Origin of the sequence: Sphingobacterium sp. BN32 (assembly GCF_030503615.1) — a bacterium.
Taxonomy (GTDB): domain Bacteria; phylum Bacteroidota; class Bacteroidia; order Sphingobacteriales; family Sphingobacteriaceae; genus Sphingobacterium.
On the sequence record NZ_CP129963.1, the window covers coordinates 1 to 115,343 of the forward strand.

The 115,343-nt window shown below is 41.9% G+C and carries 106 protein-coding genes, 1 tRNA gene and 1 pseudogene (1 of these 108 running past the window's edge); 62 read left to right on the forward strand and 46 right to left on the reverse strand.

Going from position 1 to position 115,343, the window contains the following annotated elements; genetic code table 11:
• On the forward strand, positions 1-1,428 hold the full coding sequence (dnaA, locus tag QYC40_RS00005) for a chromosomal replication initiator protein DnaA (RefSeq protein ID WP_149524200.1): 1,428 nt from the start codon (positions 1-3) through the stop codon (positions 1,426-1,428).
• A gap of 274 nt (positions 1,429-1,702) precedes the next feature.
• Here the strand turns inward: dnaA and QYC40_RS00010 are convergent, their stop codons facing one another.
• The 5 genes from QYC40_RS00010 to QYC40_RS00030 form a co-directional block, all read right to left on the reverse strand.
• Positions 1,703-2,080: a hypothetical protein gene (locus tag QYC40_RS00010; RefSeq protein WP_301991729.1), complete on the reverse strand. Its 378-nt coding sequence runs from the start codon at positions 2,078-2,080 to the stop codon at positions 1,703-1,705.
• Positions 2,081-2,343: 263 nt separating this feature from the next.
• Positions 2,344-3,366 (reverse strand): tetraacyldisaccharide 4'-kinase, encoded by a 1,023-nt coding sequence (gene lpxK, locus QYC40_RS00015; protein WP_301991730.1) that lies wholly within the window; start codon positions 3,364-3,366, stop codon positions 2,344-2,346.
• A 4-nt stretch (positions 3,367-3,370) separates the two neighbouring features.
• Positions 3,371-3,832, reverse strand: coding sequence for a gliding motility lipoprotein GldH (locus tag QYC40_RS00020; protein ID WP_301991731.1), 462 nt, complete (start codon positions 3,830-3,832; stop codon positions 3,371-3,373).
• Between the two features lie 11 nt (positions 3,833-3,843).
• Positions 3,844-5,253 (reverse strand): regulatory iron-sulfur-containing complex subunit RicT, encoded by a 1,410-nt coding sequence (locus QYC40_RS00025; RefSeq protein ID WP_301991732.1) that lies wholly within the window; start codon positions 5,251-5,253, stop codon positions 3,844-3,846.
• Positions 5,254-5,263: 10 nt separating this feature from the next.
• Complete coding sequence (locus QYC40_RS00030) at positions 5,264-6,406, reverse strand: hypothetical protein (RefSeq protein WP_301991733.1); 1,143 nt, start codon at positions 6,404-6,406, stop codon at positions 5,264-5,266.
• A 128-nt stretch (positions 6,407-6,534) separates the two neighbouring features.
• On the opposite strand from QYC40_RS00030, the gene dnaN reads away from it, so the two are divergent.
• The 8 genes from dnaN (at position 6,535) to QYC40_RS00070 (ending at position 12,066) form a co-directional block, all read left to right on the forward strand.
• Positions 6,535-7,656, forward strand: a complete 1,122-nt coding sequence (dnaN, locus tag QYC40_RS00035; RefSeq protein ID WP_301991734.1) for a DNA polymerase III subunit beta — start codon at positions 6,535-6,537, stop codon at positions 7,654-7,656.
• 13 nt (positions 7,657-7,669) lie between these two features.
• The gene (locus tag QYC40_RS00040; protein WP_301991735.1) at positions 7,670-8,323 is read left to right on the forward strand and encodes a DedA family protein; all 654 of its coding nucleotides are present in this window, start codon (positions 7,670-7,672) and stop codon (positions 8,321-8,323) included.
• A gap of 116 nt (positions 8,324-8,439) precedes the next feature.
• Positions 8,440-9,090, forward strand: a complete 651-nt coding sequence (locus QYC40_RS00045; RefSeq protein ID WP_301991736.1) for a DedA family protein — start codon at positions 8,440-8,442, stop codon at positions 9,088-9,090.
• Between the two features lie 51 nt (positions 9,091-9,141).
• Positions 9,142-9,714, forward strand: a complete 573-nt coding sequence (locus tag QYC40_RS00050) for a CAP domain-containing protein (RefSeq protein ID WP_301991737.1) — start codon at positions 9,142-9,144, stop codon at positions 9,712-9,714.
• Positions 9,715-9,754: 40 nt separating this feature from the next.
• Positions 9,755-10,627, forward strand: coding sequence for a YicC/YloC family endoribonuclease (locus QYC40_RS00055; protein WP_301991738.1), 873 nt, complete (start codon positions 9,755-9,757; stop codon positions 10,625-10,627).
• A 1-nt stretch (position 10,628) separates the two neighbouring features.
• A complete protein-coding gene (gmk, locus tag QYC40_RS00060; protein WP_301991739.1) occupies positions 10,629-11,198 on the forward strand; it encodes a guanylate kinase in 570 nt (189 codons plus the stop codon).
• Positions 11,199-11,780 (forward strand): nicotinate (nicotinamide) nucleotide adenylyltransferase, encoded by a 582-nt coding sequence (gene nadD / locus QYC40_RS00065; protein ID WP_301991740.1) that lies wholly within the window; start codon positions 11,199-11,201, stop codon positions 11,778-11,780.
• A 97-nt stretch (positions 11,781-11,877) separates the two neighbouring features.
• Positions 11,878-12,066, forward strand: a complete 189-nt coding sequence (locus QYC40_RS00070; RefSeq protein ID WP_286650539.1) for a CsbD family protein — start codon at positions 11,878-11,880, stop codon at positions 12,064-12,066.
• A gap of 367 nt (positions 12,067-12,433) precedes the next feature.
• Here the strand turns inward: QYC40_RS00070 and QYC40_RS00075 are convergent, their stop codons facing one another.
• The 3 genes from QYC40_RS00075 to QYC40_RS00085 form a co-directional block, all read right to left on the reverse strand.
• Entirely contained in the window at positions 12,434-13,666 is a 1,233-nt protein-coding gene (locus QYC40_RS00075; protein ID WP_301990610.1) for an IS256 family transposase, read from the reverse strand.
• A gap of 457 nt (positions 13,667-14,123) precedes the next feature.
• Positions 14,124-14,966: an IS3 family transposase gene (locus QYC40_RS00080; RefSeq protein WP_367652328.1), complete on the reverse strand. Its 843-nt coding sequence runs from the start codon at positions 14,964-14,966 to the stop codon at positions 14,124-14,126.
• Positions 14,933-15,334 (reverse strand): hypothetical protein, encoded by a 402-nt coding sequence (locus QYC40_RS00085; RefSeq protein WP_301991741.1) that lies wholly within the window; start codon positions 15,332-15,334, stop codon positions 14,933-14,935. Before QYC40_RS00085 ends, QYC40_RS00080 begins: the two co-directional genes overlap by 34 nt.
• A gap of 193 nt (positions 15,335-15,527) precedes the next feature.
• Between QYC40_RS00085 and surE the strand changes: the two genes are divergently transcribed.
• The 8 genes from surE (at position 15,528) to QYC40_RS00125 (ending at position 23,620) form a co-directional block, all read left to right on the forward strand.
• Positions 15,528-16,307: a 5'/3'-nucleotidase SurE gene (surE, locus tag QYC40_RS00090; protein ID WP_301991742.1), complete on the forward strand. Its 780-nt coding sequence runs from the start codon at positions 15,528-15,530 to the stop codon at positions 16,305-16,307.
• 3 nt (positions 16,308-16,310) lie between these two features.
• On the forward strand, positions 16,311-16,571 hold the full coding sequence (locus QYC40_RS00095; protein WP_301991743.1) for a hypothetical protein: 261 nt from the start codon (positions 16,311-16,313) through the stop codon (positions 16,569-16,571).
• A 22-nt stretch (positions 16,572-16,593) separates the two neighbouring features.
• On the forward strand, positions 16,594-17,466 hold the full coding sequence (locus tag QYC40_RS00100; protein ID WP_301991744.1) for a menaquinone biosynthesis family protein: 873 nt from the start codon (positions 16,594-16,596) through the stop codon (positions 17,464-17,466).
• A 129-nt stretch (positions 17,467-17,595) separates the two neighbouring features.
• Positions 17,596-20,895, forward strand: coding sequence for a preprotein translocase subunit SecA (gene secA, locus QYC40_RS00105; protein WP_301991745.1), 3,300 nt, complete (start codon positions 17,596-17,598; stop codon positions 20,893-20,895).
• 8 nt (positions 20,896-20,903) lie between these two features.
• Entirely contained in the window at positions 20,904-21,362 is a 459-nt protein-coding gene (locus QYC40_RS00110; protein WP_260039977.1) for an SPOR domain-containing protein, read from the forward strand.
• A complete protein-coding gene (locus QYC40_RS00115; RefSeq protein ID WP_301991746.1) occupies positions 21,353-22,564 on the forward strand; it encodes a M20 family metallopeptidase in 1,212 nt (403 codons plus the stop codon). Before QYC40_RS00110 ends, QYC40_RS00115 begins: the two co-directional genes overlap by 10 nt.
• A 1-nt stretch (position 22,565) precedes the next feature.
• A complete protein-coding gene (locus QYC40_RS00120) occupies positions 22,566-23,135 on the forward strand; it encodes a thiamine diphosphokinase (protein ID WP_301991747.1) in 570 nt (189 codons plus the stop codon).
• A complete protein-coding gene (locus tag QYC40_RS00125) occupies positions 23,132-23,620 on the forward strand; it encodes a GNAT family N-acetyltransferase (RefSeq protein ID WP_301991748.1) in 489 nt (162 codons plus the stop codon). Before QYC40_RS00120 ends, QYC40_RS00125 begins: the two co-directional genes overlap by 4 nt.
• Here the strand turns inward: QYC40_RS00125 and QYC40_RS00130 are convergent.
• The gene (locus QYC40_RS00130; protein WP_301991749.1) at positions 23,609-24,928 is read right to left on the reverse strand and encodes a M28 family metallopeptidase; all 1,320 of its coding nucleotides are present in this window, start codon (positions 24,926-24,928) and stop codon (positions 23,609-23,611) included. The genes QYC40_RS00125 and QYC40_RS00130 overlap by 12 nt on opposite strands.
• A gap of 93 nt (positions 24,929-25,021) precedes the next feature.
• Here QYC40_RS00130 and QYC40_RS00135 point away from each other — a divergent pair, with 93 nt between their 5' ends.
• The 3 genes from QYC40_RS00135 to QYC40_RS00145 all read left to right on the forward strand — a co-directional run bounded on the left by QYC40_RS00135 (position 25,022) and on the right by QYC40_RS00145 (position 27,551).
• Positions 25,022-25,336, forward strand: coding sequence for a rhodanese-like domain-containing protein (locus tag QYC40_RS00135; protein WP_301991750.1), 315 nt, complete (start codon positions 25,022-25,024; stop codon positions 25,334-25,336).
• Positions 25,337-25,548: 212 nt separating this feature from the next.
• A complete protein-coding gene (locus QYC40_RS00140) occupies positions 25,549-26,973 on the forward strand; it encodes a Glu/Leu/Phe/Val dehydrogenase (protein ID WP_301991751.1) in 1,425 nt (474 codons plus the stop codon).
• Positions 26,974-27,311: 338 nt separating this feature from the next.
• On the forward strand, positions 27,312-27,551 hold the full coding sequence (locus tag QYC40_RS00145; protein ID WP_301991752.1) for a DUF6358 family protein: 240 nt from the start codon (positions 27,312-27,314) through the stop codon (positions 27,549-27,551).
• A gap of 26 nt (positions 27,552-27,577) precedes the next feature.
• Here the strand turns inward: QYC40_RS00145 and gcvT are convergent, their stop codons facing one another.
• The 5 genes from gcvT to QYC40_RS00170 form a co-directional block, all read right to left on the reverse strand.
• Entirely contained in the window at positions 27,578-28,657 is a 1,080-nt protein-coding gene (gcvT, locus tag QYC40_RS00150; RefSeq protein WP_301991753.1) for a glycine cleavage system aminomethyltransferase GcvT, read from the reverse strand.
• Between the two features lie 93 nt (positions 28,658-28,750).
• A complete protein-coding gene (locus QYC40_RS00155) occupies positions 28,751-29,449 on the reverse strand; it encodes a pseudouridine synthase (RefSeq protein ID WP_301991754.1) in 699 nt (232 codons plus the stop codon).
• Positions 29,449-29,817: a hypothetical protein gene (locus QYC40_RS00160; RefSeq protein WP_301991755.1), complete on the reverse strand. Its 369-nt coding sequence runs from the start codon at positions 29,815-29,817 to the stop codon at positions 29,449-29,451. Before QYC40_RS00160 ends, QYC40_RS00155 begins: the two co-directional genes overlap by 1 nt.
• Before the next feature lie 22 nt (positions 29,818-29,839).
• Entirely contained in the window at positions 29,840-30,319 is a 480-nt protein-coding gene (locus QYC40_RS00165; protein WP_301991756.1) for a DUF4112 domain-containing protein, read from the reverse strand.
• A 2-nt stretch (positions 30,320-30,321) separates the two neighbouring features.
• On the reverse strand, positions 30,322-31,047 hold the full coding sequence (locus tag QYC40_RS00170) for an SIMPL domain-containing protein (protein WP_301991757.1): 726 nt from the start codon (positions 31,045-31,047) through the stop codon (positions 30,322-30,324).
• Between the two features lie 154 nt (positions 31,048-31,201).
• Between QYC40_RS00170 and QYC40_RS00175 the strand changes: the two genes are divergently transcribed.
• Entirely contained in the window at positions 31,202-31,393 is a 192-nt protein-coding gene (locus QYC40_RS00175) for a cold-shock protein (protein ID WP_149524232.1), read from the forward strand.
• A 73-nt stretch (positions 31,394-31,466) separates the two neighbouring features.
• Here the strand turns inward: QYC40_RS00175 and recO are convergent, their stop codons facing one another.
• Positions 31,467-32,183: a DNA repair protein RecO gene (recO, locus tag QYC40_RS00180; protein WP_301991758.1), complete on the reverse strand. Its 717-nt coding sequence runs from the start codon at positions 32,181-32,183 to the stop codon at positions 31,467-31,469.
• Positions 32,184-32,186: 3 nt separating this feature from the next.
• Positions 32,187-32,411 carry a signal peptidase gene (locus tag QYC40_RS00185; protein WP_301991759.1) on the reverse strand — a complete coding sequence of 75 codons (225 nt, stop codon included), beginning with the start codon at positions 32,409-32,411 and terminating at the stop codon, positions 32,187-32,189.
• 207 nt (positions 32,412-32,618) lie between these two features.
• On the opposite strand from QYC40_RS00185, the gene rpmB reads away from it, so the two are divergent.
• The 8 genes from rpmB (at position 32,619) to QYC40_RS00225 (ending at position 38,654) form a co-directional block, all read left to right on the forward strand.
• Positions 32,619-32,852 (forward strand): 50S ribosomal protein L28, encoded by a 234-nt coding sequence (gene rpmB, locus QYC40_RS00190; protein WP_149524235.1) that lies wholly within the window; start codon positions 32,619-32,621, stop codon positions 32,850-32,852.
• A gap of 76 nt (positions 32,853-32,928) precedes the next feature.
• Positions 32,929-33,111, forward strand: a complete 183-nt coding sequence (gene rpmG, locus QYC40_RS00195) for a 50S ribosomal protein L33 (RefSeq protein WP_002998409.1) — start codon at positions 32,929-32,931, stop codon at positions 33,109-33,111.
• A gap of 39 nt (positions 33,112-33,150) precedes the next feature.
• Positions 33,151-33,312, forward strand: a complete 162-nt coding sequence (locus QYC40_RS00200; protein WP_149524236.1) for a DUF4295 domain-containing protein — start codon at positions 33,151-33,153, stop codon at positions 33,310-33,312.
• Positions 33,313-33,454: 142 nt separating this feature from the next.
• Positions 33,455-34,417, forward strand: a complete 963-nt coding sequence (gene ftsY / locus QYC40_RS00205; protein WP_260039954.1) for a signal recognition particle-docking protein FtsY — start codon at positions 33,455-33,457, stop codon at positions 34,415-34,417.
• A gap of 13 nt (positions 34,418-34,430) precedes the next feature.
• Entirely contained in the window at positions 34,431-35,765 is a 1,335-nt protein-coding gene (rimO, locus tag QYC40_RS00210; protein ID WP_301991760.1) for a 30S ribosomal protein S12 methylthiotransferase RimO, read from the forward strand.
• A 172-nt stretch (positions 35,766-35,937) separates the two neighbouring features.
• Complete coding sequence (bshC, locus tag QYC40_RS00215; RefSeq protein WP_301991761.1) at positions 35,938-37,527, forward strand: bacillithiol biosynthesis cysteine-adding enzyme BshC; 1,590 nt, start codon at positions 35,938-35,940, stop codon at positions 37,525-37,527.
• The gene (locus QYC40_RS00220; protein WP_301991762.1) at positions 37,527-38,132 is read left to right on the forward strand and encodes a Crp/Fnr family transcriptional regulator; all 606 of its coding nucleotides are present in this window, start codon (positions 37,527-37,529) and stop codon (positions 38,130-38,132) included. Before bshC ends, QYC40_RS00220 begins: the two co-directional genes overlap by 1 nt.
• A 69-nt stretch (positions 38,133-38,201) precedes the next feature.
• A complete protein-coding gene (locus QYC40_RS00225; RefSeq protein WP_301991763.1) occupies positions 38,202-38,654 on the forward strand; it encodes a hypothetical protein in 453 nt (150 codons plus the stop codon).
• Here the strand turns inward: QYC40_RS00225 and ctlX are convergent.
• A complete protein-coding gene (gene ctlX, locus QYC40_RS00230; protein ID WP_301991764.1) occupies positions 38,651-39,571 on the reverse strand; it encodes a citrulline utilization hydrolase CtlX in 921 nt (306 codons plus the stop codon). The two genes, QYC40_RS00225 and ctlX, sit on opposite strands and share 4 nt — an antisense overlap.
• 526 nt (positions 39,572-40,097) lie before the next feature.
• On the opposite strand from ctlX, the gene gcvP reads away from it, so the two are divergent.
• The 3 genes from gcvP to QYC40_RS00245 all read left to right on the forward strand — a co-directional run bounded on the left by gcvP (position 40,098) and on the right by QYC40_RS00245 (position 45,230).
• The gene (gene gcvP / locus QYC40_RS00235; RefSeq protein WP_301991765.1) at positions 40,098-42,971 is read left to right on the forward strand and encodes an aminomethyl-transferring glycine dehydrogenase; all 2,874 of its coding nucleotides are present in this window, start codon (positions 40,098-40,100) and stop codon (positions 42,969-42,971) included.
• 646 nt (positions 42,972-43,617) lie between these two features.
• Entirely contained in the window at positions 43,618-44,370 is a 753-nt protein-coding gene (locus QYC40_RS00240; RefSeq protein ID WP_301991766.1) for a DUF1080 domain-containing protein, read from the forward strand.
• A gap of 35 nt (positions 44,371-44,405) precedes the next feature.
• A complete protein-coding gene (locus QYC40_RS00245) occupies positions 44,406-45,230 on the forward strand; it encodes an N-acetylmuramoyl-L-alanine amidase (protein ID WP_301991767.1) in 825 nt (274 codons plus the stop codon).
• A gap of 445 nt (positions 45,231-45,675) precedes the next feature.
• Here the strand turns inward: QYC40_RS00245 and QYC40_RS00250 are convergent, their stop codons facing one another.
• From QYC40_RS00250 to QYC40_RS00280, 7 genes are all read right to left on the reverse strand, one after another.
• Entirely contained in the window at positions 45,676-46,989 is a 1,314-nt protein-coding gene (locus QYC40_RS00250) for a nicotinamide mononucleotide adenylyltransferase (RefSeq protein ID WP_301991768.1), read from the reverse strand.
• Positions 46,990-47,061: 72 nt separating this feature from the next.
• Positions 47,062-47,604: an NUDIX hydrolase gene (locus QYC40_RS00255; RefSeq protein ID WP_301991769.1), complete on the reverse strand. Its 543-nt coding sequence runs from the start codon at positions 47,602-47,604 to the stop codon at positions 47,062-47,064.
• Entirely contained in the window at positions 47,604-49,343 is a 1,740-nt protein-coding gene (locus QYC40_RS00260) for a phospho-sugar mutase (RefSeq protein WP_301991770.1), read from the reverse strand. Before QYC40_RS00260 ends, QYC40_RS00255 begins: the two co-directional genes overlap by 1 nt.
• Before the next feature lie 35 nt (positions 49,344-49,378).
• A complete protein-coding gene (locus QYC40_RS00265; protein WP_301991771.1) occupies positions 49,379-50,026 on the reverse strand; it encodes a hypothetical protein in 648 nt (215 codons plus the stop codon).
• Entirely contained in the window at positions 50,026-50,898 is an 873-nt protein-coding gene (locus tag QYC40_RS00270) for an SDR family oxidoreductase (RefSeq protein ID WP_301991772.1), read from the reverse strand. The genes QYC40_RS00265 and QYC40_RS00270 overlap by 1 nt, the downstream gene beginning before the upstream one ends.
• A gap of 1 nt (position 50,899) precedes the next feature.
• Positions 50,900-51,664 (reverse strand): enoyl-CoA hydratase/isomerase family protein, encoded by a 765-nt coding sequence (locus QYC40_RS00275; RefSeq protein ID WP_301991773.1) that lies wholly within the window; start codon positions 51,662-51,664, stop codon positions 50,900-50,902.
• A gap of 47 nt (positions 51,665-51,711) precedes the next feature.
• Positions 51,712-54,375 carry a TonB-dependent receptor plug domain-containing protein gene (locus QYC40_RS00280; protein ID WP_301991774.1) on the reverse strand — a complete coding sequence of 888 codons (2,664 nt, stop codon included), beginning with the start codon at positions 54,373-54,375 and terminating at the stop codon, positions 51,712-51,714.
• A gap of 183 nt (positions 54,376-54,558) precedes the next feature.
• On the opposite strand from QYC40_RS00280, the gene purD reads away from it, so the two are divergent.
• Complete coding sequence (purD, locus tag QYC40_RS00285) at positions 54,559-55,833, forward strand: phosphoribosylamine--glycine ligase (protein WP_301991775.1); 1,275 nt, start codon at positions 54,559-54,561, stop codon at positions 55,831-55,833.
• Positions 55,834-55,931: 98 nt separating this feature from the next.
• A tRNA-Glu gene (locus tag QYC40_RS00290) sits at positions 55,932-56,003 on the forward strand.
• Here QYC40_RS00290 and QYC40_RS00295 read toward each other — a convergent pair.
• Together QYC40_RS00295 and QYC40_RS00300 are read right to left on the reverse strand one after the other, a co-directional pair.
• Positions 55,966-57,528, reverse strand: coding sequence for a recombinase family protein (locus tag QYC40_RS00295; RefSeq protein WP_301993720.1), 1,563 nt, complete (start codon positions 57,526-57,528; stop codon positions 55,966-55,968). The two genes, QYC40_RS00290 and QYC40_RS00295, sit on opposite strands and share 38 nt — an antisense overlap.
• Before the next feature lie 60 nt (positions 57,529-57,588).
• Positions 57,589-57,750: a hypothetical protein gene (locus QYC40_RS00300; RefSeq protein WP_165826534.1), complete on the reverse strand. Its 162-nt coding sequence runs from the start codon at positions 57,748-57,750 to the stop codon at positions 57,589-57,591.
• Positions 57,751-58,380: 630 nt separating this feature from the next.
• Between QYC40_RS00300 and mobA the strand changes: the two genes are divergently transcribed.
• The 4 genes from mobA to QYC40_RS00320 all read left to right on the forward strand — a co-directional run bounded on the left by mobA (position 58,381) and on the right by QYC40_RS00320 (position 61,277).
• Positions 58,381-58,815, forward strand: a complete 435-nt coding sequence (mobA, locus tag QYC40_RS00305; protein ID WP_066679312.1) for a conjugal transfer protein MobA — start codon at positions 58,381-58,383, stop codon at positions 58,813-58,815.
• 4 nt (positions 58,816-58,819) lie between these two features.
• Positions 58,820-60,085 (forward strand): conjugal transfer protein MobB, encoded by a 1,266-nt coding sequence (gene mobB / locus QYC40_RS00310; protein ID WP_066679310.1) that lies wholly within the window; start codon positions 58,820-58,822, stop codon positions 60,083-60,085.
• Positions 60,086-60,244: 159 nt separating this feature from the next.
• A complete protein-coding gene (catB, locus tag QYC40_RS00315) occupies positions 60,245-60,904 on the forward strand; it encodes a type B chloramphenicol O-acetyltransferase (protein ID WP_066679309.1) in 660 nt (219 codons plus the stop codon).
• A 181-nt stretch (positions 60,905-61,085) separates the two neighbouring features.
• Positions 61,086-61,277 carry a TetR/AcrR family transcriptional regulator gene (locus tag QYC40_RS00320; RefSeq protein WP_301991776.1) on the forward strand — a complete coding sequence of 64 codons (192 nt, stop codon included), beginning with the start codon at positions 61,086-61,088 and terminating at the stop codon, positions 61,275-61,277.
• On the opposite strand, the gene QYC40_RS00325 is transcribed toward QYC40_RS00320, so the two are convergent.
• Positions 61,267-62,247 (reverse strand): IS30 family transposase, encoded by a 981-nt coding sequence (locus tag QYC40_RS00325; protein WP_009128829.1) that lies wholly within the window; start codon positions 62,245-62,247, stop codon positions 61,267-61,269. The genes QYC40_RS00320 and QYC40_RS00325 overlap by 11 nt on opposite strands.
• 128 nt (positions 62,248-62,375) lie before the next feature.
• Here QYC40_RS00325 and sul2 point away from each other — a divergent pair, with 128 nt between their 5' ends.
• The 14 genes and pseudogenes from sul2 to QYC40_RS00395 all read left to right on the forward strand — a co-directional run bounded on the left by sul2 (position 62,376) and on the right by QYC40_RS00395 (position 76,642).
• Positions 62,376-63,191, forward strand: a complete 816-nt coding sequence (gene sul2 / locus QYC40_RS00330) for a sulfonamide-resistant dihydropteroate synthase Sul2 (RefSeq protein WP_001043260.1) — start codon at positions 62,376-62,378, stop codon at positions 63,189-63,191.
• A gap of 1 nt (position 63,192) precedes the next feature.
• Positions 63,193-63,693, forward strand: a pseudogene (locus QYC40_RS00335) (IS1595-like element ISBbi1 family transposase); the annotation flags it as partial.
• Between the two features lie 69 nt (positions 63,694-63,762).
• Positions 63,763-64,308, forward strand: coding sequence for a BRCT domain-containing protein (locus QYC40_RS00340; protein WP_005807148.1), 546 nt, complete (start codon positions 63,763-63,765; stop codon positions 64,306-64,308).
• 220 nt (positions 64,309-64,528) lie between these two features.
• Entirely contained in the window at positions 64,529-65,353 is an 825-nt protein-coding gene (locus QYC40_RS00345; protein ID WP_004295324.1) for a class D beta-lactamase OXA-347, read from the forward strand.
• 300 nt (positions 65,354-65,653) lie between these two features.
• Complete coding sequence (abc-f, locus tag QYC40_RS00350) at positions 65,654-67,246, forward strand: ribosomal protection-like ABC-F family protein (protein WP_301991777.1); 1,593 nt, start codon at positions 65,654-65,656, stop codon at positions 67,244-67,246.
• Between the two features lie 11 nt (positions 67,247-67,257).
• Positions 67,258-68,349: a radical SAM protein gene (locus tag QYC40_RS00355; RefSeq protein ID WP_301991778.1), complete on the forward strand. Its 1,092-nt coding sequence runs from the start codon at positions 67,258-67,260 to the stop codon at positions 68,347-68,349.
• 244 nt (positions 68,350-68,593) lie between these two features.
• Positions 68,594-69,508: a macrolide hydrolase EstT gene (estT, locus tag QYC40_RS00360; RefSeq protein WP_005842214.1), complete on the forward strand. Its 915-nt coding sequence runs from the start codon at positions 68,594-68,596 to the stop codon at positions 69,506-69,508.
• Positions 69,501-70,724 (forward strand): chloramphenicol/florfenicol efflux MFS transporter FloR, encoded by a 1,224-nt coding sequence (floR, locus tag QYC40_RS00365; protein ID WP_243548490.1) that lies wholly within the window; start codon positions 69,501-69,503, stop codon positions 70,722-70,724. The genes estT (QYC40_RS00360) and floR overlap by 8 nt, the downstream gene beginning before the upstream one ends.
• Positions 70,725-70,751: 27 nt before the next feature.
• Positions 70,752-71,057, forward strand: a complete 306-nt coding sequence (locus QYC40_RS00370; protein WP_001255015.1) for a LysR family transcriptional regulator — start codon at positions 70,752-70,754, stop codon at positions 71,055-71,057.
• Positions 71,058-71,168: 111 nt separating this feature from the next.
• Positions 71,169-72,662 carry an IS91-like element ISVsa3 family transposase gene (locus tag QYC40_RS00375; RefSeq protein WP_001120888.1) on the forward strand — a complete coding sequence of 498 codons (1,494 nt, stop codon included), beginning with the start codon at positions 71,169-71,171 and terminating at the stop codon, positions 72,660-72,662.
• Positions 72,663-73,232: 570 nt separating this feature from the next.
• Positions 73,233-73,610, forward strand: a complete 378-nt coding sequence (locus QYC40_RS00380; RefSeq protein ID WP_044502095.1) for a hypothetical protein — start codon at positions 73,233-73,235, stop codon at positions 73,608-73,610.
• Positions 73,607-74,770, forward strand: a complete 1,164-nt coding sequence (gene tet(X), locus QYC40_RS00385) for a tetracycline-inactivating monooxygenase Tet(X) (RefSeq protein ID WP_301991779.1) — start codon at positions 73,607-73,609, stop codon at positions 74,768-74,770. The genes QYC40_RS00380 and tet(X) overlap by 4 nt, the downstream gene beginning before the upstream one ends.
• A gap of 17 nt (positions 74,771-74,787) precedes the next feature.
• The gene (gene estT / locus QYC40_RS00390) at positions 74,788-75,648 is read left to right on the forward strand and encodes a macrolide hydrolase EstT (protein WP_077782102.1); all 861 of its coding nucleotides are present in this window, start codon (positions 74,788-74,790) and stop codon (positions 75,646-75,648) included.
• Positions 75,649-75,790: 142 nt separating this feature from the next.
• Complete coding sequence (locus QYC40_RS00395; RefSeq protein WP_301991780.1) at positions 75,791-76,642, forward strand: RteC domain-containing protein; 852 nt, start codon at positions 75,791-75,793, stop codon at positions 76,640-76,642.
• A gap of 3 nt (positions 76,643-76,645) precedes the next feature.
• Here QYC40_RS00395 and QYC40_RS00400 read toward each other — a convergent pair whose 3' ends face one another.
• From QYC40_RS00400 to QYC40_RS00410, 3 genes are read right to left on the reverse strand one after another with little or no spacing between them, the layout of a single operon-like run.
• Positions 76,646-77,659 (reverse strand): RES domain-containing protein, encoded by a 1,014-nt coding sequence (locus QYC40_RS00400; protein WP_066764787.1) that lies wholly within the window; start codon positions 77,657-77,659, stop codon positions 76,646-76,648.
• Positions 77,660-77,711: 52 nt separating this feature from the next.
• A complete protein-coding gene (locus tag QYC40_RS00405; RefSeq protein WP_066679298.1) occupies positions 77,712-78,653 on the reverse strand; it encodes a sce7725 family protein in 942 nt (313 codons plus the stop codon).
• Positions 78,635-79,504 carry a sce7726 family protein gene (locus QYC40_RS00410; RefSeq protein ID WP_066679297.1) on the reverse strand — a complete coding sequence of 290 codons (870 nt, stop codon included), beginning with the start codon at positions 79,502-79,504 and terminating at the stop codon, positions 78,635-78,637. Before QYC40_RS00410 ends, QYC40_RS00405 begins: the two co-directional genes overlap by 19 nt.
• A gap of 754 nt (positions 79,505-80,258) precedes the next feature.
• Here QYC40_RS00410 and QYC40_RS00415 point away from each other — a divergent pair.
• A complete protein-coding gene (locus tag QYC40_RS00415) occupies positions 80,259-81,725 on the forward strand; it encodes a hypothetical protein (RefSeq protein ID WP_301991781.1) in 1,467 nt (488 codons plus the stop codon).
• Between the two features lie 70 nt (positions 81,726-81,795).
• On the opposite strand, the gene QYC40_RS00420 is transcribed toward QYC40_RS00415, so the two are convergent.
• Positions 81,796-82,812 (reverse strand): acyltransferase, encoded by a 1,017-nt coding sequence (locus QYC40_RS00420; protein WP_301991782.1) that lies wholly within the window; start codon positions 82,810-82,812, stop codon positions 81,796-81,798.
• A 57-nt stretch (positions 82,813-82,869) separates the two neighbouring features.
• A complete protein-coding gene (locus tag QYC40_RS00425) occupies positions 82,870-83,613 on the reverse strand; it encodes a hypothetical protein (protein ID WP_301991783.1) in 744 nt (247 codons plus the stop codon).
• 202 nt (positions 83,614-83,815) lie between these two features.
• Here QYC40_RS00425 and QYC40_RS00430 point away from each other — a divergent pair, with 202 nt between their 5' ends.
• The 6 genes from QYC40_RS00430 to QYC40_RS00455 all read left to right on the forward strand — a co-directional run bounded on the left by QYC40_RS00430 (position 83,816) and on the right by QYC40_RS00455 (position 92,744).
• Positions 83,816-84,550 (forward strand): GDSL-type esterase/lipase family protein, encoded by a 735-nt coding sequence (locus QYC40_RS00430; RefSeq protein WP_301991784.1) that lies wholly within the window; start codon positions 83,816-83,818, stop codon positions 84,548-84,550.
• A gap of 147 nt (positions 84,551-84,697) precedes the next feature.
• The gene (locus QYC40_RS00435; RefSeq protein WP_301991785.1) at positions 84,698-85,858 is read left to right on the forward strand and encodes a Pycsar system effector family protein; all 1,161 of its coding nucleotides are present in this window, start codon (positions 84,698-84,700) and stop codon (positions 85,856-85,858) included.
• A 1-nt stretch (position 85,859) separates the two neighbouring features.
• A complete protein-coding gene (locus tag QYC40_RS00440) occupies positions 85,860-86,723 on the forward strand; it encodes an SdiA-regulated domain-containing protein (RefSeq protein WP_301991786.1) in 864 nt (287 codons plus the stop codon).
• The gene (locus QYC40_RS00445; RefSeq protein WP_301991787.1) at positions 86,723-87,802 is read left to right on the forward strand and encodes a metallophosphoesterase; all 1,080 of its coding nucleotides are present in this window, start codon (positions 86,723-86,725) and stop codon (positions 87,800-87,802) included. Before QYC40_RS00440 ends, QYC40_RS00445 begins: the two co-directional genes overlap by 1 nt.
• Before the next feature lie 20 nt (positions 87,803-87,822).
• The gene (locus QYC40_RS00450) at positions 87,823-90,144 is read left to right on the forward strand and encodes a GAF domain-containing protein (protein ID WP_301991788.1); all 2,322 of its coding nucleotides are present in this window, start codon (positions 87,823-87,825) and stop codon (positions 90,142-90,144) included.
• A 56-nt stretch (positions 90,145-90,200) separates the two neighbouring features.
• Positions 90,201-92,744 (forward strand): BamA/TamA family outer membrane protein, encoded by a 2,544-nt coding sequence (locus QYC40_RS00455; RefSeq protein WP_301991789.1) that lies wholly within the window; start codon positions 90,201-90,203, stop codon positions 92,742-92,744.
• 50 nt (positions 92,745-92,794) lie between these two features.
• Here QYC40_RS00455 and QYC40_RS00460 read toward each other — a convergent pair whose 3' ends face one another.
• The 14 genes from QYC40_RS00460 to QYC40_RS00525 all read right to left on the reverse strand — a co-directional run bounded on the left by QYC40_RS00460 (position 92,795) and on the right by QYC40_RS00525 (position 112,866).
• Positions 92,795-93,841: a carbohydrate kinase family protein gene (locus tag QYC40_RS00460; protein WP_301991790.1), complete on the reverse strand. Its 1,047-nt coding sequence runs from the start codon at positions 93,839-93,841 to the stop codon at positions 92,795-92,797.
• A gap of 9 nt (positions 93,842-93,850) precedes the next feature.
• Positions 93,851-95,002, reverse strand: coding sequence for a Gfo/Idh/MocA family protein (locus QYC40_RS00465; RefSeq protein ID WP_301991791.1), 1,152 nt, complete (start codon positions 95,000-95,002; stop codon positions 93,851-93,853).
• Positions 94,999-95,838, reverse strand: coding sequence for a class I fructose-bisphosphate aldolase (locus QYC40_RS00470; protein WP_301991792.1), 840 nt, complete (start codon positions 95,836-95,838; stop codon positions 94,999-95,001). Before QYC40_RS00470 ends, QYC40_RS00465 begins: the two co-directional genes overlap by 4 nt.
• 33 nt (positions 95,839-95,871) lie before the next feature.
• Positions 95,872-96,636: a PIG-L deacetylase family protein gene (locus tag QYC40_RS00475; protein ID WP_301991793.1), complete on the reverse strand. Its 765-nt coding sequence runs from the start codon at positions 96,634-96,636 to the stop codon at positions 95,872-95,874.
• Positions 96,637-96,643: 7 nt separating this feature from the next.
• Entirely contained in the window at positions 96,644-97,573 is a 930-nt protein-coding gene (locus tag QYC40_RS00480) for a hypothetical protein (protein WP_301991794.1), read from the reverse strand.
• 53 nt (positions 97,574-97,626) lie between these two features.
• Positions 97,627-98,709 carry a Gfo/Idh/MocA family protein gene (locus QYC40_RS00485; protein ID WP_301991795.1) on the reverse strand — a complete coding sequence of 361 codons (1,083 nt, stop codon included), beginning with the start codon at positions 98,707-98,709 and terminating at the stop codon, positions 97,627-97,629.
• A gap of 15 nt (positions 98,710-98,724) precedes the next feature.
• Positions 98,725-99,324, reverse strand: a complete 600-nt coding sequence (locus QYC40_RS00490) for a DUF1080 domain-containing protein (protein ID WP_301991796.1) — start codon at positions 99,322-99,324, stop codon at positions 98,725-98,727.
• Positions 99,325-99,342: 18 nt separating this feature from the next.
• A complete protein-coding gene (locus QYC40_RS00495; protein ID WP_301991797.1) occupies positions 99,343-100,170 on the reverse strand; it encodes a DUF1080 domain-containing protein in 828 nt (275 codons plus the stop codon).
• Between the two features lie 162 nt (positions 100,171-100,332).
• Positions 100,333-103,266: a PVC-type heme-binding CxxCH protein gene (locus tag QYC40_RS00500; RefSeq protein ID WP_301991798.1), complete on the reverse strand. Its 2,934-nt coding sequence runs from the start codon at positions 103,264-103,266 to the stop codon at positions 100,333-100,335.
• A 39-nt stretch (positions 103,267-103,305) separates the two neighbouring features.
• A complete protein-coding gene (locus tag QYC40_RS00505; RefSeq protein ID WP_301991799.1) occupies positions 103,306-104,751 on the reverse strand; it encodes a hypothetical protein in 1,446 nt (481 codons plus the stop codon).
• A 35-nt stretch (positions 104,752-104,786) separates the two neighbouring features.
• Positions 104,787-106,247: a neutral/alkaline non-lysosomal ceramidase N-terminal domain-containing protein gene (locus tag QYC40_RS00510; protein WP_301991800.1), complete on the reverse strand. Its 1,461-nt coding sequence runs from the start codon at positions 106,245-106,247 to the stop codon at positions 104,787-104,789.
• A 177-nt stretch (positions 106,248-106,424) separates the two neighbouring features.
• Positions 106,425-107,951: a hypothetical protein gene (locus QYC40_RS00515; RefSeq protein ID WP_301991802.1), complete on the reverse strand. Its 1,527-nt coding sequence runs from the start codon at positions 107,949-107,951 to the stop codon at positions 106,425-106,427.
• A 21-nt stretch (positions 107,952-107,972) separates the two neighbouring features.
• Positions 107,973-109,607 carry a RagB/SusD family nutrient uptake outer membrane protein gene (locus QYC40_RS00520; protein WP_301991803.1) on the reverse strand — a complete coding sequence of 545 codons (1,635 nt, stop codon included), beginning with the start codon at positions 109,605-109,607 and terminating at the stop codon, positions 107,973-107,975.
• Positions 109,608-109,635: 28 nt separating this feature from the next.
• Entirely contained in the window at positions 109,636-112,866 is a 3,231-nt protein-coding gene (locus QYC40_RS00525) for a TonB-dependent receptor (RefSeq protein ID WP_301991804.1), read from the reverse strand.
• 605 nt (positions 112,867-113,471) lie between these two features.
• On the opposite strand from QYC40_RS00525, the gene QYC40_RS00530 reads away from it, so the two are divergent.
• From QYC40_RS00530 to QYC40_RS00540, 3 genes are all read left to right on the forward strand, one after another.
• Positions 113,472-114,188: a GntR family transcriptional regulator gene (locus tag QYC40_RS00530; protein ID WP_301991805.1), complete on the forward strand. Its 717-nt coding sequence runs from the start codon at positions 113,472-113,474 to the stop codon at positions 114,186-114,188.
• 106 nt (positions 114,189-114,294) lie between these two features.
• Positions 114,295-114,657, forward strand: a complete 363-nt coding sequence (locus QYC40_RS00535) for a hypothetical protein (RefSeq protein ID WP_301991807.1) — start codon at positions 114,295-114,297, stop codon at positions 114,655-114,657.
• Positions 114,658-114,915: 258 nt separating this feature from the next.
• Positions 114,916-115,343, forward strand: the 5' end (the start) of a protein-coding gene (locus QYC40_RS00540; protein WP_301991808.1) for a SusC/RagA family TonB-linked outer membrane protein. 3,082 nt of this gene lie beyond the right edge of the window; the window shows 428 of its 3,510 coding nt (coding positions 1-428); it begins with the start codon at positions 114,916-114,918; its stop codon lies off the right edge, out of view.

The following is a 115,343-nucleotide window of genomic DNA, read 5'->3' on the forward strand; positions in this document are numbered from 1 at the left end:
ATGGAAAAAACGTGTACAAGTGTTTGGGAAAGTTGTCTTGCGGTCATAAAAGATAACATACCGACACAAAGTTTTAAAACATGGTTCGAACCCGTTAAAGCTGTACGTCTTGAAGGAAACGTTTTAACTATTCAAGTACCTAGTTTGTTTTTCTACGAGTGGTTGGAAGAACATTATGTAGGTATTCTCAGAAAAACGGTTAAAAAGTTTTTAGGAGAGCAAGGTCGTTTGGAGTACAATATCGTAGTAGAGAAGTCTTCGGCTAATACTCCCTATACAACAAACATTCCTTCAAATGGTAATGGTGCAGAAGGCAAGAGACAGTCAATTCCAGTTCCTGTAGCGCTTAATAAGAACATCAAGAATCCATTCGTGATTCCTGGCTTGAAGAAATTGCAAGTTGATCCGCAATTGAACCAGAACTACACTTTCGATAACTTCATTGAAGGGGAGTGTAATCGTCTGGCGCGTTCAGCGGGTTATGCAGTGGCAAACAAACCAGGAGGTACATCATTTAATCCCTTGATGGTTTATGGCGATGTAGGTTTAGGAAAGACGCACCTTGCGCAAGCTATCGGAAACGAGATCAAGCGTAATCTTCCGGACAAACTTGTTATTTACGTGTCATGTGAGAAGTTCTGTCAGCAATTTGTTGACTCCTTAAAGAACAACACAATCAATGACTTCGTAAATTTCTATCAGGCTATGGACGTTATTATTATGGACGACGTGCATAACTTTGCCGGCAAGGAGAAGACGCAGGATATCTTCTTCCATATCTTCAACCACCTGCATCAGACAGGAAAGCAGATTATTCTTACTTCTGACAAGGCGCCGAAGGATCTTTCAGGATTGGAGGAACGCTTATTGAGCCGCTTTAAGTGGGGTTTATCAGCGGATATCCAGGTTCCGGATTTGGAGACCCGTATGGCTATCTTAAAGAAGAAGATGTACTCTGATGGTATCGAACTACCAGAAAATGTGGTAGAGTATGTTGCAAATCAAATTGATAATTCAGTTCGCGAATTAGAGGGTGCTATGGTATCATTACTAGCCCAATCAACATTAAACAAGCGCGAGATTGATTTGAACCTTGCAAAATCTATGTTGAAAAACTTTGTGAAGAATACCCACAAAGAGATTTCAATGGAATACATTCAAAAACTAGTTTGTGAATATTTCGAAGTACCCGTAGAGATGGTAAAATCGAAAGTTCGGAAACGTGAAATCGTTCAGGCGAGACAGATTTCGATGTACTTGGCGAAGAACCACACAAAGTCATCACTTAAATCTATCGGTAGTTTCTTTGGAGGACGAGATCACTCAACGGTTATCTACGCATGTCAAACTGTAGAGGACTTGATCGAGACGGATAAGAAATTTAAAACATACGTGCAAGATATTCAAAAGAAGTTAAAAGCTTCTTAAACATATAGTAAAGCTAAAGATTTTAAAAAGGGCATCTGAAGAGGATGCCCTTTCTTTTTGTCTTACGTAGTACCTATTCTTTTCCATAAGTCATTTTTAATTTCGGCTATCGGTATTCATGGAAAACCTAAAGAATTGTTTCTGCACCTTGCTTGAGCCTTTGTAAAATATCCTTATGTAGGTTATATCTTTGGGATGGTATCTTTCTAAAAAGAGAAGAGGGGTTTGACATTTGTCAAACCCCTCTTTCATATGAAACATGAATAATTTCAGATTATTGTTGAGGTTGTGGTTGAGCCTCAGGTGCTTGTTTTTTCGCAGCACGTTCTTCCACGATTTTAGCATACAATGGTTTTTGTTCTTCAGTTAATAAACCAACCACTTTGCTATCTAAGTCAGCTGTAATTGCTGCTAATTGTTCAGCTTTTTTTGCTTCGTCTGTTTGTGCAGCATCAGATTTGATCGCAAGTTTAGCTTTTTTTGCTTCTAACACGATATCATAGATTTGTGTTTGTTGCTCCTGAGTCAAGTTCAATTGTGAAGTCCACTCGGTAACAGTTTGTTTCGCTTTTTCCTCAGGATTTACTTCCTGTGCAAAGGTTAGAGTTAATGAAAATAATACTGCGGATACTGCTAAAAATAACTTTTTCATGATGTGTTTTTTTTCGTTTAACATTTATTATTTACTCCGTTTCTGTACAATAATAACAGTCGAATTGCCTGATTTATTATTTGATTGTATCAGGTTTGTTACTTTTTAACATTTCTTAACAAGAATCTACCTTGTTTAATTCGATAAATAATGAGTGAAAACTAGCTTTAAACCTCGTTTAAGCGATATTTCTAATAGTATAAAGATAAATATACCTGAATTGGAAGGGATAAATACGTAATGCAGGAAGTTGCTTCGTAATATTAATGATTAAGCTTCTCTTCGAGTTGTTTTAGGAAGCTATCTTCCTCAATGATATGTGTTTCAATGGGGATATAATAGACCGGGATGTTATTTAATTGGGTGATGTCCAAGCGTTGTGAATCCTTTTCTGTGGTGAGGATAAGCTTTTTTTCGTTGCTTATCTCCTCATAAGTGGATACCATCTTTTTATAATCCTTCGCATGAAAATCGTGATGATCTGGATAAGAGATATGCTGAAATGAGATTCTGCTACTGTTCAAATACTCTTTTAAAGGTGCTGGATTAGCGATTCCTGTAATAAGCAGTACACTGTAGTCGGAAAGATTATCTACGCTTATAGTAGAAGATAGCGGCTTTATTGGCAGATAGCTTATTTCGGAATAATAGATGCTCGCTTTCGAATTGTGTCTCCTGATCTTCTGCGCTATACGATCCTTGTTTTTCTGTCGAACAATAGGAGGACATTTCGTGATTAAAATAATGTCCGCACGCTTTGTTTGGTCGAACGTATCTCTGAAATTGCCGGTAGGCAATAAGATAATTGGGTTGATAATGGAATTGTAGTCAAACAATAAGATGGAACAGGTTGGTTTAACTTTTCTGTGCTGAAAAGCATCGTCCAATAGAATAAGATCATGATCCTTTTGAAGGATTTCGATGCCCTCTGCCCTATTCTCATCGACAGCGACGGTAATCTCTGGATGGTTCTTTTTAAACTGCAGCGGCTCATCGCCTACGGATTCTACCGTATCAGAAAGCTCTACCATTCGAAAGCCTTTGGTTTTCCGACCATATCCTCTGCTGAGCGTCGCGAGCTTATATCGCTGCTGAAGTCTATTGACTAAAAGCTGTACCAATGGAGATTTTCCAGCGCCGCCAACTGCTAGATTACCAATGACAATCGTGTTTACAGGAAATGATTTAGATTGGAATATGCCCAGGTCATAGCACTGATTTCTAACCCATATAATGAGGGTATAGAGGATGGTAAAAGGGAGTAATAACCATCGTAAAATCAGCATAACCTTACTTTTTAACAAGCTTCAAACCCACATCATTGATTCCATGAAGTGGGTTCTCACGCATATTTTGTTCAATGGAGAATACGTATTTCCCGGTATCCGGGAATGTGAAGTTCTCTTTTACCAATATCGACTGCTCGTATAGATTTCCCGCCGACTTACCGGTCCAGCGCCCGTCTAGTTCTGCTAGCTTAACCTCATGGCGATAGGCGGTATCTTTGAGGCCTTTACCCTTTTCATGCAATAGAATGAAAATATTAGAAAAGGGATAATAAGCATTATGACGCAGATTAACATAGACATCAAACTTCGTTCTGGGTTCTGTAATATGTACATCGAAAGCTGGTTTGTTCTTATAGTCCCAACTTTGCTTTGGAATATCGGTATTCTTTTCAAAGAAGTAACCCTCCTGACATGAATTAAGCAAGAAGATAAACATGAGAAACAAACCGATGTATGCTTTCATTTTTTATGGTATTAGTTCTCGGGTTTCGACCCTCCGTCTTGCGGCCTGTTGTTGTTTCTATTCCTGTTATTGTTCGGACGTCTCTTCGGTCTTGGGTTCTGATTTCCATCTTTTCCTTCGGCCGACTGTACTCTCGGTTGCTGACCCTCCGTATTGTTGTTTGGATTAGGTCTTTGCCTTTGTCGTCTATTTGCTGGCTTCGCCTGCGGATTTGCCTCCTGCTTAGGTCTCGTCGCGTTATCCTGAGACTTATCGTGCGTATTCGAATTATTAGGAGTCTTCTTTTTCTTCTTTCTTTTCTTTCTATTACGATCGTCTAAGCGGGTCAAGCTATCCTGTCCAACTACGTTTTCATAGTCTGGTGCAATTACCTTATCATCCTCATCATCTTTTACAACGCCTAACTCAGCCGGTTTTTTACCATCTGCGTTCATTGCCGCAAATTCTTTCACCTTATCTGCCGATAATGGAATCCAGCTTTCAGCACGCGGATAAGAGAACCACATCGTCTTTTTGAAGATATCGATCTTCTGTAAATAAGCAACGCCTATTTCAGTTTCGATACGTTCGATATTTGATGGAATGTCTTTCAGGGCATCCATATAGCTATCCAGCTCGTAATTCAAACAGCACTTCAACTTACCGCATTGTCCGGCAAGTTTCAAGGTATTCAACGAAAGGTTCTGATACCTTGCTGCAGAGGTAGACACTGTTTTGAAATCGGTTAGCCAGGTAGAACAGCAAAGCTCGCGACCACAGCTACCAATACCGCCTAAGCGGCTAGCTTCCTGACGCATCCCGATCTGTCTCATTTCGATACGGATACGGAAAGCCTCCGCCATACGTTTAATTAACTCTCTAAAGTCAACACGGCCTTCTGCAGTATAGTAAAAAGTAGCTTTCGTCTTATCTCCTTGGTAATCTACGTCGGAGATTTTCATGGAAAGACCCAGCTCCAATGCTAAATTACGAGCGCGGTGCATGGTTTCCCACTCCAAATCCTTCGCCAATTGATATTTGGCAACATCATTTTCGTTGGCTTTTCGGTAAATTTTCTTGACTACATCTTCCGGTTTGGTATTGTTTTTCTTGAGTTGCAAACGAACTAACTCGCCTGTCAAAGAAACGTGGCCAATATCGTATCCCCCGGTATTAGGTTCTACGGCCACCATTTCGCCCATTTCTAAGTAGATGTTATCGGTATTGACAAAGAATTCCTTTCGAGAACCTTTAAATCTAACTTCAACAATATCAAACGGTTTATAATTTGAAGGCAAGTCCATATCAACTAGCCAATCGTATATATCTAATTTATTACATCCGCTGGTCATGCAGGTCCCGTTGTTATTACAACCGGCCGGAACAGTACCAAGTGTATTGCTTCCGCAACCACCCCCGGATGAGCAACTGCCACATCCCATATTTTCCTTTTTATATATATTGAGTCTCCTTAAGAGACGTCTTGTATTTGAATAATAAAACTAACTGCAAAGATAAATCTAAAAATAATATTTTAGGATTTGCATTTCTTTCAACAGAATAATGTGTTTTCTCGAGCAGGTCAATCGCCTCTGTAAGCTGTTCTAAGCTTGTTATTTCGGCAAACTTTTTTACGAAATCCAGCTCTTGTCCTTTCAAAAACAACATATCTGAGGCACCATTCTGCATCAAAACGATTTGACGGAGCACATTTATGCTGTAAATCAAGAAGATTTTTTGGTTCTCTCGGCCCAACTTGCTCAATTCTTCTTCACAAAGCTGTATGATATTAAGGCCCGAGTCCGTAACGATAAAGCGAAACCAGCGGATCAGCAGATCAAAATGTGCATTTGCCTCTTCAGCAAGCTGATCTATCGCTTCTTGTATATTTCCATCAGCAATAAAAGCAATTTCATTTGCCCGATCGCTGTTGATCTGTTTTTCTTCGATTAGATAAGATGTCAACTCATCATGACTCAGCTTATTGACTTTCACCAATTGTGTTCGAGAAATAATGGTATTTAATATCTTGTCTTGATTTTCTGCCACTAATAAGAAGAGCGTCTTAGCAGGCGGTTCTTCGATAAGCTTTAAGAGGGCATTTCCCTGCGTGTCCAGATATTCCGGCAGCCACATGATCAATACCTTATATTCTGCCTCAAAAGACTTCAAACTAAGTTTCTTGATGATATCGTGAGCTTCCGCGATGTTGATGTTTGCCTGTTTGTTTTCCGCTTCTAACTGACTTCGCCAATGCGTTAAACTTAAGTATGGATTGGCTAAAAATGCTGTTCTCCACTCTTCCATGTAGGTTGTCGCGGTTTCATCGGCTTTCTTAGCGAAAAAGGGATAGGAGAAATGTAAATCAGGGTGGATTAACTTTTCATATTTGATGCAGGAAGCACATTTGCCGCAGCTGTCATCGTTTTGTTTATCCTCGCAGTTGATATACTGAGCATAGGCTACAGCGAGTGCCAGACTCCCCGAACCTTCAGGTCCTAGAAAGAGCTGTGCATGGCTGACTCTATTTTCTTTAACGGTAGATACAAGCTGTTGTTTAAGTGCTTGATGCCCTATTATCCTTTTAAACTGCATACTTTATACGCAAAGTTACAAAAATATAGATAGCGCATTGCTTTTATTCCGCAGGAACTAACATTTGCTTTTGAAATATTTAGATTCTTTTCTGTATTATTGCATATAAAAACTATTTTTCCCAGGAAATGAGATTTATTGTATCCACCTCTATTTTATTAAAACAATTACAATCTATTAGCGGCGCATCAAGCTCTAGCACAGTGCTTCCAATTTTAGAGAACTTCTTGTTTGAAATCAAAGATAACTTGTTGACCATTTCAGCTACCGACTTGCAAACCAGTATGGTTACCAGCTTGCAGATCGAGGCGAAAGAAGAAGGTCGCGTGGCGATGCCATCAAAGATCTTAATCGAAACATTGAAAACATTGCCAGATCAACCAGTAGCATTTTCTGTTGATATGAGCACGTTAGCAATCGAGATCAGTGCAGGTGATGGTAAGTATAAATTAAGCGGTGAAAATGCCGATGATTTCCCTAAAATACCGGTTGTTGATAATATCTCTACAGTAAACTTGGCGGCGCCTGTTCTACTGGAGGCAATCAACAAAACAATCTTTGCAGTGAGCAATGATGAACTTCGCCCAGCAATGTCTGGTGTTTTAGTTCAATTGGCAGAACAATCGATCACCTTTGTAGCAACCGATGCGCACAAATTAGTTCGCTATCGTCGTACGGATATCGGTGCGGAAAAACCAACATCACTTATCCTACCTAAGAAAGCACTTTCTTTGTTGAAATCTTCTTTGCCTTCGGATGATGTCAATGTTTCTGTTGAATACAATAATACCAATGCATTCTTCCAATTTGGAAATATCAGTCTTATCTGTCGTCTAATCGACGAGCGCTATCCGGATTACGAAGCGGTAATACCTCGCTTAAATCCGAATAAGCTAACAGTCGATCGCTCTCTATTCTTAAACACGCTACGTCGTGTTGTTATCTTCGCTAATAAAACGACACATCAAGTGCGTTTAAAGATTTCAGGATCTGAACTACATATTTCCGCAGAGGATTTAGACTTCTCCAACGAAGCACACGAGCGCTTGAGCTGTCAGTTTGAAGGGGAAGACATGGAGATCGGTTTCAATGCTAAATTCTTAGTAGAGATGTTGAACAACTTAAACTGCGAAGAAGTCGTGTTGGAGATGAGCACACCTAATCGTGCGGGCCTATTGTTGCCAGCAATTAAAGAAGACGGTGTTGATGTCTTGATGTTAGTGATGCCTGTGATGTTGAACAATATTTAATTAGCGAAAAACTTTGGATTTTATCTACTCGATTATTGACTTTATTCTCCATATCGATGACCATCTAGTGGAAATCGTCAATAACTATCAGACCTGGACTTACCTGATCTTGTTTCTTATTATTTTCGCAGAAACTGGTCTTGTCGTAACGCCTTTTCTACCTGGCGATTCACTGTTATTTGCAGCAGGAGCCATTATCGCAAAACCTGAAACAGACTTAAATATCTTTGTAATGTGGATCCTATTGATGGTTGCCGGTATTCTGGGCGACTTAGTCAATTACCATATCGGGAAATATATTGGGCCTAAAGCATTCAGTGGAAAGTATAAATTCTTGAAAAAAGAATACCTGGAGAAAACAGAGAAATTCTACGAGAAGTATGGTGGTAAGACGATTATTTATGCTCGTTTTGTGCCAATTATCAGAACATTCGCTCCTTTCGTGGCGGGAGTAGGATCGATGTCCTACGCTAAATTTGCATCTTATAATGTAATCGGTGCAATCTTATGGGTTACATCCTTCCTATTCATTGGATATTTCTTTGGTGGTTTACCTATCATCAAAGACAACTTCACGATTGTAATTTTTGCCATTATCTTATTATCGATGCTACCTCCGATTATCGAAGTAGTAAAAGAAAAATACGGAAAAAAGAAGGAAGCCTAGAAAGCTTCCTTTTTTAATTATCTAACTATTCGATTGTTTTAGAATTTTTAAAATATCGTCATCTATTTTGTTATTTCCACCAAACTTTAAGACTTTTACAAAGTTTTAAATAAACAATGGAACTTATCAGTACCCTCATCGACTTCATTCTGCACATTGATGTGCATCTGGTCAATATAACCCAAGAATATCAAGCTTGGACCTACCTTATCCTCTTTCTGATCATCTTTGCTGAAACAGGACTTGTTGTTACACCTTTTTTACCCGGAGATTCTGTTTTATTCGCTGCTGGCGCGTTGATGGCTAAGCCCGAGACCAATCTCAATCTATTTGTGATGATGGGTTTACTGATTGCCGCTGCTATTATCGGCGACTTTGTAAATTATGAAATCGGGAAGCACTTTGGTGCGCGTGTATTCAAACCTGGATCTAGAATTTTTAAACCAGCCTACCTCGAGAAAACGCAAAGTTTCTACAGCAAATATGGATTGAAGACCATTATTTATGCGCGTTTCGTGCCTATCGTACGCACCTTCGCTCCTTTTGTCGCCGGTATTGTTAAGATGCCCTATAGCAAGTTCGGGCTCTATAATATTGTCGGTGGTATTTTATGGGTATCCCTGTTCCTGAGCGTTGGATATTTCTTTGGACAGATTCCTTTCATAAAAAATAATTTTTCCCTTGTGGTACTGGCGATTATAGGGATCTCGCTCCTGCCAGCCATAATAGAAGTCGTGAAAGCACGTTTTTCTAACAGTAAAAAATAACAAAGCTGTTTAAACGCTTTTCGTTGTTACTAGTCTGTAAAAAGAAAAACTATGCGCTATCTATTACTTGCTATTGCCCTATGGGTAAACCCCATTTTTGCACAAAAAAACATCAGAATTGATCGTTCAGAAGCGAAGGAAGCTTACGAGTATCTCAATAAAATTCGTAGCAATCCTGAGAAATATCGCAAGGCATTACAGATTTCCAATATCAAGCAGGTAAGCCGCAATAAGTTGGTCTGGAATAAGGATTTAGCGAAGGTAGCAGAGTATCGAGCCTATGACATGGCCAATAGAAATTATTTCGATCATACAAACCCCGAAGGCATAGGACCTAACTATTACATTCAAAAAGCGGGTTATGACCTGAACAAAGACTGGCTGAAACGCCGTTCCAATAATAATTTTGAATCTATTGCAGCAAATCATGAAAGTGGCGTAGATGCAATCGACGCGTTTATCATTGGTCACGGATCACCGGGGAAGATGCATCGCAAACATCTCCTAGGTATGGATGAGTGGAATGGCTCACTCAAGGATGTAGGGATAGGCTTTGCACGCGTTCCACGTGGCTCAACCTATAAAACCTATATCTGTGTGATTATCGCAAAACATGATTGGTAAATAGGCTTATTTCTTTTCTTGAAGTTTTATACCTTTGCATATGATAAAATCAATGACAGGTTATGGTATTGGTTCTGCCGATAATGGAACCGTTAAATATACCGTAGAGATCAAGTCTTTAAATTCTAAGTTTTTAGAACTCAACTTACGCCTACCAAAAGCAGTTTCTGATAAGGAACTATTCCTCCGCGGGGAATGCAGCAAGCTGATCGAGCGCGGAAAAGTCAATATCAATATTTCTACCGAATATGTCGACCAGACAGCAAAGGGTGCCTCTATCAATGCTGAGCTGTTGAAAGCTTACTACGTGCAGCTTCAGGAAATAGCGACGCAGTTGGGCGATTCCAAAGCCAATCTGTTCGAGCAGGCATTGAATATGCCCGAGGTAATCAGTCATGATGATGAAGTGGATGAAGAAGAAGGCAATGTCCTGACATCCGCTTTTTATGTCGCTGTAGAAAAGTTCAACACCTTCCGCAAGGACGAGGGCAATGTACTTAAACAAGACTTGCAACATCGCGTAGAATTGATTTTATCACATCTAACAGAGGTTGAATCGGTAGAGGGTAGCCGTATCCCATTGATTCGCGAGCGCATCAACCAATATATGGAAGAAGCCGTTGGCAAGGAAAATGTCGATATGAACCGTTTCGAACAAGAATTGGTATTCTATATCGAGAAATTGGATATTACCGAAGAGAAAGTTCGCCTGCGCAGCCACTGTAACTACTTCATCGATGCACTGAACGGTGTTGATTCTAATGGAAAGAAATTAGGTTTCATCTCGCAGGAAATGGGTCGTGAGATCAACACCTTAGGATCTAAAGCGAACAATGCGCAGATCCAGCAAATCGTGGTGAAAATGAAGGATGAACTAGAAAAAGTAAAAGAGCAATTGCTAAACGTACTATAGCATGAACGGTAAATTATTAATCTTTTCTGCTCCCTCCGGAGCGGGAAAAACAACCATAGTTAAAAGACTATTAGAGAAACACGGAGATAAGATTGCTTTTTCGATCTCTGCCAGTACACGTGAAGCTCGCGGAACCGAGCAAGACGGGGTAGACTACTATTTTATCTCTAAAGAAGATTTCCTCCACAAGGTAGCCAAACAAGAGTTTATTGAGTTTGAAGAGGTGTACAGCGGTACTTTCTACGGCACATTGCGCGCAGAGGTTGAACGCATTTGGAGCGAAGGCAAGCACGTCATCTTTGATATTGATGTCGTGGGCGGCTTGCGTTTAAAGTCTAAATTTCCAGACGAAGCTTTAGCGATATTTGTTAACCCTCCTTCATTAGAAGTACTGAAAGAACGTTTGACAGGCCGCGGCACAGACTCAGAGGAAAAACTGAAAGAACGCTTTGCGAAAGCAGAGCACGAGTTAAGTTTTGCTAACAAGTTTGATGTTGTGCTTCAGAACAACGATTTAGAAACCGCTTGTGCGGAGGCAGAAAAGCTAGTCTTAGATTTTATTAATTCATAAATGAGCAATACACAGGTAGGTTTGTTTTTCGGATCTTTTAATCCGGTGCATATCGGTCACCTGATTATTGCGAATTATATGGCAAATTATACCGTTTTGGATGAGGTTTGGTTTGTGGTCTCCCCACAAAACCCATTCAAGGAGAAGAAGAGTTTGGGCAATATGTACGATCGATTGGAGATGGTCAATCTGGCAATCGAGGGTGTCGACAAGCTAAAAGCGTCTGACATCGAGTTTAAATTGCCCCAACCCTCCTATACCATCGATACCCTGACCCATCTGAAGGAAAAATATCCTACAAAGGATTTTATCTTGATCATGGGCGAAGACAATCTACAGGGATTAATGAAATGGAAAAATGCGGATATCCTACTCCGGGATTATCGTATTGTGGTTTATCCTCGCCCCGGCTATGATGGCGGAGAGCTTAAGAACCATCCTTCCATCAGCATGACAGATACGCCAGTTATGGAATTATCCTCCACATTCTTGCGCCAGGCTGTCAAAGACGGCAAATCGATCAAATTCTATACGCCGGATAAAGTCATCGATTTTATCGATAAAAAAGGTTTATATTCTTAAACCACCCCCCACTCCATCATAAAAAATCAAAACAAATCCTGCAATCTCCTGTTGTAATTAGTAAAGTATTCACACAACAAAATAGGAGATCATAAAAATGGATAAGTTAGATTTAAAAGGAAAATGGAACGAAATGAAAGGTAAAATCAAGCAAGAATATGCTGATTGGACTGACGATGATTTGAAGTATGAAGAAGGGAAAGATGATGAGTTATTAGGAAGACTTCAACAAAAACTCGGACAAACTAGAGAAGACGTTATCACTTGGCTGAAGAGCTTAGGATAATTTTTTCTAGTAGTTACTATTTAGTAGTTAGTATTAAGACCTATGGTCGCTAACTAAAATGCTCACTACTAAACATTATTTCTGAAAAGGTAAGTGGAGGATATCAACTTCGATATATTACTCACTTTTCATTACCGTATATAACCCCAATCATAGCCCTTCTGGAGCGGCTTTGATTGGGGTTTGTATTGGGTTTGAATAGTATTTAGTATCTAGTAGTTAGTATTTAGACCTATTGTTAGATATTGGATTGTCTTGAACGAGGGGAGGAAAGATTTTAGGAAAGGAGAAGTTGTCTTGAACCAAGAAAAAAAGGATTTTAGGGGTTGTGTAACATGAACTGTGTCAATGGGGAATTAACCTAAACCTAAAAGCTCTTATCTAGCCTGATTCTATCACCAAATTTGATATAGAGTTGGGATATTGTCAATGCCCAGTTATGTGCGGGCATTGTCCATTTTTTGGAAATATCCCTGATGATCAAATACATTAGTTTTAAGAGCGCCTGTTCTGAGTTGAAAGCTCCCTTTGTCTTGGTTATCTTTCTGATCTGTCGATGCATCCCCTCAATGGGGTTAGTCGTATATATAATCTTCCGTATATGCTGGTCATATTCGAAGAAGGTGGAAAGATTTACCCAATTTTCCAGCCATGACTTAACTGCTAGTGGATATTTCTTCCCCCATTTTTCCTCGAACAGCAGCAGGTTCTCATAACCCATTTCTTCATTGACCGCTCGGTAGATTGGTTTCATGTCGGCTATTACTTCTCTTTTGTCCTTATCTGTCACATAGCGTATGCTCGAACGGATCTGATGAACAACACAGAGCTGGATCCTAGTCTTTGGAAATATGGCCTCTATAGCTTCAGGGAAGCCTTTAAGCCCGTCAATACAGGCAATCAGGATATCCTCAACACCGCGTTGCTTTAGGTCTGTAAGAACCGAAAGCCAAAATTTAGCGCCCTCATGTTCTGAACTATAAAGCCCGATCAGGTCTTTACGACCATCCATACCTATACCCAATATATTGTAGATGGCTCTTGATTCTACCGTTCCGTTCTGACGAACCTTATAGTGCATGCAGTCCAGGAATACAAAAGGATAAACAGCTTCTAAGGGGCGACTTCGCCATTCATTGACAGCAGGCATGACGCTTTCGGTAATCCGAGAAATCTCTGTCGCGGAAATCTCCATAGCATACATTTCACGGATGAAATCGCTGATACCACGCATGCTCATACCTTTGGCATACATACTCAAAACATGACCTTCTAACTGTTCTGTAATGATTAATTGGCGTTTGGGGACAATCTTAGGCTCGAACGTTCCAGATCGATCGCGGCTCGTTTCCAACTCGAAGGTGCCCGTATGCGGACCCCGGACCGTCTTTTTGGTCTTGCCGTTCCTACGATTACTATTGCCTGAGGCTTTTTCTTCTTCAAGATGGTTGTCCATCTCGCCCGAAAGCATCGATTCCAATAGATGTTTCATCAGGGGCGCCAGAACGCCGTCATTGGGAGATAGGCTCTTGCCTTCGGATAATCCTTGAAGCGCTTCTGCCTTGAAGCGTTCAAAGTCAAATGGGGTCTGTTCTTTCATGACCGTATCGTTTGAATAATTGAATATAATGAATTACATCTAATTATTCCCCTGACACAGTTCAGGTTACAGTCTCATTTTAGGATTTTCAGGATCGGGTATAGTGTAGGATATTGGTATGCAAATCGTCATCATACATTTCATAGACGTTTCACTAAACGTCTCCTATAAAAATACAATCCATCCCTTTATATGTCACAATACCCGATCCTGTCAATTCTTGCATCCTTTTTTTCCTGGTTCAAGACAAAATACCCTTCCTTAAATCCTTCCATCCTAAACCAAAAGCTTAATACAAGACGCCAATGTCATGTCCTAAAAAAAGTAGACACTTTTTTGTTATTGTTGTGCTGTTCAAATGTGTGTAAACTCCGTAGGAGTTTTCCATATTTGAATAGCCTTTTTTCTTTTTTGCTTCTTTTTTCTTTTACTTTCCACACCTCAATGTTAGTCCGTTTTAAGCGGCTTCGTGAACCTGCTGAGGTGTCTTAAGTTTCAGTGACCAATGTGGTCGCTTTGAATTGTATATTCTAATGCTCTGTTCGACAGATCTTCGGACTGACAATTCATCGGGCCATTCGCTGTCCAGCATAAACTCTTGCTTGAGGATCCCGTTCACTCGTTCCGCCAAAGAGTTCTCATAACAGTGATTTTCCTCTGTCATGCTTATGGAAACCTTCTTTTGCTTCAGCAGTCTCGTATATTCCTTGCTACAATATTGTATCCCCCTGTCCGAGTGATGGATGAGCACTTTGCTGTCCTTGGTGTTCCTCAAGGCCATTTTAAGTGCTTTTATTCCACCTTCAATCCCAAGGCTCCTAGACACGTTCCATCCCATTATTTTCCTGGAATAGGCATCCGTGAGCAGGAACAGATAAACGAACCCCTGCCGAGTCCGCAGGTATGTAATGTCCGATACGTACGCCTGCTCTGGTCTATTTATGACGCGATCCCTCAGTAAGTTGCCATAGGTATAGAACCGATGGTAGCTGTTAGTGGTACTGACGTATTTCCGTTTCCGCTTGATCAACAGATTATGATCGCGCAGTAGCCGGTGGAATCCATCCCTGCCCAGTTTAATGTCTGAAGTCCGCAGGAAGTCATTAAGCAGATAATACAGTTTTTTACTGCCGATAAAGGGCTGTTCCTGCCTGAACGTCCTTACTTTGGCGATCACCTCCTTATCAAAACGATCTCTGGACACCCGCACGGCGGAACCTTTGTAATAGCCCGACCTACTTATGCCAAAAGCAGAACACAACCTAGCTATGGCGTATCCTTCTTTTTGGAGGTTACGGATGACTTGGGACCGAAATTTCTTTTTAGATCTGACCCGTAATGATCGTCCGCAATCTGAATAACAGCCTGAAGAATATCCTTGGCCATTACACTATCCGCCAAAGCTAGTTTTAAGCGCTTTACCTCGGCCTCTAACTCCTTTATCCTGTCCTTTTCCTCTTTCATCTCAATACGTACGATTTTGTTTAACAAATGATTCTTCCCGAATTTCTCAAGCCATAGCTGAATCGTCTGGCCTCCCTTTATCCCATATCGCCGTCGAGCCTGGGAATAGCTCAGCCCTTCTTCTTCGATCTCCCGAACTACCTTCTGTTTAAAACCAAAACTGTACCGAATTGAAACGTGTCGTGAACTTGTCTTGTCTTTCATGTTTTTTAGTTGATTAATATGTCAACCTATGTCAGGACAAGACACAATACTCTAATATCTTATATCTAATGTCTCACATCTACGACCAGCCCTAGGTCTAAATACTAAGTACTAAGTACTAACTACTATCAAAATAACATAAGCTTGATTTTGCGTAATCCTACTTTTCATATCTTTTCTCTAACTTAGCGATATGTCGAAAAAGAAACCTACTATACTTGTCGTAAATGACGACGGAATCACTGCTCCGGGCATTAAGGTGCTATTGGAAGTTATGCAGGAAATCGGGGATGTTATTGTTGTGGCTCCTGATAGTCCACAATCGGGCATGGGACACGCGATTACGATCGGTAGACCTTTACGATTAGATAAGATTGATTTATATCCTGGAGTGGAGATGTACAAATGCTCCGGGACGCCTGTTGACTGTGTTAAATTGGCGGTTAACAAGATATTTAAAGGCAAGAAGCCTGATTTATGTGTTTCGGGTATCAATCATGGGTTGAACTATTCGATCAATGTGTTGTATTCCGGAACGATGTCGGCTGCGGTTGAGGGAGCTATTGAGGATATTCCTTCGATAGGATTTTCATTGGATGATTTCTCGCATAACGCTGATTTTTCGCATACGAGATCCTATGTAAAGACCATTGCGCAGCAGGTGCTGTTGAATGGTCTTCCTAAGAATACCTTGGTGAATGTTAATTTCCCGAATATTTCGAAGGAGATTCATGGTATTAAGGTTTGCCGTCAGGCGAATGCGAAGTGGTTTGAGGAGTTCGATGAGCGCTTAGACCCGTACAACAGAGAATACTTTTGGATGACGGGCAACTTCCTACTACAGGATCGCGGTGAGGATACGGATGTTTATGCCTTGGCGAATGGCTTTGTCTCTATTGTTCCGACGCAATTTGACATGACAGCGCATCATGCTATTCCGGAGTTGAATTCTTGGAGTTTTGACGATAAGTAAGAGATGAAGAATAGTCTTTTATTAGGTCTGATCTTGGGGATCATCAGTCCGGCATTAGCATATTATTTAACTGAATTTACGGAATTGCAACTGCAGCTATTCCCAACGAAGCCTGCGGGTTTCTATGTGCTTGCTGCGACGATAAATCTCGTCTCTGCATGGATTTCGCATAAGAAGGGCTTTGACAAGATCGCAACGGGATTGATCTTGGCGACTTTCTTGGGCATGCTGTGGCTAATTTTTACAAAGAATATTTCAATATAGGCCTTTGGGCTGCTTTTTAGATATGGAAAAATTGACATTGGGCTTCTCGCCCTGTCCGAATGATACATTTATTTTCGATGCGTTAATTCATGGAAAGATTGACACCGAGGGGCTTCAGTTCCACGTGGAATATCACGATGTGGAAACGCTGAATGAAAAGGCTTTTGCTAATGATTTGGATATCACCAAATTAAGCTATCATGCTTTTGCCTATGCTGTGGAGGACTACGAATTGTTGGATGCCGGGAGTGCTTTAGGCTTCGGCGTGGGGCCACTGCTGATCTGCAAGGATGAGGCTTTAGCCGCACAATTGGGAAGTTATGCCGGGGCTGAATTGCCCGAAGAGTTTGCGAATCTCAAGGTTGGTATTCCCGGTAAATATACCACCGCGAACTTTCTGTTAGGTTTAGCCTATCCAGGCTTGCAGAACAAACAAGAGATGGTATTCTCGGGTATCGAGGCATCTTTATTGGATGGCAGCATCGATGTGGGGCTGATTATCCATGAAAATAGGTTCACCTATATGGATAAGGGTCTGCATAAAATTGCTGACCTCGGCGATTTTTGGGAAAAAACGACAGGTTCGCCAATTCCATTGGGTGGGATTGTCATCAAGCGTTCATTGCCCCAGGAAGTCAAAGAAAAGGTCAATCGCTTGTTGAAGGAAAGTGTTCGATATGCCTTTGCGAATCCTAAATCCGGTATAGATTATATCCGTTCGCATGCGCAGGAAATGGAAGAAGAGGTGATGTATAAACACATCGAATTGTACGTGAATAGCTATTCGGAAGAGCTTGGAGAGGAAGGCCGGCGTGCGGTGAATCGGATGTTCGATAAGGCTCGGACATTGAATCTGATTCCGACGACCTCGAAAAATATATATTTAATAAAATAATTGTTAAAAAAGATTTGGGAAACTGTTAGTTATCATCTGTATTAACTAAATTTGCCCGATTAATGTCAAAATGTCTGCTACTAGGGTTTGGAGCCATTATTGTACATGCCAATACAGAAATAGAGAATTATGTTAAAATTTTTAAGCAAATTATTCGGCAGTAAGTCTGAAAGAGATATCAAAGGGGTACAACCGATTGTACAGAAGATTAAGGATGAGTACGAGAAGCTATCGGGCTTGAGCCATGATGAACTGCGTGGAAAAACCCTAGCATTTAAGAGCAGAATTGCTGAATATTTGCAAGAAATCGATAAAGAAATCAACGACTTGAAACTACATGCGGAGGCTACCGAAGACATGGAAGACAAGACTGCAACTTACGAGAAAGTTGATAAATTAACCAAAGACCGCGACAAGAAATTAGAAGAGGTATTAGCGGAAATCCTCCCGGAAGCCTTTGCGGTTGTCAAAGAAACAGCACGTCGTTTTACTGAAAATAAAGAAATCAAGGTTACAGCGAGCCAATTTGATAGAGATCTAGCGGTTCGTAAGCCAAACGTTACGATTGATGGCGAGTTTGCCATCTGGAAAAATAGCTGGACGGCAGCAGGTACAGATGTAACCTGGAACATGGTTCACTATGACGTACAGTTGATCGGTGGTATTGTATTGCACCAGGGAAAGATTGCTGAGATGTCTACGGGTGAGGGTAAAACATTAGTAGGTACATTGCCTACTTACTTAAATGCCCTATCTGGCCAAGGTATTCACATCGTAACGGTCAATGATTACTTAGCACGTCGTGACTCGGAGTGGAATGGTCCTATCTTCGAATTCCACGGTTTGAGCGTAGATTGTATCGACAAGCACCAGCCGAACTCACAACAACGTCGTCAGGCATATCAGGCAGATATCGTTTATGGAACAAATAATGAGTTTGGTTTCGACTATTTGCGTGATAATATGACGAATACCAAAGAGTCGATGGTTCAGCGTAAATTGCACTTTGCAATGATCGATGAGGTTGACTCGGTATTAATTGACGATGCACGTACGCCGTTGATTATTTCCGGTCCTATCCCATTGGGCGATCAGCATGAGTTTTACCAGTTAAAACCAAGAATCGAACGTTTAGTAAATGCGCAAAAAGCGTATATCAATACGGTATTGAACCAAGCGAAGAAAGCAATTGCGGAAGGCGATACAGACGTTGAAAAAGGAGGTTTAGCCCTATTCCGTGCTTACCGCGGTTTACCGAAGAATAAAGCTTTAATCAAGTTCTTAAGTGAGGGAAATCACCGTCAGATCTTACAGAAGGTTGAAAACTACTATATGCAGGAGCAGAACCGTCATATGCCGAAGGCAGATGCGGAATTGTTCTTTGTAATCGATGAGAAAAACAATCAAGTAGAGCTTACAGAGAAAGGTATTGAATTAATTACAGCGACTGGAGAAGATCCAAGCTTCTTTATCTTACCAGACGTAGGTACGGAGATTGCGGAAATCGAAAAAACAGATATCCCGGTTGAAGAGAAAGCGCAGCGTAAAGAAGAGTTGATGCGTGATTACTCGGTAAAAGCAGAGCGTATTCACTCAATCAACCAGTTGTTGAAAGCATACACTTTATTTGAGATCGATGATCAATACATCGTTGATGAAGGTAAAGTAAAGATTGTCGATGAGCAAACAGGTCGTATTATGGATGGTCGTCGTTATTCTGACGGTCTACACCAAGCGATCGAGGCGAAAGAAAATGTAAAAGTAGAGGACGCGACACAAACTTACGCGACGATTACCTTACAGAACTATTTCCGTATGTACCATAAGTTATCAGGGATGACGGGTACTGCCTCTACAGAAGCGGGTGAGCTTTGGGAAATCTACAAATTAGACGTGGTAGAGATTCCAACAAACAAAGGAATTCAACGTGATGACCGTCAGGATTTTATCTATCGTACGGCTCGCGAAAAATATAATGCAGTAGCACAAGAGATTCAGACCTTGACAGAGGCAGGCCGTCCGGTATTGGTTGGTACAACTTCAGTTGAGATTTCAGAATTATTAAGCCGTATGTTGAAGCTTCGTGGTGTTAAGCACAACGTATTGAACGCGAAGTTGCACCAGAAAGAGGCAGATATCGTAGCAGAAGCTGGTCGTCCGGGCCAAGTTACTATTGCGACGAACATGGCAGGTCGTGGTACGGATATTAAATTGACGGAAGAGGTTATCAATGCGGGTGGTTTAGCGATCATCGGTACGGAGCGCCACGAGTCTCGTCGTGTTGACCGTCAGTTAAGAGGTCGTGCGGGACGTCAGGGTGACCCAGGTTCGTCACAGTTCTTCGTTTCCTTAGAAGATCCGTTGATGCGTTTATTTGCGTCAGAGCGTATCTCTAACCTCATGGTTAAGATGGGTGTTGAAGATGGTGAAGTGATGCAACACAGTATGTTGACAAAATCTATCGAGCGTGCGCAACGTAAAGTAGAAGAGAACAACTTCGGTATACGTAAGCGTTTGTTAGAGTATGACGACGTGATGAACTCGCAACGTAATGTAATTTACACCAAACGTAAGAATGCATTGTTCGGAGAACGTTTAGACGTAGATTTGAACAATACCATCTATGATGTTGTAGAGGATATCGTATTAGAGGCGAAAGAAGACAATAACTTCGACGAGTTCCAAATTGAGGTAATCCGCGTATTTGCTATCAATCCGGAGATTTCTAAAGAGGAATTTGCATCGACTTCAGGAAATGATTTAGTAGAGAAATTGTTTACTCAGGTAATCAATTACTACCATAAGAAAGCGGAAAACATCGCAGCGATGACATTGCCAGTATTGACCAATGTGATGGCTGAGCGTGGCGGAATGATTGAAAATATCGTAATTCCTTTCACCGATGGTATTCGTGGCATTCAAGTTGCTTCAAATTTGAAGAAAGCAGTAGAAAGTAACGGTAAGGATGTGTTCAGATCATTTGAAAAAGGCATTGTATTAGCCTTGATCGATGAGGCTTGGAAAGAACACCTTCGTGAGATGGATGATTTGAAACAATCTGTTCAGAATGCTGTTTATGAACAAAAAGATCCTATTATTATCTATAAAATGGAGGCTTACAACTTGTTTAAAAGCATGTTAGCTTCTATGAATAAAGATATCGTTAGTTTCTTATTTAAAGGAGAGATTCCGGGACAACAACAGGAAGCAGAAAATATCCAAGCTGCTCGTCCGGAGGCTCCAAAGGTAAAAACAACGGAAACAAAAGAGGAACTTAGTTCACCAACAGGCGTTAGTGAAGAGGATTTGAATACACAGGAACCGCAGGTCACTCAACCGATTCGTAAAGAACAAGAGGTTGGAAGAAATGATGAGTGTCCTTGTGGATCAGGTCTTAAATACAAGAACTGTCACGGAAAACAAGGTTAAGAAATAAAATGATTAGAAAAGGATTTATTGTAGGTTGCTTCTTTTTAGTTTTGTGCCAATTTGCACAAGCACAAGAAGGAAAGGTATTAGTTGTTAAGGATTCATTGATTGGGCTTTTACAGGAATATCGCGCATACTATGCAATAAATCCTTCTACTTCTACCAAGACCCCTATTACCTTGGAGGAGAAGAAAATCGATAAGCGTTATGCTAAGCGGGTAAAGGTTCGCGGTTTCCGCGTTCAGATTTATTCCGGTAGCAACAGAACCGAGGCTACGAATGTTCAGAATAGCTTTCTGCGTCAAAACAGTGACATGGGAGCTTATTTAGACTATGTAGAGCCTAATTATCGGGTAAAAGTCGGTGATTTCACCAGCCGTTCAGCAGCAACGGAATATATGAGACGTCTTCGCGGGACATATAGAAATGTCTTTGTATTTGTCGAAGATGTTTGGGTATGGCAATAGCGGAGAATAGCATGTCTAATATCAAACAAAAGATTCAAGACCTCGCTGAAGTATATTATCAAGACACAATAGCCAACAGAAGACATTTGCACCAACACCCGGAGCTGTCTTTTGAAGAATACAATACCTCAGCCTTCATTCAACAAATTTTAAGAGATTTAAATATCCCCTTCAGCATTATGGCCAATACGGGCATTGTTGCAGAGATTAAGGGCGATATTCCTTCGGATAAGGTTTTGGCCTTGCGCGCAGATATGGATGCTTTGCCTATAACCGAGGTGGAAGGAAGGCCGTATGGTTCTCAGAACCCTGGTGTGATGCATGCCTGTGGGCATGACGTTCATACCTCCTCCTTAATTGGGGTGGCAAAGATCTTAAATGATCTGAAAGGCGAATTGCCGGGTACTATCCGTTTGATTTTCCAACCTGGGGAAGAAAGACTACCTGGTGGAGCTTCGCTCATGATTAAGGAAGGTGCTTTGAAGAATCCGGAGCCTATCGGTATTGTCGGGCAGCATGTGATGCCGTTTCTGGAGACAGGAACAGTAGGATTTCGTTCCGGCAAATACATGGCTTCCTGCGATGAATTGTTTATGACGATTCGCGGAAAAGGAGGACATGGCGCACATCCGCATCAGAATATTGATCCTATTGCTATCTCGGCACAGATTATAACAGCGCTACAGCAGATTGTTAGCCGCAGTGCAGACCCACGTATCCCAACGGTACTTTCCTGGGGAAAAATTATCGGCAATGGGGCTACCAATATTATTCCTGAAGAGGTTTATATGGAAGGCACCTTCCGTACGTTTGATGAGGTTTGGCGTGCTGAGGCGCATGAGAAGATGCTGAAGCTAGCTGTTGGAATTGCAGACAGCATGGGTGCTACCTGCGAGTTTGAAGTCAGAAAAGGCTATCCATTCTTAATTAACGAGACGGGAATTACCGAGGCGTCCAGAGCGTATGCCGAAGACTATTTGGGTAAAGAGAAGGTCGTTGAATTGGACTTGTGGCCGGCAGCGGAGGATTTCTCCTATTATTCGCAAGAGATTTCCGCTTGTTTCTACCGCTTAGGAACCGGAAATAAGGAGAAGGGCATTCAATCTGCCGTTCATACGCCGACATTCGATATTGACGAAGAAGCTTTGAAAATCAGTATCGGACTGATGAGTTATATTGCCTTTCGTTATTTATCTGCTTAATATGTCATCCCATCACATCGTACGTGAGAATCAGGAACCCGCTTTATTTGTCGTCGACCCACATAATATCGATTCGGAGTATTTAGGGCAACTGTTAGAGTGGAGCCCGACCATCATTACGCTGGCACAGCATTATGAGGTATTGGCGTCTTGGGGAATCAAAGTCGATGTATTGCTTGCGGATGGAAATATGGCAACAGATAAGGAAGAGCATTTGTTGGCAGTCCCCTACTCAAAAGACTACTATGCGGCATTATTTGCCTATCTGGAGAGCAAAAAGAATTACACCCTGAATATCGTTGTGGATCAGTTTGAAAAGGCTGATTTCCTAGCTTACCTACGTACTTTTACAATTAATTTTATCTCGAACGGTTTCAAATATGTGCTGCTACAACAGTATGAGAAATGGCTACCTGCGGGATTAATTTTGCATTTACCTGATGCATATCATTTGACGGACAAGTTTAGTAATGTAAATTTACTAGACGCGAATCGATTAGAAGTTCGCGAGGATGGTTTTGTGACCATGCAAAAGACAAATGATTACGTATTAATTGGTGAAGCCTTATGATCCAAATTGAAAGAGCAACAGCAGCAGACGCGGAAGTTATTCGCGATTTAGCATTAGCAACCTGGTATCCTACTTATAGCCCTGTTTTAGAGAAAGCGCAGATTGATTTTATGTTAGATCAGAGTTATTCTGTGGCAGCGCTGCAGGAGGGCATGCGCGAAGGAGCCGCCTTTTTTCTTTTTCTGGAAGATGGTATTGCGCAGGGTTTTATGAGCCTTTCTACGCATGCAGATAAAATCAGAATCGATAAACTCTATTTGTTGCCTGCCACACAGGGACGCGGCTTTGGGAAGATGATGATCGACTTTGCCGCAGAGGAAGCCTTGAAAAATGGTTTGTCGACTTTAGAATTAAATGTAAACCGATATAATAAAGCCTACCACTTCTACCTGAAACAGGGTTTTGAGGTAGTAGAGACGGTGGATATTCCCTACTACCAATTTGTTCTGAATGACTATGTCATGCAGAAAAATCTAATCTCTTAGTTTTTCTACGCGGCTTGGTGTCTGCGTGCCATTGATGATGCCGATAGCACCGGCAGCAATTGCTTCGATACTGGACTTGATATTGTTAATGTCTAGGGTGCTCACTTCATCTTTCACCGTATGGTAATACGCATCCTTATCAATCTGTGAGGTGGAGAAGGTATGTGCCGGCACGCCTAAAGCAGCCAATACAGCATTGTCGCTGCGGTAGAATAAGTTTTGCGTTTTATAAGGGTCGGGATGAAAGGTAAAAGAAGAACCTTTTAGATTCTCTTGCATCAATGCCCCTAAGTTGGATGCATCAAACCCCGTAACATATAAGCTGTTTGGACCGAATCGTGAGTCTTTGCCGATCATTTCTATATTGATCATTGCCGTCACTTTTTCCGGATCGATTTTGTTCGAGAAGTATTTCGACCCGAACATACCAATCTCCTCTGCTGTGAAAGCAACGAAGATTAAGGTGCGTTCATTGTTGTTCAATTTCTTGTAATAGCGAGCCAGTTCGATTAAAGCTGTTGTACCTGAGGCATCATCATCGGCGCCATTGGCGATGGAGTCCTGCCCTTCAGGCTTGATAATACCGATATGGTCATAATGCGATGAAAAGATAACAAATTCGTCCGCTTTAGATTTGCCAGGGATGATACCTGCTACATTAAACATAGGGAGCTCGTCTTCTTGGCGCTGTTGAACGATTTGGTATTTACCGGCCAATTGATCTGCAATGACAAAAACTTTGCTTACAGCGCTTGTATTCGCTTGATCTTTCGTTGTGATGTTCTCGCGTCCGGAATAAATCTTTTTGAAGCGAGCTAAAAAGGTTTCATGCTTCTTGTCGACCAATACGATTGCATTATCGGCCTCTTTCTGTACATATTCTCGGAACTTTACCGAGAAGTCATCTGCTGCCGTGATACGCAAGGTTTTCAAGCCGGAGCCCTCATTGAAGTTTTCCGCTACTCCCCCACCAACAATCAGAAACTTATCCTCGCCGAGCGGTTTACCATCCCAAAGAACGCTTTGACTAGCTACTTTAGATTTATTGACGATAAAGGATTGTCTATAGTTCTCTTCGGCATATGGCTGCAAGCCGATATGCTTAAATTCGGAAGCGATAAAATCTGCTGCTCTGGAGATGTCAGGAATAGATAAGGACGATCTTCCGCGCATTTCGTCGGAAGCGAGTGTATTTAGAATTCTACTGATATTTTCTGTTGAAGTGATCTGTAGTTTTTTTTGTTTTTGTGCGAAACCAAACTGTAAGGCTAGCCCCAAGAACAAAGAAAGTGCTAAGGATTTTTTCATGTTTCAAAATTTTTTTGAATTTAATAAATTTAATAAACTAATGACGGAGTGATAGGTTTAATTAATTATCTTTGGTAAAAGCGTATAAATACTATGAAAGAAATTAGCGTTCAGGAATTAAAGGATATGATGGATCATAATGTTGAATTTCAATTAATTGACGTTCGTGAGCCTTTTGAATATGAAGTATCCAATTTAAATGGGGTCAACATTCCATTATCAGGTGTGGTAATTGAATCGGAAAAGATTTCTAAAGATATTCCGGTTGTTATTCAGTGTCGTTCGGGAAAGCGTAGCGCTCAGGCTGTTATGTTATTGGAGCAAGAGGGATATACGAATCTTTCGAATTTACAGGGCGGTATTTTGGCATGGAAAGATGCTTTTGACCCAGAAATGGAAGTTTATTAGGAATTAATAGATAATAACATTATCAATAAAAAGTCCGAGCATCGCTTGGACTTTTTGTTTTTGTGCTTGTTTTTTGATTTTCTGCTAAAAAAGAAAATCTTTTGTTATCAATTGATTAAAAATATTGTTTTTCGGAGTAACCTTATTGGAAATATCATAAAACAATTACCTTTATACTAATTTATACCAAGTGTAAACAAATACAATAATCTATGTCCAGTCAAGACAACACAACGTACAGCTTTTTCCAAGGGGTTGCTCGCAACTTCGACAAAGCGGCCAAATTCACTCGTTTTTCCCCCGGAATTCTCGATCAAATCAAAACTTGTAACTCTATTCTTCGTGTGAAGTTCCCCGTGAAAATCGGAGAAGGGATTGAAGTAATTGAAGCTTACCGCGTTCAGCACTCGCATCATAAGTTGCCATGTAAAGGTGGTATCCGTTTTAGTATGGAGGTAGATCAGGATGAGGTCATGGCGCTGGCATCCTTAATGACTTACAAATGTGCCATCGTAAATGTTCCTTTCGGCGGTGCGAAAGGCGGTATTAAAATCGACGCTAAGAAGTATTCGGAATACGAATTAGAGAAGATCACCAGACGTTATACAACGGAATTGGTGAAGAAGAATTTTATCGGTCCAGGAACCGATGTACCGGCACCAGATTATGGCACCGGCGCGCGCGAAATGAGCTGGATCGTCGATACATACACGACATTGAATCCTAACGAGATCAATGCACAGGCTTGTGTTACGGGTAAGCCAATTTCTCAGGGAGGTGTTCGCGGACGTGCAGAAGCAACCGGATTGGGTGTTTTCTTCGGTGTTCGTGAAGCGGTTAAGAATGCGGAGGACATGGCTGCATTAGGCCTCTCGGTAGGAATCGAGGGCAAGCGCGTTATTGTTCAGGGATTAGGAAATGTGGGCTATCATGCTGCAAATTACTTCCAGGACGAAGGCGCTATTTTAGTGGGATTGATTGAATATGAGGGTGCAATTTATAATGCAGACGGACTTGATCTGAATGCGGTCGTTGCGCATAGAAAAGCAACAGGGTCGATTTTGAATTTCCCTGGTGCGGAGAACATCCTAGAATCAGCTAAAGGATTAGAATATCCATGTGATATCTTGATTCCAGCAGCATTGGAATCCGTAATCAATGGAGACAATGCGGATAGAATCCAAGCGCAAATTATAGGTGAGGCTGCGAATGGTCCGTTGACTCCAGAAGCGGATGAAATATTGAACGGTAAAGGCAAGGTGGTTATTCCAGACATCTATCTGAATGCAGGTGGTGTGACGGTTTCTTACTTCGAATGGTTGAAGAACTTAAGCCATGTTCGTTATGGACGCTTAGAGAAGCGCTTTAGCGAAAACATGTATGCGGAGATCTTGAATATCATTGAGTCGATGACCAATCAAAAGGTTTCTAAGTTAGAGCGCAAGATTATCTTACGTGGACCGGATGAGGTTGATTTAGTATATTCTGGATTGGAAGATACGATGATCGGTTCTTACCAAGAGATCCACGATATCTGGAAGAATACCGAGGGTGTTGAGGATTTGAGAACGGCAGCCTTTATTTGTGCAATCAATAAGGTTGGCGAGTCTTATAATGAATTAGGAATCTTCCCATAAGGGTAAAAAGATTTAGATATTCACTACCTTTGTTTCATGAACAAGGTAATTCAACAGACTAAACAGGCCTTTCTGTTTAGTCTGGCTTTTTATATCCTGGCTATACTTTTCCTCCTCTTTAAAGTTGGCTTTGCCCCTATCCTTTTGAGTATCGCGATGCTCGTTTCGTTGATATGGGTGGTACTTGTTCTACGAGAAATTATGCTTTCCACTTCCATTAGCAATACAGAAAGAATGATGATGGCCTTATTCATTATCCTATTGAACATTGTGGGGGGAATTGTTTATTTCTCTTTTCTCAGAAAAAGTGTAATTGGAAGCCCAATAATAAAAAAGAAATGACGAAGAAGTTTATCTTAAACGTAGTATTGAACCTAGGTATTGTATTCTTGATACTTAGCAGTGTTGCCGGTTATAACAGCGGAAATATGTTATACCTGGGTCTGTCGATTGCCCTATTGGTAGTTTTGGTTTATCTGAAAGTTGTTTTATTGAAACAGGTGAGCCGCGATGTGCAAGCGAAGAAGGCAGCGGCAGCACAGGAACAAGCAAGACAAAAAAAGAGGGCTAAAAAATAGCCCTCTCTTACTTATATTTTACAGCCTTATTTTACAAAAGGCGGCTTTTTAACGATTGCTTTGATCGGCTGATTACGGATAGAAATGAAGATTTCTGTTCCGTCTTTTGCGAAAGCAGTATCCACATAGCCTAAACCAACGGATTTCTTCAAGGTTGGCGACTGCGTTCCTGAAGTAACGCGTCCAATTTTATTTCCTTCAGCATCTACGATTTCGTAATCATGACGAGGGATACCTCTGTCGATCATTTCGAAGCCGACTAGCTTTTGTGTCAATCCTCTTTCTTTTTCAGCTTTTAGGTTTTCTGAGTTCACGAAGTCTTTGGTGAATTTAGTAACCCAACCAAGACCTGCTGCTAATGGAGATGTGGTATCGTCGATATCATTTCCATATAAACAGAAGCCCATTTCTAAACGTAAAGTATCACGAGCACCCAAACCGATTGGTTTAATACCATATTGTTTACCTGCTTCCATGATCGCATTCCATACTTGCTCAGCATGCTCATTATCTACGTAGATTTCAAAGCCACCAGCACCTGTATAGCCTGTTGCTGACACTAATACATTCTCAACACCGGCAAATACACCTTTTTGGAAAGAATAATACTCCATAGGGGCTAATTCGATGTCTGTTAAACCTTGTAATGCATCTGCAGCTTTCGGTCCTTGTACAGCGAATAAAGAAGTTTTATCTGAGATATCTTTCATCTCTACACTGAAAGTATTGTATTTGCTGATCCAGTTCCAGTCTTTTTCAATATTGGAAGCATTGACCACAAGAAGGTAAGTGTTGTCGTCAATTTTATAAGTCAAGAAATCATCTACAATTCCACCTTCTTCATTCGGGATATAAGCATATTGTACTTTACCGTCATAAAGCTTAGAAGCATCGTTAGAAGAGATTTTTTGAATCAGGTCAAGTGCTTTTTCACCTTTTAAGATGAACTCACCCATATGGCTTACGTCGAACATACCTACTCCGGTACGTACAGTCTCGTGCTCATCATTAATGCCGCTGTATTGAACAGGCATGTTAAAACCAGCGAAAGGAACCATCTTCGCGCCTAAAGCAATATGCAGGTTTGATAACGCAGTATTTTTCATGTTAAAATTAAATGTGTTTTAGTACTACAAAAATAGGCAATTAAACGACAAAAGAGACCTGATTTCCTAAATGTTAAGAAAATGGACAATCGATTACGTAAATCTGAGGGGATCGGAGATATTCAGTATGGTCAATGCTCTTTCGAATTCGGGTTGTAGCTTTGCGTTTATTTCCACATGCTCTCCGGTTCGCGGATGTTTGAAAGATAAATGCGAGGCATGCAGCAACATGCTGTCATGCGCAAAGGTCTCTTTCCAAAGTTTATTTTGCTTATTGCAGCCATGTGGCCGATCGCCGATGATGGGGTGCAATATATGTGCAAAATGCCGGCGGAGCTGATGCATTCTTCCGGTCTGGGGCATCGCCTTCACGAGCGAATAGCGTGAGGTCGGATGCTTACCGAAAGGAAGATCTATTTCGGTATGTTGAAGGGTTTCGTAATGAGTAATGGCATCTTGCAGGGTTCCGTTGTCTTTTTTCAAGGGATAGTCGATGCTGTCTTTGAGCGGTGAAAATCCGCGTAGAACGGCCAGATATTCTTTTTTAATCTGGTTGTTGGCAAAAGCCTGTTGAATCAGAGAGTCGGTTTCCTTGTTCAAGGAGAACAGGAGTATTCCACCAGTTTTGCGATCGAGACGATGAGCGGGATAGACGGTCTTGCCGATCTGATCTCTTAACAATTGCAGGGCAAATTCGGAAGTATCTGCAGCGATGGATGAGCGGTGAACTAACAGGCCGTGCGGTTTATTGATGGCAATTAGGTCCTGATCTTCGTAAAGTATCTCCAGCATTATTGTTTCTTTAATACGTCGATAAGCTCGTTTGCTTTCTCATCAAGTTTTGGACTGATCCACACCTTGCCGAATGCCCCTCCTCCTACTGTAACTTTTTCACCATTCCAGTTCACCTCACATAGAGAAAACAGATAATAGTTTTTGGTTTGCACATAGGTATTGACGAACTCCTCAACAATGCGATCTCCGAAAAGCATCATGCCGAATTCTACAGCGTCCTGATGCTCATATTGTAATTGTTTTTTTAAGATTTCCTTCGCTCGATCTCGCAGTTCGTCGTTTATTTTGTCTTTGGATGGGTTTGTCAAGATAGCAATAAGCATAATTGCGACGCCCAACAAAGCGAAAATTCTTGTTTTGCTCATAGTTGCAAAAGTAAAGAAAAGTTTAGAAGATGAGATTAAACAACCAGACGCTTAATGCATACATCGCATAAATTACAAGCGTAATGACGATAGCTAAGATGGAAACGATCAGGAAGATGATGTTCTTGCCACTTCCTTGATGTTTGTTTTCATAGTAGTGCTCGCGTAACAGCTTAATATTCTTGTCGTTGGCTTTGTTAAAGAAATCGAAGATATTACCCAAGAGAGGTATAGAACCTAGAATGGCATCCGAGGTCACGTTGAGTAGCATTTTGATCGCAATCTTCCCGCTTGCCCCATTTCGGTACATGACCGTAACGAGTATCAGTGAAATGATGAAGGTTGCGATTTGCCCGGCAAAGGGAATGAAATTAAGGATGGGGTCTAATCCGAAGCGAAAGTTGCCAATACGGAAGCGACTATCCATTAAAACAGATAGTCGCTCCACCCAAACAAAATCTTTATTTATGCGCTCTATTTTAGAGCTATATTGGTTTTCCATTGTTATTTTAATTCAAAGACTGCGTCGATATTGCAAGTCAGTTTGATTGGGCGGACATCAATATCAAGCCCATTCCCTCCTACTGCATCAGATTCAGCGTTTGCTGTTTTCGACATCGCCATATAAGCACGTGGCTGTGGCATCACATCATTCCAGCTGAAGCTGCTATTATCATTAATCATCAGCGATTTTCCAACAGTCTCTCCGTCGGCCGCTGCAAGTATTTCTGCATTGACGCGTGCGTCTTTAACCGCTGCGGTTTTTAATTCTTTCTCGATTGCTTTCTTTTGAGAATGATCATAACCGGCAATGTTCGTGTTTTGTAGACCTTGGGAGTCAACTTCATCCATCATCGCATTTAAGCTTTTCAGGTCGGTTACTTTGATGCGGTACTGACGAGATTGTAGCAACTCATTGTTCTTTTTCTTACGATCGGCCGTGTTATAGCTATAAATGTTTTGTATAGTAAAATTCTCTTTCTTAACACCATATTTCATAGCAGCATCATACAATTGCTTTTCCAAGGTTTCGATAGTTACCTTTTTCTTTGTATTGCCATCTTGATAGTATTCCTTCAATGAAATTGAAAGGTAAATGATGTCTGGAGTCACTTCTTTCTCGGCATAGCCGCGCGTTGCTACTCTTCTACTATTTTCCATAGATACATTTTGTGCTTGAGCTGTCACCACCAATGCGATAAGCGCTAATATTGATAATAATTTTTTCATAATAATCTTTTAATGCGTTTCTAATCTCAAAAATCTTTCCAAAAGATATACAGCATAGACAAGTGACTATTGAAAATGTTTAATCATATTATGCTAATATTTAGTTTTTATTTAGAAAATAATTGATACCTTTAAGAAATAATAAATTAATAACATGCAACAAGGAGTAGTAAAATTCTTTAATGAAGCCAAAGGTTTCGGTTTCATCATTCCAAATTCAGGCGAGAGCGAAATCTTCGTACACGTTTCTGGATTAATTGACAAAATTCGCGAGAAAGACGAAGTTTCTTACGAAGTTGAGCAAGGTCGTAAAGGCCTTAACGCGGTAAATGTAAAGCTTATCTAAGAGAATAGATTCAATATATATTTATTGTGTAAAAGCCCATCGATGATTTTCGATGGGCTTTTTTCATTAAATCTTAGCTGAAAATCTCTTCCAGAATATACAAGGAATTGAGCTCGCCAAAGTTTTCTGTATGAAGCCGATAATAGTCCACGAGCTTTTGTAGTAAATAGCTTCTATCCTCCTTTTTTAGCTTTACATTGTTACAATTGCTGAAAGAAGATTGGGCTAATTCTCTCAAATAAGAACTGTATGGTTCCTGCAGGGTATAAACGTGGGCCGGCAGGATGCTCACAAATCTACCTTCTAAAAGATCGAAATACGGAAGATTACCTAAGGAAGGTTTAAACCCGAGGTAATGTGATAGCTTAAGCAGGAAGATGAGGTGATAGTTTGCCAAACCTTCATCGGTTTCATCAAGCCAGATAATAGCGTTTTCCAAAAAATCGAAAAGTTGCTTATCTGGAGACTGATGCCTTAGCACTTTATAAAGCACCTCATTCAAGAATAGAGCAATCGAGCTTTTGACGATATCCAAAGGAATCTGTTTGAGCACAGGAAGATGTTGAGCTTCCTTAATCCGCTGTAGATTATTATTCTCCTTATTATAAACAACAAGCTCCAGCAAATGGAATGGCTGCAGCATGTTTACCGAAATCTTCGCTTTCGGTTTTCTTGCTCCATTAATCAGGTAAGATTGCAACCCAAATGCTTGCGTATAGATTTGTGCAACAACACTGCTCTCCGAATAATTGGTTACTTTGAGTGTAATTCCTTTGGTTTGGTGCAACATGTTCTATTTCTCTTGTTGCTCTTTTCGATCATCGATAAGAGTCTTTCGATCGATTTTTCTAAAGATGCGGTACATTAATGCTATGAATCCTATTCCAAAAAAAATAACACCCAATGTCATCAACAGCTTATACCAATTATTCTCATTCTCCATGAGCGTGTATCCTAAAAACACGCATATAATCCCCGCCGTTAAAAAGACGATTCCCCTTAAAAGATATTTGTTCATTGTGAATTGTTGAAAACTATTGTGATATTCGCTTCGCGATATTTAATGCAAAATACAGTATTTTTGCTGACTTCCGCAGCAGTCTTCGATTATTTTAAAAATAATTCCTGAAATAATATTGTATTTCCAAAAAGAAATATAGATATTTGCACACTCGTTTCTAAGGGAACGCATTTTTAACAAGAACAACAATAAAAATCGAATATCATGTCAAGAATTTGTGATTTAACAGGCAAGACGGCATTAAAAGGAAATAACGTATCACACTCGAACGTTAAAACTAAGCGTAAATTCTATCCTAATTTACAGACCAAGCGTTTTTACATTCCAGAAGAAGATCGTTGGATTACGTTGAAAGTTTCTACTTCAGCAATCAAAACGATTAACAAAAACGGTATTACAGCAGCAATCGATAAATTTATCAAACAAGGTCATATTTAATAGTTAGACCGCCTGTTGTATCAACATCAAATAGAATCATGAAATTCACCCGTGAGGGTATAAATAAAGTAAAACAATGGCAAAAAAGGGAAATAGAGTACAAGTTATCTTAGAATGTACTGAACACAAAGAAAGTGGTCTTCCGGGAATGTCTCGCTATATCACTACTAAGAACAAGAAAAACACAACTGAGCGTTTAGAATTGAAAAAATTCAACCCAGTATTGAGAAAAGTAACAGTTCACAAAGAAATTAAGTAAAAAACAAGGATTCCTCGGAGTCTATAAAAATATTATACCATGGCAAAGAAGGCAGTTGCATCATTACAAAAAGGTGGTGGTAAAGAATATACTAAAGTTGTTCTTACTACTAAATCTGCAAAAACAGGCGCATATACTTTCAAAGAGAGTATGGTTCACAACGACAAAGTAAAAGAAGTTGTTGCTGCGGCTACTAAATAAGCAGTAAGATATTCCTTTTTTTTAAAGTTTTTCTTTAAAAATCTTATAAACAGCCGTTTTGGTAGTACCAAAAGGGCTTTTTTAGTATTTCCGTTTTCAGTATCTTTGAACGAAAAGCAACGACATATTATACATTTACATCATGGGATTATTTGATTTTTTTAAAAAGAAGCAGGAAACTCCTGAGGCGCAGGAAGCACTGAACAAGGGCTTAGAGAAGACGAAAGAGGGATTCTTTGCGAAAATTACCAAAGCGGTTGTTGGAAAATCAACGATTGATGATGATGTATTGGATAATCTTGAAGAGGTCTTAGTAACCTCCGACGTGGGTGTTACAACGACGCTAAAGATTGTTGATCGTATTCAGAAGCGTGTCGCTCAAGACAAATACGTTACTACTGATGATCTAAACGGCTTATTAAAAGACGAAATCCAAGGTTTACTTGCCGAGAATAACAGCAATGACTTCGAGACCTTCGAATATGGCAATCAAAAGCCCTATGTTATTATGGTTGTTGGGGTGAATGGTGTTGGTAAAACTACGACGATCGGAAAGCTTGCACATCAATTGAAGGAAGCCGGCAATAAGGTTGTTTTAGGTGCAGCAGATACATTCCGCGCAGCGGCTGTCGATCAGATACAGCTGTGGGGAGATAGAGTAGGTGTTCGCGTTGTTGCACAGCCGATGGGTTCGGATCCAGCATCAGTTGCGTTTGATACCGTTAAATCTGCGGTTGCAAACGGCGATGATGTTGCGATTATTGATACGGCGGGTCGTCTGCACAATAAAGTTGGCTTGATGAACGAGCTGACGAAGATTAAAAATGTCATGCAGAAGGTCATTCCAGATGCTCCGCATGAGATATTATTAGTATTGGACGCTTCCACAGGTCAGAATGCTATTGAGCAGGCTACGCAGTTTACACAAGCAACCGATGTGAATGCATTAGCATTGACCAAGCTTGATGGAACAGCAAAAGGCGGTGTGGTAATCGGGATATCCGATCAATTCAAAATTCCTGTAAAGTACATTGGAGTAGGAGAGAAGATTGGTGATTTACAGTTATTTAACAAAAAAGACTTCGTAGACTCACTATTCCAGTAGTCTACACATTCATATGAGAACAAAAACAAGAAATGCAGTCCCGGTAGTAGCAAAGCCACGTGTGAATGTGGTTACTTTAGGCTGTTCTAAAAATATTCACGATAGCGAGGTTTTAATGGGACAATTGAAGGGCAACCAAATGGATGTCGTTCATGAGGCTAATAATATCCAAGCGAATGATATCGTGGTGATTAATACCTGTGGATTTATCGATAATGCCAAACAAGAATCTATTGATACCATCCTTCAATTTTCGGAGTTAAAAGACCAAGGTAAAGTCAATAAGGTGATTGTCACTGGCTGCTTGTCGGAGCGTTATAAGCCCGAGTTAGAAGCCGAGATTCCGAATGTAGATGCTTTCTTTGGCACGAACGACCTACCGGATCTTCTTTCCACAATTGGTGCAGATTATCGTCATGAGTTATTAGGCGAGCGTTTATTGACGACGCCATCGCATTTCTCCTATTTTAAGATTGCAGAAGGTTGTAACAGACCCTGCTCATTCTGTGCTATCCCTTTGATGCGTGGAAAGCACGTTTCCAAGTCTATTGACGACCTGGTTAAAGAAGCAAAGTTCCTAGCATCGAACGGGACAAAAGAATTGATTCTTATTGCGCAAGATCTAACCTATTACGGTTTGGATATCTATGGCAAGCGTAATCTTTCGGATTTACTACGTCATTTATCCGATGTTAATGGTATCGAGTGGATCCGTTTGCAATATGCGTATCCTTCAGGTTTCCCTATGGACATCCTCGATGCGATGAATGAACGCTCCAATATCTGTAATTACTTAGATATGCCTCTACAGCATATCAGCGACAATATGTTGACCTCTATGCGTAGAGGAACCAGCAAGCAAAAGCAAATTGATTTAGTAAACAAAATACGCGATAAAGTGCCTGATATCGCTTTGCGTACGACCTTGATCTGCGGATACCCTGGTGAAACTGAGGAAGACTTCAATGAGATGTTAGAATGGGTAGAAGAAACCCGTTTCGACAGATTGGGATGTTTTACTTATTCGCATGAGGAGAAAACACATGCACACTCTTTGGAAGACAATGTTCCTGAGGAGGTGAAGCAAGAACGTGTCGATCAAATCATGGAAGTTCAGCAAGGGATCTCTTATGATATTAACCAAACGAAAATCGGCAATACCTATAAGGTGTTGGTGGATCGTGTGGATGGCGATTATTTCATCGGAAGAACGGAATATGACTCCCCAGAGGTGGATAATGAAGTGGTGTTGGATGCTAAAACAAACTATGCGCGTATCGGAGATTTTGTACAGGTGAAAGTAGACCGTGCGGAAGACTTTGATTTATATGGAAGTATTGTCAAATAAAGGCAGAAATACCCCCTAATAAACATCCTTTTCTTACTTTTAGTGGATCGGTCGGTTAATTCCGACCATCAAGAACTTTCATTACTGTTGGGCAATCAGCGGAATCATGAAAGTTTTTTTGTAATTTGAATCCTTCTATCTTTTACATTTGAAGCAACATTACTCTAGCTAGATGAAAGCCACATATATAGACTACAGCGACACCGGAAGTTTTTCTAAAACCTTATTAGCATATCTGTCAAAACAACCAGATTTAGCCTCTTATTACGGTCATTTCCCAGATCTTGACGGTTTCAAGAAGCAGATTGAAGCCCAGAAGAAATTTCAACATCGTGAACTGTTAGTCGATCAATTAAAAGATCAGTATGGCGGGCTTTTGGCTAGTTCTCCAGAGGTTGCACAAAACCTGGAGCGATTAAAAAGCAATAATACATTTACCGTTACTACCGGTCATCAGTTGAATATATTCACCGGGCCCTTATACTTCATTTTTAAGATCGTGACGGCTATTAAGCTGGCGCAGGACTTAAAAGCTCGCTTCCCTGAACAGGACTTTGTGCCCGTTTATTGGATGGCGACAGAGGACCATGATTTTGCGGAAATCAATAACACTCGCGTCTACGGAAAGAAGATTGTATGGGAGGAGGAAGGGATTTCGGCAACCGGCCGAATGAAAACCGATAGCATGGCCGAGGTGGTGAAACAATATTGCAGTACCTTCGGATTATCGGATAATTCAACGAAACTAACCGAATTAGTGGAGGAAGCTTATCTTTCCGGGCTAAACCTTGCTGATGCCACGCGCAAATTCGTCAATTCGCTATTTAAAGCCTACGGACTTGTTATTATCGATGCCGATAGGGCAGCGCTGAAGAAGGTCTTTGCGCCCATTATTGAAAAAGATATCCTCGAAGAAAATAGCTGGAAGCATATTGAAGCAACTTCCAAATCGTTGGAAGAGGCGGGGTTCAATACCCAGGTTCATGCCCGCGAAATCAACTTCTTTTATCTGACCGATGAATTCAGAGAGCGCATTGTTCGACTGGAAGACGGTCGTTTTGAAGTGCTCCATCAGAATATCTACTTTACAGAGGAGGAGATAAAACAAGAAATCAAGAAGCATCCGGAACGTTTCAGCCCGAATGTGGTCATGCGCCCTCTTTATCAAGAACTGATACTTCCCAATCTTGCTTACATCGGCGGGGGAGCCGAAATAGTCTATTGGCTACAGCTAAAGGCTAATTTCGACTATTATAAAACGCAGTTTCCAATCCTTGTTCCACGTAATTCAGCACTTATTACCGATGATGCTGTCGCTGGAAAAATATTCCGTTTAGACTTTACTTTCAAAAGTATTTTTAAGCCTGTCAATACCCTTAAAAACGAATATGTCCGTCGGAAGACAAAACATCGCTTGAACCTTCAGGACGAATGGATGGAGCTTAATGCTATTTTCGGCAAGATTAAGCTTCGTGCGCATAAGATCGACCCGAGTTTAGGCCCAAGCACCGATGCGGTAAAAGCGCGTCTTAAAAAGGCTGTAAATAACCTAGAAAAGAAATTATTGAAAGCCGAGAAAAGGAACCATGAGGATGCGCTTATTCAAATAGAGCGCGTTAAAGATAAGTTGTTCCCGAATGGCGGCCTGCAAGAACGTACTGAGAATTTCGCGGTGCTATATATCAAATATGGCGACGAATTGTTCAACGATCTGTTGAAGAATTTCCAACCCTTAGCCTTTAAATTTAGCGTGCTTTACTAATGATAACGTCTGAAGAATTAATCAAGAGCAACTTCTACAACTATTACACAGCGAAAACGGGACTTACGCTGGCAGATTTCGAAAGCCTAAGCCCACTATTCGACTTTCGCGAAGTAGACCATAATCAGCTCATCATGCGGGCGGGCGAGGTTTGTAAGCATATTCTGTTCGTTGAAAAAGGATTGTTGCAGCTGTTCAGCCTGGACGAAAAAGGCGGCGAGCATATAATGCAGTTTGCTCCAGAGAATTGGTTGATGATGGATCGCTCAAGCATGTTCTTCAATGAACCATCAAATTACTACATCAAAGCATTGGAGCCTTCCACGGTTGTCTTCATTCAGCCCCAGTTTCTGGAAGAGGCAGGAAAGATCAATCATGAGTTCACCTGCTTTACAGAAACTTCCTTACAACGCAATATACACTTTCTACAACGTAGAATAAACTCCCTGTTAGCCATGTCTGCTAAGGAAAGATACTTAGAATTCGTTGCCATGTACCCTCAGTTGTTGCTGCGTGTTCCCCAATGGATGATCGCTTCGTATTTAGGCATCACACCAGAAAGCCTGAGTAGAGTGAGAAGAGAGATAGCGAAAGATTCTTTCTAATTTGTTTAAATTGTTTGCGAAAAGAGCTACCTTTGTTAATTATTGGTAATTAACAAATTATAAACTGTTATGATAAGACCGATCTATTTCCTTTTTATCGCTTTAATTAGTCTAGTTTCTTGTACTGACGAAAAGGTTGATCCCATTGAACTACATATGGATGTTGATTTACTTCAAGGGAAATGTGGGCTGATCAAATTGCAGATAGAGAAAGATCATATGATACAGGATTTCCGCGGAAATAAATGTGAGCCGAATATAACGAGCGAATATTCTACGCTATTTCCGGAAGAACGCTATGAAGAACTAATTGGTCTGATAGAAGAACTTGATCTGATGTCCTTACGCAGACGCGACTGTAATAGTTGCAGCGATGGTAAAGATATTGCCGTAAAAATCAACTATAAAGGCAAAACCAATCAATTCACGATAGGCATTGATCCTGAAGCAAATGATGGTAAATACAAAAAATTTGTCGAGTTTGTGTCGTCTTATACGATTATAAAGCCTGTACTCTTTTAGGTTTCGTAAAACACTTCAGCGATCATACTTCGCGCACTCCCTCCGCCAAACTTCTCAATATTATAGAGTGGCGCATGCAACAACATTCCATGTCTGCTCAATATGATTTTCTGGCTTGCCGTCAGGCTGTCGTACGCCCGCGTGCTCATGCAGATAAAAGGATGTCCATTCTTATTCTTTATCTCGACCATATTTCCTGCAAACTGATTCATTTGCTCCACACTAATACTGATTATTTCTTTGTTGGTCTTGATTAGCCGCTGTTCGATCTTGATTCTAGCGTCTATATCAGGAATGCAATCCCAACAAATAACACAGAAGTTAGTGCCTAATGACATCATCATATTGCTATGGAAGATGGGCTTCAATTGGGCGTCAAATTGATGGAACGATTGAAAGATAACCGGCTCATAGCCATGGTCGTTACAAAAGATGATCGCTATGTTTTCATGCGCACGATCGGATAGGGATATGTAGGCTATATGATGGACCCGATCTAAAATCAATGCGCCATTCCCTTCCAGAAAGAGCTCGCTTTCTTCATAAACGCTGTAATCGTTCAATTTTTCGAATTCAAAGCCTCTTATTTTAAGCTGGTCGAGGTAGTTCAGATTTCGCTCGCGCCGCCTATTATAGGCAAACATGGGGTATAGTGTGGCGCTTTTACCATGAAAAGAGACCACATGGTTGGGGAATATGCTATCCGGTGTTTGATGTATTCCATTATCCTGGATCACGATGGTATGAATGCCGGCATGTTGCAGTAGGGAGGCAAAATTATCGAATTCGGAAGTCGCAGTTTGATGAATCTTCCTTGGAGGGATTTCTTCGCTTTGAAAATAGTTGTTGATGGCGGTTTCTTCGTTTCTTCTAAATTGAAAGGGACGAACTAATAAAATGGTATCGGTGGTTTGCATGGTTTTTCTCTCTTGAATTTTCGTTAATTGACCCTAAGCTAAAATAGCAAAGAAATTATATTTAATTAATCCAATAAAAAATATTGTGATTAATTAATTTATAACCCCTGTTGGTTAGGAGAATTCACGCTTTATTTAACAATATGTATTGAAAAGAGAAAAATTGACGCGGTTGCTTAGCGTTTGATAATCGGTAAACGGCTGATGCCTAAGAAGTTCAAAGAACTGTAGGGTAGGAGCTTTCATTTTTTACAAAAGGATGTGAAAGGGTTGGATTTTCAGATATAATATCCTCACTTCGCTTACACTACTTTATTTGAAACAATACCCTGATCTTATTACCTAAATTTTAAAAAAATGTGCAATCGATTGATGTGTTAATAAATGTTTTTGGCGTTACGGGTAGGGCAAAAATTACCTATAAAAAGCGTATCTTTGCACATCTAATTTTTTTATAGCGAAACTATCCTAAAGAAATTGGATAACAGAACGTTAAACATTGTAAATTTTGCAATCCCATCGTAAAATGAGTAACATAAATTACCAAGAGAAATTCCAGGATCGCCATAACGGTCCTAGCGCTTCGCAAGTAGAGGAAATGTTGACTGTACTTGGCGTTAGCTCCTTAGACGAACTAATCGAGCAAACCGTACCTGCGCAAATCCGTAAAAAAGAACCTTTAAAGTTACCTGCAGCGTTAAGCGAGGTTGCTTACCTTGAAAAGGTTGCTCAAATCGCTGAAAAAAACAAAGTATTCAAATCTTATATCGGTCAGGGATATTTCGATGTAATCTTACCTGGCGTTATTCAACGTAACGTATTCGAGAATCCAGGATGGTACACACAGTACACGCCGTACCAAGCTGAAATCGCTCAGGGTCGCCTTCAAGCTTTATTGAACTTCCAAACGATGGTATCTGACTTAACAGGCTTAGAAGTAGCGAACGCATCACTTTTAGATGAAGCAACTGCTGCTGCTGAGGCCATGTTCATGTTATACAGCACGCGCAAAAATAAAGATGCACATACATTCCTGGTAACACCGAACATCTACCCGCAAACGCTTGATGTATTGCAGACTAGAGCGGTTCCATTTGGTGTGGAGATCCGTGTGGCAGATTTAACCGTAGATAACTTAGCAGACGATGTATTCGCAGCGTTTATCCAATATCCTGCTGCTGATGGTTCTGTAAATGATTATAAAGAGTTCACGGCTTACGCTCATGATAAAAACATCACAATCTGTGTGGCTACAGATTTAATGGCATTAGCGTTATTAACGCCTCCGGGAGAATGGGGAGCAGATGTTGTTGTAGGTAACTCACAACGTTTTGGCGTACCGATGGGCTTTGGTGGTCCTCATGCAGCATTCTTCGCAACAAAAGATGCCTATAAACGTAATATTCCAGGTCGTATCATCGGTGTAACTTCCGATTCGAATGGCGAATATGCATTGCGTATGGCGCTTCAAACTCGTGAGCAACACATCCGTAGAGATAAAGCTTCTTCTAATATTTGTACTGCGCAAGCATTACTAGCTATTATGGCTTCTTTCTACGCGGTTTACCACGGTCCAAAAGGAATCAAAAATATCGCATTACGTATCAATGATCTAACGAAACTTGCTGACAAAGCAATCCAAGCCTTAGGTTACAAACAGGTAAACGCGACTTACTTCGATACATTACGTTTTGAAGTAGATAAAGAACTTAGCCCATTGAAGTCTGAAGCTTTAAACCAAGAGCTTAACTTCTACTACGCTGATAATACCGTTGGAATCTCTATCGACGAGACTACGACGCTTGCAGATATCGAAACGATCGTGAAAGTATTCGCGAAGATTAAAGGTAAATCTGTAAATGATGTGGATCTATCAGGTTTCACTAATGAATTAGGAAACTCTATCCCTGAGGAATTAGAACGCGCTTCTGATTACTTAACACACCCTGTTTTCAATAGCTACCACTCTGAAAGTGAGATGTTGCGTTACATCAAATCTTTAGAAGCAAAAGATCTTTCTCTTTGTCATTCGATGATTCCTCTAGGATCATGTACGATGAAGTTGAACGCAACAACCGAGATGGTTCCTGTAACTTGGGCACGTTTCGGTGGGTTACATCCATTTGCTCCTGCAGACCAAACAACAGGTTACATGCAATTGATCAACGAATTGAACGATTGGTTGTGTGAAATCACCGGATTCGCGAAGATGTCCTTCCAACCAAACTCGGGTGCACAAGGTGAATACGCCGGACTAATGGTTATCCGTGCTTATCACCACAGCCGTGGCGACTTAAATAGAGATATCTGTTTAATTCCAGCATCGGCACACGGAACAAACCCTGCATCTGCATCTATGGCAGGCTTGAAAGTGGTTGTTGTGAAGTGTGACGAACGCGGAAACATCGATGTTGAAGACTTAAGAGCAAAAGCAACAGAACATTCGGCAAACCTAAACTCCCTAATGGTGACTTATCCATCTACGCACGGAGTATTCGAAGAGCCAATTGTTGAAATCTGTAATATCATCCACGAAAATGGTGGTCAAGTATATATGGATGGTGCGAACATGAACGCACAGGTAGGTTTAACAAGCCCAGGTTATATTGGTGCTGACGTTTGTCACTTAAACTTACACAAAACATTCTGTATCCCTCACGGTGGTGGTGGTCCTGGTATGGGTCCAATCGGCGTAGCAGCACACTTAGTACCTTTCTTGCCGAACCACGAAGTTGTAGAAATCTCTGGCGAAGAGGGTATCTCAGCAGTATCGGCAGCACCTTTCGGTTCTGCATCCATCTTAGTAATCTCGCATGCATACATCGCAATGATGGGTGGCGAAGGATTAACAGATGCTACGAAAACTGCCATCTTAAATGCTAACTACATCAAAGCACGTTTAGAATCGCACTACCCGGTATTATACGCAGGTGCAAACGGACGTTGTGCACACGAGATGATCTTAGATTGCCGCGGTTTCAAAAACGTAGGAATCGAAGTAGCAGACATCGCAAAACGTTTGATGGACTACGGTTTCCACGCTCCTACCGTATCATTCCCTGTTGCTGGTACCTTAATGGTAGAGCCTACAGAGTCGGAGTCTAAGGCAGAGTTAGATCGTTTCTGTGAAGCGTTGATCGCTATTCGTCAAGAAATCGCTGCAGTAGAAAATGGCGAGGTTGACCAAAAAGAAAACGTATTGAAACACGCGCCACACACGGCACGCGTAGTAACTGCAGACGAGTGGGATAGACCTTACTCACGTCAAAAAGCAGCTTACCCTGTTGAATACTTAAGAACAAATAAATTCTGGCCTTCCGTAGGTCGTGTAAACGACTCACAAGGCGATAGAACATTAATCTGTTCTTGTCCTCCAATCGAAGCTTACGCAGAAGCGTAATTAGAGATTAGATGTGAGACATTAGATATTAGACCTTGTGTCTGTTAAAAAGCTGCTCCAGTACGGGGCAGCTTTTTTGGTTTGAGGGTATGGCGTCATAGGTCTTTTTACTAAGTACTAACTACTATTTCTGAACCAGGAAAAAAAGGATGCAAGGATTGGCAGGATGCTCTTTCGTCTGAACCAAGGAAGGATACAAGGATTTTCAGGATCTGGTATATTGTTGGATGTTGGTATGCACATCGTAATCGTGCGTTTCACTAAACGTCTCCTATAAAAAATACAATTCATCCCTTTATTCTCACCAATGCCCGATCCTGCGAATCCCTAAATCCTTCCTTTCCTGGTTCAAGACAAATTTTCATTCTCGTTCAAGACAAACGTTCCTACTACAACCAACCGCTCAAACAATACCTTTTCAGAAAACGCTCTAATGTCTATCATCTAATTTCAGCCATAGGTCTTTATACTAACTACTAAGTACTAACTACTAAACTCCGTCGACTCAAACCCCTTGTAAACCCAATACAAACCCAATACAAACCCCAATCATAACCGCTCCATAAGGGCTATACATTGGGTCTACATGGGGTTTGATTAAGTTGTCAGTAATTCCTTATCTTAGGGATACTTAAAACCTACTGATATGAACAGACTAAACCTGCCGGCTGCAACGTTATTTCTGATGTTTATGGCTTTTTCCTTGGGAGTAAGCGCACAGAAAAAGCTTTTTACCTTTGGAGTGGAGAAAAGCTTTGATGAGTCCATCGTTAATCCAAAGATAAAGGGAAAGCCAATCCAGTGGATTGATGTGAATACTTCGGATACGACCTGGATTCCAAAGGGGAAGGTTTTGGTCAACAAAGGGAATCCGATCGGCGTAATCCGTTCGGAGAAAATGTACGAAAATTTTATCATCCATGTAGAATGGCGTCATTTGGAGAAGGGTGGCAATTCAGGTGTTTTTGTATGGTCAGATGCGGTTGCAGGGAAGAATGACCTGCCTATGGGTATGGAGGTGCAGATGTTGGAGCTGGATTGGGTCAATCAGAATACGCGCGACGGCGTTACACCACCGATTGCTTATGTGCATGGGGAATTGTTTGGTGCGGGGGGAATGACAGCATCTCCGGATAATCCTAGAGGTGAGCGCAGTAAGTCGGTAGAGAATCGCTGTTTAGGTGTAGGGCAATGGAATAAATATACCGTAGTTTGTATCGACGGCACTGTTAAATTGGCTATAAATGGTAAATTTGTCAATAGCATTCGCTTGGCTTCAAAGCGAAAAGGTTATGTTTGTCTGGAAGCTGAAGGCGCGCTGATGGAGTTTCGGAATTTTCAGCTAATTGAGCTGGAACCGGGCGTGGAGCGGCCTGAATTTGTTGTCGACGCACTTTAAGTGGCGTAGGCATAAGGTTAAATGAGATAGAGAAAATGATTAGAAACGTATTTATATATTTGGTTATTGCGGCATTGGCGACCTCCTGTGGAGGCGGTAAATATGCGGCAACGGAGAAAGTTTACAAGAAAAAGGCAAAGGAATTTTCAGAGATCTACAAGGAAGCTCCTGTAGAAGGTCAGTTAGCGAAGATTGGAGCAGATCAAAAGGAGTGGATTGGCTCAACGAACTTTGGAATGCGCAAGCCTAATTATGTGATGATCCATCATACGGCACAAGCATCGCTAGATCAGACGGTAAAGACCTTCCATAATCAAAAGGTTGGCGTAAGCTCGCATTATGTAATCGGTCGGGACGGAAAGATTGTGCAGATGGTGAACGATTATTTCAGAGCGCACCACGCCGGAGCCGGCAGGTGGGGGAATGATACAGACTTAAATTCATCTTCTATCGGGATCGAGCTTGACAATAACGGCACGACCGATCCATGGCCGGATGCTCAGATACAGGCTTTGGTGAAGTTGCTGCAACAGCTAAAGACCTCTTATAATATTCCGCAGGGCAATTTTATCGGACATATGGATTATGCGCCCACGCGTAAGAACGATCCATCGCGCTTCCCTTGGAAAACGCTTGCCGATCAAGGATTCGGATACTGGTATGAGCAACCGCTGGAACAAGTACCTGCAAACTTCGACGTGAAAATCGCATTACGAATCATCGGTTTCGACGTGAAGAACCTAGATGCCGCCATCAAAGGATTTAAATACCATTATATCCAGGAGAACCCCAATGTCGCAACATTAAATGATCATGAGATGCGGATCTTGTATGCGATATTTAAGAAATATTTGGGTTAGAGATTAGACATTAGATTTTAGATATTAGAGCAGGGCGCCGATTAGGCGCCTTTGTTTTTAGATGTATGATGTGTTTGAACCAAGAAAGGAAGGATAAAAGGATTGGCAGGATGCTTAGTCTTGAACCATGAAAGGAAGGATGTAAGGATGAACAGGATCGGGTATTATGATATATGAAGGGATGGATTGTATTTTTTATAGGAGACGTTTCACTAAACGTCTCCGAAAGTGTATGCTTCCCCTTCCATCATTCGCCGCTAAACATGATCCTGTCAATCCTAAAATCCTTCCTTTCTTGGTTCAAGACAAAACACCCTTCCTTTCCTTCAAAACAAACTAACCCCTTCTTTTTAAACTAAAGTATCAACACAGCTTATCACCAATAAAAATGGCGCCTAATCGGCGCCTTACTCTTATATCTTATATCTAATGTCTTACATCTAAACTACACTGTTTTAACAAACTTCTCGTCATAGTTTTCGATATCGATGATGTATTTGTTTTGCAATAGGAAGTCGAATAGCGGTTTTGCTTCTTCGGATACCGGCATATTCTTGGTGGTGACGATTTGTTCGTTCTTTTTGTCCAAATATGGGTAAGCGTAGAGTTTTACGTTTTTGCTGAACATACCGGATATATAGGATAACAATTCGTTTGTATAGTTTTCCTTGTTGTAGTTGTGTGTGTTGAAGATATTCTTCAGGTTGTACACGTTGGTTGCAATACCTACATGCTTTGGTTTGAAGCTTTGCACAAACTCGGCAAGGTGATTGTTGCGACGGAAGTTGGATACCAGGATGTTGTTTCCTGTGGAACATAGGTATTCCGCACGTTCTGCAAAGTAATTTAAGTCCTCGTCGGTGATGCTTGAGTTCTCATCTAATACATTACCCATCAAGACCTCGATAAGAACAACCGTGTCTTCTGGCGTGGCTCCGGTGTTTTTGCGGAATTCTTCCACGGCAAGATTGAAGAGGTCGAAGTTAGGATTTGACTTCTGACGATATTTCGTACGAAGGATAATGATATTCTTCTTGTATAGGTAATCTTTGATCTGTGCTGCTTTTGCGTCCGGTTTGAAGATTGCAGCCTTAGCAAATCCCTTAGCGATCAGATAAAGGTTCAAGAGGCGTTCATTTGCATTCTCGAAGATAGGCCCAGAAACTTTCACTAAGTCGATCTCTACCGAGCCAATCGCTAGGTTGTCTGCCAGCGACTCGATCATCGTTTGTGGATCCTGTGCGTAGTAATAAGCGGCGAATACCAGGTTTACACCTAAGATTCCCAATACTTTTGTTTGCAAGGTGTTATCGGAGTCCAATAGGCGAACGTGGATAACGATATCATTTGTAGGTCCGTCGACCTCATGTTGGAATCGGATCCCGATCCAGCCATGTGGTTCATTGGATTTTGTGAAATTTAATGTTGTTACGGTATCCGCGAAGGCGAAGAACTTCTTGCTATTGTACTTCTCGCCTTGCAGGCGTTGGGTTAGCAAGTCGAATTCATGGTCCAGCATTTTATTTAAGCGCGTACGGCTCACGTAGCGACCAGACTCCTCTACGCCATAAATAGCATCGGAGAAAGCCATATCATAGGCCGACATAGTTTTTGCGATGGTACCCGATGCGGCACCTGCTTCGAAGAAATTACGGGCAACCTCTTGTCCGGCTCCGATCTCTGCAAATGTTCCGTAAATATCAGGGTTTAGGTTTATTTTAAGCGCTTTTCGCTTTGTTTCATAAATTTCTCTAGCCATACGGCAAAGGTAACAAAATAGCGTTGAATATTGCGAAAAGGAGGGCTAAGAAAGAATTAAGTTAGGTCTACATTAAAGTAAACCTAACTTTTTAAAACTGTAGAATAGGGCAGAGGCATGAAGTGCCTGTCCGATTTTATTGTCGAATAAGAAAGCCTTCGCTTCCTCTATGCTCATTTCGACCACTTCGATATCCTCGGAAGCGTCGAGCTCCTGTTCTTGTATCTTTACGCCACCCTGAAGGATATAGGTGAACGTTGGATTTCCTGAAGTCGCCGGATTTGCATAGAGCTTACAAACGTATTCAATGGAATCGAATGCATAACCCGTCTCTTCCAATAGTTCTCGGCGTGCCGCTAATTCCGGGTCTTCGCCGTCCTCTACCACGCCTGCCGGAAGCTCTACCAGTACTTCGCCAGCGCCATGACGGTACTGTTTGACAAAGAGGATGGTATTTTCTTTGGTTATACCGATCATATTCACCCATTTCGGGTATTCTAGAACATAGTATTCTTCTTTGATATTGCCATTCGGCATTTCAAGTCTGTCGACCCTGAGCGTCGCCCAAGGGCGTTGAATAATGTATTTAGAATCTAATACCTTCCACTTTTCCATTAATCCTTGATTATATCGGCCATCATCACTTCCACCTTGTCATCTAAACGGTTGGATATCTGTCCATATTCGGAAGAAAAGGCTAATTTTTCTTTTACCGAGCAGTAGAACTTAATCTTAGGCTCCGTTCCGGAAGGGCGTGCAGAGATGACATCCCCATCGGCGGTGATAAATTGCAGAACATCCGATTTAGGAAGATCGATTGTCGATTTCTCGCCGGTTTTCATATTCGTTGCTTCGCTGTTTTCGTAGTCTCGAACCTCGACGACTTCAATTCCACCGAGCGTTTTAGGAAGCTCTGCACGAAGATCCGCCATCATCTGTTTGATTTCATCGGCGCCAGCTTTTCCTTTTTTCGTTAAGGAGATTAGTTTTTCTTTGTAGAAGCCGTATTCCAAACAAATCTGTATCAAAACATCGTATAGCGACTTTCCTTGGCTCTTGAAGTATGCGCACATTTCAGCAATAAAGGCGCAGGAGTTTACCGCATCTTTATCGCGAACTAGATCGCCAACTAAATAGCCGTAGCTTTCTTCACCACCAACCAAATAGTTTTCCTTGCCCAATAGCTTGGTCATTACTTCGCCAATGTATTTGAAACCCGTTAATGTTTCGTAGTATTTTACCTCATGTGCATCCGCTATTGCAGCGAATAGATTAGACGTTACAATGGTTTTTACGATATAGTCGTTTGGTTTCAGTTGGCCTAAAGCCTTTTTAGATGAAAGCACATAATAGGTCAACAAGCTTCCGATCTGGTTTCCATTGATTAATTGAAACGATCCGGATGGTGTTTTGATCGCCACGCCCACACGGTCTGCATCGGGATCTGTTGCCATCACGACATCCGCGTCCAGCTCTTGGCCCTTTTGTTTTGCTTTCGCCATAGCATCGTCTTCCTCCGGATTTGGATAGATCACGGTAGGAAAGTTACCATTCGGTTCGGCTTGCTCCTCTACGATCGTCACATTTTCAAATCCCCATGCTTTCAACATTTTCGGAACAACGGTAATCCCTGTTCCGTGGATTGGAGAATAAACGATTTTCAGATCTTTTTGAGCTTGGACCGCTTCCGGATGAATGCTTAATTTCTTGTTTTCAGCGATATAGATATCATCGAAATCCGCACCAACCAGGGTGATATTTTTTTCTACGCGGTTGAATTTGATGTCGTTGACAGACTGTATAGCATTCACTTCCGTGATTACATTCTTGTCGTGCGGTGCAACCAATTGTCCGCCATCGTTCCAATAGGCTTTGTAACCATTATATTCCTTCGGGTTATGCGATGCTGTTAGCATCACACCGCCCTGGCATTGGAAGTGACGAACGGCAAAGGATAATACCGGCGTTGGTCGTAATTCCTCGAATAAGTAAACATGGATGCCGTTTGCAGAAAACACATCGGCCACTAGGTTTCCGAATGCCTGCGAATTGTTGCGACTATCGTAAGAGAGGGCGACTTTGATGTCTTGATTAGGGAACTGCTTGAGGAGATAGTTTGCTAAGCCCTGCGTCGCTTTTCCGATCGTGTACTTATTCATTCGGTTGGATCCTACGCCCATAATACCGCGCAAACCGCCTGTTCCGAACTCCAATTCTTTGTAGAAGGAGTCTAACAATTCGGTTTCTTCATTATTGTCAACCAGTTTCTGTACCTGTGCTACGGTATCCTGGTCATATTCGTTCGTCAACCATTGGTTGATTCTCGCTTGTGTATCTTTATCTAAATTGCCCATGAGGTCTTGTTGATTTCTTAATAGTAATGTGTTTTTTATGCGTCGCAACCGCCATATGCGCGATCAAGTACTGTGACATACCAAGCCGTACCGAATTGCTTAACATGGAAGATCAAGCTTTCCTCCGGCTGTGCTAATATAACGCGGTAACTGCCGTTTTCCAACTCCTGTATGCGTTTTTTCTGTTGCTCGTTGTATTTAGAAGATTCAAACTCCTCTTCAAATTTTACAATGGTCTGCAGCAGTTGCGTTTTGCTGTAGGAAGTGGTGTCGCTGTAGAATCCAGTTTTATCCCATTTCATTGATCCGCAGTCGTAACTAGGTAATTTTTCAAAGGTCAATACCTGATCGTTCTGAAGCGGCGGGTAAGCGTAATATTCGGGGATCGGCTTTTTGAAATCAAAGGAGTCGATCAATGCGAATGTATCGGCTGCACCTGGACGATAAATGATCGCCATTCCAAGCTCCGGATGCACTAAAGCATTTAATTTTTCATTATCCTGACTGATATAGGCTCGGACAAAGCGCGTAATAACTTCTGATATCTGTTGTACCTCTTCCGGCTGATCGATAGGTTCGCGCACGACGCTGTCTTGTTTTTCTTCGGTTTTCTTGTTGCTATTATTACATGCTGTAAGCAACAACCCGCATACGAAAAAGTATGCTAAGTATTTTTTAATCATTACTTGTTGTTTTTTCTAATCGTCTGTTCAATTGCATCCCACATTTCCGGTTCTACAGCTTCCAATCCGCTCAATTGTCCTGCCCCTTGTAACCATTCGCCGCCATCAATCGTGATGACTTCGCCATTGATATAGGCCGCATAATCAGACACCAAAAAAGCTGCCAAATTAGCGAGTTCCTGATGATCGCCTACTCGTTTTAATGGTACACGGTTTTTGAAATCAAATTTTGCTGCTAAGTCTCCGGGCAATAATCTATCCCAAGCGCCTTTGGTTGGGAAAGGTCCTGGAGCGATTGCATTATGTCGTATTCCGTATTTCCCCCATTCTACCGCCAAGGAACGCGTAAGGGTCAGTACTCCGCCTTTCGCTACGGCGGAAGGCACAACATATCCCGAACCTGTAAAGGCATAGGTGGTAATGATGTTGAGTACGTTTGCCTGTTGTTTCTTTTCGATCCAGTTTTTTCCGAATTCTAGGGTACAGTTTACTGTTCCTTTTAATACAATATCGATAATGGTCGAAAAGGCATTCGGGGACAGGCGTTCGGTCGGCGATATAAAGTTACCCGCTGCGTTGTTTAATAGAACATCGACTTTGCCGAATGCTTTTTCCGCTTGAATACGTAGGTTTTCCACTTCCTCCGGATTGCGAATATCGCATGCGACCGGCAGGACAGCATTACCCGTTTTGCTTTTGATCTCCGCCGCTGCTTCTTCCAATATCGGGAGTTTTCTGCTGCTGATGACTAAATTAGCGCCAAGTTCGGAGAAATAGGTTGCCATTGCTTTGCCTAATCCTGTTCCACCACCCGTAACGACGATGGTTTTCCCTTTTAAGGCATCTTGTTGTAAAGCTCCTTGTACTGCCATTTTATTTCTTTGTCAAATTATCAATAATTGTTTTTAAGATCGAACGCGTCGATGGTGCCCACCATTGCTTCAGGACTTGTTCAATCGCTTCTTCTTTTGTTTGTGCAATGTTTTTCAAAAGGCCTTTGCGTATATTCATCTTGGTTGCACCCCATGCGTTTTTATCAAATTGCATATAGTGTTTTGCTTTTCTTCCTGCTGCGGTTTGGATGCGTTCGAAAGGGACAACCTCGTCGAGCAATCCAACTTCCAGTGCAGCCTGTGGAGATAACAGCTTCCCTTCTAAAAGGAATCGATGGGCATTGGCTTTGCCGATCCAAAAACTATAGAGTTCAAAGATGCTGGAAGGCACGATAATGCCAACAGGAACTTCGTTTAAACCGATAATGAATTCGCCTTCCGCCATAACGCGGTAATCACAACAAATAGCAAGCACGCAACCTCCGGCAGGACTGTGCCCAGTGATGGCAGCGATGCTAGGTTTTGAGAACGCTGCAAGCTGATGCAACAGGTCTATGAACTTTTCCCAGAATGTACGGATTTGTTGTTGATCGTATTGAAAAAGGGTTATTAAGTCGAGTCCAGAAGTGAAGAATCCTTCTTTCCCTTGTAGGACAATTGCTTCTATGCTAGGGTCATCTTGCTGTTGCTGAATCGTCGCAGAGAGTTCTTCAATCATTTCAAGATGCATAGCATTTGATCTGCCACGATCTAATTGGATATAACAGATATGGTCTGTTACTTGTGTCTTCAGGTATGAATGCATACGGACGTATTTATAACATTAATAAGGGTAATTTACAGAAAATATTATCATTTCACTTCAAAATCAACTTGCTTTCTGTATATCCTACCCATTAAATCTATGCCTTCCAACGTTATACGGTAAGTTCCCGGCTCGTCGGAAGTATAGAAGTCAAATTGTGCTTTACCGTTCTCATCAGTAACGAGGCTTGGAGCCCAATGTATGGTGGTCCTTAAGTCTCTTTGGAACCCCGAATCGGAGTCAGGCTCGTAGACCGGCTTGTAAAATTCCTTGATCATGGAAAGCCCTTTCGGTTGAGCGACAATCATGCCGATAGGTTTGGAGTTTCCTGCGAGCCCTCCACCACGCTTCGTGGTTATAATAAGGAGACCATTGGCACCATTGAAGCCATAGATGGAGGTGTAATTTACGTTTCGAAGTACTTCAACCGTTTCCACATCAAAAGGGTTGATCATGGAAAGCATATCAGCCTCCATATACATCCCATCGACGATAAGTTGCATCGGCTCGGTATTGCCTCTTGTCATATAAGCTTGTCCGTTTCGGAATACGACACCTAAAAGACGGCCACCTAGGCAACTTTCCAAATTTGGACAGGGACCTAATTCTTCCGCCGTGATCACCTGATCGGCATTTCCGGGGCCATTTAAATTACTGGAATGCTCTGATGCCTTTGGCCGGGTAGCACGTACCACGACTTCTTCAATCTGAATGGTTTTGTCCATCAATCCTTTATTCTCCAATTCGTTATAGAATGCCTTCGTTGCTAAGAGTTCGTCCTTAAAGACTGCATTGATATCGTTATTGATCAAAGGTTGGTTTTTAAGGGTATTGACAAGGGGCTCCGGGGTTTCAATCAAAGAAATATCCACATACTTTTTATCTTTTTGATTCCTTGCCGATAGGATAAACTTCACGCTATCGGGGAAGATAAGATCGTCGATTTCGAAATAGCCGTCTTCGTTTGCGGTCGTATCGATATAATCCATAAAGTTATGCGTGGATATAAGCTGCACCTTTGCATTGGGTACTGGCGCTTTCCTGCCCATGCGTTTAACATATCCGGATATGCGAATACCTTTCTCGGCTTGGAACTCGGGTTTTTTATTTAAGGAGTCTAATTTTGCCCAGTTAATTTTGCGCCAACCCTGGGTCAATAGGAGCATATCCAAATCTTCGAGTTTATAAGTTCCGTCGCTATTGAAATAATAGGCGGGGCGTTCGATGTAGCCTTTAACATCGCCTTGCAACAGTAAGCTGCTCAGAATACTGGTCTGATCTTCCAATTCGTCTCCAACCTTGAATAAATTAACAACAGACGCCGAAAGGGTTGCAACGCGCATACTGTCGTTTTCTGCACCTACAACAATTTCGCTGAGTACCTTATTTCTAATGCCGTAACTTTTGTTTTCCAGGTTTAGGTTTAGCATCGGAACTTCACTCGTACGCTGGTTAAAGTATGCTCTTTCCAAAATAGGCTGTAGATTATGATCTAATATACTGATCGTAATGACGCCAGTAGGCAGGTCTTTTTGCTCTTTGATGAAGTTGATGTTCTTTTTCTTAGCGGTTTGCTTAGCGATGTAATAGACCTGCCCAAGATGTTGAAAAACGATATAGAGATCTTTGTTGTTGATTTTGTCGTCGGAGAGGTTAACTTGTGTATAGATCTTGTTAAAATTGGTTCCTACGACCATTGCATATCCGCTTTTTTGTGGCTGTGGAAGTGCTATCGTTTTAGAAGTGCCATCACTGAACTTGACCTCTGCGCGATAATTGCTATTGTCCAATAAGAAAAAGCTGCCCGCGGCCAATCCAAGTTCATTGGTAATCAACTTCCCAACGGTGTCATTGGTATTTGTAAAAACGGTTATTGTGGCGGGAATCCCTTTTCCACGAGGATCTGTTGCTTTGAAAGCTATTTTATTAAGCTCGTTAGCCAGGTAGTATCCTCCTTCAGGAAATGCTTGCAGGGCATTTTCAGAAAAGAAAGATTGGCTATTGATATATTTTTTTACGGTTCGCCGGTCTGGTTTTCGAATACTCAGCATGATTCCTTTTCCTCGGTTTTTGTTGTCGACCTTGATCAGGATATTGCCTTCTTCGTTCAGTGTTGCCCGCCCTCGATCTATGCTTTCTGCTTTATCAAAAACCTCATAACGAACCGACGTTTTCGGAAGTAGGCTTCCATCAGCGTTTTCCACTTTGATCTGATAATACGGCGTACCATCTATTGTGACTAAACCCGCTTTGGAAAACAACTCATCGGTTCGAACATTCCCAATTTCAAGGACTTTCTCGAAGAAGTAATCGGAGCTGTCATTTCGCATCCAATTGGTATAGGCTCTCAAACGGTAAGATCCATCGACTAAGGTGTCTGTTAATTCGATTTCTCCTAAGCTGAGCCCGTTGATATTGAGGTGCATTCTAGAGGCTATGATTGTTCCTTTCGGGTCGATTAGATCGACATGGATAAGATTAGAGAGGGTAGAAAGCCTGTTTTCAATATCAATTACCGTATAGGTCTTATACCAAATGGTTTCCCCGGCGCTGTACAAGCTGCGGTCGGTATGCACATGAATCTTCTCCTGTGGATTTTCGGCGGCATATTCCTTTAATCGGCTTTGTAATAAATTGATGTCTTGTGCGAGGGTAGATCCTGTGTGTAAGGATAACAGAACCAGAGCTATAGCATAGAGGGTGTGCTTCATAATTCTAATTGGTAAAATCATTATAATGATACGAAAAAATATTCATGAATCCATTGCATGTCGGTCGAATATGGATCTTTGTACGAGCGGCGGATATGCCTGATGACAAGAAAAAGAAAGAAGAATTTATAAAAGATGCTGTGGATAGGGTAATATTTGCATTTGCTTCAATATCTTTGCGATATGAATATTCTTATTATCGGCTCTGGAGGTAGAGAGTCTGCCTTTGCCTATAAAATCTCTAAAAGTCCTAAACTATCTAAACTTTTCATTGCACCTGGGAATGCAGGTACTGGTCAATATGGCGAGAATGTTGCTTTGAAAGTCACTGATTTTAAAGGTATTGCTGATTTTGCTCTGGCGAATAATATTGAAATGATTGTTGTTGGTCCTGAGGAGCCGCTTGTAAAGGGTATTCATGATTACTTCCTGGCTGACGAGCAGCTGAAACATATTGCGGTGGTTGGCCCACAGGCTGAAGGTGCGCAGTTAGAGGGGTCGAAAGACTTTTCTAAAGAGTTCATGATTCGTCATAATGTACCGACGGCTGCTTTCCGCTCATTCGATAAGACTAACCTAGAAGAGGGATTAGCATATTTGGACACACAGAAGCTTCCTATCGTTTTGAAAGCTGATGGCTTGGCAGCAGGCAAGGGTGTGTTGATCTGTGAGTCGTATGAGGATGCTAAGGCGGAATTGAAGGCCATGATTAGCGATGCGAAGTTTGGCGAAGCGAGCAATGTGGTTGTTGTTGAGGAGTTCTTAAAAGGTATCGAGCTTTCTGTTTTTGTGCTTACAGACGGAAAAGATTATAAAGTATTGCCTTCTGCGAAGGATTATAAACGTATCGGCGAAGGCGATACAGGTTTAAATACCGGTGGTATGGGTTCTGTTTCACCTGTTCCTTTTGCTGATCAAGCGTTTTTAGATAAGGTAGAAGAGCGTATCATCAAACCTACAGTGGATGGTTTGAAGAAGGATAATATCCCTTACAAAGGTTTTATCTTCATCGGATTGATGAATGTTGATGGTGAGCCTTATGTCATTGAATACAATGTTCGTATGGGCGATCCTGAGACAGAATCTGTATTGGTTCGTATCGAGTCGGATTTAGTGGATCTGTTAGAAGGCGTGGCGCAAGGAAATCTTGCTGATCGTTCTTATACGGTATCTCCTAAAACGGCTGCTACGGTAGTGATTGTTTCTGGTGGTTACCCAGGAGATTATGAAGGTGGAAAGGTAATCAGCAATATGGAGAATGTGAAAGAGTCTATCGTATTCCATGCCGGAACGAAACAGGATGGCGTAGATGTAGTGACTGCCGGAGGTCGCGTTCTAGCGGTAACAGCCCTGGAAGAGGACCTGTTCTCGGCCCTGCAACAGGCTACAGCGGATGCCGGAAGGATCTTTTTCCAAGGAAAATACTTCAGAACAGACATCGGATTTGATTTGATCTAAAAAATAATATTTTCAAAGCCAATGAGTTAAGGGTTTGCTTTAAAAAATATTTTGGCTATATGGATAAAGAGCCTATATTTGCATCACCAAAGCAAAAAGGCCCGTTCGTCTAGGGGTTAGGACGCAAGATTTTCATTCTTGAAACAGGGGTTCGATTCCCCTACGGGCTACTAAACAGGACAAATGAAATTTACTTTCGTTTGTCCTGTTCTTTTTTTGGAGTAATCCGTTGGTTATCTGAAAGATATAGTTTGCGATTACATTCATTCGAGCGGTTCGATAAGTTTTTCCGTCAAACTCCAATTTTTCGGGGAATATCGAACCAATTATATCCCGTCTTGTTCTGATTTCGCCCTCGCTGTACATTTTAGGAATGCTTTCTATGTATTTCAAAGCCCTGTCCAAAGACTTTTCTACGTTGATTTTCTTGGTATCAGAACCGTCCTTGCTCAACTGTTCTTCCAAACTCTCAATCCGTTTCCTACACTCATCTTTGATTTCGAGATATTCCTCGTCATCAATAATTTCAGACAGCAGTTTGTTGCGTGCTACTGATAACCTTGCATTCAGTTTATCTATTTCCTGTGCAATCTGTTTCTTTTCGTCAAACGGATTTTTTGCGAATTTCTTGTAGTTGTCCAACAGAAGTCTTTTTACTATTTGAGAAGTACCGTTCAACGCAAACTGTCGCATACTCTTTTCAAAAATATCGTTGGCTAATTCGGCTTTTTGACGAAAGCCACAAGAGGAAACACAATGATAGTAGTAATAACGGCTTGTTCTTCCTTTGGAAGCACTTCCCGTTAGGTTGCGACCGCATTCGGGACATACCAAGAAACCACGTAGGGGCAAGTTCTCGTCTGAAAGTATTTTGGTATTGGGACGTTCTACCCTTTTGTTTCCGTCCAATATCAGTTGTACCCTATCAAAGAGGTCTTTGGATATAAGTGGTTCGTGCTGACCCTGCACCAAATGTGCTTCTTCGTCCTTGAATTTGGCAATGAATATCTTACCGTAGTACAGCGGATTGCGTACGGCAACGTGAAATGCACTTCGGCTTATAGTTGTCTTGTGCAACTTATTCATTTTTTGCCGTACTTGGTCACAGGCAAACACGCCTTTGGCTATTTCGTTGAAAGCCCACAGCATAGCTGTTGCTTCAGGTTCTTTCGGAGCAATGTATTTTCGTCCGTCCTCTTTGCTTCTATTGATATATCCAAAAGGTGCTCTACCCATCAAACGCCCCTCTTTCCTTGCCCTACGCATACCGTAGAACGTATTCAATGCTCTGCGGTCATTCTCTACTTCGGGAGCAGAAAGATATATGGCAAGCATCATCTTGTTTTCGGGAATGGAGAGGTCTAACGGCTGTTCTACCGCCTGTGGCTCTATACCAAGTTTGTTGAGTGTGCTAATCATTTGATAAGCATCGCCAGCATTACGGCTGAACCTGTCCCATTTGGTAAACAGGATAAGGTCAGTTTTTGAACTTCTCTTTTTAAGGCTGTTCAATAATCTTGTCCATTCGGGACGGTTAAAGGTCTTGGCGGAATGGTCTTCATAAATAACCTGCCCAACAGCAATCTTATTGGTTGCACAGTATCTTTTCAGGCGTTCCTCTTGGTCACGCTGTGAATATCCCTTGTCCGCTTGTTCATCGGTGGAAACACGTATGTATAAATCGGCTCTTTTCATAGCTAATCATTTTTAAGTGGGTATTGACTTTGTGTGGGATTAGCTAAATTACAAAATAAATCATTCGGTGTCAAAGCATTCACGGATAATTATCATTGTGAGGTTGTACAAAAACTCCATAATCAGTTCGGCTGTTTCCTGTTCCACGTCAATACCGACCTCACGGAGAAGCTCCATTGCTTCCTCGATAGGTATTTTTTCTATTTCTTTTCTCTCCTGCATCGCCTAACTCGTTTTGTACTGACTAAATTAATCAGGTAAACAAGTCGGGCTTCCAATGTTGCAGTGAGAGGTAGCATTTGGCGTTCAGTTGCCAAATATTATTATGAAAGAAGTTAAAATCATATTCAAAAAAGAATAAAAAGGTAGCAAAGATAAGGCGGACAGCCACCGCACCGCCCACCAAAAGACTACGGCATAATGGCTTCGCCACCCTTCGGGACTTATTCCGTTTCCTTTTGGTTTTTCCGCTTGTCCGCCTTGTTAAAATGGCTTTCTTTTTTTTCTGTTTTTTTCTTTTGGAAAATAATTTTAAGGGGGAGCAACGCATCGTCAAGATAACCCCCAACCCAAATAAAAGTGGCAGTCAGTGGCACTATTTGGCGTTCATTGTCGTGACTGTAAACAGCTGTTTTTCAAACAGTCTTGCCGAACTTTGCAAATGGAAGCGGTTGGTTTTTTCGGCTAACTCCAATCCGTTCCGCAGAACGGATTTTCTGAACCCCTGTTCAGAGCAAGTTATCTTTTGAGCTACTCGGAATAAATTCCGCATCTCAAAAGCACTTGCCCTTGCAGGTGGCTGAAAACCGCTCCGAAGTCGCAGTTTTGGTTTAACATTAAAATGATTTGATTATGGAAGAAGTGAACAGAAAACAGATTAAAAAGACAGGAAGAAAACCGAAGAACGACCCTGCGGTACATCGGTATTCCATCAGTCTGAACGCAGAGGAAAACGCCAAGTTCCTTGCCCTTTTCGACCAATCGGGAATGAACATAAAGGCACATTTCATTACGGCTTGTATCTTTCAAAAGACGGTAAAAACCGTAAAAATTGATATGAATGCGGTAGAATACCACGCAGGATTGACCAAGTTTTTCGGACAGTTCAGAGGAATAGCAACCAATTACAATCAGATTGTAAAGCTGTTGAACACACACTTTTCGGAGAAAAAGGCATTGGCATACCTCTACAAATTGGAAAAACAGACCGCAGCAATGAAAGAATTATTGCTCAAAGTTTTAATCCTTACCGCAGAATTTGAAAAGAAATACCTAAACAAAGAGTAAAGAAATGGTTGCAAAAATCGGAAAGGGAAGCAATATGTACGGAGCTATTTTGTACAATCAGCAGAAAGTGGAAACGGAAAACGGAGCGGTTCTGTTGCTGAATAAGATACCCGACACAATGGACGGTAGGTATTCCGTTGCGTACTTCAACAAGTGTTTTGAGCCGTATCTGTCTGCCAATATCCGAACGGAAAAGACGGTACGGCACATTTCATTGAACCCCGACCCGAAAGACACGGTAAGCGATGAACAGTTTACCGAAATGGCACAGGAATATATGGAGCGTATGGGTTACGGCAATCAGCCGTATATCGTATTCAAACATACGGACATTGACCGCACGCATATACACATCGTTTCGACCTGCGTGGGCATTGACGGCAGGAAAATCCCCGATGATTACGACCACCCTCGCTCAATGGCTATCTGTCGGGATTTGGAAACGAAATACAATCTGCACAAAGCTACCGAGCAGGAACAGAAACACGACAGCAGAAATTTCAAAAAGGTAGAACAGCAGAAAGGCGATATAAAAAGCCAAATAGCTTCGGTAGTGCGACACCTGCCGAAGTATTACCAATATACAAGCATTGGGACATACAACGCTTTGCTTTCGTTTTTGAATATTACGGCAGAGGAAATAAAAGGCGAACGCAACGGAGAGCCTGTACACGGATTGGTATATTTTGCTTTGAACGACAAGGGAGAAAAGGCAAGCAAACCGTTCAAAGCATCTTTGTTTGGCAAGCACGCAGGAGTAAACGGATTACAACGGCACTTTGAACAATCCAAAGAGAAGATGAAAACCAACCCTGCGAAGTCTGTTCTCAAAAATTCGGTGGAACTTGCCATTCACACCACAAACAGCGAAAAGGAATTTAAAAAGCAACTTGCCGAACAGGACATTCACACCGTTGTCCGCAGAAACGACAGCGGACGGATTTATGGTATTACTTTTATTGACAATGGTAGCCGTACTGTTTGGAATGGCTCGCAGTTGGACAGAAACCTGTCGGCAAATCTGTTTAACGATTGGTGGAACAACGGAAACAAACCCGCATTGAAAGCACAGGACAGCCCTGTTTCCGATACGAACACGATAGACCACCAACCGACCAAAGACCTTTTCGAGTTTATCACGCAGGAACATTCGCACAGTTCTGATTTGGGATTGTTCAGCCTGTTGCCCCAAGCACAGGGCGAAGATTACGAGGAACAGGATTTTGCCAATAGAATGAAGAAAAAGAAGAAAACAAGACAAAAAAAATAATAGAGATTGTCCTTATTTTCAAAACAAGTTTTAAAATTACTTACCTTTGTTGTATGAAAAAATCAGATTAGCATATTTTTAGGAACATATAATCTCTGTCAAGGCAATAGATGTTGCCCTGACATTCTATTGAATTATTTAATAATAAATGCTAAAAAGATGAATTTTTTCGATAGCCCATTTAAGGGCAAAATAATTAGAGACCATATTACCAACCCCAATATCACGGCTGGGAAATATTCCTACTATTCCGGTTATTATCATGGACATTCTTTTGATGACTGCGCTCGCTATTTATTTCCAGATAGAGATGACGTTGATAAATTGGTCATAGGTTCATTCTGTTCCATAGGTAGCGGTGCAAGTTTTATAATGGCGGGCAATCAAGGGCATCGACATAATTGGATATCCAGTTTTCCCTTTTTTTATATGCCGGAGATTGAAGCATTCAATAAAGCAATTAACGGATTTGAAAACGCGGGCGATACAGTTGTCGGTAATGATGTTTGGATAGGGAGCGAGGCAATGATTATGCCGGGAGTGAAGATCGGTGACGGGGCGGTAATCGGTAGTAGGTCATTAGTCACCAAAGATGTTGCCCCTTACACTATTGTCGGCGGAAACCCTGCAAAACCGATTAAAAAAAGGTTTTCGGACGAAGAGATTCAGATCCTGTTAGATATCAAGTGGTGGGATTGGGATGAAGACATATTGACCGAAGCGATACCTTTAATTTGTTCAGGCAACATACAGTCTCTTTTCGATTTTTACAACCAAGTTGTAAAAATCGAAAAGAGAGATTTCCCGTATTGTTTTTGACTTATATGTAACAACTGCGAAAAGCCTTTCAGTTTTATTGCTGAAAGGCTTTTTTTAATGTAGAATTTGAAAAGGAGTATTTGAATAAAGAAATCATTACAAAAATCAAAAAGAGAGAAGTACGAGCAAAATTTTTAAGATTATCTACCTATTAGTAGATAGAAATTTATATCTTTGCGTTATGGAAACAAAAGAAAAAATAGTAACCGAAGCCATAACATTTATCACGACAAGAGGGACAAATGCTTTTAGTTACAAGGATATATCTAAAGAAATTGGCATTAAAACTTCTTCCATCCATTATTATTTTCCGACGAAAAATGATTTGATTGTAGCTGTTTTAGAACATGTTATTGGTGGATTCAAGTTATAAATGCAACACCTATGTTTTCGTTTAATTTTTGAGCGAAAACTTCATTGGGCGTTTTAAATCCAAATCTTTTTCGTGGTCTGTTATTTAAAATACTTATTACTCTGTCAATTTGCTTCTGAGTGATGTTTGTAAAATTAGACTTTTTTGGGAAATATTGTCTTATCAATCCATTCAAATTTTCATTTGCTCCTCTTTCCCAGCTGTGGTAGGGCTTAGCGAAAAAGTAGTCTATATCGAGCTTTTCTGCTATCTGCTGATGATTAGCAAACTCTTTTCCATTATCTGAGGTAATGGTGTGTAACAACGGTTTCCAATCTTGTAAGAGTTCAATTGTTTTAGCTTCTATTTCGATTGATTCTTTGGTCTCTACCTTACCCATAAAGAGTAACCCAGTGGCGCGATCATTAATAGTTAGCAATGCCCCTTTATGATCTTTGCCAATTACTAGATCTATCTCTAAATCCCCAACCCGTTTCTTATCCTCGACAATCCTGGGGCGCTTATCTATATCTACCCGATTGGTTATCAATCCTCTGTCATCTTTGCCTAAACCTCTTTTTCGATATTTCTTCCCCTTAGTTCTTAGGTGTTTGTAGAGCTTGCCACCACCTCGTTTATCCTTCCAGATGTATTGATATATCCGCTCATGAGAAACCATTTCTTTACCTTCCAAGGCAGCTCTTCCGACTATCTGTTCAGGACTGAAATCCTGTTTCAAATAGTGTACTACATTGGCTTCAATATGTTCGTTAAATTTACATGGTTTACGTTTGTTCTGATGCCTTTTCATTGTTTTTCGCTGCGCTAAATCGGCTTTATATAAACCACTTCTAGCATCGGCGTTCCTCTTGATTTCTCTTGAAATCACAGATTTGTCCCGACCAACATAATTGGCTATTTCTGTAATTCCTTTTCCTAGACTTTTATAAGCCTCAATTTTGTATCTTTGTTCTAACGTTAAATGTCCCATAAATTTTGTAGTGTAGGAACCACAAAATTAAGGTGATTTTTTACGCCAACCAAGGGATGTCATCCCTTGGTTATTTTAAATGCTGTTGCATTTATTAGTTGAATCTAAGTATTATTATAGAAGCCCCCATGAATAAATCGCTCATCATTTTCGGCATCGTCAACATAACCTCGGACAGTTTCTCCGATGGAGGCCGGTATCTGGCGCCAGACGCAGCCATTGCGCAGGCGCGTAAGCTGATGGCCGAGGGGGCAGATGTGATCGACCTCGGTCCGGCATCCAGCAATCCCGACGCCGCGCCTGTTTCGTCCGACACAGAAATCGCGCGTATCGCGCCGGTGCTGGACGCGCTCAAGGCAGATGGCATTCCCGTCTCGCTCGACAGTTATCAACCCGCGACGCAAGCCTATGCCTTGTCGCGTGGTGTGGCCTATCTCAATGATATTCGCGGTTTTCCAGACGCTGCGTTCTATCCGCAATTGGCGAAATCATCTGCCAAACTCGTCGTTATGCATTCGGTGCAAGACGGGCAGGCAGATCGGCGCGAGGCACCCGCTGGCGACATCATGGATCACATTGCGGCGTTCTTTGACGCGCGCATCGCGGCGCTGACGGGTGCCGGTATCAAACGCAACCGCCTTGTCCTTGATCCCGGCATGGGGTTTTTTCTGGGGGCTGCTCCCGAAACCTCGCTCTCGGTGCTGGCGCGGTTCGATGAATTGCGGCTGCGCTTCGATTTGCCGGTGCTTCTGTCTGTTTCGCGCAAATCCTTTCTGCGCGCGCTCACAGGCCGTGGTCCGGGGGATGTCGGGGCCGCGACACTCGCTGCAGAGCTTGCCGCCGCCGCAGGTGGAGCTGACTTCATCCGCACACACGAGCCGCGCCCCTTGCGCGACGGGCTGGCGGTATTGGCGGCGCTGAAAGAAACCGCAAGAATTCGTTAACTTTTCGGTGGCCAGTAAGGAAATCGAGCGAGGCAAGGGTACACGTGGCCGGGGAGCCGAGGGAAAGCAGAACGTTGCGGTGATGGCCGAAAGCACCCCGTTGGAAGATATCGAAACGGGCAAAAAGGAGAAGCATGTGCGTTATTTCAAGGCCAGGGTACTGGATAGCCATCAAAGTGAAGGAATCAACGGCGTGGTCAGGGACTGCATGGAGGATGATGCCATCGTATTTTCGGACAAAAGCACTTCTTACGTTGACATCTCCGATCTGGTGGAATTGCACGTCACCGAGAAATCAGACGCCAAAACCACCAAGGAAACACTCAAATGGGTGCATATCGCAATCAGTAATGCAAAACGGACATTGCTGGGCAACTACCATAAAATCAAAAGGAAATACTTACAGTTGTATCTCAACGAGTTTATTTACAAATTAAACAGACGGTATTTTGGAGACAAACTCTTTGACAGACTAGTAATTGCGAATATAACAGGTGCATAAACGGATAATCAGAAAAATCTATATGAACATTATAATTTAAAACCATATGTCATAAGTTATATTGACACAATGTTATTTGCAGATAAACTTGGGATGCCTAAAAAAATAAAAGATTTAGCAGAGAGTTTGGACTTAGAAGTAACAAATCATCACGACCCAGAATTCGATGCAAAACTTTGTGCTTTAATATTTGGCGAATTGACTGACAAGTATCCAAGTTATCAAGAACTAATAAGAAAAATTGATGACCAGCCTAAAACAAATAATAATTATTTCAATCAACCAAGTGAAGATGTTTTAGAAGAAAATGAAGAGCATTTATCAAATTATCAAATAACTCAAAACGAACTTGAAAACATTGATTTAATAGGAAAAGGAATAGTTATTACGGGCAACTTTTCAATAGAAAGAGAAGAAATAAAAACTTTTCTAATGAAAATTGGTGGACAAATAAAATCAGGAATAACAGGTAAAGTAGATTTTGTTTTTGCAGGTGAAGATTGTGGTTGGTCAAAAATCCAAAAAATAAACGACTTAAACCAATCAAAAAAAGCAAACATTAGAATTTTAAACGAAGCTGACTTAAATTATCTTATCAAAAAATACGGCATATAACATCGCATTGGCAAAATGGCGGGTTAAGTGCCAAACTCAACTTTTGTGCATTTTATTCCGCCGAATGTGTTCCACATTCAGCTTTTTTTAATAATTTAGCTTCTGTGGAAACACATCGGCTACGTCACTGCTAAATTGAACTTTTTGTCCAATTTATCCGCCACTTCGCCAATGCGTTTCCCGTTAGTGGCAACAAAAACAAACGATAATTAGACAATAAATGAAAAATATTTTATTTGTAGTTTTTATTTCAATGATATTTTTATTTGTTTGCTGTAACACAACAACGAATAAAAACATAATTGAAACAGAAATTTCTGATTTTGACAAAATTTTAGATAGTTTTCAAGTAAATGGTTCAATTCTAATTTATGATAACGACAAGAATACTTTTTACTCAAATGACTTTGATTGGGCTAAAAACGGAAAATTACCTGCATCAACATTCAAAATTCCAAATTCTATAATTGCTGTTGAATTAGGCATTATTGAAAATGATACAACTATTTTAAAATGGAATGGCGAGCAGAGAAAAATGGATATTTGGGAAAAAGATTTATCATTTAAAGATGCTTTTAGAATTTCCTGTGTTCCTTGCTATCAGGAAATTGCAAGGAAAATCGGAACAATTAAAATGAAAGAATATTTAGAAAAATTTGAGTATAAAAATATGATTTTTGACAGTTTAACGATTGACAATTTTTGGCTTGAAGGAAATTCAAAAATATCTCAAAAACAACAAATCGACTTTTTAAGGAAATTCTATTTTTCAAAATTTCCAATTTCTGATAGGACAATAAAGATTGTCAAAAATATTATGGAAATTGAGCGAACTGAAAATTACATTTTAAGCGGTAAGACTGGATTAAGTTCGATAGAAGAAAAATATAATGGTTGGTTTGTTGGTTATGTTGAAACAAAATCTAATGTTTATTTTTTTGCAACAAATGTAATTCCGACAGACGGATTGAATGTTGATGATTTTATTTCATCGAGAATTAATGTAACAAAAAATGCGTTAAAGCAAATGAATATAATGAAATGATAAATGCCACTAACATATGGTAGCCGATAATTGCCGGCTTTCGTGCCAACTTGATACTTTGGTGCTTTTAACGAACCGAAGTGCTAAATTGATACGAAAGTGCTGTAAATCCGGCAACTACGGCTACCATTTTTCGTTAGCGGCTATATTACAACCGACCGTGCTAAACAGAAAGTTCATATATTTGCAGACACAAAAAATTAAGTAAAGACAGAATGTAAAAAATATTTACTTTCAGACATATCAGAACAACAACCGCAAAGCGGTTGCTGTATTGTTTCATCTTTAACGAAAGAAGTTATGTTGATTTTACAAAACATTTCATATACACACCCAAGCAAAGATTTACTGTTTAGCGACATCAATCTGACAGTAAACAATCACGAAAAGACAGCTTTAATAGGCAACAACGGAGTAGGGAAATCTACCTTGCTCAAAATTATTGCAAGCGAACTTCAACCTTCAAGCGGACAAATAAACATTGACGCAGAGCCGTATTATGTTCCGCAAATTTTCGGACAATTCAATCATTTGACAATAGCACAAGCGTTGCGAATTGAAGGCAAATTGAACGCTTTGAAAGACATCTTGAACGGAAACACAAGCGAGGAAAATTTCAATTTGCTGAATGACGATTGGACAATAGAAGACCGTTGCAAAGAGGCACTGAACTTTTGGCAATTGGACGGCTTAGACTTATCGCAAAAAATGGAAACGTTAAGCGGAGGACAAAAAACAAAAGTTTTTTTGGCGGGAATTTCCATTCATCAACCCGAATTGGTTTTGTTGGACGAGCCAAGCAATCATTTAGACGTTTCGGGCAGACAACTTTTGTATAGCTTCATTAAGTCCACAAAAAGCACATTGATTGTTGTAAGCCACGACAGAAAATTACTAAACTTGTTGGACACAATTTGCGAATTAAGTAAACACGGAGTTAAAGTTTATGGCGGTAATTACGACTTTTACAAAGAGCAAAAACAAATTGAAAACAACGCTTTAAGTCAAGACATTCAAAGCAAAGAAAAAGAACTGCGAAAAGCCAAAGAAAAAGAACGGGAAACATTGGAACGACAGCAAAAATTAGACAGTCGTGGAAGAGGCAAACAAGAAAAAGCGGGCGTTGCCCGAATAATGTTGAACACTTTGCGAAACAATGCAGAAAACAGCACATCAAAAATGAAAAGTGTTCACGCAGAAAAAATCGGGGGCATTTCGCAAGACTTACAAGAACTTCGTTCTTCGTTGCCTGACATTGACAAAATGAAGTTTGGTTTTGACAATTCAGCATTACACAAAGGAAAAGTTTTGTTTACGGCAACAAATATCAATTATGCTTACCACAAACAACCGCTTTGGAAAGACAATCTGAACTTTCAAATTACAAGTGGCGAACGAATCGCATTGAAAGGTACAAATGGTTCGGGAAAAACTACTTTGATAAAACTCATCTTGGGCGACATTAAACCGCAAGCAGGAACAATTTACCGAGCAGACAACAAAGCGGTTTACATTGACCAAGACTATTCTTTGCTTGACAACAAACTAAAAGTTTACGAACAAGCCGAACAATTCAATGTTTCTGCATTACAAGAACACGAAATCAAAATCCGATTAAATCGCTTTTTGTTTACCAAAGAAGATTGGGACAAACCTTGCAGTGCGTTGAGCGGTGGCGAAAGAATGCGTTTGCTACTTTGTTGTTTAACGATTAATAGCAAATCGCCTGACATCATCATTTTGGACGAACCGACCAACAACTTGGATATTCAGAATGTGGAAATCCTAACAGCAGCCATCAATGAATATCAGGGAACGCTGGTAGTCGTGTCGCACGATGAAACATTTTTGGAACAAATAAACATAGAACGAACAATTTCATTAACCCAATAAACAGAATGAATATGACAAATAAATTAACAGCAGGCACATTACCCAATCCACCAACAGGAGGAATACTATGGCAAATTCACCGCTATTTAAACGAAAGTGAAATGCCCGAATATCGTTACCGACAAATAGTTTATGCTTTGCAACAGGGCATAGAATATTTTAGAGAGATGAAAGAACTTCCCAAAAGTTTAAGAGAAAAATTGGAAACCCAATTTGGAGAAACGCCTTTACCGCTAAAGCCAACCATCATTCATTCGGCTGAACAAGTAGAGAAAGTACTTTTTGAAACCCAATCCGGAGCAAAAATAGAAACGGTTCTTTCCCGTTACCGTGCAGGTTGGACATCTATGTGTATATCGTCACAATCAGGTTGCGGTTTAGGTTGTACATTCTGTGCCACCTCAGCTATGGGATTGATGAAAAATCTTTCTGCCGATGAAATTTGTGCACAAGTATTCCATTCACATTGGAACAATCAGTTGCCCGACAGCATAGCATTTATGGGTATGGGCGAAGCACTTGCAAATCCAAATATTTTAACCGCTATAGAAGCGTTTACCACCAAAGGATATGGCGGACTTTCACAACGCAGGCTTACCGTTTCAACTGTTGGGTTTGCACCGAATTTAGAAAAATTGGTAAAAAGGTTTCCGCAAGTAAACATTACCTTATCAGTTCATTCCCCTTTTCCGGAACAAAGAGCAACATTAATACCGTTAGAAAAACGCTTTCCTTTAGACGATAATTTCAAAATACTTGACGAATATGTAAGAAAATACAAACGGAAAATTTACCTCGCTTACTTATTGATTGAAGGATTAAATGATACACAAGAACATTTGAACGCATTGGTTGATATGGTAAAGTCCAGAGTTCGTCCAGAGTTATATCACATCAGCGTTATAAGATACAACAATGCTTTTGGAGCAAATCCGTCTTATAAGCAACCAACAAAAGAGAAAGTAATTGAATTTGTTTCCCAGTTAAACCTAAATGGTGTTCACGCTACAAGAAGGACGCAATTCGGCTCAGAAATAGATGCGGCTTGTGGACAACTTCACGCAGAATATGTAAAAACTAAAAAAAGAAATAATGCTAAATAAAATGTACAGCAGCTAACATCGGTTTTGCAAAAGAGCGGGTTAAGTGCAAAATTCAACGGTAGTAATTCTATCACCGCATAAGCCATTTTTATTTCCTTTTTTTGTAATTTAGCAAATAGAAAATGGCTTATGCTACTGTTGTGCAAAATTGAAAGTCCGTGCTTCTATTTCCGCTCCTTCGCAAAGCCCCAAACCGTTAGCGGGCATTGTGAAAGATACCAGCATAACAGTTAAACATTGATAAATGAAAAAAAAACTACTTTGGATATTAATTTTAGGACTGATAATAATCAGTTGCAAACAAAGGAAAACAGAAATGAAAGAGAAAATAATTAAAACAAACGGCATTGAACTCTGTACGGAAAGTTTTGGAAATAAGAAAAATCCAGCAATCCTTTTGGTAGCAGGTGCAACCGTATCAATGCTGTATTGGGACACTGAATTTTGCCAACAATTATCTGAAAAAGGATTTTTTGTTATTCGTTACGACAACAGAGATGTAGGAAAATCCACTAATTATGAACCAGGTTCTACTCCATACGATATTGTTGACTTAACTAATGACGCTATTTCAATATTGGATGGCTACAAGATTGACAAAGCACATTTTGTGGGGATTTCTTTGGGCGGACTAATTTCTCAAATAGCATCAATAAAGTTTGCCGACAGAGTTAACTCCTTAACTCTTATGTCATCAGGCCCTTGGGGAGACTCAGACCCAACTATACCTGAAATGGACACGAGTATTTTAGATTTCCATAGTAAAGCAGGTACAGTCAATTGGACAAATGAAGACAGTGTGGTAAACTATTTAATTCAGGGTGCAGAATTAATGAGTGGCAAGAAACAATTTGACAAACAAAGAAGTGAAAAACTGATAAGAGCTGAGTTCAATAGAGCCAACAATTATATAAGTATGTTCAATCACGCTGCATTGCAAGGTGGTGAAGAATATTGGAACAGATTAAACGAAATCAAACAACCCACCTTAATTATCCACGGAACAGACGACAAAATTTGGCATTATAAGAATGCAGGTTTTTTACAAGAAAAAATAAAAGGTTCAAATCTAATCACCCTTGAAGGTACAGGACACGAATTACACGTTGATGATTGGAAATCAATTATTGATGGAATAGAAAAACACATAAATGACTGATAAACAAAAACAACGCCCCGCGTGGGCCTATACGCTGCCGGCAGCACTGCTGCTGATGGCTCCTTTCGACATCCTCGCTTCACTGGCGATGGATATTTATCTCCCTGTCGTTCCAGCGATGCCCGGCATCCTGAACACGACGCCCGCTATGATCCAACTCACGTTGAGCCTCTATATGGTGATGCTCGGCGTGGGCCAGGTGATTTTTGGTCCGCTCTCAGACAGAATCGGGCGACGGCCAATTCTACTTGCGGGCGCAACGGCTTTCGTCATTGCGTCTCTGGGAGCAGCTTGGTCTTCAACTGCACCGGCCTTTGTCGCTTTCCGTCTACTTCAAGCAGTGGGCGCGTCGGCCATGCTGGTGGCGACGTTCGCGACGGTTCGCGACGTTTATGCCAACCGTCCTGAGGGTGTCGTCATCTACGGCCTTTTCAGTTCGATGCTGGCGTTCGTGCCTGCGCTCGGCCCTATCGCCGGAGCATTGATCGGCGAGTTCTTGGGATGGCAGGCGATATTCATTACTTTGGCTATACTGGCGATGCTCGCACTCCTAAATGCGGGTTTCAGGTGGCACGAAACCCGCCCTCTGGATCAAGTCAAGACGCGCCGATCTGTCTTGCCGATCTTCGCGAGTCCGGCTTTTTGGGTTTACACTGTCGGCTTTAGCGCCGGTATGGGCACCTTCTTCGTCTTCTTCTCGACGGCTCCCCGTGTGCTCATAGGCCAAGCGGAATATTCCGAGATCGGATTCAGCTTTGCCTTCGCCACTGTCGGGCTTGTAATGATCGTGACAACCCGTTTCGCGAAGTCCTTTGTCGCCAGATGGGGCATCGCAGGATGCGTGGCGCGTGGGATGGCGTTGCTTGTTTGCGGAGCGGTCCTGTTGGGGATCGGCGAACTTTACGGCTCGCCGTCATTCCTCACCTTCATCCTACCGATGTGGGTTGTCGCGGTCGGTATTGTCTTCACGGTGTCCGTTACCGCGAACGGCGCTTTGGCAGAGTTCGACGACATCGCGGGATCAGCGGTCGCGTTCTACTTCTGCGTTCAAAGCCTGATAGTCAGCATTGTCGGGACATTGGCGGTGGCACTTTTAAACGGTGACACAGCGTGGCCCGTGATCTGTTACGCCACGGCGATGGCGGTACTGGTTTCGTTGGGGCTGGTGCTCCTTCGGCTCCGTGGGGCTGCCACCGAGAAGTCGCCAGTCGTCTAACCGACGACTGGTAGCAGGCCCGCTCCGATGCGGCGCACTAACCATCGAAACCTCGTGAATGTCGGTATCCTGTCTGGCAGGATACCGCTCATTTCCCTTGTTCAGTTCATCGCCGTCGCCGAGCATCTGAATTTTCGGCATGCGGCCAAGGCACTTGGTATCAGCCAGTCGAGCGTCAGCGCGCGTGTGAAAGCGCTGGAGGATAACCTTGGTGTCCTGCTATTTGAGCGCCATGCGCGGGGCGTTCGGCTAACAGACGCAGGCAGGCACTTCATGGAGCGTGTCACGGCGGGTGTCGATCAACTCGATCACGCAGTGAAGACCGCGGAGTGACGGGCACTGGCTGGCAATGTCTAGCAACGGCAGGCATTTCGGCTGAGGGTAAAAGAACTTTCCGCTAAGCGATAGACTGTATGTAAACACAGTATTGCAAGGACGCGGAACATGCCTCATGTGGCGGCCAGGACGGCCAGCCGGGATCGGGATACTGGTCGTTACCAGAGCCACCGACCCGAGCAAACCCTTCTCTATCAGATCGTTGACGAGTATTACCCGGCATTCGCTGCGCTTATGGCAGAGCAGGGAAAGGAATTGCCGGGCTATGTGCAACGGGAATTTGAAGAATTTCTCCAATGCGGGCGGCTGGAGCATGGCTTTCTACGGGTTCGCTGCGAGTCTTGCCACGCCGAGCACCTGGTCGCTTTCAGCTGTAAGCGTCGCGGTTTCTGCCCGAGCTGTGGGGCGCGGCGGATGGCCGAAAGTGCCGCCTTGCTGGTTGATGAAGTACTGCCTGAACAACCCATGCGTCAGTGGGTGTTGAGCTTCCCGTTTCAGCTGCGTTTCCTGTTTGCCAGCCGGCCCGAGATCATGGGGTGGGTGCTGGGCATCGTTTACCGCGTCATTGCCACGCACCTGGTCAAGAAAGCGGGCCATACCCACCAAGTGGCCAAGACGGGCGCGGTCACCCTGATCCAGCGTTTTGGATCGGCGCTCAATCTGAATGTTCACTTCCACATGCTGTTTCTCGACGGTGTGTATGTCGAGCAATCCCACGGCTCAGCGCGTTTCCGCTGGGTCAAGGCGCCGACCAGCCCAGAGCTCACCCAGCTGACGCACACCATCGCCCACCGGGTGGGTCGCTATCTGGAACGGCAAGGCCTGCTGGAACGGGATGTCGAAAACAGCTATCTGGCCTCGGATGCGGTGGATGACGACCCGATGACACCCCTGCTGGGGCACTCGATCACTTACCGTATCGCTGTCGGTTCACAGGCGGGGCGAAAGGTGTTCACTTTGCAAACTCTGCCGACCAGTGGTGATCCGTTCGGTGACGGGATTGGCAAGGTAGCCGGGTCCAGCCTGCACGCCGGCGTGGCGGCCAGGGCCGATGAACGCAAGAAGCTCGAACGGCTGTGCCGGTACATCAGCCGCCCGGCGGTATCCGAGAAGCGGCTGTCGTTAACACGAGGCGGCAACGTGCGCTACCAGCTCAAGACGCCGTACCGGGACGGCACCACGCACGTCATTTTCGAACCATTGGATTTCATTGCAAGGCTGGCCGCCCTGGTACCGAAGCCCAGAGTCAACCTAACCCGCTTCCACGGGGTGTTCGCACCCAACAGTCGGCACCGGGCGTTGGTCACGCCGGCAAAACGGGGCAGGGGCAACAAGGTCAGGGTGGCTGATGAACCGGCAACACCAGCACAACGGCGAGCGTCGATGACATGGGCGCAACGGCTCAAGCGTGTTTTCAATATCGACATCGAGACCTGCAGCGGCTGCGGCGGCGCCATGAAAGTCATCGCCTGCATTGAAGACCCTATAGTGATCAAGCAGATCCTTGATCACCTGAAGCACAAAGCCGAAACCAGCGGGACCAGGGCGTTACCCGAAAGCCGGGCGCCACCGGCTGAGCTGCTCCTGGGTCTGTTTGACTGACGAGCCTGAAGGCCAACGATACCAATCAAAATGCTGCGTTCACAGCGCCGCGGCAGGGATCCGCCGTGCTGGTTGTCGGAAAAGGAGCCGCTAGTGGGAAAGAGGAGGGTAAATTTTCAGCGTTGCTGGCTCCCCGTCAGCCGGATTGGGTTGCATCGCAGGGGTGTCGAAAGAGTCAACTGCGGTCCAAAGCTGTTGGACTTGGGTGAAAAGGGCGTTTATTCTTCCTATACGTTGTTCAGAATAACATTGTTCCGCCAACAATCAATTCGGTAGATATTGAACCTGAATATAGGGATATATTTAACTTGACGTTACACCAATCACAACAACGGCAAGTGAATTACGCAATGAGTAATACTTTTGGTTTTGGCGGACACATTGCCACAAGTATTTTTAAAAAATATGCTGAATAGAGAGTAGGTGCTAACTTCGGTTTGCTCGTGTTGGCGCTAAATCGAAAGTTCAAGTATCCCAACATGTTCCTTCGTATAGAAGTTAAAAGTTGGCAATTATCGTAGAACAACCTACAGACAACACCAATATGTAACCGATAAATAATTACAAAATATGACCGACAGAGTAAACATCATCAATAACTACATCGATGGATACAACCAATTTGATATCAAAAAAATGGTTGCAGACCTTGACGATAATATTGTTTTTGAAAACATTCAAAATAATGATATAAGTTTATCGCTGAAAGGGTTAACAGCGTTTAAACAACAGGCAGAAACAGCAAAAACATACTTTGCAAAGAGAACACAGACAGTTAAATCGTTTAGGCATTTTGACAACAGCACTGAAATAGAAATTGATTATACAGCAATTTTAGCAATTGACTTTCCGAACGGCTTAAAAAAAGGGCAAAAGCTAAAGTTATCAGGAAAATCCGTGTTTGAATTTAAAAAAAACAAAGTGATTAAATTGACAGACATTAGTTGACATTAAAACCAGCGAACAAGAATATGACTTTACTAAAACATAAAAAAATTACAATAATTGGTGCCGGGCCTGTTGGATTAACAATGGCGAGATTGTTACAGCAAAACGGCATAGACGTTTCAGTTTACGAAAGAGACAAAGACCAAGATGCAAGGATTTTTGGTGGGACACTTGATCTGCACAGGGATTCGGGACAGGAAGCAATGAAAAGAGCGGGATTGTTACAAACTTATTATGACTTAGCTTTACCAATGGGTGTAAATATTGTTGATGAAAAAGGCAATATTTTATCCACAAAAAATGTAAAGCCCGAAAATCGATTTGACAATCCTGAAATAAACAGAAATGACTTAAGGGCTATCTTGTTGAATAGTTTAGAAAACGACACGGTTATTTGGGATAGAAAACTTGTTATGCTTGAACCTGGTAAGAAGAAGTGGACACTAACTTTTGAGAATAAACCGAGTGAAACAGCAGATCTGGTTATTATTGCCAATGGTGGAATGTCTAAAGTAAGAAAATTTGTTACCGACACGGAAGTTGAAGAAACAGGTACTTTCAATATACAAGCGGATATTCATCAACCGGAGGTGAACTGTCCTGGATTTTTTCAGCTTTGCAATGGAAACCGGCTAATGGCTGCTCATCAAGGTAATTTATTATTTGCGAATCCTAATAATAATGGTGCATTGCATTTTGGAATAAGTTTTAAAACACCTGATGAATGGAAAAGCAAAACGCGGGTAGATTTTCAAGACAGAAATAGTGTCGTTGATTTTCTCCTGAAAAAATTTTCCGATTGGGACGAACGCTACAAAGAACTGATTCGTTTGACATCATCTTTTGTAGGGTTAGCGACACGAATATTTCCCTTAGATAAGTCTTGGAAAAGTAAGCGTCCATTACCCATAACGATGATTGGAGATGCTGCTCATTTGATGCCTCCTTTTGCAGGACAAGGCGTAAACAGTGGGTTGATGGATGCCTTGATATTGTCGGATAATCTGACCAATGGGAAATTTAACAGCATTGAAGAGGCTATTGAAAATTATGAACAGCAAATGTTTGCTTATGGAAGAGAAGCACAGGCAGAATCAATAATAAACGAAACGGAAATGTTCAGCCTCGACTTTTCTTTCCAAAAACTAATGAATCTATAAAACAGAAAGGCGAGGAAATGAAAGAGAAAATAGTTAAAAAAAACGGAATAAGACTTTTTACCGAAAGTTTTGGATGTGAAAAAGATCCGGCAATACTCTTGATTGCGGGAGCAACGGTATCCATGTTGTATTGGGATGCTGAATTTTGCCAGAAACTATCTGAAAAGGGATTTTTTGTTATTCGCTACGACAATAGGGACGTAGGAAAATCTACTAATTACGAACCGGGTTCAACCCCCTATGATATTGTTGACTTAACCCATGATGCTATTTCAATTTTGGACGGCTATAAAATAGTCAAAGCCAATTTTGTGGGAATTTCACTGGGCGGACTGATTTCTCAAATAGCATCAATAAAATATGCCGACAGGGTAAGTTCAATAACACTAATCTCATCAGGTCCTTGGGGCGACTCAGACCCCACAATTCCTGAAATGGATACGCGTATTTTAGATTTTCACGGAAAAGCTGAAACCGTAGATTGGACAAATGAAGACAGTGTGGCAAATTATTTAATTCAAGGTGCTGAATTGATGAGCGGCAGGAAACAATTTGACAAACAAAGAAGTGAAAAACTGATTAGAGCCGAATTTAAAAGAGCTAATAACTATATAAGTATGTTCAATCATGCGGCACTGCAAGGTGGTGAAGAATACTGGAACAGATTGAGCGAAATCAATCAACCAACCTTAATTGTACACGGAACGGACGATAAAATATGGCATTTTAAGAATTCAGCAGTTTTACTTGAAAAGATAAACGGCTCAAAACTAATAACGCTTGATGGAACCGGACACGAACTACATTTCGAAGATTGGAATAAAATTATTGATGGAATAACGCAACATACAACAAATAACAAAAGAATGAACAAATAGGGTATTATGTATTTCCAAATCAACGGTTTAGAGATTGAAGCTAATATCAATGTGTTCTTTGAATAACATCTTTTGGTGTTTTTTAATAATCATACTACGCAATTTTCTTTTATAAAAGGAAATATTGTAAACTAAATACGAAATGGTATCTTCATTAAATCATATCATCTCGGAGATACAGCGAAAAGAAAATGCTATTTCGCTGTCTGCATCTAATGAAATTGATGAAGCATATCAAACGACGATATACCTGCAAGAATACTTATGGTCAATAAGAGAGGATATTACCCAGCAGGGCTTTAAAAACCATTGGGAGGAAATCAATTTCTTTCGCAACATTAAGCCATACATTCTCTCCAAACTCATTTACCACAATAAAATATTTCGCATACAGACAGCTTGTCCTGTTGATGGAGGAAAGATGTACGCAAGTTATTTTTCAGAACAATTAAGGGAATTAAAACAGGAATACAGGGAGCATATCTACTATTCTGATTTTTACAGGTATTATCGTTCGGGAAGAACCGATCGTGATGAAACCTACTTTAGGTTAGGCAACATTAATTTCCACGATGGACTGAATAGCTTCGTCTTTGAAATTGACCCTCTGTTTTCAACCTACTATGATTACAAAGTGGCTCGGATAATAGCAAATGAGCTACTCTATACCTACATACTCCAAAAAATCAATAATGATGAAATAGCAGGCTCTCTTTCTGCAAGGGATATTTCATCCGATGGTATTCTTTGGACGGATAGCAAAAATGCCTTGATAGAACTGATTTATGCTCTGTATGCGAATGGCTCTCTTTCATACGGTAAAGTAGGAATACGAAAAATCAGTTTGGTTTTAGAAAAACTATTCCGGATTACTTTAGGAGATCTGCATAACTCTTTCCATCGAATGAAATACCGTGCCGGTTCCCGCACCTCGTTTTTAGACCAACTGAAATCTTCTTTGGAAGAATATATGGATAAACAGGACGGGAGGTAGGGTTTATTTAGTATTTAATTGGGTGTATTCAAGATTTATATTTTCAATGTCATAGACATTAGTTTCAATGCACTTGAATTTTTCAGGATAAAATATTGCAACGTTATAACCCTGCGAATATAATGAACTTCTAAATTCTATACCGTCAAATCCCATTGATTTTATCAGTTCTGAAAGATACTGTGTTGGCAGATAATCCAATTCGCTGTCATTCTTTCTTCTTGGCTTTGAAAGTTCTTCTTCTAATTTATCAATGAAAGAACCGTGTAACATAACTTCTTCTAAAGACTCTAATTCTGCAAGCCTGAATACATCGTATGTGGAGCGACTTAAATTAACTACTCTTATGTCTTCTTCAAGTTTAAATGTACCGACAGAAACGTAATCAAATAAACTTGCTCTTGCTTCATATAAAGTTGTTGTTATGTCATTAGCAATATAGAGATAAGAAATACCATTTGGATTGGCTCTTCCGCTTTTAGCTAATTCATTAGGAGGATTACCCATTTGTTCGAAAGGATACCCCTGTGGATTATTACTAATTCTTGCTCGATAAAATTTCTTTCCCTTTTTGTAATCTTTCTGAAAATGTTTGAATAAGGATTTTAATTTTTGTAAATCCAAAGCATTTACAAAATGAAATCTATTTACGGTTTTTATTTCTTCGGAAAACTTATCCCAAGAAAGGAAAAGCGGTTGAGTAACGTCTTCCTCTGCTCCTGTATTATGAAACCTTAATCTTACAGGGTTGTCTAAAACATTTTGATAATTGGCAATGTCATCTTTAATAATCTCAGCAATGAGCTGTTTTATATTATTTGTATCAATTAGTTTTTGGGTAAATACCTTTTTATGAAAATCCGTAATGATTTGACTTTCTAATGGTTTTCCATTGACGGTATCAACTTCATACAAGTCAATAATCCCAAGAAAGAAAGGGTTTAATTCGGAAGCCTCATAGACACTCACATTTTCGGACAGGCAATAATCACAATTATCTGTTATCTTGTTACCCAAAATGATAGCATTTATATAACTGCTCTCAAAACAATTTGTGCAACAATTCATACTAAATCAATTTCAATACTAAATCTATATGGTTCATTAAGGAAAGTTTCTTCAATGTCCCTAATCCTGGAAAGTGTCCGTTTTCGTGAAATCGTCTAAATTCAGATATAGCAATAGAGTCATAGCCTGTTTGGTCACACCAAGCAATAAGTTTATCTAACGCCTCAGCAAACTTTCCTGCAATATCTGATGTGTCATCATTTGAGTCAGAAACAAAATGTTTAACTTTTATTCTATTTGTCTGTGCTTCCGCATAAGATAAATGTATCGCAACAGCATAGGGAAGAAACCCTGTTTCCGAATATTCCTCTCCAATAGAAAGATAGTCCGAAAAACCTTCAAACCCTTCTTCTTTGTAATAGATATGTTCTTCTGAAAAATTGCTTTCATCTACTTGCAAATAATCCGCATTCTTTGTTTGAGCATTGAAATAATCATCAAGTTCAATTAAGGTATTTCTTTCAAAATTTCTAAAATATCTTCTACTTGTCGATGATAGATTGATTACATTATATCGAATGGCAAAATGTTCTTGATATGATTTAAGAACATCTGAAATGTTATCAAACACGGCATTATGAATAATACTTAGAGCAGGAATAACTTTTGCATATTGTTGTAAAATGCCAATAGCTTTTGAATGGTCTATCCTATTATGGAAAATAACACCTATCTGATAATTTGTATAATCTCCAACTGAACTGCTAATAGCATTAAAGATTGCATTGGTATCTTTGAATGTTCCTACTTGTGGATTAACAACAACTGTAAAGTTGATATCATTACTTGCTAATTCTTTTATCGTAGTCTTTAAAGTAGAAGAATCCTTGACAGGTTCAATAATAGGAGATACTTTTTCTTTATTTGGCAAAAGAACAGGTTTAGTTAATTCTCTTATTCCTATCAACTCAAACTGCTTTCCTCTTATATACGGTTGATACATACGCTTTTGGTTGCTAAAAAATTATACAATCTTTGATATTCCTGCTCATTAAAATCCAAAGAATTACAAATGTGCTTTAGTTCTCTTGGGGTTTTAGATGATTTCAGCAAGTCGGGGTTCAATAGTTTTCTCTCTTTTAGTTTATTTAATACCTGCTTTTGAAAATCAACTATATCAATTGTGGCAAGTAGTTCGTAACAAGCTCTAAAAATCTTTGTATTAGGAACATCAGGGACAGAACCAAAATTAACAGCAACTAAATCAAGATACTCTTGCTTTCTCAATATTTTAAAAATAGTTTCAAAGTCGAAGAAAGATTTATTTGCATCTGCCTCTTTTATTGTTTCCAATTTATTTTTGGCATTTAATGCGATAATACCAATGCTTGTATTTTCGTATTCAACTTGGAGCTTTTTAGCATATTTTTCATCTGTAACAATATGTACCTCATTGGCAAATTTTTGGTAGTCATTTATTTGTTTTGCCAATTTTTCTAATCCGTCAAGTTCCGTTTTAATCTCATAGACTCTTACAGCACCGTTCAACATAACCAAGTCAGCTTTTGAAGCACCAATTTTTAGTTCATTAAGTGTTAATGTTGATTTTAAGCTATGAGTTTTTATAATATCAATAATCAAATTATTCTTATAGATGTATTCACATCTATATTGCTTTTGTAAGGACTTATATAAAGACTTGATTATGTCTAAGTTGGTTTCGTATGAGGTAGTGTTGAAGTATTTATCTATTTGTTTTTGAAAAAGCACATAATCGTCTTCCCGTACTATCTTTTGGAACATAGGCGGGGAGAAAATTTGTGATAATACTCTCAACTTTTGTATAGTTTTCATACTACTTCTTTACATTACAAAGGTAACAAATTACGAAAAGATAACTATTATAATGCTTGATAATTCGGTTTCGTGGCTTAAATAGGTTATAAATTTAGTCAAAAAAATGTACCAACATATACTTTAACATTATAAAACAGTATCAACAAATATATTTTTTCATTAGGGTTCTACTTAATGCTTTTAGGCAGTAGCTTCGTGACTTAACGAGTTTAACCGTTCCAAATCTTCCAAAAAATGTTTCGAGATTTGTTCGGGTTCGGCTACGGAGAAATGCTCAGCGAAAGCTGAGCATTTTTTGTATGTGTCAATTTTTTGGATTGAATAGCAGCACAGAAAATTCACGCGATTCCGAGAAAAAGCAAGGTTAGAGCCATTAATGTCTTTTCTTTTCCTTACTTTTGTTATAACAGCATACCTCACAAGGTATTACCTTAATTCCAAGCAGATTCCTATTTCTTAACTGCCCCAATCTCACTTCCCTCATTTTATATTATTTCGGCTTATTTAATCCTAAATAATGATGAAAACCTTAGTTCTATTTTGGATATTAACGACCCTTTGCGGGTGTCATCCTGAACCGCGCAAAAAGCAATCAACAGCGGGAATAGCGCCATCTTGCGCGCCGACAAAAACCGACGATAGAGAATGGTACCGTTTAAATCAAAAAGCTCCGAGGCTTCCGGGGTTAGAGGGTGTACATTTCTCCATTACATCTAGCCATCCTGAGGCTCAAGCCTATTTTAACCAAGGCATGATGCTGACCTATGGGTTTAATCATGCTGAAGCGGCACGGTCCTTCTTTCAGGCTACCCGTTTGGACCCCAGCTGCGCGATGGCCTATTGGGGATTTTCCTACGCCTTAGGACCTAATTACAATGGCGGTATGGAAAACGACAATTACCAAAGAGCTTATCAGGCTATTTTAGCTGCCCAGCAACACGCACATCTGGCAAGCACAAAAGAACAGCTTTTAATTGCTGCCTTGGCAGAGCGATATACCGCCGAACCGCCAGAAGATCGTTCAGCCCTTGATTTGGACTATGCTAAGGCGATGAAAAAAGCGTACCAGCAGTTCCCTGAGGATGCCGATATCGGAGCCCTTTACGCTGAAGCCCTTATGATTCTTCATCCTTGGGATCTTTACCTCAAAGACTCCAAAAGACCGCAACCCTGGACTGCTGAAATCGTCAATCTCTTGGAAAAACTCCTTCAACAGCATCCAAAGCATGCGGGAGTCCATCATTTTTACATCCATGCCGTCGAAGCATCTGATCATCCTGAAAAAGCGTTAGCGAGTGCACGGTTATTAGATAGCTTGGTCATGGGAGCAGGTCACCTATTGCATATGCCCTCCCATATCTACATACATACGGGTGACTATCATTTGGGCACCCTGTCTAATCTAAGAGCTATCGCCGCCGATAGTATCTATACCACAGCCTGCCATGCCCAAGGCATGTATCCCTTAGCTTATTATCCGCATAACCATCACTTCCTTGCCGCAACAGCAACTTTGGAAGGAAATGCACCGCTCGCCTGGCAAGCGGCATTGGCTGTGCAGCAGCATACTGCCAAAGACTTGATGAATCAACCTGGCTGGGGAACCCTGCAGCATTATTACAGCATACCTTATTACGTGGGCATCAAATTCAAAATGTTCGACCGTATAATTCGCCTTCCTGCGCCCGCCCGAGAATTAATATATCCGCGTGCAATTTGGCATTATGCCCGCGGCATGGCTTTTCTAGGTAAAAACGAAAATAAAAAGGCCCAGCAGGAATTGAATAAATTAATAGATCTAGCAGCAGATAGCAGCCTGCAGCAGGTCACCATTTGGGATATCAATACAACTGCGGACCTGGTGCAGATTGCAAAAAAAGTGCTTCAGGCTAGTCTAGATGGCGAACAGCAGAAGCTGGAAAGCGCCCTAAGGCTATTGAAAGAAGCAGTTGCTATCGAAGATAATTTAAACTATAACGAACCGCCCGACTGGTTTTTCTCGGTTCGACATTACCTCGGCGATGCCTTACTGAACAATAAAAAATTCAACGAAGCAGAAGAGGGATTTAGGGAAGATCTGCGTATATGGGAAAACAACATTTGGGCTCTAGAGGGATTATATAAAGCGCTCTTGGCCCAACAGAAAACTCAAGAAGCAAAAGAGGTAAAATTGGCGAAGGATAAAGCCGGGCGATATGCGAATTTTAGTATTCAATAGCATATTCTAGTTTCTATTCAAAGGAAGATTTATACGGAAGATTATCTGAAAAAACATAAATAAAAACCCCCTACCCACTTACATATTTCCCAAAGGGGAGCTTTCTAAGGGCAAAAGTAATAGCAATGGACGCCATAATTGTAGCAATAGTCGCTAAAGGTATCACCCATGCGGTGCTCAGATATTTTGATATAAGCGGATGAAGGTAATTCAAAGGTATAATATGGCTAAGGTAAATGCCGAAACTATACTTATCGACAAGGGATACCCAGCGAGGAACTTCGCCTTGTTTTGTTGACTCTTTTATGAACAAGAACAATGCGCCAGCGGCAATAGCGGTCGTTACGAAGACATAGTTATAAAAGAACGTGTCAAGCTTCTTCGTATGTTGGTTGAGTATATTTGTACCGATTGCACCGATAACAACCATCAGTATAAATGCCGCAGCGAATATGAGTTGGTTTTTTTTGAACGCTGTTGCACAAACGCTCAGGTAGTAGCCGAATACAAGATATCCAACATATCCAGAGAAGAATGTGAGGTCAAACTTGGGCATTGCTGCGTACAAAGGCTTGCTCATAAAACACATGGACAACATCCATAGCGCTAGAAAGACTTCGATTTCTCTTTGCGTAGACTGTATGATAATTTTTCGAATGAAGGGTATGGCTAGATAGAGCCCGATAATCATGTAGAGATACCATAAATGGGCATTAGCCCCATGTAATATTTTATCCGCACTGATGGATAGAATTTTCTCGGTCGATAATAATTCGAACTTCGTGTACCGAAAGAAGTAGTAGACGAGATAAATTATGGTCCAAAAAGCAAAGGGATAGAGAAGTTTTGGGATTCGCTTCTTGTAAAAGAGCCAGGTGTTTTCATCCTTTGGGATGAGCAATGCGCCCGATATCATGACAAATATGGGCACAGAACAGCGTGTGGCAGCATTAATCCAATTGGCATAGTTCCAATCGAAGGCATTCGTGTCGATGTGGTACAAGAAGCCGGTAGATGCATGAATCAATACGACAAATATCGTAGCAATGACACGTGGATAAACGACATAGGAGTTTTTTTCTGCCATGATGTAAAAGTATGCATCGTCGCTAACTTTCTAGGTCTGTCAAGCAAATTTTATGAATTATCGTAGCGGTTTTCTTGAGATGTAGACGATGGCAGTATCCGTCGATGTTGGATAAATGCTTGTATTTCCTTCTCTCGTATATTCGAAACGAGTACCCTCTGCTCCAACATATAGTCGACCTTTCTGATCCTTTACAATGCAGTTAATACGAGCCTGTCTTGGAAGATACACTTTTTCCCGCCTTCCTTTCTCAATGCGATAAATCTGATCGGGCAGAGGAAGATTGCTAACAGGATCACTCCCCTCAGATTCAAATTCTAGCTTATAAGACACATCCGCTGAAACATCCACTTGTGTTCGATTGAGTTTGGGTTGCTGTTCCAAATAGAGATATTTAGATTGGTGCGACCAAGTTGTTCCTTCGTCTTGCGAATATAGAAAGGGACCCCCAGCGATATCGCTAAAACTGCTTAAGGCCACCAGCTGATCCTTATGTTTCACAATCCCCGAGATACCTATGCTGCCACTAAATACGCGACGCCAATCTTTCCCTTGGTTGGTTGTCAAATAGATATTTCCCTGTGTAGCAACCAAGAGAGAGTCTTCATAATTCCCATAGATTGCCGTTATACCGCGTTGTTGACCTGTGAGGATCAAATTAATCCAATCCGGGTGATTCATTTCACGATCCTCAGGAATGGTAGTAGTTGTTTTTTCTTTCTCGCATGCGCAAAGGAATGTCGTAATGAACAGGGCTAGCAAAAAGAACAGATTTCTAGTGAACATAAGGTTTAAATTCATAGTTTTAATTTTGAAGCCTATTTTGTTATCAAGAAAGCTTTGACAACAACACTTTAACGAAAATAATTAAAACAATTGAAAACAACAGCGTTTAGATAGCTTTTCTAATCGATTATTCCATAAGCCAGAAATTATTTATAACTTCCCCTTAGCTACTTTTGCCGCGTGGACTAACATAATCAACCTTTTGACCTTTACTCAGATGAAAAATTTACTATACGCTTTGGCTATTATAATTATTTGCCTGTTCAATTCTTGTCGCGCTCAATATCAAGTGCTGAACAAGGGTGTAGCAGGTAATAATTCATCCGATTTGTTGGCTCGTGTGGATAAAGACGTGGTAGCCAATAAACCAGATTTAGTGCTGTTAGTGGTCGGAACCAACGATATGATCAATTCCGGCAAGTTCAATAGCTTAGAGAAGTATTTTGAAAACCTTCGTAGCATCATCGAAAAGATAAGAACGGGGAATCCAAAAGTCCAGATCGTTGTTTCGAGCATTCTACCTGTGGAAGAGGCCTATCTATTTAAGCGGCACGACCCTAGCAAATTTCCAATAAAACCTAATGATAAAATCGATGCGCTGAATGCAGAGTTGAAAGATTTTGCCGCTGCCGAGCAGCTCGGATTCATCCCCTTAAATGAAGAGTTCAAAAAGTATGGCACTGACTACAGGACAAAACAATCTTTATTGGTGAACAGTAGGAATTATTCGGTAGACGATGGTGTTCATCCGACAGCTCAGGGTTATGAAATCATCGGAAAGTATTTTGCTCAGCAATTGAAGGAAAAGAGATTGTTGAAAAGGAAGATGCTTATTTTGTGTTTCGGAGATAGTATCACCTATGGTGCGTTTATAGAAGGAAAAGGGACTGCCGAGGGGAACACCTATCCTGCTGTTCTGCTGCGGAGTTTAAATGGGGGGAAGTACAGATAAATTTCTTTTAAGAAACTATCCCTTAGTTTTTAAGCAAAAACCACAATTACAATTGCTTATTATTGGTCATTTTTAGGGTTCAATACACTTAAAACAAATAATCTCAGTATTTTAGACCCCTAATAGTCAAGCGATAAAAGTATTGATATGGATTACGAGTCTTTATTACTCAAAACACGGGATCATATAGGCAAATTAACCAGCGAGCAAGGCGGTAAATATTGTTTTCATAATGCCCTTCACACGAACGATGTTGTAGAAGCTACCGAGGAAATGGCAGCACATTATCAACTCAATAATCAGGATCGTTTTATTGTTACTTGCGCGGCTTACTTTCATGATATCGGTTATCTTTTTGGAGGTGCACAGGATCATGAAGCCCGAGGTGCAGCATGTGCCGAGGAATTCTTGAAGTCCGAGGAAGTTGACGAAAATGTTATCGCGAAAGTGAAGGGATGTATCGTTGCGACGAAGATGCCACAGTCACCCAGAACACTTTTGGAGCAGATCCTTTGCGATGCGGATCTCTTCCACTTGGGAAGCGCGGCGTTTGATGAACGCAATAAACTGATGCATCAGGAAGCCGAACAATTCAATCAGGCGAAAATTGATAAAAACGACTGGCGTAAGAAGACCATTAAATTGATGCAGCAGCATCAATATCATACGGAATATGCACAGCAAAAATTAAACGAAGGCAAACGCATCAACGTAGATGCTCAGCTGAAAAAGCAGAAGAAAAATGAATCGAAAGCTGAGGTAGAGAGCGACAAGCTTAAGAAACCAGAGCGTGGAATCGAAACCATGTTTCGAATTACCTCCGCGAATAGCCAACGTCTAAGCGATATGGCAGATAACAAATCGAATATACTGTTAACTGTAAATTCAATTATTCTTTCGATTATCGTTGCTGTGTTGTTGAAAGCATTAGACAGTAACCCACATTTGATTGTGCCGACCGTTTCTTTAATGGCCTGCTCGGTGACAACAATGGTCCTTGCCATCTTAGCGACCATTCCTAAAATTCCAAATGGACATTTTACACAGCAAGATGTGTCAAATAAAACCGTCAACTTGTTATTCTTTGGCAATTTCTATAAAACACGATTCGACGAGTACCAAGGTGCGATGAACAAAGCAATGGACGATAAAGACTTCCTTTACGGAATGTTGACTAAGGATGTCTATTCCCAAGGGGTTGTTTTAGGGCGGAAATATAAATTATTACGATATGCTTACGGTGTGTTTATGCTAGGGCTTATCGTCTCATTTGCTGCTTTTTGTGTGGCAATTTTAATTGCGAAATAGTATGAAATTAGAGTTAGTCTTCAGCATGATGCTATTCTCGGGACTGGCCTCATGTCAGTCTCCCACAAAGAATAATACGCAGCAGGCGACAGAAAAACAGGAAGTCGCCGGCCTCAAAGCCGACAAAACCTATGTGCTTCCAAAGAAGTTAAATGAGATATCGGGCATTACTTTTTTGCCAGCCGACAGCCAAATACTTTATGCTATTCAGGATGAAAGTGGGATCGTGTATTCATACAATCTCACGGATGAGAAGATCACGTCAGAATATGTATTTGCAGACGCTGGCGATTATGAAGAAATTACCACCGATGGACGATTCTTTTTTGTACTTCGCAGCGATGGAGCAATCTACAGCTTTCCGGTCGACCTACAGGCGGCAAAGACCGAAGTGCAAATTTTTGAAGGACAGCTAGGGAAAGGCGAATACGAATCAATGTCTTATGATTCAGAAAGTAAGGCACTATATGTCTTGTGCAAAACATGTAGCCTCGATAAAGGAAATCCAGCTGTTTCCGGATATATTGTGAATGTGGATGCTTCAGGAAAACTGAGCCTGAAAGAAAACTTCCAGATTAATCTGGATGCGGTTGCTGCTTTAGACGGTAAATCTGTCAAATCGTTAAAACCATCCTCGATCAGCAAAAGAAGCAGTAGCAATGAATGGTACGTGCTATCATCCATTGATAAACTCTTATTGATTACCGATGATACGTTTCAGCCGAAAAAAGTGATCAGGTTTGAAAAGAAACAATTTGAACAGCCTGAAGGAATCACATTCGACAAGGAAAATCGCATGTTTATCAGCAGCGAAAAAAATAAGGCCAAGAATGCTTTGCTATTTCAATACAATAAGCAACCCTAATGCGTAGGATACTATTTTTATTTTTCATTTTTATCAGTTTTTACAGCTTTGCGCAAGAGCTGGAACACCGACTTATTGTTTTTGGTGATGCCGGAGAGATTAACAATAAGCAAACTTTTTTGATCGAAAAATCGCATGCATTAAAGGTAGCTGATAAGACGACGGCTTTCTTTGTAGGAGATAATATCTATGAGTTTGGGATGGCTTTGTCTGCACCGGAGAACATTGAAACCGCAAAGATCCTGCAATCTCAATACGAGGGGTTTAGGAAAATCGATGTACCGGTTTATTTTCTGGCGGGAAATCACGATTGGGATAAATCAAAAAAAGACGGGCTAGCGAAACTGAAAGCGCAGGAGCAATTTATTTTAGACCAAAAGGATCCTGGATTAAAGTTTATTCCTAAGGCTGGTACAATTGGCCCGGAGGCTATCCATGTCAGCGAGCGACTAACGATAATTACCTATGATAGCGAGTACTGGCTATTTCCACATCATGGACGTAGCATAGAGCAAGACAAAGATGATTTCATCGCTGCGCTAGGCAGCTTGCTTGAGGAACATAAGGACAAACGCGTTATTCTTATATCGCATCACCCTATGCTTACCTTTGGCGAGCATGCCTTAAAGTACACTTGGCGCGACCACCTCTTTCCATTGACACGTCTTTGGAAGGGTGCTTATTTGCCCTTGCCCGGTTTAGGATCATTGTATCCTCTTTTTCGCTCAACAGCCCTAGCCTCCCCGGAAGATATCAAACATCCCTTATATGCCGACCTTATTGAACGAGTTACCGAGGTTGGAAAGGTTCATCCAAACTTAATATTTGTCTCTGGACATGATCATGGATTGCAATACATTGATAAGGAAGGTATGCATCAGGTCGTGAGCGGATCGGGCGCTAAAACTTCAGAAATACGCAAGGATAAAGCCTTAAAATTCAGATATAACAAACAGGGATTTAGTGTGATAGACTGTCTAGATAACGGCGATTTGCGGATACAGTTTTATATTGACGAACCGCAAGACTCCTTGACAAAAGCGTTTGAGGCCGAAGTACCATTTCAATTAACACATTAAAAGCACCACGATAAAGCAATATGTTAATCAAAACTAGGCGCATTGATAGCAATGTGCTTCCAGCAGAAGGACTAGAGGAATCGCTGTCACTGTGGCCATTCCTTAATCACTTGCAAAAAACACTGGCCGAGCAAGAGGAAGGGATGCTGGTGCCTAAGATTGCGAGTGAACTTCTTTTGGAAAAGATAAAACAATCAGGGGATATTACGGAAGATAACCTTGCTTCCTATAAGGAACTCCTGGAAAGCTTATACCACCTCGCAAAAGGTGTTTCTAAGAAAAAGAATCAGCAATGGGCATTGGGTTTTCCTGTGCCCGATAAAGTGTTTTTCGGCACCCAAGACTTTTACGATTTAATCGATGAGGATTTTCAACGCGTTGAATCAACGAATAGCAATAGCTTCTTGGATGTGGAATTTGTCAATAAACAGCTTTATCTATTAATATTAGAACGCTTTTACGATATTCCCGCGATACATAGTAAATTACGTTTTGTAAAAAGAAACGGTCAATTTAACCGATATTACGAGTTGGAAATAGACTATTCCTATGTCGATATCCAACCGAAGGCGGAACTCCCTAAGCTCAACTTGAGGTCTATAAAGAATAAAGATTCGCTGACATTTAAGGATATTCAACCTATACTCAAAGCATTTGATATTTCTCAGTTTTCTTTCACAGGTTTCACAATATGCTCTTTTGTAGATTGCCATGAAGCCTTCGTTGCTGAGCAGCTACAATCCCTTATAAACAATATCAGTATTTATACAGGGGCGGATGGGCTCAACCTGCTGAACAATATATTGGCAAACATCGTCAATTTCGAAGGCGTCAAGTCGTCCTTTTATCCGATCCTGAAACTCAATGGAATCCCCGTGCTTTCTTCGGATATGGCTAAGGATAGTATGCTATTGGGCGATTCCGTATTTTACGACAAAGAAATTATGCAAGGTGGACTAATGAAATACTTAGACGAACCTTACATCCTGTCGTTTGGTGTGGAAGAAGGTGTCGAATCGCGGTCTTCCGAGCTGAAACGAAGTTTGCAAAGAACCGGATTAACCTCTTATATCTGCTTCCCTTTAATTCACAATAATGGTCTGGTGGGAATTTTCGAGCTCTACACTAGAGATGAAACTCGTTTAAATCGCAATATGCTCATTCAGGTACGTTCGTTTTACGCGCTTTTAGCACAATTAGCATACGATATTGTGTTATCCTTTAAAAGTGAGCTCAACAATGTTATTCTTCATAAATATACGTCACTTCAGCCTGCTGTAGAATGGAAATTCAATCAGGTTGCTGCAGAATATTTAGGCGAGGTTATTCACCAAAGCTTGGAACCGGAACTTGAAAAGATCGTATTCAACAGAGTGTATCCATTCTATGCTGCGGTCGATGTGAAAGACTCCAGTATTTTGCGCAATAAATCCTATAGAGAAGACATTCTGCAGCGCGTCAATTTTGTAGCCAGTCTGATCGACCGGATGAAAGATAGAGGCGTATTGTCTGTTGATAAAACATTCGTCGAGCGGTTTGATGAGGTCAATGATTGGGCGAATGGTTCCAATTTGGAGCACTATCTATTGGATATTCTGTCTTTCTTTCAAGAAGATGTTCCGAACTTTTTAGACAAACTCGAAAAAGCAGAGCCGTCAATTAAAGCTTCTCTGGCTCAATGCCGCAGTAAATTGCAGTATAGCTATGAAGACATGAATTCGAGCAACGAGTCTTTTGAGCGTTCGCTGCAAAAGATAAATCAGGTAGTTAAAGCGGAAATGAACATTTTCAACGCACAGGTTCAGGAAATATTCCCGTCTTATTTTGAGACGTTCCGTACGGACGGTGTGGAGTATGACCTATACGTTGGGCAATCTATTTCTCCCAGGAGTATTTTCAAAATGAGTATGTTAAATCAGATCCGTAAGGAGCAGATTATTAGCATTGCAAAGATTGGCCAGAAAACCCATCGGTTAAAAACATCACTCAGCATTCCCTTAGAGACCACCCAATTGATCTTTATCCATCCGAATCCTATTGATATTAGCTTTCGAGAGGATGAGCGTAGGTTTGACGTGGAAGGATCTTATAACATCAGGTATCAGATTATTAAGAAACGCATAGACAAAGCCTTGATTCTAAATACAACGGAGCGTTTAGTACAGCCAGGCCATATTGCTGTAGTCTACAGCAGAAGTCAAATCGCACGCGAACTTCGTGTTTGTTTGCAGGAAGTTGCTCATATGGGATTGATTGAACCACATATTGAGGAGGTGCAATTAGAGAACCTTCAGGGCGTAAGCGATCTGAAAGCGATGCGCGTGAAAATAGTATTAAAGTAAATTTATAAGACTACAGGATAATGGCAGCACTCAGGCTTGTATCTATCAAAAATTTAATGGTTATATGTCTCCTGTTGGGCGTATTGAAAAGTAATGCGCAACAGGCTGATAGCATAACGACAGTTATCGCGTCGGAATATGATCAAGTAGGCGCGGTGCATCGCTTTTGGTTAGGCGATAGCTATCGTAAGCTTTATAATACGCCAGTAAAAATGCGCATCATGGATCTGTCGAAAGAAAGAGGCGGCCTAAAAATAGTGAAACTCGGCGGGGGGATGCAAACACAATCCTTGCGCTTGGCTGATCCTAACGGTGTGGAGTGGGTGCTACGCTCTATACAAAAATATCCAGAGCGCAGCTTGCCGGAAAGCCTTCGAAAAACCATCGCCAAAGACATCGTGCAAGACCAGATCGCCATTGCGCATCCTTTCGGAGCACTTACGGTTCCAACATTTAATCGAGCACTTGAGATTCCACATTCAGCACCGGAATTAGTGTATGTAGCGGACGATCCAGGATTAGGTGAATATCAACCAATCTTTAAAAATAGACCTTACATGTTCGAGGCGAGAATGCCTTTTGAAAATGAAAAAACAGACAATACGGCGAAAGTTATTGAAAAACTGTTGGAAGATAATGATACGAAAGTAGATCAGAAGCTAACGGCCAGAGCGCGGCTCTTAGACTTTGTGTTGGGCGATTGGGATCGACATGAGGACAACTGGCGCTGGGATCCCGAGAAAGAGAAAGGTAAGAAAACCTACAGTCCGGTTCCTCGAGATCGTGATAAGGTTTACTATAAAACGTCAGGTGTTTTCCCGATCCTACTTTCATATCAGTGGCTAAAGGCTAATGTACAGCCCTTTAGTCCACATATCCGCAACGTCGCACATTGGAATTTTAATGCGCGCCACTTCGACCGTTTCTTCATTAATCATTTAGATCGCGAGGGATGGCAGGAGCAAGTGAAGCAGATTCAACAGGTGATGACGGACTCTTTGATTCATCAAGCCATGCTGCAGATGCCGGATACGATTGTGAAGTTAAGTGCTGCAGAGTTAGAGACTAATATCCGCTCGCGTCGCGATCACCTGGCTAGCACCGTCGATGAATATTACATGTCCCTAGCCAAGGTTGTGGACATCCCGTTATCTGCGAAACGCGAGTTTATCGATGTCGACTACAACAAGGACGGCAGTATCACTGTAGATGTGCATAACAAGAAGAAAGATGGGACGGAGGGAGCCAGAATCATGAAACGACGCTTCTTACCTTCGGAAACCAAAGAGATAAGAATTTACGGTATTGCCGGTGAAGATGAATATAAGGTTCATGGTAGTGGGAAATCGCCTATTAAAATGCGCTTAATCGGTGGAAAGTCACACGATATCTTCGCTGCTGGCGATAGTTTTGGCAAAGGTAACCAGCTTTATATCTATGATAATAAAGCTGACACAGCGAATAACTTTGACAATATGCGCATGGCGAAGTTTCGTTTGAAAAAGGATACAACTGTAAATGCTTATCAGTACGACAATTTTGTTTATGACCGCCAGGGAGTTTTAGTCAATCTCAATTATGGTGTGGATAGAGGGCTTATTTTCGGTCTTGGATACCTCATCGAAAATCAAGGATTTCGTAAAAGCCCTTACGCCTATCGACATGAGTTTTTGGCGAATTACCTAACAGGACGTCAATCTTTTATATTGGAATATAAGGGTGATGTTAAAAAACTTGTAGGGGAACAGGACTTGCAGATTCATCTGCGTGCTTTAGGCCCCTTCAATCAAAGTAACTTCTTCGGATATGGTAATAACACCGTCTATCTAAAAGATGAAAAGCATGAGATTTCTTTTTACAGGAACCGATATGATTACGTTAATGCAGATATATTCCTAGGATACGAACTGGTAAAAAATGCGCGCATATTCTATGGGTCCACGTCTGAATTGTACCACAGTAAGGCCGATAAGAATGAAGAACATTTCTTTAATGAGTTTAATCAGACCAATCCAGAGGAAGCTATTTTTGGAACAAAATTCTTTACCGGGCTAGCGGCTGGCTTTGATTTTGACACACGCGATAATAAGGTGAATGCGAAGAAGGGTTTGCGTCTATTCACACGGTTTGATTGGAAAGCAGAGCTAGGAGGTCAAGAAAGGAATTTTACAGCTTTAGAGAGCTCCCTAAGCCTTTATAAAACAGTTTTCAACGACTATCTGACGCTTGCAAACCGCACTGGGATGCAAACTGTATTTGGCGATCCATACTTCTATCAACATGCGCAGATCGGAGGAGAAATGAGTCTGCGCGGATTCAACTCCCAACGCTTTACCGGAAAAACTGCTTTATACAATAATCTGGATGCGCGTTTGAAGTTGGCGAACTTTAGTTCTTACTTACTCCCGGGAACAGTCGGCTTGATTGGTTTCTATGATATTGGTCGAGTTTGGATGCCCAACGAGCAGTCCGACAGCTGGCATATGGGTGCCGGAGGCGGGGTCTATTTTATGCCTGGCGACCTGATGACTATTCAAGCAACGGTAGGAGCTAGTAAAGAAGCCGTGTTGCCTTATATCCGCATTGGGCTTTCTTTCTAAAACTAGAAAGCTAGGACTTTAAAAAGATTGGAGAGAAACAGCTTTATGATCTATTTTAAAGCGCGGTAGCCAAATTGCTCAGCGAGCGACAAGCATGCCTGTACTTCTAATACTCCATCAGAACAGGTCACATGTGTCAGACTAGCTGCCGCCGCACATACACCGAGCTTAAGACTGTCTTCCATTGGCCACGCTTCATGGATTCCATAAAGGATGGCTGCGGCCAAGGCATCACCTGCACCATTACTTCCGACGATTTGTTCTGGCTTTAGCTTAACGCTAGGCTGGAATAATCGAGCCCCCTCTCGATGTGCTGCATATACACCTGCGGGGTAATGAATAATGATCCATTGATTGATACCAAGCTCAAACAGATAATTACAAACCTCCATACATTGAGCTCGCATTTGCTGCGGCTCTTCAATATTCATTAAGTTGATTCCGGAAAGCTTGCTCGCTTCAAATTCATTCAGAAAGAGGTAATCCACATAAGGTAGCGAGCTTGGAACGACAGATTGGAAGCGGTCGGAATCTTCACTTACCAAATCTATAGAGGTATTAAAACCGGCATTTTTCGCCTTCTCTAATAGGTGGGAAGCATCTGTGCGGCCATCTTCTCTTATTTCATCTAGTTTATCCAACAAGAGCAAATAACCCAGATGAAAGATTCGCGCATTGGACTTCTTAAAATCGAAATGTTTTGGAGAAAGTTGTGCACTTGCACCTCGATGATGAAAGAAAGTGCGTTTGCCCGTTGGTTTTACAGATACGACGGTGGTATAGGAGGTGGACACATTGGGTATCATGGCAATTTGTTGGGTATCTATGCCGATCTGTTTACAATGGTCGACAATGCGGATACCGTGGAAGTCATTGCCTACGAGTCCCAGTCCTTCCAAGGGAAAGTTTGCTCCGAGTTGTCTCAAGTCCGTCAGGATATTGTAGGCCGAACCACCATTGCTGATGTACTCATCCAGGATGTTGACGAGCGATTGTTCTTCCGGAAACTTATCGATTACTTTTACCTCGTCCAGAATCCAACTTCCGGCAGCAAGTATACCCGATCTTGTTTTTTTATCCATCATATCTGTTTTCATTGCGCAGACTTAGTTTACTGCGACTTCCTGAGCTAATAGAACTGTTTTATTGTTTGTATGTGATTCCAAGGCTGCTGCGAAGACCTCATGACTTTCAATGGCTTCCTCTAGGGTTACACAGCCAAATCTCCCGGCCAATTCTCCTTCGCGTTCCGCGAAGTATGCCGCAAGCATTTGTTGAAAAACATCAGGAAATCCAGGTTCAAAGATTCCGCCCGTAACGGTTGGAAATGGCACCTCAAACCCAAGATCAACGCGTTGCCAGGATTGCTCTTTACCTCCGTTCCAATTATAGGTCCAAAGTGCTTTTACATCTTTTGTGCTATAGCGAATACCACCTTCCGTTCCTAGCACTTCAATAAACCAGGTATTGGTTTCTCCTGGCGCAAGGCGTTTCATTTCTAAGGACATTGGAATAGTTTCTCCGTTTTCCATCTGCACGCGTGTGCTCAGCGTTGCATTGTTCCAGGTGTCTGCATTTGCCATCCCGCCTTTGCCATCGGGTCTTTCGGTGATAATTTTCTGTAAATGGGCATACAGTGATTGTGGTTTCCAACCCAATCTGAGGGGAATATGGAGCGCATGTATGCCCAGGTCGCCCATTACACCAATTTCACCACAATAAGCAGATTGTCGCTTCCAGTTGATGGGTTTGTTAGGGTTCATGTCGCTGGCATGGAGAAAACCAGCTTTAATCTCTATAATTCTTCCTAATCGTCCCGATTTTACTTCGGCGACGACGCGTTGAGGTCCAGGAAAAAACGGCATTTCAGAGCTGCATCGCGCAAACCGACCTTGTTGGTTGGCGACTTCCGCAATTCTTCTCGCTGCGGCAAGATCAATCCCGAAAGGCTTTTCGCCTAATAGATCTTTTCCCGCCTGCAGGATGTCGATGTACAGCGATTCGTGCATATGATGGGGTACAGCGATGTAAACCACGTCGACCAGGTCGCTATGGATAAGCTCCTTGTAGTCCGTCGTTAAGAGCGAGACGCTACTTATCTGCTTGTACCAGCTTAAAGCCTGTTGATCAATATCACATACTGCGGTCAATTGAACCTGAACAGGAAAATCTTTCAAAGCAAACCATCTTCCAAATGCACTGGCGGCCTCTTTGCCCATTAAGCCTCCGCCGATAATACCGACATTTACCGTTTTCATATTCCGTCTTTTAATAAGCTAATAACATCTTCTGGTTTTGCGCCATGGTGTACTATTTCCATTAACGCGCGAGTCATCCCTGCGGGATTAGCATGCTGTATCACATTTCTTCCGTAGACAATTCCACAGACGCCTTGTTGCATCAGTTGATACGTACGTTCTAAAATTTCCTGATCGCTAGCTTTTCCACCGCCGCGCACAAGAACCGGAATATCACCCGCTACTTCGACCACCTTGTGATAGACTGATACATCGTCCGTAGGGTCGGCTTTGATAATATCAGCACCTAGTTCTACGCCCTGACGCACTAATGGGATTATTTTTTCCGGATCGCCATTGACCATATAACCGCCAGCCTCGCTATTCGGACGAAATACCAAAGGCTCTACCATTAACGGCATCCCGTAGCGCTCGGCTTCGGGTTTAATCTTCAATATATTTTGTATACACTGGTCGGTCACTTCGGGTTCATCGGGGATGCTAAATAAGTTGACCACTACACAGGTCGCATCTAAGCGAAGGGCTTGTTCGACCGGGTTTTCGATCATCCTGCTAAATAGGCTGCGCGGAAGTTGTTTTCCATAAACATTGGCCACATCCGTTCTCAACACTAAGGATGGTTTATGCCGACCCGGAATTCTTTGTAAGTAGTTTGCCTGACCCACAGTAAGCTGTATTGCGTCGGGCGCAGCATCCACTAGTACTTCAACGGCTTTTTCTACATCTTCAATTCCATTGAGGAAAGCATATTCATTAAAAAAGCCATGATCTATAGCGACGTCAAAGCAGTTGCCCGACTCGTTGTTAAATAGTCGATTTAAGCGATATAATTTCATGTGTCTAGGTTAGTATTTTATCCAATTTGTTTTTTAACGCTCATGGACTAAGTCACCGAGCTCCTCTTTTAAGATGTTGTTCTGCGGATAGGCATGGCCCAAATGCTGTCTAAATCCCTCACCATAACTTGCGTTTATTTCTTTTCCTCGTTTTTCCCCGAAGCTCCTCATCGCGATAATGTATTCATCCATTCCATGATGATCACGAAGCCAGTTTCTTTGGGAGGCATGGCAAGCCAGCATAGCTTCTTTAAGTTGAATCTTGGACGAGATATCCACGATCATACCGGGCTCAACGGGTTTTCCAAAGCGGTCTTTTCCTTCCATCGCATCTACATAGTAGAGATGCGGAGTGTAGAAATAGGGTTCTAGGCCTTCCGTTTCAATATTCATGATGCCAGCACTAAAGCAGGCTGTCTGAATAATCTTACTGGTCATTTCATGGTCAACCATGTAGCAGGATGGACTCATGGTAATAACCACACTCGGCTTGGTTTTACGAATCAAAGCTATGGCTTTGACGATAGTTTCTCTGTCGTACATGACAAATACATCGTCGCATTCCAAGCAATGATAGTCTGCATCCAGCATGGCAGCGGCATCTGCTGCTTCTTGCTTTCGAATCTTGCTTATTTCTGCTCTTGAATGTACTGTCGTACCACAGTCTCCCGGTGTCATAGTCGCCATCACAACATTCCAACCCTTGTCTTTCAAGAGCGCTAAAGTCCCTGCGCAACTGATTTCTGCGTCATCAGGATGTGATACAATGGCTAATACTGTTTTATTTGTGTTCGTCATAATCAGCTTAGTGCATTTCGGTCGTTACGGATTTAATTGCCGGACGGTAGTAATGAAATTCTACGTTCGGGTGATCGGCTAAAAGCGACATTGGAACCGCGGTATCTACAATTCCTTTGGATATCATAAAAGGTGTCAGACGCATGCCGAAAGCATTGTCATGATTTCCGGCCTGCCAAATGGATACACGCTCGGCTTTCCAAGTTTCAACAGGTCCAACCGTCGTAGCCTGCTGCGGTACACCAACGACATAGCCGCCTCCGGAAGTTCTTGCATTCTGCATCAAGGTAATAGGATGGAGGTCGACGATTCTTGCACTTAGGTTTCTATATTCTTCTACCGTCGGCGGGTTATCTGCATATTTGCCGCTCCGTTGTAATGGATCATTGAATGCCCAGTGTTTGGCATCGCCTTGCCCACCTTGCATCGTCACACAGCGAAACTCATCAAAGCTTTGGGTATATTCTGCTAAGTTGGATGCCAGCGGATAATGTATATTTTCATCCGGCATGCGCAACTCTGGTTTGATATGGTTGAATAGCATATCGTTATTTGCTTTCACGAAGGATAAGGGATGTGTAGCAGGAACTTCTGCTCCGTTTTCATACCATTCATCCATTCCCCAGAAGTGACAGTTTTTTAGGGATATATTCAAGCTGTTTACCAGCTGAGCAACTAATGGTAGCTGTTCGGTCGGCCCAATAGGACCGCAAATGCCCGCAGGAGCGGAAGCGGTGGCTTGTTGCCAGGCTTCTATATATTGCAAGGCCTCCGCCAGGTAAAAAGACTCCAGTGTATCATGAAAAATGACTTTAAACCCCGGTCTGGAAAGCTGTAAAATATCTTCTGCCGTCAATTGTGCTGCATCGCGCATAATCTGTTCATCGATGGTCGTATAATCCCACCAGCCCTCGGCCAACATGCTCTTTTTTCTCATTTCTCTTCTTTTGATTTAGGAAATTATGTTTGATTGAACTTGCATTCTCATTGTTATAGGCGAACAACCTGCCCAGTCTTCACCGATTCATCAGCCGCAAAAGCTATTCTTAAGCTATTTACGGCATCTTCCATATGATCGCTCAGGTCGATGTCTTCTTGTATCGCTTTTAAGAAATAGGCCTGCTCGCGATCGCATAAGCCTTGATGATCCGGCTCATCGGTCAGGTCGAGCCACTCGTCTTCCTTAGCGAACTTTTCGTTCTCATCCAGCGCCGAATGATGGCGTAAGATGGATTCCGTCTTGGTATGTGCTTCGATGGATCCTGACTTGCCTGTACCGCCCGCTTCTTTAGCAACGATAGATACCGAACCTTTCGGACCAACCACGTCTTTTACGAAGAAAGCTGTTTCGGATACCATCGGTCCCCATCCTGCCTCGTACCAACCTACCGAACCATCTTCGAATCGAATCTGAAGGTTGCCATAGTTATAATTATCTGCCGGGATTTCATCTGTCAGTCTGGCCCCGATAGCATACACTTGCGTCGGTTTAGACCGAGTCATCTGACACATGACGTCGATATAATGTACGCCGCAGTCTACAATAGGACTTAAGCTTGCCATCAGGTTTCGGTGCAAGGTCCACATCGCTGTATCGCTTTGTTGGTTCAGGTTCATGCGCATCACTAAGGGCTTGCCAAGGTCTCCTGACATCTCGACAAACTTGATCCAGGAAGGATGATGTCTTAGAATATAGCCCACCACCAGTTTCTTTCCGGTCTTTAGGGCTACTTCCTGAACATGTTCTGCGCCTTTTACAGAACTTGCAATTGGCTTTTCTACAAAGACATGTGCTCCAGCCTCCATAGATTTTACCGCATATTCCTCATGCGTATCCGGATAAGTAGATATACAGACCGCATCGGGTTTGGTTGCCGCTAATGCTGTTTCAAAGTCATCAAATAATGGATAGACATTGCCCATTTTCTCGTTCAGGACCTCTTTGCTTTTCCCTCGGGATACAATGCCGCATATTTCAAATCCATCCATTTTATGGTATGCCCAAGCATGTGAGGCGCCCATGTTGCCACATCCTACGACCAGCACACGTACTTTATTGTTTTCCTTTTCCATAGCTTGATTCGCCTTTTATAGTTCTTTAATACAGATGTCTCTCCATCTCACTTTAATGCCACCACCGTCGTGGATTTGAAGCGCAATAAAGCCTTTGGCCTGGCCGATCTTCTCATCGTCTAATTGCACCATTTGCTTGCCATTCAACCAGGTCGTTATCATATTTCCCTTGGCTAAAATTTTCATGGTATTCCAACCGTCCGGGCTTAATGCTTTTTGAGCCTCGTCTGTAGGCTTGATTAACCATCCTCGACCGTAGGATTCATAGATACCACCGGTATGTAATCCTGGCGGCGCTACTTCCACTTGCCAACCTTTTATTTTTACGCCCTCGATGTCCGAGCGGATAAATACACCCGAATTTCCATTGGCTTCCAGTTTGAACTGAACGGATAGTTCAAAGTCTTTGTATGGACTATTTGTTGATAAATAACCATAACCTTTATCTGGCCCGCTTTCACAAACAAGCTCTTTATTTTCCACATACCATTTCTCGGTACCATGAATCGTCCAACCGCTAAGGTCTTTGCCATTAAAGAGTTGCTTACATTGTGCCATCGATTGGTTGCTTAAGAGCAAAAAGGCCAGGCTGAGCACGGAAAGTATTGTTTTCATATCATTGTTTTTTTAGGTTTATTTCTTGGCCGCTTTCAATGGAATCATATCGAGTCTGCGAACAAACATTTCTGCGCCTTCCGACTGTACTTGAATCTTTCCTTTTGAAGGTCTCACGTTGATTGCTTGGTTTACGAGTTTTCCATTCACGTAGATATCAATTTTATCGCCTTCAACTACACATTCCAATTTGTTCCATTCACCTACAGGTTTGTCCACGTCCTTCGCGCCACGGAAGCCTAAAACATCTTTCCAGTTCGGGTCTCTTCCCCACCAGTTGATGCGCCCTTTGTTGACTGTCACGAGTTCCCCGCCCTTTTGATAAACAGGTGTCGTACCGTGACGTTCTTTGGCAACAGGACTGGTAATCGAGAAGGCATCCGTACCATCTCCCACAACAATAAAGTCGCCGACACCGCCTTCAATAATATTACATTCAATAGAACGCATCCAGATACCGGAATAACCGCCATCTTCACCCACGGAGTGAAATAGCAGCCCATTATCCCGTGCAGCATTTTTACGGCTACCAAAGGTCATATCTCCCCATTTGAACTCCATAATGAGTTTGTAATTCTCGTATTCTTCATCGGTGGTAATACAGCCCCATTCTTCTCCGGAGATACGTAAAATCCCATCATTGATGGTGAATACTCCTTTGGGGTCTTGATTTCTGCCGCGATCCTGGATAAAGATATACCAGCCATCAAGATTCTTCTTGTTGAACAATTGAATGGTTTTCGGTTTGGGCTTTTCGCCATCGGTATCTTTCTTAGGATCTGTGTGGGCTAATGCCGTCGAACTGAGCATTATAAATAGACAGGCTATTCCGAATAATTTTCTCATAATTTAGCTCCTTATGTATGATTAGTATTTCAGTTTAAGTGATACATCCTGGAGCATTTTAACGCTCCAAGATGTAAAAAAAGGTTATTTTACTTTTAAGTTTTAGGTTGATATATACAAATATATAAATTCTAGTTGTATATACAAGTTAAATTGAAAAAATTACTTAGAGTCTCCCTTTTTAAGGTATTCAATAAGATTTGCCATGTCTTCTTTCGACATTGTTTTTTCCAAACCATCAGGCATCAGCGACAATCCTGAATTGGTCAAGGTTTCAATATTACTGCGCAATACAGCTTCGTCAGCACCAGTTGCCGTTCGCAGGGTAAGTCCATTGTCTGTTTCAGAAACTACCCAGCCCGACTTGGTACTGCCGTCTTTCGTTTTAACGATGACTGATTGATATTGCGGATAAACCTCATAATTTGGCACCAGAATATGTAACAATAAGGCGTCCGCCGGCTGATTCTTGATTCCGGAAAGATCCGGCCCAACTTGCCCGCCTTTGCCGCCATAGGTATGACATACAACACACTGGGTCTGAAAGATTGCCGCCCCTGCTTTAGCAACTGGTTTGGCATTTTTCAATACGTTTTTATATTCTTCATATACCGCCATCCGATCTCCGCCTTCAAGCTCTTTAAATAATCCCGTTGCTCGATCTGCAATCGCTTTGTCCTTACTTTTCATCAGACGCGTTCTATCGATGGAGGATATTTCTGCAGCGGCAATCTGACCGCTTTCAATGGCTTTAAATAGTAGAGGCAGAAAGTTCGTATTGGAGATTAGCGCAGAGATTACAGTAGGTTTTACTTTCGGCGAGTATGCTTTCCATTTCGCTTTGTCGGTCAATAATTCGGCTCCTTTAGGATCCTGCAATCTCGCGATGGAATTGATGGCTTGAATCTGCACCTGTGGCGAATAATGAGCATCCAACAACTGACGCAAGGCATCGTTAGACTGCTCGTAACTCGTATACCCCAATAGTGAGATTGCGCGACTTTGTTTCTCCGCTGTATCTTTGAGTGCGATTTCTTTTAATTTGCCGACGAAGCCGTCTAGACTTTCATTTGATGAGCTATTGATGGCATAAAGTAGTCCTTTATTATTGGGTTTAAGTTCTTGCTTTCTGCCGTTTAAAGCTTCTGATAGCCCTAGTAGGGCGGATATCTTCCATTCATCAACAGCATCCGGAGTAACTAGGCGATGGAAGAAGTCGGAGGCTTCAGCAATAGTTCCGCCATGCCCGAGCAGCCTTCCTAAGTCCTGCATCACTGCGGCATAAGCTTTTGGTTCGGCCGATTTCATACTTGCAAAAGCGGTAATAAATTCTTGAGAACGACCCGACAGCCCGCTTAATACAGCTGCACGAGTCCACTTATTGGAGCCGTCTTTTGCCGCAATTTTAGCTAAAGCTTGAACAGCTTCATTCGTGTTGATATTCCCTAAAGCGATTGCTGCATAATATCTTACACGTGCCGACGGATCTTCTGCCAGTTTGTTCAATGTAGATTTCGCCTGGTCATATTTTGTATGGCTAGCAAGGATTTGCACAGCTTGTTCACGAATGGAAGGTTCATCGCTTGCTAAGGCCTGATTAAGGCTTTCCAAGCTAAGCATGCCTAGATTATGAGCTAACCAAAGCGCTCTGGATTTCCCTTCATTGTTCGAACCCTTAGCAATCGTTTCTTTCAATAAGTCATTGATATCTCCTGGCTTAGACTCCAAAAGTAAGCGAAAGGCTGTCGCTCTTTTCCACTCGTCGGCAGAACTCAAGGCATCGACCAAGTCTTTGTTAGTCGCTCCTGTCGCCACTTTTCCGGTTTTGTCTTCATCCCCATCGTCGAAGTCTTTGCGTACGACCCTATAGATTCTTCCGTCGGTTTTGCCGGCCTCAAAATCCAGCTGCCCGCGCATCTCCTCTGGAACATAGGCTGGATGGTCAATCACCTTGCGATGCATGTCAACAATATACAAGGCACCTTCCGGACCATGCTGCGCATAGACCGGGCGGAACCATTCATCCGTTGATGCTAAGAACTCTTTGCCCTCATTCGCAATTGCGGAAGTAAAGCTTGCTCCATCTTCTTTCACAATCTGTCTCTGAACCAAGTTCTGAGCCGATTCACAGATAAAAATATTGCCTTTATGCTCTGGTTTTAATGCCGTTCCATTGTAAACGACTAAACCGCTAGCGGCAGTAAAAGTGCCGGTATGCGATTTCCCCATGAGGTCCGGGATGTACTCCGCAGTAGTTACTGCATTACTGATGGGATAAACTACGGCATTGGCTTCAACTGGCGATACATTCTGTACCATCTCATTAAAGGTTAAATGCGGATTGCGCGAGAGGTTCCAGGGCTCCATCACGATCTGCATGACCGGATGTCGATTTGATGTGCCGAAGCGATGTCCATAGGGATCGATAGTGAGGCCAAATTGACTTTTCCCGCCCGTGACCTGGAATTCATAGGTCTCGGGATTGAAACGGCCATCTGCAGCCGTGTAAACTACTGCCGGGCGATCAGGATGCTCTGGCGAAGTAATACTACCGCCGTTTAAACCTCCTGTAACATAGATCCAACCGTCTAAGCCCAAGGTCGGATGGCTCATGCGAATTTGCGAGGTCTTCGTGTCATTGAATCCCGTCAGTACGGTTTTTTTAATGTCAGCAATCCCGTCGCCATCAGAATCTTTGTAATAGTAAATATGTGGTGCACAGGTTATAAAGACCCCTCCTTTCCATGGCAGGATGCCATTGGGATAAGTGAGTCCTGTCGCGAATTCGTTTCTTTTGTCATAAGTGCCATCGCCGTCGGTGTCTTCCAATAAAACGATTCTACCGAGCGTTGTTGGCTCACCTTCCTCTGCCGGATCGGGATATCCACGATCCTCGACAACATACATTCTTCGATTTTCATCAAAAGCGAAGGCTACAGGATCGATGACCATAGGCTCATAGGCAACTGGTTCAATTCGAAGTCCCTCCTCCAGCTGAAAGGCATCTAAGGCCTGTTGGATTCGTTCATTCTCATGTTTCTTTTTACAGCCGACGAGCAATACGAGTAAGGATGCGGCTAGAATTGGATATCTCATTGGGTTGATAGTTGATTATAGACTTTTGTTGTAATGGAATTATTTACCCGCTTTATGATCATTTAACAGGCGGAGCAATACAGCAAGTATCTTGTCTGCTGCAGTTTCTTCTAAGTAGCTTGAACGCGCACGCCAAGTTTCATAGCCGCCTAATTTGTGATGTTTTGCAGTCGGTAGATAACCATTGTAGCCGTTCGCCAGCTCGATGTTGAAGGTCGGTTTGAATGGACTTTTCGCTTTTAGTTCCAGCCCAATCTCTACGAATACTTCCGCAGGAATGGCCGTGATGGCTAAATCACCAATTTTGAACACTTGAAGAATCAAGTCGACCTGATCAGGGTAATCTTTTAACAACAAAGTTTCACGTGCATAGATTTCTTCAAGAGACTGCATGCTGGGGCCGGCCGCTTTAGCGACGATGCCTTCCGCACGCTTAATATCCTGTGCATTTGGTTTTCTTACGCCCAATCGAATTTCTTCTTGCTTGGCCGCTAGTTTGATGGTTTTTTGTGGAGGGGCACTCTTAATAGCCGAGTAGGAGGCGCTAGCCACCTTATCCGCGACAGAGCGTATTTTCTCATACTGAGGTAATGCTTCTGTTTTCTTTCCAGGCCAATTGATGTTGTTGATATCGCCACTGGTTCCATTGCTCATGATGCCCACAAATGGAGGGTCATTTAATGTATTCTCGCTTAGCACAAGGTCTCCAATTCGATCGGCAAAGGCGCCGTAATAGTCTGCAGAGATCTCACCTGGTCCGGTGCCACCGACATAGTGCAACGAATAATTAGCAAGTACTGCAATAGGTTTACCATCTACCGTTTTTAAGAAAATGCTGGGCACCTCCGGATCGGTAGGGCCAGCAGGTTTATCCATATTTGGGTTTTCAACACCCGGATTCATCTTCACCTGATCCTGCCCGCCAAAGGGGTTCGGCATTGCAGTTCCCGGCTTCATATACCAGCGGCGGTTAAACACTTCCGTCGCTTCCTTGCCAACACCCCAAGAGATAACTGCAGGCGCACGATTCTCATAAGCACGAATAAGTGCGTCTGCAGTTCTTTCGACGATAAAGTCTAGGTAGTCTGGATCGGGATCACTTTGAAACACGCCGCAGGCAGTACCTGCAGAATGCGTATGTGTCGCCGACATCATCATATTTTGTACCGGGATTCCGGTAAACTCGGAAGCGCGCTGTTTTGCTTTGTCCAGCGTTTCTCTGGATACCATACATAGATCCAAAACCACAAAACCCAACTTCGTCTGTCCATCATCCAAGACTAGTGCTCTGGCATGGATATCATCATGCACATGCCTCACCGTCACGTCCTGCATATTCCCATTGATAGAAGACCCTATTTTTGGAGTAATGGTACTTTTTGCGGCGCCCGCCTGAAACACTTTGCTGGCGGAATTGCTCTGCGCCAGGGCGCTGCCTGCGAGAAAGAGCATGGATAATAGAAAGGTACAGACTGAAGATTTCATAGCGTTTTGGGTTTTGATTAGTATGCTGTTCTTGTTTAATTCATCTGAGAAAATAGGTTGTTAATCGTGCTGAAAATTTTTCTAGAAGCATTTACCTCTACACGATTCGTTCCTAGCCAAGTCTCGTATCCACCGAGTTTATGCTGCTCTGGCGTTGGCAAGTAGCCATAAGAACCATTGGCGAAAGAAATCGTAAATGTTTTATTCTTTGGATATTGCGACTTGAGGGCTAAACCCGACTCGGCGAATGTTTCGAAAGGTATGGCTGCGATTTGCAAATCCCCGATGCGAAAAGTTTGTAATACTACGGATATCTCATTCGGCCATTCATTCTGTAATTGCGTAATACGCTCGGCATAGGTTCTTTCCAACGGATGGTTGATAGGTTTGCTACCTTCTGGCATGGAAAAGATTTGCTTCGCTAGGGACAGTTGCTTGTCCGTCGGTTTACGGACGATGAGCGTTTGTTCCGCGTGCTTTGCCTGTAGTTTAAGCCAAGGTTGGTACTTCACGTTTTGTAATGCGCTGTATACTTTTTGAGCAATGTCATTTGCTACAAATTTCATCTTTTCGTAGGGAGCATCTTTTGGCGGAGCGCCTTGCACATTGATATTATTGATGTCTCCTGAAGTGCCGTTAGTCATAATTCCTACAAAAGGGGCTTCCGGGTTATTCTGCGTGAGCAACTCTTGCATTCGATTGGCGAAGACGGCAAAGTAATCGGCAGAAATATCGTGCATAGGAACTCCTCCGATATAGTGTAAGGAGTAATTTGCCAGGAGCGCGATTGCTCGACCATCGATTGCCTGAACTGATAGAAAGGATACTTCCGGATCCGTTGGTCCCGCCGGTTTTACAATATCCGGATTGCCAATGCCGGGGTTAAATCTTACCGGTTCTTTTTCTCCAAAAGGATTTACGACAAGATCTTTCATATGCCATCTTCTATTGAAGACATGTTCAGGAATGTTTACTGAGCCCCAGCCGATCTTTGCGGGTTCCATTCGGTAAATAGCCATTTCGACCGCATCCGCAATTCGTAGTGCTAACATATCCTGATATTGATCAAGGCCTTCCTGCGGGTTCCAGCCGCGGCGCTTAGGGCCTTCCCCTTCGGCACTCGTTGCAGAATGGGTATGTGTACCGGCGATTAAAATATTGGATGTGGGAATACCGGTACGTTCATTAATTTCTTTTTTTGCAACATCGCACACCTTGCGCGCAAGTCCGATATTATCACAGATGATAAAAGCAAGTTTGTTGTCGCCATCGTCAAGAACGATACTCCGCGCATGAAGTTCGTCGTGAATGTTCTTAGCCTCAGGAGGTATTCCAAAATTCCCAACAATTCCACCACCAAGGTAGGGGGTAATGACCGTCGTGGCAGCACCTGCCATAAAGCTGCGCTGTTGCCCAAAACTTAGCATTGCTGATAAGATGAATAACGTAGAAAGTAAGAAACTTCTCACTGTCTGCTTATTGATTTTTCTTTCCATAATTATAAGGTTAGTTTAAAGCCTTACAGATATGATGTGAAATTTGTTCAGGTATGATGTTTATTGCGGAGTCATCTTTAGGTTTAATCGTTCTCAACAGACTCGTCTTGTAAATATACAGCTTGTGTAGACAAGAACAAATAGTTTACATCTTTTATCTTGTTAAAAATTTGTTTTTTATTTATGTTCAGGCGGTACATTGCCATATCCCCAGGCTTGTTTAAATGCTGGGGGAGGAGGAGGACTCGGTATTTTTCCCGGCGTCATCTGATTGGCGAGCTCAATACCTGTATTCGCGATTTGTCGACCAGCGGATACTTCCAAATTGGAATAGGAGGTCAATCGAGTCTCGTATCCTCCGCCATTTGGTCCCATAGCTTCCTCTGTCGGTACATAGCCCACACAACCATTTGCGAGTTCGACTATAAAAGTGAACGGAAAGTGACTCGCTTTTTTAATGTCCAAACCAAATTGAACGAAGTATTCTGCAGGATTCGAAACGAAGGCGACCGGCCCCACTTGAATGGCCTGCACTTCTACCTCCGCTTTCGGCCTTTTCTTAATCATCGCGTCTAAAAGCAGGATTTCCTTGGCGAATGTCCATTCCACACTTCCCGCTTTCTCGGGTCCCTGCTTTACCAGTTCCAACGATTTCTTGACTTTTTCTTTTGTCGGAATTCGACGGTTTACCGTCCATACTTTCTGTCTGGAATCCAATGGTATGTCCGAACCTGCTCCTCTTTTTGCGAGCAACATGGTTTTGTAAGCCTCAGCACCGACACGACCTCCAACGAGTTCCCACCATTCTTCCGCCGAGGGGTTTGCATGTTTTGCCATATTGTCTACCTGCGTAATGTCGCCACAGGCTCCCTGCATGAATACGACAGGTAGGGCGGCATTACCCGTTACGCCACGTAGTGTTCTTTCCATGGCACCAATCCAGTTCGCAGATATCCCATCGGGGTTGGTGGTCGCATGACAGGCGAAATTGACGACCATACCTAATAGATTGTCTTTTAGATCCCAAACACCAATAGTTCCTACATCCGGATCGATTGGACCTGCATAATCAATGATATCCGGATTGCCTACACCCGGATGGGTGTAGGTCAAGCCATTTTTCATGCGCATGCGACGGTTGAAAGCAACTTTGTCTTCTTTCCCAACCCCCACGGCAAGTTTTGCATCTTGAAGACTGGCATTTGCGTCGACCACAGCTGCGACAATTTGATGTTGCAAGTACTGTATAAAACCCGGATCCGAAACGATAGACATATTAGTGGCAAGATCTTTTACTAAAGGATCTGCATCATCAAAATCTCCGGGTTCTGACATCGCGATGGGACCAGAGGAATGGGAATGTGAAGCTCCTATCATGATGTCCTTGCCGGAAATACCGCAGGCAGATTCTATTTCTGCGCGAGTAATTTCCACGACACGGCGCGTTATGAAGATAAGATCGACTCCTACGAGTGCAACTTTCTTCCTTCCATCATCAAAAACGACGGCGCGGACTTTACACTGGTCGTGAAATTTCTTATGATAGCTTTTGCCATAGTTTCCAGGTTGCTCCATACCAATGTCGGGAGTAATATCCTTTTCCGAAAAGCCAGCTCTAAAAGTCGGAGCAGTACCGTTAAAAGGACTAGCATGTAAATGAGCAATGAAAAAAACTGCAAATATGGATGTTATAAAGTATTTCATGGTTTTTTGATTTATAGAAGCTTATTGCCAACCTGGATTCTGTGTTAAGCTCGGATTGAGTGTAATTTCTTGTGTTGGGATTGGATAGAGATAAAGTTTGTTATCCCATTTCCTCGCTGTGAATCCCGGGTAAACGACACGTAAATTACCATCTGCAGGATTCCTAGCACCAAGGATAGTCTTTGGGTTTTCCAATAGCTTCCCTGCTTTCCAACGCACCAGGTCGTCCCATCGGTCTCCCTCTGCAGAAGTTTCTATTCTGCGTTCTCGACGTATTTCGTTTAAAAGCGGGGAAATTGGCACCTCCCATTTCGGCCAATTAGGATCTGTAAATCCTACAGCGACCGTCAAGTGTGGCATCCCTACGCGATCGCGTAAAAGATTGATCGTTCGATCTAAGACGGCCTGTGTGCATTCGCCTAATTCCGCTTTTGCCTCTGCATAATCCAAAAGCACTTTACCATAACGATAGATGAAATCGTCAATAATAGAAGTACTCGGTAAGCGATCCTTTTCGAAAGGACTGTATCCTTTGATGATGAAGTAGCTTGTTGGACAGTTAGAGTTCAGGAACTCGGGCATTTCTTTGTAATTCACCGTTCCATTGTCGAAAATACGATAGGGTCGATCTTCGTGATAGATCGATTGTCGCATTCTTGGATCTCGATTTACAAATTCATCTGCGAAGTTAGCATCGCCCTTATATAGCGGGCTTAACGCAATCGGTAAACCATCCGCACACAAATAAGACTCAACAAAATCCTTGCTATAGCCTGTTTGCGGTTCCCCGAGTTGTCGAACGTTGTTGTGCATCCTTTTGTCGGTAATGAATCGCTGTACCAAAATGCCTTCCGGGTTACCTTTAAGCTCGTATTGCACAAACAAATCGAAGAAATCTTGCTCTGCTTTTCCAGTTTTATAAACAGCGAATAGGTTGGAATTAATGATTTGTTCAGCCGAAGTTGCGGCAAGTCTCAACAGTTCGTCATGTCCAGTCCCCACTTGATGATATTTGCGAAAAGTACCTTCATAAAGACTAACCTCTGTTTTAAGTGCTAGAGCTGCATACTTCGTCAGTCGGTCGGCGGCGGAGCTTTCAGGAAGATTGGCAATGGCGAAATCCAGGTCTGCTAGAATATTTTTCGTCACGGTTTCTCTACTGTCTCTTGCTGCGGTTAGTTCGGGTGACTCAGGCGTTAAACTCGAGTTCAACCAAGGCACTTCTCCGAATTTTTTAAGCTTCTCAAAGTAGTGAAAGGATTTAAAAAAGCGTATTTCTCCCTCCGCTCTTTTCAGCGCAGGGTCGCTGATCGTCATGGTAGCAATGCGATCAAGCGCATAATTACAGCGACGTATTTGTAACCAATCTCCTTTTCCCCAACCGCCATCGGTTGCCGGTACATTGTATTCATTCCAGGTGTAAATATTTCTACTGCTTGGTATTTGGTTGTCACTTGCGTTATCTACGCTGAACCAAGCCAATCTGGCGTCAAAAAGTGTAGCATAGAACTGGTTAGCATACATCTCCACATCCGATGCTGTTTTCCAAAATGTTGCGTCGCTGATTTCGTCTAAGGGATATTTTTCAAGGTAATCGTCGTTGCAGGAAGTCGCTAAGAATATAGCCAACAAACCTATTTTGTATATCTTGTTCATTATAGTTTCTTTAGGTAATGAATGTTGATTAAAAACTGAAGTTTGCTCCAAACGAGAACGAGCGGAACATAGGATAAGCGCTAGGTCCGGCGAGTTCAGGGTCAGAAATCTTAATCATTTTGGTTAATGTCCATAAATTGCTTCCCGTGAAGAATACGCGAATTCTATCCGAACTAATCTTCTGTGTCAACTCTTGTGGAAGTGTATATCCCAAGGTTAATTGCTTCAGGCGTAGGTAGGCAGCGTTTTGCAAATAGCGCGTTTGTACGGTTGTAATATCGGCTGCCCCAGCAATTATGGGTCTAGGAAAGAAAGCGTCGGGGTTTTCTGGAGACCAATAATCCATAGCAACTTTCGGGATACCAACCCACTCATTCGAATATTGAGTCAAATAATATAAGTTGGAGATTACCAGGTCACGTTTTCCAACGCCTTGGAAAAAAATATCCATATCGAACCCTTTCCAAGCTAGATTCGTTCTCAAACCGAAACTATAACGAGGCGTATTGTTCCCGATGATGCTCATATCGCCAGGGTTGCTTAGTGTTTGTGCGCCCCTTGTGATCTTGCCATCACCGTTGATATCCACCATCCATAAATCGCCGGCTTGTCTTTTTCTGCCGTTGATATTACTCTGGTCGAGTGCAAGAGCCTCTGCGTCAGTTTGGAAGAGTCCTCCGGTTGTTAATCCCCAGATATTTCCCATGTCAGCACCTTTATAATAATCAGAAATTAATCCGCTAGGGTTACTAAATCTGGTAATCTTGGCAAGATAGTCGGATAGAATTCCTGTAAATCCATAACTGAAATCGCCTACCTGATCGTTCCAGTTGAGGGTCAAGTCAAATCCTGTCGTTCTCAAGTCTGCAGCGTTCGCCTGCGGTTCTGTGACGGCTAATACTGCAGGAAGCGTTTGCGACTTTGTCAACATGTTCTTTGTATCGCGGGTATAGAAATCGAAAGAGCCGTTCAGTCGGTTATCTAAGAAACCGAAGTCTACGCCGAAGTTTTTCTGGGTCACCGTTTCCCAAGTCAAGGTCGAACTCACTAAGCCCGGTGCATACACCGACATCGGACGGTCACCATTGATTAGGTAGTTTACTTCGGCTGCGGTCATGGTCGCGATATAAGGGTAGTACAGGTCAATATTTTGATTTCCTAGGTTACCGTAGGAAGCGCGGAATTTCAGTTGATTTATGGTTTTCTTAATCGGTTCAAAGAACGGCTCATTATCCACACGCCATCCGACTGAAACCGAAGGGAAGAATGCAAACCTGTCGCGTTGAGCAAATTTGGAGGTGCCATCGTAGCGGCCATTGAATTCGACCAAATAACGGTCAGCATAGCTATAATTTATACGAGAAAATGCGCCCCGGATAGCATATTCGTTGATCCCATCGTAGGCAAATCGGTCCCCAGAAGCTAAATTGATATAAGGAACCTCGTTAATGATCAGATTTCGACGTTCGGCACTTACGGAATTATATTGTGCATGCTCTTGGTTAAATCCTAGCATCGCCTTGAAATAGTGTTTCTCGGCAAAAGTTTTGGTATAATCTGCGTATGCATTGAACACATAATAGCGATCGTCATAATTCGTACGGGTTACTCGATTTGGGTTACTTCCGCCGTAATAACCCATTACCTCACCAGCGACATTATAGAATGGCTGTTTTGCAAGATAGGACATCTCTTTAGTAGCTTTATTGTTGAACGAGTAGTCTACATTGATGCTCACCTCTTTTACAGGTGTTAGCTTGACCAAACCGGTCATCCACATATCGTTTACATGACGGGTTTGATAACCGCCTTCGCTTAACATTTGCGCCGGATTGAAGATAGAGCCCTCATGACCCCAATTGCCGTTTGGATCCCTTACAGGCTGTGTGGAATAGACGTTGGTTTGATAAATGGTGCCGTCTTCCGGAAAGGAGTTTCTGAATTGCGGATCGTTGGGTGGAAAATGTTTATTCCCGTTGTTGATACTTACTTTCGTCCCAACGGTTATCCATTCTTTGATATGATAATTTAAGTTGGTCATAAAGTTATAGCGCTTGTAGTACTCATCAAACAAATCCTTGTTTGCAAGACCGTCCTGCTTTATGAAAGAGAACGAAGAGTAATAGTCGAACTTCTCTGAACCACCCGTGATGCTTGCGGTGTGCTGTTGCATTGGGTAGCTTTTATTCATCAGTACATCTTCCCAGTTGGTATTCGCTACTCCTCTCCACTCATCTTTCGAGCTTGGATGCACAAAAGAATTGGGTTTTGACGGATCATTATAATGGGCCATCATGGCTTCCATCGTCAAATCATCAAAATAGTTTCTCCCATTGACCCGCATTGACGCCTCATTCATGTAAGCGATGCGATCTTTGGTGTCGATAAAGTCGATCTTGCTTGTTGGGCTATTGGAAGAGAATAAGGTAGAAAAGCTGATTACTGGTTTATCTTTTTTACCGGATTTAGTGGTGATTAGGATAACCCCATAGGCAGCGCGAGCTCCGTAGATTGCTGCCGAGGCTGCATCTTTTAAAATCGTCACGCTCTCGATATCCGAAGGACTGATCAGGTTCGGATCCATCGGCACGCCGTTAACTAGAATTAATGGACCTCCGCCATTGATGGATGTATTACCACGTACATTAAAGGTGGAACCCTTTCCTGGGGCACCGCTGCCTTGCGTAACGTTTAGGTTAGGGGCTGTTCCCTGTAATCCCTGCCCCAGCGTGGTAATCGGACGGCTTTCGAGTACCTCGGAAGTAACCGTAGATACCGCACCAGTAAGATTTTCCTTCTTCTGCGTACCATATCCGATCACCACCACATCGCCAATGGAAGTCACATCCGATTGTAGCGTCACGTCCGTAACTCCACTACCTCCGATAGCAATTTCCTGTGTGATATAGCCTACGGTGCTGAAAACAAGCGTGTTTGCTTCATTATTGGCTTGTAGACTGTACTGACCGTCTGCATTGGTCGATGTCGCTGCGGTTGAACCCTTCACTTTCACACTCACCCCTTCGAGTGGAACACCGTCGGCATTTCGCACCGTCCCTGATAATGTTCGTTGTTGATTGATGTTGCTGTGCGCAACATTTGTTCTTTTGAGCGACTTGCCCTTGATCAAGGACAAGTTAGAATCGCGGTCGCTCTCGGAATAGGCCGATAGGCTCCCGGTACACATAATCAGCCCTGCGCTGATAAAGAATACTCGTAGGATTCGCGATAGTTGCTCTTGGCTGCTAATCTGTTCCATATACATTGATTGAATTAAACTTGACTCTGACCCCATTGCCCGAATCGCCAGGCATCGGGGTATAGCGAATATTTGTACACAAGAATTCCAGGGCCCTATTTTTCGCTATTATTTTAGGGCAGGTACTAGGTAATCGTTTAAGTCGTTGTTCAATGAATCCAAATGTATCGAACGCACGGTTTAGGGATCTTTCAAGCTAAACATTTGGATGCATCATCTAAGTTTCAGCATGTATGGAGAAGGATTTTTACAATAGTCATTGCTATTGTCTTCTCATAATTTTCGGTATTAAGTTTATCCGTTGATATAATTAGTTGAACAAATATATAAAAATACTTGTATATACAAGAAATAAAATATAAAAAGTTTAATAAAGTTGTTCGATTGACTGTAAATTGCTGTTTATCTATTGTTTAAGGCGCGATTTATTTTTTTTAACAAATTTTATATGTCTATACAAGTAATTAAATTGGTTGATAGCATATGGCATTCACAACTTTTTGAGCAGATAGTCAACCAATTGCGAATTTTGACCTGTATATACAAGAAAAGGCTTGAAAAATACTCATTGTTGAGTATATTTGTCTTTACTAAATATAGAGCTTATGCAAAGATCGTCGGGAACCCCTCTCTACAAGAAAGTATTCGAAGAGTTAAAAAGCCAGATCGATTCTGGGCTATACAAAATGGGTGATTTATTGCCATCGGAGAACGAGCTTTGTAAACTTTATTTTACCACGCGCCCTACCGTACGCCAAGCGCTCAACGACCTTAGTAACCTAGGTTATATTGTCAGACAGCATGGGAAGGGCAGCATCGTCTCTGAACCGAAGAATGGTCTAGGGATTTTATCGCTTAAAGGGTCTACAGCCGGCGTTGGAAAGCATAACCTAAAAACAGCCATCATTACGAAACCTATTAAGCAGACCTGGCCTGATTCCTTTGAATTTGAACTAACCCCAGAGGAGAAAGAAGCGGGTTCCATTTACCTTTCGCGCCTGCGTTATGTTGATGGCTTGCCAACCCTATTCGAAGAGACTTATATCTCAAACATAGATTTACCCCGTTTTACGCTCCATAATTTGGAAAAAAACTCGCTCTTTGAGACATTAAAGAATTATCATGATGTGGAGGTAAAGGAGGGCGAACAAAAAATATGGGCGATTGAGGCATCGAAAGATTTGGCGGAAATGTTCAATATCAAAACGAAAAAACCCGTTTTGCATATGAAACGTCGATTAAAAACCAATAAGAAAAACCTGTTCATCTATTCTTTTCTTTATTGTAATACACAGGATTTCTTTATTCAGGATTATTTTTAGGTAGTTGCTGAATACAGCTCTTCTTTCTGAAATTAACTAATTTCAATAAATCTCATCTTTTTTCGGGACAAACTTTCCGGCTGCTCGTCTTATTAATAAATCGCTTATGAGGAGAGTCTTTTCATTATTGTTGTTATTGATGGCTGCACTATGTTCAGTGTATGCGCAGGACTATGTAGATGAAGAGGCCTTATTCATGAAGATTGTACGTCAGGTACGCGCAAAGGATTTTGATTTGAAATCTTTAGACGGATTTAACCGGACGGCATTTATCAACCGAGAAAATAAGCTGGTAAGTATCAAGACGAAACCCGCCGAAACCAAGACCTTGACGCGTTCTGAACTATTTAAGAAAAATAAACCCCATGTATATCGTTTTATCCGAGTTTTCCGCAATGCGGAAAGCGGTGCTTTAATGATAGAGAATGTTGCAACGGCATTTCGCAGCCTTCAGTTTTCCGATCCATAGCCCTTCTTCTATAAGCTGTTATTTCCTCAAAAATCAACTGTCAGGACAGTTCAGGATGGTTTAATAATGAATATGAAAGATGATTTAAAAAAATAGTAACAACATGTTAAAAATCAATGTTTTAAATATTGATATAGAAAGATAAGTAAGTTTTGTAATTATAAAACCCTGCAAATTGTGGTTATTATTTCGCGCTGTTCTTCAGGTATATTTGAATAGAGAAGACCACTTTTATTCACTAACCAAAATCTATTAACTATGGAAAGAAGATTACGTTTCATTTTGATGCTGGTTATCCCGTTATTAACTATGGCGTTCGCACAGGCGCAGCAGCGGACATACTCCGGTGTAGTTAGGGATACAGAAGGAAAGCCAATCGTTGGCGCCAGTATCGTTGTGGTGGGGACCGCTGTCGGGACCTCATCTTCGGAAACTGGACAGTACAGTATCCAGGCGAATCAGGGAAGTAGGATCAGCTACTCACTTGTTGGCAAGGAGTCCGCGACAATAACCACGACCAGTAATACAACAATCAATGTGACCCTGAATGATGCAAATCAGGAAATTGAAGACGTCGTTGTAATTGCTTATGGTACGGCAAAGAAGAAGGATTTGACGGGAGCAATCAGCACTGTTGATTCAAAGGTGCTTGGTGCGCAGGCGAACTCAACGCTGACCAAAGCCTT

Excerpts from the sequence above, each read along its gene's own strand:
- dnaA (WP_149524200.1), top strand. The coding sequence starts at position 1 with ATGGAAAAAACGTGTACAAGTGTTTGGGAAAGTTGTCTTGCGGTCATA.
- QYC40_RS00010 (WP_301991729.1), bottom strand. The coding sequence starts at position 2,080 with ATGAAAAAGTTATTTTTAGCAGTATCCGCAGTATTATTTTCATTAACT.
- lpxK (WP_301991730.1), bottom strand. The coding sequence starts at position 3,366 with ATGCTGATTTTACGATGGTTATTACTCCCTTTTACCATCCTCTATACC.
- QYC40_RS00020 (WP_301991731.1), bottom strand. The coding sequence starts at position 3,832 with ATGAAAGCATACATCGGTTTGTTTCTCATGTTTATCTTCTTGCTTAAT.
- QYC40_RS00025 (WP_301991732.1), bottom strand. The coding sequence starts at position 5,253 with ATGGGATGTGGCAGTTGCTCATCCGGGGGTGGTTGCGGAAGCAATACA.
- QYC40_RS00030 (WP_301991733.1), bottom strand. The coding sequence starts at position 6,406 with ATGCAGTTTAAAAGGATAATAGGGCATCAAGCACTTAAACAACAGCTT.
- dnaN (WP_301991734.1), top strand. The coding sequence starts at position 6,535 with ATGAGATTTATTGTATCCACCTCTATTTTATTAAAACAATTACAATCT.
- QYC40_RS00045 (WP_301991736.1), top strand. The coding sequence starts at position 8,440 with ATGGAACTTATCAGTACCCTCATCGACTTCATTCTGCACATTGATGTG.
- QYC40_RS00050 (WP_301991737.1), top strand. The coding sequence starts at position 9,142 with ATGCGCTATCTATTACTTGCTATTGCCCTATGGGTAAACCCCATTTTT.
- QYC40_RS00055 (WP_301991738.1), top strand. The coding sequence starts at position 9,755 with ATGATAAAATCAATGACAGGTTATGGTATTGGTTCTGCCGATAATGGA.
- gmk (WP_301991739.1), top strand. The coding sequence starts at position 10,629 with ATGAACGGTAAATTATTAATCTTTTCTGCTCCCTCCGGAGCGGGAAAA.
- nadD (WP_301991740.1), top strand. The coding sequence starts at position 11,199 with ATGAGCAATACACAGGTAGGTTTGTTTTTCGGATCTTTTAATCCGGTG.
- QYC40_RS00070 (WP_286650539.1), top strand. The coding sequence starts at position 11,878 with ATGGATAAGTTAGATTTAAAAGGAAAATGGAACGAAATGAAAGGTAAA.
- QYC40_RS00075 (WP_301990610.1), bottom strand. The coding sequence starts at position 13,666 with ATGAAAGAACAGACCCCATTTGACTTTGAACGCTTCAAGGCAGAAGCG.
- QYC40_RS00085 (WP_301991741.1), bottom strand. The coding sequence starts at position 15,334 with ATGAAAGACAAGACAAGTTCACGACACGTTTCAATTCGGTACAGTTTT.
- surE (WP_301991742.1), top strand. The coding sequence starts at position 15,528 with ATGTCGAAAAAGAAACCTACTATACTTGTCGTAAATGACGACGGAATC.
- QYC40_RS00095 (WP_301991743.1), top strand. The coding sequence starts at position 16,311 with ATGAAGAATAGTCTTTTATTAGGTCTGATCTTGGGGATCATCAGTCCG.
- QYC40_RS00100 (WP_301991744.1), top strand. The coding sequence starts at position 16,594 with ATGGAAAAATTGACATTGGGCTTCTCGCCCTGTCCGAATGATACATTT.
- secA (WP_301991745.1), top strand. The coding sequence starts at position 17,596 with ATGTTAAAATTTTTAAGCAAATTATTCGGCAGTAAGTCTGAAAGAGAT.
- QYC40_RS00110 (WP_260039977.1), top strand. The coding sequence starts at position 20,904 with ATGATTAGAAAAGGATTTATTGTAGGTTGCTTCTTTTTAGTTTTGTGC.
- QYC40_RS00115 (WP_301991746.1), top strand. The coding sequence starts at position 21,353 with ATGGCAATAGCGGAGAATAGCATGTCTAATATCAAACAAAAGATTCAA.
- QYC40_RS00120 (WP_301991747.1), top strand. The coding sequence starts at position 22,566 with ATGTCATCCCATCACATCGTACGTGAGAATCAGGAACCCGCTTTATTT.
- QYC40_RS00125 (WP_301991748.1), top strand. The coding sequence starts at position 23,132 with ATGATCCAAATTGAAAGAGCAACAGCAGCAGACGCGGAAGTTATTCGC.
- QYC40_RS00130 (WP_301991749.1), bottom strand. The coding sequence starts at position 24,928 with ATGAAAAAATCCTTAGCACTTTCTTTGTTCTTGGGGCTAGCCTTACAG.
- QYC40_RS00135 (WP_301991750.1), top strand. The coding sequence starts at position 25,022 with ATGAAAGAAATTAGCGTTCAGGAATTAAAGGATATGATGGATCATAAT.
- QYC40_RS00140 (WP_301991751.1), top strand. The coding sequence starts at position 25,549 with ATGTCCAGTCAAGACAACACAACGTACAGCTTTTTCCAAGGGGTTGCT.
- QYC40_RS00145 (WP_301991752.1), top strand. The coding sequence starts at position 27,312 with ATGACGAAGAAGTTTATCTTAAACGTAGTATTGAACCTAGGTATTGTA.
- gcvT (WP_301991753.1), bottom strand. The coding sequence starts at position 28,657 with ATGAAAAATACTGCGTTATCAAACCTGCATATTGCTTTAGGCGCGAAG.
- QYC40_RS00155 (WP_301991754.1), bottom strand. The coding sequence starts at position 29,449 with ATGCTGGAGATACTTTACGAAGATCAGGACCTAATTGCCATCAATAAA.
- QYC40_RS00160 (WP_301991755.1), bottom strand. The coding sequence starts at position 29,817 with ATGAGCAAAACAAGAATTTTCGCTTTGTTGGGCGTCGCAATTATGCTT.
- QYC40_RS00165 (WP_301991756.1), bottom strand. The coding sequence starts at position 30,319 with ATGGAAAACCAATATAGCTCTAAAATAGAGCGCATAAATAAAGATTTT.
- QYC40_RS00170 (WP_301991757.1), bottom strand. The coding sequence starts at position 31,047 with ATGAAAAAATTATTATCAATATTAGCGCTTATCGCATTGGTGGTGACA.
- QYC40_RS00175 (WP_149524232.1), top strand. The coding sequence starts at position 31,202 with ATGCAACAAGGAGTAGTAAAATTCTTTAATGAAGCCAAAGGTTTCGGT.
- recO (WP_301991758.1), bottom strand. The coding sequence starts at position 32,183 with ATGTTGCACCAAACCAAAGGAATTACACTCAAAGTAACCAATTATTCG.
- QYC40_RS00185 (WP_301991759.1), bottom strand. The coding sequence starts at position 32,411 with ATGAACAAATATCTTTTAAGGGGAATCGTCTTTTTAACGGCGGGGATT.
- rpmB (WP_149524235.1), top strand. The coding sequence starts at position 32,619 with ATGTCAAGAATTTGTGATTTAACAGGCAAGACGGCATTAAAAGGAAAT.
- rpmG (WP_002998409.1), top strand. The coding sequence starts at position 32,929 with ATGGCAAAAAAGGGAAATAGAGTACAAGTTATCTTAGAATGTACTGAA.
- QYC40_RS00200 (WP_149524236.1), top strand. The coding sequence starts at position 33,151 with ATGGCAAAGAAGGCAGTTGCATCATTACAAAAAGGTGGTGGTAAAGAA.
- ftsY (WP_260039954.1), top strand. The coding sequence starts at position 33,455 with ATGGGATTATTTGATTTTTTTAAAAAGAAGCAGGAAACTCCTGAGGCG.
- rimO (WP_301991760.1), top strand. The coding sequence starts at position 34,431 with ATGAGAACAAAAACAAGAAATGCAGTCCCGGTAGTAGCAAAGCCACGT.
- bshC (WP_301991761.1), top strand. The coding sequence starts at position 35,938 with ATGAAAGCCACATATATAGACTACAGCGACACCGGAAGTTTTTCTAAA.
- QYC40_RS00220 (WP_301991762.1), top strand. The coding sequence starts at position 37,527 with ATGATAACGTCTGAAGAATTAATCAAGAGCAACTTCTACAACTATTAC.
- QYC40_RS00225 (WP_301991763.1), top strand. The coding sequence starts at position 38,202 with ATGATAAGACCGATCTATTTCCTTTTTATCGCTTTAATTAGTCTAGTT.
- ctlX (WP_301991764.1), bottom strand. The coding sequence starts at position 39,571 with ATGCAAACCACCGATACCATTTTATTAGTTCGTCCCTTTCAATTTAGA.
- gcvP (WP_301991765.1), top strand. The coding sequence starts at position 40,098 with ATGAGTAACATAAATTACCAAGAGAAATTCCAGGATCGCCATAACGGT.
- QYC40_RS00240 (WP_301991766.1), top strand. The coding sequence starts at position 43,618 with ATGAACAGACTAAACCTGCCGGCTGCAACGTTATTTCTGATGTTTATG.
- QYC40_RS00245 (WP_301991767.1), top strand. The coding sequence starts at position 44,406 with ATGATTAGAAACGTATTTATATATTTGGTTATTGCGGCATTGGCGACC.
- QYC40_RS00250 (WP_301991768.1), bottom strand. The coding sequence starts at position 46,989 with ATGGCTAGAGAAATTTATGAAACAAAGCGAAAAGCGCTTAAAATAAAC.
- QYC40_RS00255 (WP_301991769.1), bottom strand. The coding sequence starts at position 47,604 with ATGGAAAAGTGGAAGGTATTAGATTCTAAATACATTATTCAACGCCCT.
- QYC40_RS00260 (WP_301991770.1), bottom strand. The coding sequence starts at position 49,343 with ATGGGCAATTTAGATAAAGATACACAAGCGAGAATCAACCAATGGTTG.
- QYC40_RS00265 (WP_301991771.1), bottom strand. The coding sequence starts at position 50,026 with ATGATTAAAAAATACTTAGCATACTTTTTCGTATGCGGGTTGTTGCTT.
- QYC40_RS00270 (WP_301991772.1), bottom strand. The coding sequence starts at position 50,898 with ATGGCAGTACAAGGAGCTTTACAACAAGATGCCTTAAAAGGGAAAACC.
- QYC40_RS00275 (WP_301991773.1), bottom strand. The coding sequence starts at position 51,664 with ATGCATTCATACCTGAAGACACAAGTAACAGACCATATCTGTTATATC.
- QYC40_RS00280 (WP_301991774.1), bottom strand. The coding sequence starts at position 54,375 with ATGAAGCACACCCTCTATGCTATAGCTCTGGTTCTGTTATCCTTACAC.
- purD (WP_301991775.1), top strand. The coding sequence starts at position 54,559 with ATGAATATTCTTATTATCGGCTCTGGAGGTAGAGAGTCTGCCTTTGCC.
- QYC40_RS00295 (WP_301993720.1), bottom strand. The coding sequence starts at position 57,528 with ATGAAAAGAGCCGATTTATACATACGTGTTTCCACCGATGAACAAGCG.
- QYC40_RS00300 (WP_165826534.1), bottom strand. The coding sequence starts at position 57,750 with ATGCAGGAGAGAAAAGAAATAGAAAAAATACCTATCGAGGAAGCAATG.
- mobA (WP_066679312.1), top strand. The coding sequence starts at position 58,381 with ATGGAAGAAGTGAACAGAAAACAGATTAAAAAGACAGGAAGAAAACCG.
- mobB (WP_066679310.1), top strand. The coding sequence starts at position 58,820 with ATGGTTGCAAAAATCGGAAAGGGAAGCAATATGTACGGAGCTATTTTG.
- catB (WP_066679309.1), top strand. The coding sequence starts at position 60,245 with ATGAATTTTTTCGATAGCCCATTTAAGGGCAAAATAATTAGAGACCAT.
- QYC40_RS00320 (WP_301991776.1), top strand. The coding sequence starts at position 61,086 with ATGGAAACAAAAGAAAAAATAGTAACCGAAGCCATAACATTTATCACG.
- QYC40_RS00325 (WP_009128829.1), bottom strand. The coding sequence starts at position 62,247 with ATGGGACATTTAACGTTAGAACAAAGATACAAAATTGAGGCTTATAAA.
- sul2 (WP_001043260.1), top strand. The coding sequence starts at position 62,376 with ATGAATAAATCGCTCATCATTTTCGGCATCGTCAACATAACCTCGGAC.
- QYC40_RS00340 (WP_005807148.1), top strand. The coding sequence starts at position 63,763 with ATGTTATTTGCAGATAAACTTGGGATGCCTAAAAAAATAAAAGATTTA.
- QYC40_RS00345 (WP_004295324.1), top strand. The coding sequence starts at position 64,529 with ATGAAAAATATTTTATTTGTAGTTTTTATTTCAATGATATTTTTATTT.
- abc-f (WP_301991777.1), top strand. The coding sequence starts at position 65,654 with ATGTTGATTTTACAAAACATTTCATATACACACCCAAGCAAAGATTTA.
- QYC40_RS00355 (WP_301991778.1), top strand. The coding sequence starts at position 67,258 with ATGACAAATAAATTAACAGCAGGCACATTACCCAATCCACCAACAGGA.
- estT (WP_005842214.1), top strand. The coding sequence starts at position 68,594 with ATGAAAAAAAAACTACTTTGGATATTAATTTTAGGACTGATAATAATC.
- floR (WP_243548490.1), top strand. The coding sequence starts at position 69,501 with ATGACTGATAAACAAAAACAACGCCCCGCGTGGGCCTATACGCTGCCG.
- QYC40_RS00370 (WP_001255015.1), top strand. The coding sequence starts at position 70,752 with ATGCGGCGCACTAACCATCGAAACCTCGTGAATGTCGGTATCCTGTCT.
- QYC40_RS00375 (WP_001120888.1), top strand. The coding sequence starts at position 71,169 with ATGCCTCATGTGGCGGCCAGGACGGCCAGCCGGGATCGGGATACTGGT.
- QYC40_RS00380 (WP_044502095.1), top strand. The coding sequence starts at position 73,233 with ATGACCGACAGAGTAAACATCATCAATAACTACATCGATGGATACAAC.
- estT (WP_077782102.1), top strand. The coding sequence starts at position 74,788 with ATGAAAGAGAAAATAGTTAAAAAAAACGGAATAAGACTTTTTACCGAA.
- QYC40_RS00395 (WP_301991780.1), top strand. The coding sequence starts at position 75,791 with ATGGTATCTTCATTAAATCATATCATCTCGGAGATACAGCGAAAAGAA.
- QYC40_RS00405 (WP_066679298.1), bottom strand. The coding sequence starts at position 78,653 with ATGTATCAACCGTATATAAGAGGAAAGCAGTTTGAGTTGATAGGAATA.
- QYC40_RS00410 (WP_066679297.1), bottom strand. The coding sequence starts at position 79,504 with ATGAAAACTATACAAAAGTTGAGAGTATTATCACAAATTTTCTCCCCG.
- QYC40_RS00415 (WP_301991781.1), top strand. The coding sequence starts at position 80,259 with ATGATGCTGACCTATGGGTTTAATCATGCTGAAGCGGCACGGTCCTTC.
- QYC40_RS00420 (WP_301991782.1), bottom strand. The coding sequence starts at position 82,812 with ATGGCAGAAAAAAACTCCTATGTCGTTTATCCACGTGTCATTGCTACG.
- QYC40_RS00425 (WP_301991783.1), bottom strand. The coding sequence starts at position 83,613 with ATGAATTTAAACCTTATGTTCACTAGAAATCTGTTCTTTTTGCTAGCC.
- QYC40_RS00430 (WP_301991784.1), top strand. The coding sequence starts at position 83,816 with ATGAAAAATTTACTATACGCTTTGGCTATTATAATTATTTGCCTGTTC.
- QYC40_RS00435 (WP_301991785.1), top strand. The coding sequence starts at position 84,698 with ATGGATTACGAGTCTTTATTACTCAAAACACGGGATCATATAGGCAAA.
- QYC40_RS00440 (WP_301991786.1), top strand. The coding sequence starts at position 85,860 with ATGAAATTAGAGTTAGTCTTCAGCATGATGCTATTCTCGGGACTGGCC.
- QYC40_RS00445 (WP_301991787.1), top strand. The coding sequence starts at position 86,723 with ATGCGTAGGATACTATTTTTATTTTTCATTTTTATCAGTTTTTACAGC.
- QYC40_RS00450 (WP_301991788.1), top strand. The coding sequence starts at position 87,823 with ATGTTAATCAAAACTAGGCGCATTGATAGCAATGTGCTTCCAGCAGAA.
- QYC40_RS00455 (WP_301991789.1), top strand. The coding sequence starts at position 90,201 with ATGGTTATATGTCTCCTGTTGGGCGTATTGAAAAGTAATGCGCAACAG.
- QYC40_RS00460 (WP_301991790.1), bottom strand. The coding sequence starts at position 93,841 with ATGAAAACAGATATGATGGATAAAAAAACAAGATCGGGTATACTTGCT.
- QYC40_RS00465 (WP_301991791.1), bottom strand. The coding sequence starts at position 95,002 with ATGAAAACGGTAAATGTCGGTATTATCGGCGGAGGCTTAATGGGCAAA.
- QYC40_RS00470 (WP_301991792.1), bottom strand. The coding sequence starts at position 95,838 with ATGAAATTATATCGCTTAAATCGACTATTTAACAACGAGTCGGGCAAC.
- QYC40_RS00475 (WP_301991793.1), bottom strand. The coding sequence starts at position 96,636 with ATGACGAACACAAATAAAACAGTATTAGCCATTGTATCACATCCTGAT.
- QYC40_RS00480 (WP_301991794.1), bottom strand. The coding sequence starts at position 97,573 with ATGAGAAAAAAGAGCATGTTGGCCGAGGGCTGGTGGGATTATACGACC.
- QYC40_RS00485 (WP_301991795.1), bottom strand. The coding sequence starts at position 98,709 with ATGGAAAAGGAAAACAATAAAGTACGTGTGCTGGTCGTAGGATGTGGC.
- QYC40_RS00490 (WP_301991796.1), bottom strand. The coding sequence starts at position 99,324 with ATGAAAACAATACTTTCCGTGCTCAGCCTGGCCTTTTTGCTCTTAAGC.
- QYC40_RS00495 (WP_301991797.1), bottom strand. The coding sequence starts at position 100,170 with ATGAGAAAATTATTCGGAATAGCCTGTCTATTTATAATGCTCAGTTCG.
- QYC40_RS00500 (WP_301991798.1), bottom strand. The coding sequence starts at position 103,266 with ATGAGATATCCAATTCTAGCCGCATCCTTACTCGTATTGCTCGTCGGC.
- QYC40_RS00505 (WP_301991799.1), bottom strand. The coding sequence starts at position 104,751 with ATGAAATCTTCAGTCTGTACCTTTCTATTATCCATGCTCTTTCTCGCA.
- QYC40_RS00510 (WP_301991800.1), bottom strand. The coding sequence starts at position 106,247 with ATGGAAAGAAAAATCAATAAGCAGACAGTGAGAAGTTTCTTACTTTCT.
- QYC40_RS00515 (WP_301991802.1), bottom strand. The coding sequence starts at position 107,951 with ATGAAATACTTTATAACATCCATATTTGCAGTTTTTTTCATTGCTCAT.
- QYC40_RS00520 (WP_301991803.1), bottom strand. The coding sequence starts at position 109,607 with ATGAACAAGATATACAAAATAGGTTTGTTGGCTATATTCTTAGCGACT.
- QYC40_RS00525 (WP_301991804.1), bottom strand. The coding sequence starts at position 112,866 with ATGGAACAGATTAGCAGCCAAGAGCAACTATCGCGAATCCTACGAGTA.
- QYC40_RS00530 (WP_301991805.1), top strand. The coding sequence starts at position 113,472 with ATGCAAAGATCGTCGGGAACCCCTCTCTACAAGAAAGTATTCGAAGAG.
- QYC40_RS00535 (WP_301991807.1), top strand. The coding sequence starts at position 114,295 with ATGAGGAGAGTCTTTTCATTATTGTTGTTATTGATGGCTGCACTATGT.